Below are 115,343 nucleotides of genomic sequence, written 5' to 3' on the forward strand. Positions count from 1 at the left end.
CAATGTTTGTTTTACTAATAGGTCCAGTAATCAACGCAATGACATCTTTCCCTTTACTAAAAACATCTTTATCATTAAAGTCAGCCCATGCAGATTGAATCACTTCTTCAAATATACTATTGTTTTCAGTAATGTTAATTGAATGCTTTATTTGACCTAAAAGTCTTCTGTTATCATTACCATTACTTGGATTCTCTATTGTAATAATTACATCATCTGTGTTGTATCCTGCGATTTTACCTTGTAATTTAATTTCTTTAATTGGCCAAGACGGTAAGCAGGGGGCGTAGCCACCTGTTAGCATTAAAGTGACAAACTTTGCTTGAATGGCATTCTCGAAACTTGCACCACCACTACCTGTAGAGAATGGATTGCTAAGTTGTTTTTGTTTTAAATTCATGGCTTTCACTTTTTAATTACCTACGATGTCTTATAAATTGCAAAAACTTTCAATTCAAGCACTCATTCCATAAACACTATAGCCCGCCATTTATAGAAAACATGCAATGCTTTTAAAACAAGCAGAAAGACAACCCACTCTCAGCTTAGTTATGCGTTTATAGAACGTGCTTGACGAGTCGTCATTATATTTCTATATAAGACTCTAGTTTCATAGGAGTATATTTTATTGAAGACGGGTACCTAAACAAACTTACCATCAAATGCACATCATAATTCTAAGTCTGTTTTTTTGAAGCCCTTCAACCACTCTTTCAAGTCACCAATATCAAACGCTTGTGCCCCGTAGCCAATAGTAAGCAAGTCCTCAGGTAAGTATTCATCAAACTTCTCAACCAGTTTATTAGGTACGGTTTCGGCCAGCTCGGTAGCAGATGGCAGTGGCTGAGTGGCAAGCTTTTGTAAAAACTGATGGATTTGAATCGAATCAACTTCATTCACGCGAATGACACCTGCATAAACCTCAACGATGAAGTCATGTCGTATCAGTAATGCTACTAAGGTGTTCACAACCTTATCGCCACGCCACATAAATATATAGCTATTGCCGTCTTGGTCTATAACTGGCTGGTTGTTTAAATCGTACCTTCTAAAAGTATCGATACTTTCTGAGAACAGTTGCCTTGCCGTCTCATCAGCAAAATCTACGTGATGGTTACCCACTTGAATACGGTAATCGCCATTGCTTAATATCTCATACATCTCTTGACGGACTCGGTCATGTATCGACATGCCATCGCCGCCAAAAGTGGGAGGCTTGCCACCACCTTTGACGGAGATTACATCGACCACCTTTTTATCCATGTCGATATTTTTGACTTGCCAGCGTCTACCGCTAAAAATAATATATTGCTCAGGTATTAGCATGGTTTCGACAGGTAAAGTGCCAAGCGTTCTGTTACCCGTCACGATACGATATTCTTCTAGGGTTTTAAAAACAGCGTAAAAAGTATAATGACCGACAATGCGTTCACCAATAATCCCTAATACCAATTGCTGATTACCAAGCTGGGTAAGCAATTGCATCTGCCCCATCTGGGTAAGCAGCGACTTAAAGTGCACCGGTTGTATTTGCTGAAACGGTCCTTGTTTACATAGCAGCATATAGAGCTGGTCAGCACGAATACCGCCCCATTGACCGATAGTCGCCAGCACTTGATGCAATAGCGTTGAGAAATGATACAGCGAGGTATCGGCAGGCTCAAACCACTTACTGATAATCAGCAGTCGTATCATCGCCAGTGACTGAATTAACTTAAGACGTAGCTTGTCAGTGAGACTGGTATCTTTATCGATTTCTTTTTCGGTGATAAGCATTCTTAGTACCGCTGAATCGCCACGTCTGCCTGAACGCCCAAGCCGCTGCCGCAAGCTGGCAACAGAATGCGGTGCCGTCACTTGTACAACCGTATCAACCTTACCAATATCAATCCCCAGCTCTAAAGTCATGGTGCATATAGCAGTGGTCGGAAGTGCTTCTTTTTGCAGTCGTTTTTCTAAGCTTTCTCTAAGCTCTTTTGACAATGAGCCATGATGAGGGAAGAATTCATTAGGAACAATATTATACTCACACAAATCACTAAGCTCTGTAGCTATCATCTCTGTGCGCTGACGACTATTGGCAAAAACCAGATGACTTCCACCTCGGCAAAACCGGTATAAATCAGCACAAACTTGCGCCTCAGCAGTATAAGGGTGCTCAATACCCATATTTTTAGAATCAGGGTTTTCAACATCAATGTTTTTAGAGTCTGCTTCAAACGCCAACTTACTTGGCTGCACATAGCCCTTTACTTGTACCTTAATACTGGCTTTCGCCTCATCTTCTTCAATGATGACGCAAGGGAATGACTGATTAGGCCGCAATGATTGCGGTACGCTTTCTAAATCACCTAACGTCGCGCTTAATGCGACCCGTGGAATAGGTGAGTCCAAACGTTCAGTGAGGTGCTCAAGGCGCGTTAATAATGACAATAAGTGCTGACCGCGCTCGCTACCTAAGAACGCATGAAACTCATCAATAACGATATATTTTAAGCTGCCAAAAGCTTGCTTTACCCAGCCTGCATCTCGAACTAATAAGGATTCAAGTGACTCAGGGGTAATCAGAATAATGCCTGATGGCGACTTTTTTTGTTGCTGTTTTTTACTGCGCGGGCTGTCACCATGCCAAGGTGTTACTTGCATATCTAGTAATTTTTCTAAGCTCTCTAGCCTGCGATATTGATCATTGATTAGTGCTTTTAACGGGCTGATATAGAGAATCCCTACTCCTTCACTTTCTCTCTCACGATGGTCGATATTCTGCTCAGAATCTGTTGTAACAAGGACGCTACACGCTGGCAAAAAGAACGCTTCCGTCTTGCCAGCAGCCGTTGCCGCGCTGATAAGCACGTCGGTTTGCCCAGATAAAATGGGGGCAATTGCTTTGGCTTGTACCTCGCGTAATCCATGCCAACCTTGATTAAATATCCAACGTTGAATGCGACTATCTAGCTGAAGGTGGGCATCTCTCAAGGGTAATTTCTCATCTACTTTGTTAGGGTCGCCCACGGCTTATAGCTTAAAATCGGCAAGTCCGTCTTCTTCATCCATACCATTCATACCAATGTCCATATCGGATGGCATTTCAGGGTCAATAGATACTGAGTTAATGAGCTGATCCCATGAAATATCTGGGTTTTGGTCAATGACAGCTAACATATCCAAAAACGCTTTAATGGTGTTACGAGGCGTTCTAAAATAAGCATCGCCAATCGTTTGACTACAATGCTGTAAAAAGGCTTGTAGCGATTCCTCAGGTACTAGATATTCAGATTCATCACCGCCTGCATAGACGTGACGCAGGTTTTTAAGCAAAATGTATAGCTCTTCTGGCGTGAGGCTAGCCAAATGTAATGCTGGTGACGAGTAGTCAATCACCCCTGCTTGCTTGGCAAAGCTATTGTCTGCTAAACGCGTTTGTAAGGCATCATAGCTATATAACCCTTTACGCGGGTCAAGTAAGAATTCGGGCGTGCCCCCTAATAAAAACCCTAGATGCTCAGCGGTACCTTGCAGGCAGTCATTTAAGATACGCAAAATTTGCTCGTAATTGGCTTGGCGTGCTTGGGTACTATTGAGCTTATATAAGTTAACCATCTCATCAAGATTGACCAGCAGCCCTTGATAGCCTGCTTGCCTTACAAATAAGCTCATCAATTTGAGGGCATCATAAAAGGAGGCGTCAGATATAATAGTACGCACGCCCAAGTCCCGTCTGGCATCAGTCTTAGTCGAGTACTCTGCTCGCAGCCAACGAATGGCATTCACTTTTAACTCATCATCACCGTCTTCGTGTCCCTGCCAATAGGCTTCGATAACCTTAGCAAAATCATAACCACCAACCAACTCCGTCAACTCGGCTAGCTTGTGTTGGATGATATCGCTAATAGCCTCACCCGTACTATCCGCTTGTTTGCGGGCTTCGGTAATAAAGCGTTCGACCACACTGGCTAACCCATTACCATCCGGTTTATTACGAGTAGATAAATTACGCATAAGCTCAGAATATAAATTCCTTGCTTGTCCAGACGATGCTTGGATACGCCTATCAGGCGATAAATCAGCATTAACAGTGACCAGCTTTCGCTCAAGAGCAATCGCCCTTACCACACTCAGAAAAAAGGTCTTGCCTGAACCATATTCACCAATAATAAGTCGAAATGCTGAGCCGCCATCAGCAACGCGTTCAATATCACTTATTAACGCTTTAAGCTCATTGATGCGCCCGACTTGGATATGCTGGATACCGACCTTGGGAGTGACCCCTGCCTTCAATGACTGAATAATAGCGTCACGCTCTTTTGCTCTGATTTTTTTACTGGCCATTGTTTATCCTTGCTAGTTTTTAGAATTGGTTTTTATATTTAATCCAATGTTTTTAACTCTTCGACAATCTCAAAATCAATCACTACCTCATCATTATCTTCGAATACCGGCGCATCGACATTATCATACGCCCAATCGTTAATAGTTTCGATAGCGCCATTTATCATCAGGTTTAGTGACTCACATAGGGCTTCAATTTCTGCTCGCGGCCATACTTCTTTGCTAATTAACTGCTGATAAAGCCTGCTATGAATACTATCTAAACCTTTGGTAACGGACTCATTAGCGGCATTAACGTCAGTATGGTTATCTACTTGTTCATTGGGTAGTGAATCACTGTCCGTTCCTATATCGTCATTATCTGCCGCAAAGATACTGGCCAGCATTGCTTTAGCATCGCCTGTTTCGCTTTCATACGAGGCCAATAATTCTGCATCAAAACTAAATGACTTATTATTATGGCTATTGTCATTGGCACTCTTCTGCTGTGCCGCATCACTCAACGTTGTGGCTACCTTTTTAGCGGTGGTCAAATGATGGATGTCGCTAACCGCTGACGTTTTATCAAGTCCTAAAGCCTGATATAACTTTTCAATTTGTTTGATTTGACCGAGTTCGACATTACCATTAGCCAAAGCAACCAAGATAATGAAGCGACTGATAAAGCCAATATGCGGGTCATCAAGCGTTGCCAGCTTTGCCTTTAGACCTGCCATATTGGACGGGGTGTTTAGTCGCCATAGCAGATAAGCCGTGAGTGATACTTGTTCAATGGTGGTAAGCTGAGTATCTCGATCGATAATTGTCAGCAGCGTCTCTACTTCTCTTTTATCAACACAACCGTTAATGGTCGCCACCATAGCCCCCAATCTCAGCGCCAAACTGACTTGATAAAACGACGCACTCGGTTGAAAATATTGTCCATGACCTCTATCAAATAACACCACATGACCATCTAGCTTAAGACTGGTCTCATGATAACGTTGGTCTGGGACAATACCAAACCCTGCTAACTCCGCTAAATTTACGATAAGCTCATTATGCTTTTTAGTCAGTGATTTAGTTGAGGATTGCGGTAGCGGCTCGTCTAAATGTGCCCATAACTCTTTCGTCGTCGTCAGCCCTTCGTCATTTTGGATAACAGACTCAGCCCAAGTTTGAAATTCGTGTATCACTGCATATTTTTCTTGATGCGCTTGCTGCTGAATAAGCGCTGGTGGCAGTAGCATAATGGCGGCTATATCGCCTTCAGAGTGGCCTTCTTTACCCAAATAGCGACTATAGGCATCCAAAGTATAGTTGCATTGTTCTGCAATCGCTATCAGCTTTTTGACAGGCGCTTTTAGACCGCTGGGGTCTGGCAAATCATCCATAGTGAGCTCGATACTGACGATTGAGCGACTGGCCGCATGATAGCTGATCTTCAATTTGGTTTTATTAGGAGCAACAATAAAGCCATTAGGATAGGTTTGCTGATAGATAATATCGAATAAGGCTTTAAATGAGTCTTCACAGCGCTTGGCCGGCGTTTTAAAGTTATATTTATCAGAAAATACCAACCACTCCCAAGCTAAAGTCGCAGGAATAGCTGATTTTAACGCGACTGTTTTTGCTAAATGCATCTTAAATCTTAGATTTTGGCTGCTAGCTGGTGGCGGTAAAAGCTGCGCGGCTCTTTTCTTATCTTCAAACAATGGTGAGCGGATAAGGGACATAAACTCTAAAAAACGAACTGAATAGTTGTTAAAGGAGGATTGCTTACCATAAACATTATGCAGCCGTAATATCTCATTATAGAGAGCGATAAACTCGTCGTCAGAAACGGTATCATTATTAATATTATTAATATTTTCAATAATTCTACGCTCAAACCCGCCAAAATAGATAAACACATAGCCGATAGGCGTGTTGAGATGCGCGCGGTCTGATGCCAACCAATCTAGATAAGCGCCGCGACATGCTGATGACAAGCGCGCATAACTTGGCCAGTAGCCAAGCGACTCATCACTATGAATTTGTGAGATACTGTGTATGACTTTTGGCGGACTAACTAGCAGGCCTTCATCTACCAACGAGGGCTCAGTAATATAACCCGTTAACGCCTCGAGGTGCACGCCTGCGTAATAAAACCCGCGCGCTATTTGACGCTTATTGATCGTAAGAGCTTCATGCTCTGTAACCCAGAGCCCTAATTTTTGAGTCGATGCAGCAGCCTTATAGGTGGGTTTATTAGAGGATATGATAAAGGTTGCTAGCTCATCCACACTATCATCATCATTATTATTATGATTCTGTTTTCTGGTCTTATTTTGGCTATGTTGATGACTTTGGCTACTTTGGGTATTCGGACTGGCAAAGTTGTTGGGATTGGCCACTTTCGGACTGACCACGGGCTCGTCATTGCGGGCAGACGGCTTTATATCAGGCGGCAAGCTTATGGATTTAGTGTGCCCTGTTTTATAACTTTGAGGCTCATACTTTTTTTTGAAAAGAGCAAGCACATCTACAATAAAATTTTTCATTAAATATGAGACCCATACTAAATTGATTGCAAATCAAAAAAATGGCAACACTAAGTTGATAACTATTAATTGGTTATTAGTGAAAGAGTGATCATTTTAGCAACAAACGTAAGGCATCTAGTCTGTTTATTTGCAATTAATTTATTTAGAGTCTTATCTATTTACAATAGGTAGCCAATTATAGTTATAGTCGGCACACTTTAAAACAGAGACAGCGCATTAAAGAACTTGAGCGTGAAAATAAATAACTAAAACAAGTCAATGAAATCATACGCATATGACAAGATAGTAAACGCCGTTATGGTGTTCGTAAGGTTTAGCACTGAACCGCTTGAAGTATATTAAAGGCTAGGTAGTTGTACCAGATCGATGAATCAAATAAAACTGTCTCACTTCTAGTGAATCACCATTAAATAATTATTTTAACACTCTCATGAAACACAGAAATCTTCCTCAGAGCAACCGAAGTCAGCAAACTTGTGACATCTAATACAAATACCGAAGCTAAAATTGCCCAATAGCTTGAAGCTACTTTTAGAATAATCTTGATTTATTTTAAAATGTCTGTATTATTGGACATATGGAAATGACTAATGCAATCGCCAGCTTCGCTGCGCTATCTCAAGACACTCGGTTAAAGGCATTTAGACTGCTGGTCAGTCATGAGCCTGATGGGCTGCCTGCCGGTGAAATTGCCCGTCAACTGTCTGTACCTCATAATACGATGTCCGCTCATCTAGCAGTGTTATCGCGAGCTGGATGGGTCCTCTCGCAACGCCAAAGTCGTCAGATTATCTATCGCGCTTCATTGTCGCATATGGAAGCAGTCGTTCAGTTTTTATTACAAGACTGCTGTGCTGGGCATCCGGAATTGTGTTCCTCTCTTATAGACCGTTTAAGTGGCTGTGGTATCAATAAATCCAACAACTGAATTGCTAATCTAGCCAAGAATCAGACCACTAAACACCCTAACAATAACATCAATAATAATAATACCTAAGGTCACTATGACATCACTCATTTTTCACAATCCCAACTGCGGTACTTCTCGTAATACTTTGGCCATACTAAGAGCTTCCGGTGAACAGCCCAATGTGGTTGAATATCTCAAAACACCGCCCACTCGTGAGTATCTGATCGAGCTACTGACGTTAATGAGTATTGCACCACGAGATCTGCTACGTCGTAAAGGCACACCTTATGAGGATCTGGGCTTAGACAATCCAGCGTTATCTGATGATCAGCTCATTGATGCTATGGTTGCGCACCCTATCTTAATCAATCGTCCTATTGTCGTCACAGATAAAGGCGCTGCCTTATGCCGACCTTCAGAGCGGGTTTTTGAATTATTGAATAATCCAGTGGCTACTTTTACGAAAGAAGAGGGAGAAGTCATCCAATCTGATAAAGACAATGCCCTACATGCATCTATCGATTTGATTGACTTATCCAATATCGATCCAGAGAATATGCACTCAATCGACATTGATTCCTTAATTGGCTCAAACGACCCTAGACATCCTCCAAAAATATTGGTGTTATACGGTTCCCTTCGTGAGCGCTCATTTTCTAAACTGGCCGCCCAAGAGGCGAGCCGTCTACTACGTTGGTATGGTTGTGAGGTTCGTACCTTTGATCCTGCCGGCCTACCATTACCTGATAGTACCGATACCGATCATCCTAAGGTGCAAGAATTACGTGAGCTGGCAGCGTGGTCAGAAGGCATGCTATGGGTAAGTCCCGAGCGCCACGGTAGTATCACCAGTATCATGAAAGCGCAGATTGACTGGATTCCACTATCGCTAGGAGGCGTGCGTCCCACCCAAGGTAAGACGCTTGCCGTGATGCAAGTCAGCGGTGGCAGTCAGAGCTTTAACACGGTCAATCAGCTACGTATTCTGGGACGTTGGATGCGCATGATTACCATACCCAATCAATCCTCTATCCCCAAAGCCTTTTTGGAATTCGATGATGATGATCGCATGAAAATGTCGCCACTGTACACTCGCATTGTCGATGTGTGTGAAGAGTTGGTTAAATTCACGTGGATGACTCGAGGGTGCTCAGCGTATCTCACCGATCGCTATTCAGAACGAGTGGAAAACGCTGAAGAAGTATCACAGCGCGTCAACCAAAAACCTATCTAACGTTTAATCTCTGCAACGTCATTGTTTTATTAAGGCGACTTCATGTTAGCACTAGCGATTTTTATCGTCACCTTGACCTTAGTCATTTGGCAGCCTAAGGGGCTTGGTATTGGATGGAGTGCGATTGGTGGGGCTTTAATCGCCTTACTGTTTGGCGTGGTTCATTGGTCAGATATTGCTATCGTATGGAATATTGTATGGGATGCGACCTTCACCTTTGTGGCGCTTATCATCATCTCACTGATATTGGATGACGCTGGGTTTTTTGGCTGGTCGGCCCTCCATGTCGCGAAATGGGGCAAGGGTCAAGGTCGGCGACTGTTTCCCATGATAGTGATTTTAGGGGCGTTCATTGCGGCTTTTTTTGCCAATGATGGTGCAGCGCTACTGCTAACGCCTATTGTTATCGCTATTCTGCTGCGTCTTGATTTTCCACCAAAATCAGCCTTAGCATTTATCATTGCCACTGGTTTTATTGCAGATACCGCCAGTCTACCGTTAGTCACCTCTAATCTGGTCAATATTGTTAGTGCCAATTATTTCGATATAGGTTTCGGACGCTATGCTTCGGTCATGGTGCCGGTGAATATTGTATCTGTGATAGCGACTTTACTGGTGTTGTGGGTCGTTTATGCTCGCAGTATTCCAAAACACTATTCAACCGCTGACCTCATTTCACCACAATCTGCTATCAAAGATCCTTTGGTTTTCCGCGCCGCATTTCCGCTCTTGGCGTTATTGCTTGTTGCTTATTTTGCGACTGAGTCATTAGGTATCCCTATTTCATTGGTGACCGGAACAGCGGCGTTATTGCTTATGGCGATTGCAGGACGCTTTTGGCAAGGTGGTCGAGGTGCCATTGTTTCTGTGCCAGATGTCCTGCGTAAAGCCCCTTGGCAAATCGTATTGTTTTCAATAGGCATGTACTTGGTTGTTTATGGTTTGGGAAATGCGGGACTAACCGCATACGGCGCGCAAATACTCAACTGGCTAGGGCAACAAGGCGATGTGGTTGCCACATTAGGAACTGGATTTCTCTCTGCTATCGTAGCCTCAGTCATGAACAATATGCCATCAACCCTCATCGGTGCACTCGCCATTGACCATGCACAAGTACCCGCAGCGACGCGCGAGCTGATGATTTATGCCAATGTCATTGGAAACGATTTAGGGCCAAAATTCACGCCTATTGGCAGTCTAGCGACCTTATTATGGTTACATGTACTCGCAGAAAAAGACTACAAAATCAGCTGGGGTCAGTATATGAAAATTGGACTAATCATTACCCCACCCGTATTATTAGCAACCCTTTTGGCCTTAGTATTTTGGTTACCTGTCATAAACGGATAAATCGGTTATCAAGCGTTTGAGTAAGATATGATTTTCTGCTAGCTGCTGACCAATCGACTTATTATCTAAATTGATCGCAATCAATACCTCACGTTCTATGGTAGAAATGCCATATAATCTTCTACAGTCAGTTCAAAATAAAAGAGGCTGTTACCTTAGTGTTTAAGCTATAATACATAAATGAGAATCATTCATATAAATAACGTTAACAAGTGCCATTCTCAGGTCTATACTGTTAAGATGAACTACCCACTACCTTAGAGGTAGGGGACTTCTGCGCTAAAATGTTAAATGGTTAGTTCAAGATAAAACTCTATCAGAAGAACCCATTAATCGAGGAGTTACCATGAGCCATTTAGTTATCCCAAGCCATTGGAAAATAAAACGTTCTACTCATTTTTTTACTAAGGATAAAGTCCCTGACGCTTTATTAAACCATCACAACACCGCTGAAGGCGTTTACGGCCAAATTTGCGTCATGCAAGGCACTGTCACTTTCTACGGATTTGCCAATGAAGCGGCCACCGAACCTGAGAAAACCATAGTAATCCAAGCGGGACAATTTGCCGTCAGCCCACCTGAATATTGGCATCGGGTAGAATTAACTGATGACGCCCAATTCAACATTAACTTCTGGACTGAAGGAGATACCGGTAATAAATCGATGTTCAATAGCTCTAAGATTCACAGTAAACCGATTGAAGCCTTATTTGATAAATCAGACAATGATAAACCAGCTGAGGAATAACTACTCAATATATGCATATTTTTAAGGCGTTGACTCTTGAGAATCAGCACCTTATTTTTTTGGCTTGTTAATAAGTTTTAGTATACTTAAATTCGCACATGAATACTTTTTACTCGGCTGTTAGCTCAACAAGTAGGTCATGTATTTCATTCTTAAGTTCTTTATCTTCAATTTTGTTCGAGCTGATTTTTGCGTTTTGCAGGTTGATGATAGCAGCGTCAGTTTGACCCAACTCAACTTGTAATACCGCCATAGAAAAGGCTATCGAGGACATAAAATCTTTTGAATTAATCTTAATCGCTTTTTCTAAAGCCTTTTGGTAGATAACCAGCGCCTCGTCTAATTCCTCGGTAAAGTCAGCCAGTGTCTCCCATTGTACGGGATGGTCTTTATCAGTATTTTCGTTATCGGTACATATAGTTTGCAAATCTATATAAAGCGCATCGAAAGCCTCTTGATTATGTCTATTATTAGCCTCTAATAGCTCTTCAGCTAAGATATAGACTGACTTATATATTTTGGTATTAACCATTACTCATTCCTTTTTTCTACTACTAATAAAATAACAACAAATGAATTAATAAATGGATCTACTTATTAATTGGGCAATAAAAATTTTAGGTTAACTCGTTTAAGTTTTTCCAGATAAACGTGGCTTTTGCTATAGCCAGTTCAAAATAAAAGAGAGTCGTTCATCTCAACATGCGACTGGTATAAATTTTTCTGGCGTGCTGTTCGCACACGTGACAGAGGCTGCAAAAAACTCATTCCAGTAACGTTGTGTCGTTTTTAAATTGGATCGATTATAACGTGCTATCTACGCTACGCTTACTTTTTATAACCGACAAATTGCACAACTGCGCTGAGACCTTGATGGCGCGTTCCTTCTGAAATAGTACGTTGTTTTTCAATACCTGTAACTTCCTCAAGCTTTGCAAGCTCACTCTGCAAATCTTCTGATGATACGAATCTGTCTTTTTGGGTGGCAGGCGGCCCACCGACTCCTTCCATGGTAGTCTGCTGATAAGTATAAGCTTCGAGAATAAACACACCGCCCGGCTTTAACGCCGGTGCAACCTGTGCATGAACGCGCTGCTGTATTGCTTCAGGCATATGCGCCCAAATAGAAACAATACCATCCCATTGCGCATCACCTAATTTATAATCGGCCAAATCTGCAACCTGAGTCGAGATTTCCACACCTTTATCACTGGCTAGTTTTAGCGCTTTGTTTAAACCAACTTCAGAAAGATCCATTGCAGTGACCTGATAGCCGTTTTGAGCTAAGAATACCGCATTCCTTCCCTCGCCCTCAGCTAAACACAGTACACGCCCGCCTGCTGGGATTTTGTGAAACTCCTCTTTTAAAAAGTCATTAGCTTCTGTGCCGTAGGCAAAACCTGCCTCATTATAGCGCTGATCCCACATTTTATTCTCCTTCTATGGCTTCTGTTGCTTGATATTCAGTCTTATTCTACTATCTAATCAGTGCTATTGTCTGCGCTGATGGTAAAATGTGTGTTCTATGCAAGTTAGTATCGTAGCGTGGATGAAGCGAAAGCATAACCCACGTTAGCTCCTGTCCCAATAATGCTGGCTTCTAAGTTACTAAATATCAATGATTTGCAAGGATGCAACATGGCCACTCTGATACAAACTCTTAAAGAAGATTGGTCAATTTCAGCGTCTATTGCTGGTTTTTTAGCGGTACTCATCGCTTATTCTGGCCCGCTGATTATTTTCTTTCAAGCGGCACAAGCCGCGCAAGTTTCAGATGCCATGATGGCGTCTTGGATTTGGGGTATTTCTATCGGGGCAGCTATACCTAGTATTTATTTGTCCATCAAATATAAGACTCCTGTGGTCATGGGTTGGTCTGCCCCAGGGACGGCCCTATTAATAACACTATTTCCACAGATGAGTATTAATGAGGCGGTTGCTGCTTATATTATCTCAGCCTTGGTTATCTTTATCATTGGCGCCACAGGCTATCTTGATAAAATTCTAAAGTTGATCCCTCCTGGCATTGCGGCTGGGATGATGGCCGGTATCCTGTTTCAGTTCGGCTTAGAGTTATTTGTCGCCACTGATACCATGCCGTTTATCGTCTTCAGTATGCTGGCTTGTTATTTATTAGCGAAGCGCTGGTCGCCGCGGTATACGATGATCTGGGTATTACTCTGTGGCGTTATATTGAGTGTGGTATTTGGCAAGATGAACCCTGTCGATATCAACTTTTCGATAACCATACCCACACTCATCTGGCCAGAATGGTCATGGAACTCAACGTTGAACCTAGCCATTCCGCTTATCTTAGTGAGTTTAACCGGACAACTCTTACCCGGTATGGCTATTTTGAGGTTGAGTGGTTACGATATTCCTGCCAAACCTATTATTACGGTCTCCAGTATTGCCTCGTTAGCCGTCGCTTGTGTTGGCGGGATTACGGTTATATTAGGGGCTATTACCGCCGCATTGTGTACGGGAAAAGACGCGCACGAGCTCAAAGAAAAACGCTACATCGCAGGAATAGCCAATGGTATTTTTTACTTATTAGGGGGCTTATTTGCGGGTAGCATCGTGACCGTATTTAGCTTACTACCCAAAGAGCTAATCGCAGCCTTAGCAGGGCTCGCATTAATCGGTGCCATCTCTGCCAATATTACCGCTGCGATGAAGGATGATAGTCAAAGAGAATCGGCGTTGATTACCTTTTTAGCCACGGCTTCTGGCATGCATTTTTTGGGGCTCAGTTCAGTATTTTGGGGTATTTGTATTGGTATGATTGCGCATTATGTGTTGACTAAGAAGCGTGTGGCAGATGTTTCTGTGTAGCTAGACGCAAAGCTCAGTTTATGATTGTTCTGATAATTAAGAGATTACGTATTTGTAGCTTATTTTTCTAATTCTAACGCTTTATTAATGATGCGTGGCACACATCCTGCTTTTACTATAACTATAGATTATTAATTTCAACTTCTCCGAAAACATCAATTTTTGCTTTCTTGAATTTTAAGTGCTTTAGTTCTGGATTTTTCTTAGCTATTTCAACTATTTTGTCTATTGATATACTGTCTGTAGAATATCCAAAGATTATAGACTCCATTGCATCGAAAGAAATTTTTTTGAGGAATATTTCATTATAATCAGGAAAAGTACGCCTTAGTTCTTCAGGCATATTAATATCAAAAGTTGGATTAGCTATCGAGCCTGTCCGGTCTTCACAATATTCTAAAGGCATAACTATTCGCATCTCTTTCTCATAACCCCAATCATCAAATTTCGTATAAAACAATCGTTTTGCAAGTTGCTCAAACTCTTGTTTTCGAGGTGCTAGTCGTTTGAACAAACTTGTGACGTTTAAATCTTCAGGTAATTTAAAGTGATTAGAGCTCTCTCCATTTATTCTGATTGTTCCTTGAACATAGCTAATAGAAGCTCTATCTTCTTTGTTATAACTTACATCTTGAAGCTCAGACTTTTTAAAAAATGGATGTTCCTTATCAAAGCATACAACTAAACCTTCACCATTGTTTGCATAGTGAGTCCACATCAACTTATTTTTAGTGCTTTTAGAAAGTGAAAACACACCAAATTGGCAACTTAGAGCTTCTATTATAAAGTTGTTAAAATCCTCAATATTTTCAACTAAATTTTTTCTCTGTGCTTCATTGTATTTTTCTACTGAATCATACTCAGTAAAACCTAAAAGAGTTGGGAATTCCTCAACACTATACCTTCTGCCTGCTGGTTTTAGATAAAAATTAATCAGGTGTTCATCCGATGGCTCATGAGGTTCTGGATTAATATTAGAAATATAAAAACGTTTTCTAGCATTAGCCATGTCAGCAGGAGAGTATTCATCAAAGTAAGGGTAGAACTTAGCTTCACTTTTATCGTTTAAAAATTTAGGCTGAGTCATCCGAAAAAAACCATTTTCTAAAAACTCATAACGTGGTAGCCATTTTTCGTGTTTATTACTATAAGAAGTTCCTAAGTACTTTACTAACATAAAAATCCTATTAAAATTTAATGATAGTTCCTAACACTAATTCACGGTCACAATCGTTATTGATAGGGGTACGATTTAGCCTCGATAGTAGCGGTATCCTGACGCAGACAATGCGATCTGTGGCACGTCAGATACAAGCGTATAGCGGGAATAGCTACCCTTATTACGACTTTAATCACTTTAGAATTGGCGGGTCATGCATTCGCTAACCCACCCTACAAAAAATCCCACCCTAGCTCACCTTATCCCACATCTTACTTAGACGTTTCGGTGATACCGCCATGCGAGTTTTCATCGGCTGAGCGAATAGTTGAATACGATATTCCTCGACTAGCCAGCGATATTCGCTGATAGACTCAGCATTGGCACGCCCTGACAGTCGCTCCATATGTAAATCTAGTGCATAGACGCCATCAAGGTCCGCTTCTATATTATGCTCGAGGCGTTCAAGGCGAATCTCCAGTGCTTCTAAATAACGCGGATACTGCTGCCAATGGCTATAATCCATTCGGTAGACAAAATTAGCCAAATGTAAGTCTTCTAATTGGTCTTCCATATCGTCGATAGACTCACCAAAGATTTCCCGATCAAGCATTAGTAGTCCTTGGCGAATACGCTGCCAGCGGGTGTAGACATTTTTAAGTGTCTTAATCACCGTCTGTCCGGTTAGTAGGAAGTTACTAACCACTACTTCTGATGTTTGCTGATACTCTTCTAATGTGAAGGGTAGCTCCTCGCTCAGACCTACAGCGATATCACCAGCGCTCTCAGGCAGGTCTTCACTATGATCAAACAAGATATAGTGCTCCTCAAGCGCCGCATCTAGCGCGGCATCAATAACAATGGTTTTTAGCTTCTCCATATCACCAAGCGGTGCAAAGGCCAGTTTGAAAATTTTATCTATCTGACTGGTCAGCTGTTTTTTCTTCGCGCCCAGCTGCCCTTTCATTAGCGTCAGCACGCCAATACGGTGCGCCTGCAAAGCGGCGGTTACATCAGTATATTGGTGAATAGAGACCGCCTCGCCTGCCTCATCAGTAACCAAAGCGGCGAACTGCTTCATGACTACGCCAGCGCTATGATGGTTCTTGCTAAACTTAAAATGCTCAGGGAAGCTGCTATGGACGCCTTGCTGTTCAGTGACGGCTTGACTGGTTTCGCTAGCATGACGGACTTGCAATGTCTGTAAATCACGCCCTTTTTCAATAATGCGATTCTTATCATCGACCACACAGATTTGCGGCTGTAGGTAACGGTCGATAGTGGACGGATTAAAATTATCGGGCGTTACCGACATAATCCCGCGGCGATTTAGCGCTTGACACAGTTGCTTTAACAACCCTTGTGATTGCGCAGGCTGTAGCTCATCGAATAAACTGTCTGCCGTATCAGGAATCGGTACTATCTGTCGGCGAATGTCTTTCGGTAACGATTTCAATAGCTGTAGCACCAGCTCGAAGCGCCAACCGGGTACGCCCCATAACAATTCAATCGCATCCAGTTGCGGTAACGCGGCTAATGGCACACGAATAGTCACGCCATCTTCGTCGCTTGACGGGTCAAATATATAGCGCAGCGGTAACTTTAAATCACCCAATTGCCAGACTTCTGGGAAGTCGCCGGTAGTGGGTGCTTGGCTATTAAGAATGTCATCATCAGAGAAAAATAAATGCTTATTGTCGGTTTTTTCAACTTCCGCACGCCAGTCTTCAAACGCTTTACGACTGGCAATATGCTCCGGTATTTTTTGATCATAAAACTGATACAGGGTTTCTTCATCGACCAATAAATCACGGCGACGTAGCTTATCTTCAATACGCTCAACATGGGCGATTTTGTCCATATTGTGCTGTAAAAATGGCGCTTGTCGACCAAAGTTACCGGTCACTAAGCCATCTCGAATAAATATCTCGCGCGCTTCAACCAAATTAACTTGTTCATAATTGGTTAGCTGTTTAGCGATGATAATTAGCCCAAATAAGCTAATCTGCGCGTAGGCTTTTACCCGTCCAGTCTTCTTCGACCAATGCGGCTCAAAGTAATGATACTTTAATAAGTTACCAGCCGCTGAGATAATCCACTCCGGCTCAATCTTGGCAACCGTACGCATAAAGACTTGTGAGGTCTCTACCATCTCAAACGCCATCACCCACGGTGGTATTTGCTTAAATACGGTACTGGCTGGGAATATTTTAGCCTTTTGCTGGCGTGCGGCTAAATACTCACCACGATTTTCAGTTTTATGGGCGATAATAGACAACAATCCGGTCAATAATGCGCGATGTAAATTGGCATATTTAACCGCTTTTAGTTCCTCATCATCAATGCCTGTTGGATCACTATTAATATCAAGCTCATCAAGGTTGTTTTTAGAGCCATTTTTAGCACCGTTTTTAGTACTAACTTTTGAACTGCTGACATCTTTAAGCTTAAGCTCGGTAACCATTTGTACCAGTTGACGATGGGTTTGATGCCATTCACGCACTCGTGGAAAACTTAAATAGTTCTTTTTGGCAAATTGCCTACGCTGATTGCCGGATAATTTATTGCCATCCTCATCTTTTTCAAACAGCGTTTTCCAAAGACTCAAATAGAATAAGAAGTCAGAGTCATCTTGACGGAATACCGCGTGCTTTTGATCTGCTTGCGTACGCTTATTGGCAGGACGCTCACGTGGGTCTTGAACCGCAAGCGCTGCGACCACAATCAGCATTTCACGAATACAGTCAAAGTCACTACCGGCAACCAGCATGCGTGCCAGCCTGGGGTCTATTGGCATTCGTGCCATTTTTTGTCCGGTAGACGTAAGACGCAGATGATCCAAACCTTTGCGTTTTGGCCTATTGTTTGTCTGACTGATTGTCTCTTCATTTTTGGCTGTAATCGCGCCCAATTCATCAAGTAATTTATGCCCATCAGTAACCAAACGACTATCAGGCGGCTCAATAAAATCAAAGTCATCAACACTGCCTAAGCGCAGATTGGCCATCTGTAAAATTACTGACGCCAAATTGGTTCGTAAAATCTCCGGCTCAGTAAACTCAGGACGGCCACTAAAGTCCTCTTCGCTATACAAGCGAATACAAACCCCAGGCGCAATACGACCACAGCGGCCTTTACGCTGATTGGCTGCGGCTTGGGCAATAGCCTCAATGGGTAAGCGCTGTACACGTGAGCGATAAGAATAGCGTGAAATCCGCGCAAAACCCAAATCAATGATATAACGAATACCAGGTACTGTTAGCGCGGTTTCAGCAACGTTGGTAGCGATGACAATACGTCGACCTCTACCTGACGGCTGGAAGATGCGTTGCTGCTCTTCATAGGTCTGCCGCGCAAATAATGGCAGCACTTCGGTATGCTTGGGTCCATGACGCTCAAGAACTTCTTGGAGCTCACGAATTTCAGCTTCGGTGGCGGCAAATATCAAGATATCAGCCTGATCAGCATGACCTTTGCTTTGCGCGTCGCTAAAGCATTCGTCTACTGCTGCAACCACAGCACGGGGCAGATTCTCTTCAAAATCATCGTAACTGTCATCATCTGAGCTGGTCACCGGCTCATCGGTGAGCGGACGATAACGTACCTCGACCGGAAAGTTGCGGCCTTCTACATTAAAAATAGGCGCAGGTATTCGACGCTTTAGCTTATTGTCGTAGCGGCTAAAGTACTCACTAAAACGCTGGGTATCTAGGGTCGCTGAGGTAATAATGACTTTTAAGTCCGGGCGCCTAGGCAGTAGCTGCTTGAGATAACCCATGATAAAGTCAATATTTAAGCTGCGCTCATGCGCCTCATCGATAATGATAGTATCGTATTTACTCAAAAATCGATCGTGGCCCAACTCAGCAAGTAAGATACCGTCGGTCATCAGTTTAATCACTGATTGTGCCGTGCCTTGCTCGTTAAAGCGAATCTTAAAGCTGACCGTACCTCCTAACTGTTCACCCAACTCTTCAGCGATGCGGTTTGCCACACTTCGCGCCGCCAGCCTACGCGGCTGAGTATGTCCAATCTGCCCTCTTATGCCGCGACCTGCCATCATTGCTAATTTTGGTAGCTGAGTAGTCTTACCAGAGCCCGTCTCACCCGCCACGATAATCACTTGATTATCAATGATCGCTTGCACCAAATCTTCGGCACGTTGGCTTACTGGTAAATCAAGATTTAGCCTTGCAGGTAAATTTTCTGGAATGCTATCGATACGCGCTTGTACCACTTGCTGTGAGCGGGTTTTTAATTTTTCAAACTGTGTACGCTTTTTTTCTAAATCCTCGCTATTTTTAGCGTCGTGTTTGGCATCTGTATTAGACTTTTTATTAGACGACGAATTTCTAGACGAAAAACCACGCTTCAACTCATGTTCAAGTTTGCCTAAATAGAATTCATCTTTAGCAAGTACCGGTAGATTGCCTAAGATTTGAGGCTGAGCAGTTGTTTCATCCCCAGTTTGATTTTTAGTGTCCATTTTACTATTTAGACTGTTATCGTTCATATTTTCGGTGTTCTTTGAAGTATTAGTCATATTTGCTTAGGCTATTTTTTTATATGAAGAGTGGTTAGATTATGGGGATAATTTGGCTGCGATTCAAGATGAAATCCGATTTCAGAATTGATAGCGTTGCTATTTTAATATGATTAATAATATCAATAAAACGAACCTATCAGCGTTCATATGGCCTACTGTATCAAACTTATTAAATACTATTCACTTACTGGCTCTTCAGCCAAGAACTGTTTGACTACCGCCACTGTCGCAATGGGATATTCTTCATGTGGCACGTGTCCTAAACCATCAAATATCCTAAGCTGACTGTTACTGATATCTCGATGAAAAAGAGCCGCGTTTTCGACAGGAATTAAGTCATCCGGTGCACCCCATAAGATCAAGGTTGGTATGGCCAACTGCTTGATTTGCTCTGGATTGGCCGCGCTATCAGTCTCTTGCAAGCGCCGACTAAGTGCTTGGCGATTGCCTTGGCGCAATGTCAAATCATAGTAGCGATCAACCAAAGCCTCATCGACTTTGCTATCATCTACATAAACGCTCAGGACGCTATTTTTAACGATATTTCGGGGCAATACACAATTTAAGATGGGCGTTAACATAGGATATTTTGCGAGCTTAAAACCAATGGGTACGCTTTTTGGCGTGGCCGGATAGCCAACTGAGTCGATCAATATCAGTTTTTCCACATACTCAGGATATAAGACGGCTGTACGCCAAGCAATTTTGCCCCCTAGTGAGTTGCCTGCCAAAATGACTCGATCTAAACGCAACGTATCTAGCAGCTCTACAACAAAAGCGGCGTAGTCAGCGCTAGTGTACTTTGTCGTCTTATCAGCGTATGGCCCGGTCAAACCGAACCCTGGCAGATCCATACTCACCACACAATACTCATCGCTGAGCTGTGTCGTCCAACCCTCCCATGTGTGCACGCTTGCTGAAGTACCGTGCAATAAAACCATAACTTCCGGTAGCGTTGTGCCGGATTTAACCGCATTATCGATCATCGCTCTACTTCGGTAAACCTCACATTGTGCTGACTGCACCACGTGAACTTGCATGCCTTGCACGTCTATAAATTCACTATTAGGCAGCTGCCACTGTTTTAACTCAGCAACACTGCGATCAGGTGCCCAAAAAAATGCTAGTGTAGCGGCTAATATGGCAAATATACTTATGCAGATATAGAAAGCAATTTTTACTAGACGCGGCATCATTTTAATTAATTCCATTTGATTAATTTGCATCGCTAAATATTATTGATACAGCAGTCATAACAACGCTTATAATAGCAGCAAAAAAATGAACAGCCCCAAACGTTATTAACTGACAAATACAAGACCATCAAACCTCTATAAAAAAACCCGATATCCGGCTATAGCGCAGACATCGGGTTCTTGCATTAATTGTTGCAATACTAAATTAAACATCAATTAGAGTAAGAAGAAATACGCCCACAGACCAACGATAAACGTAGCAATGATATTGAGAATAACCCCAACACGTATCATCTCTGACTGTTTGATGAGACCCGTACCAAAGACAATCGCATTTGGCGGGGTGGCAACCGGTAGCATAAAGGCACACGAGGCACCAATACCAATAATCATGACTAATACGGCAGGCGGCAGACCCATTTGCTCAGCAATAGCCGCAAATACGGGTACTAACAGAGCAGCAGAAGCGGTATTAGAGGCAAACTCCGTTAAGAAGATAATGAATGCCGCTACTGAAAGCACCACTAAGATAAGCGGTGCAGATGACAGCCCATTGGCGACCGCTTGACCAAGAACCAAAGAGGCCCCTGAGACTTTTAGAACTGTTGATAGCGCAATACCACCACCGAACAACATGAGTACGCCCCAGTCGGTGTTGTCAGAGACTTGTTTCCATGATACCAAACCTAAGCTGACCACTGCTGATGCTGCTAACAATGCGACAATGGAATCAACATCATCGACATTAAGCGCGGCACCGATTTGTTTAGAGAGTATCCAGCTCAACGCGGTTATAATAAATACGATAATCGTCAGTACACGGGGTTTATTCCATGCAATAGGCTCATCTTCGTTGAGCGTGACCTGACGATTGAGATTGGGTTTAAGGAAAAGATACATTGCCCCCAATAATAGTGGCAACAGCACCAACATCATGGGAATACCAAACTTCATCCAATCAACAAAAGCAATATCAAGCGCTTTGGCAGCAATCGCATTAGGCGGTGAACCAACAATCGTACCCAAACCCCCAAGATTAGCAGAATAGGCGATACCTAATAGCACAAACACGAAAGTGCCACGGTCTTTTTCACGGTCAACCTGCGTTAAAATACCCAACGCCAATGGCAACATCATCGCCGCAGTGGCCGTATTCGATATCCACATCGATAAAAATGCAGTCACCCCAAATATCAAAAATACTGCGGTTCCAAGATTGCCACCTGACATTGATAAAATCTTGAGCGCAATTTTTCTATCCAATTTCTGCACATGCAACGCTGCCGCTAACGCAAAACCACCAAAGAACAAATAAATAATCGGGTTGGCAAAACTTTGTAAACCGATTTCGGCATCGAAGTCTGGTATACCAATAAGTGCCCCTATTACGACGACCAATATCGCGGTAATAGTCACATGCACCGCTTCAGTCAACCACAACACGCCAATAAAGAACAGCAGGGTGAGGCCTTTATTGGCACTGATATCGTACGGTAGGACGTTGTAAATAATCATACTGATAATCGCAGCTATTGCCACTACTATTAGCCCTTTACCAGTACCCTTTGGGAAGGTATCGGTAAATAAATATTCGTTGCCATCATCAGGAAGATGGCTGTCTAATTTCTGCTCTGACATAAAATGTCCTTATTGTGTCCAAAGACAGTGATAAAAATTATAGGGGGTAAAGATAAATTTTAGCCATTAGCAATAGCTCTATAACGGCCCTACCAAAATACGCTGTCATCATAACAGGAATATTCTCCACCCGAATACTTTTTACAGTGTTCTAAAAAAACCTTATTAGCAATATGGCTTTATCGTTCCCTGACTGTGATAACTCACCTTAAGCCGTCAAATTAGGTTGATGTGTCGTTACATACCGTCACTAAATAATCGCACATCATCCCTGTACAACTAGTGACCAATATCACATACTCAATGGGTTAACCTAAAAGTGTCAGTCAACTGACACTTTTAGAATTTAATATTTTAGCGCAGAAGTCCCCTACCTCTAAGGTAGTGGGCTGAATGCGTCTTGACAAAATCTCGCTTAGTTGCTAAATTCTACTTAAGGAACAGCATTTCAGACCTTTAGAGCAATCTAATAACATCATCGTTAGTCTGTCACCGAATTGCTTGAAAACAGCAATAATGTGAACCCTCGGTGCGAGGGGGATAGCTCGGTAAACTTGCCTAACCGCTATTGCAGAACATCGCAAATAAGTATGGGTATTACCCAAGAAACCCCTACCTCTTAGGTAGTGGGTAGTTCATTTAATAGTATGATCATTGAAGAATTAATAAAAAAAATTGGGAGTACCTCATGGACAATCGTGATAAGCCTGACTCAACCACCAAAATGGCACCAAAGGATATCAATCAAGATGGCCTTGCTAAAGAAGACCAACAGCGTACCGATGACTCGGCGCTCGATATGATGCAAGGTCTCCATGAACATGAAGATCATAAAGAAGACGAAAAGTAGTCTATCTAATTAAGTTAGCCTGCGTGACAAGGCTATAACACGAAGCTATAAATTATAAGAAAAGCGCTTATTACTCTGATGACCGCCTTTTTTTTCTACGTTGGCGTTTTTCGGGTAGCCGCTCGGATGCATGGTTATAAAAAAATGCTGCCGCAAGTACAATCGTAATGGGCACAAATAACGCGCCATAACCCACTCTGGCATTTGACTTCCTCACCGCCCTAAACGACGGTGATTCCTACTGCTAGACGCTCAAGCCCGAGCGCGAGAATGTTTTTTGCCGCATTAACGTCGCGTTGATGAGTGACACCGCACTCGCAAAGCCATTCTCTTATTCTCAAATCTGTCCTACCTTTCGGACTGTTTTGGCGTGAGCCGCAGCACGAACAGGTTTGGGTGGTGTAGCTTTCATTCACTTCTAAGTATTGGCAACCTGCGTTCTCGCATTTGTAAGTCAGTTGCCGTTTTACTTCAAACCAACTTGCGTCATAGACGGATTTGGCTAGTTTGGTTGAGGTGAATGATTTTGATTGAAGCTTACCAACGATGATTACGTTATTATCTTTGACGAGTTTACTGGTAAAAGCATGGATCAGGTGTTGGCGGGTGTTTTTGATCTTGGCATGAATGGCCTTGACCCTCTTTTTATTCTTAGCGCGTTGAGCGATGCCTAGTTTTGATGCGTATTTATGGGTTAATTTGGTTACTAAGGTATCACCGTCGCTTGTCGTCGCTGAATCCTTGCATCCTAAGTCGATGCCAGTTTCACCATAACCACACTCAATATTTGAATGCTCTTTAACCGTCACACACGCATACCAAAGACCACGACTGTCTTGTACTAATTCACAAGTATTGATGGTGTAGAGGGCTAAATTGTAGCTATCCCACACATCAATAGTCAGATTTCTACCTTTGGCAAGACTGAATTGAATAGTGGATTTAAGGCTTTTCTTACCCGCCTTCTTGACACCTAAATACTTGATGGCCGATTTTTTGAAAGGAATCCAGCCTAAGCTTTTACGCTTGGCTTTAGGGTTGTTAGTGCGCCAATTCAGTTTTGCTTTCTTAAATTGCTTGCGGCTTTTGGCATGGGTTTCAGTGATCGCTTGAAGGGTTTGGCTGTGCAGATTTAGAAATTCACCGCTGCCTTTGGTATAAGCTGCTATATCGTATGCTGAAAAGAAATGCCCGGTGCGTTGCAAGTGTTTAAAACTCAAATCATTCACATAGTTCCACACAAAATTCACCGCGCCAGACAGCTTATTTAACTGATTGGCGTGCTTATCTTTGATACGTAGCTTGAGTGTTTTCATGGTTTAAACTATAATGATTTATTGTTATTTTACATTTGGTCTAATGGTATGTCAAACACATTAAGGCGTGGTAGACACGTTGTTTATAATCTTCACGTTCATTTGGTCTTTGTTACTAAATATAGAGGAAAAGTATTTACCAAAGAGGGGTTAGATGAACTGAGCTTAATATTAAATCAGGTCTGTCAGGATTTTAATGCTCAGCTCGTAGAGTTTAATGGTGAAGAAGATCATGTGCATCTTTTGGTTAATTACCCGCCAAAAGTCAGCATTTCATCTTTAGTAAATAGCTTAAAAGGGGTGTCTAGCAGAATGATTCGTAAAAAAAACTACGTTTCTATCAATCAAGAACTTTGGGGTAGCGCACTGTGGTCGCCCAGTTATTTTGCTTCAAGCTGTGGCGGGGCTTCAATTGAAGTTATTAGACAATATATCGACCAACAGCAAGTACCTAACTAGAAATGCCTTACATCCACGCCCTAGAACGACGTGGTTTTACGGCACTTTTTGAGAAATGCCTTACATCCACGCCCTAGAACGACGTGGTTTTACGGCACTTTTTGATAAAAACGCACCCACTACTCCGCCCGCGCAAAAACAATACCAAATAATGGCTTGAAAGCCTAATGTGGGTTTGCTGATGCGGCGACCTGCTAGCCAGTTACCAATCGCTGCGCCCATGTCGGATGTCAAACCCGTCAAATGGGTCGTACGTATGACCGCGCCGCTATAAGTCGCCACCATAGCATTTTGTAATCCGCAGGCCATTGCCGCCGCTAATTGTCCTAAATAATCATGCTGCTGATATAAAAAATAGGGACCGATCAAATCAGGGTTATTTAGGGTAACAATCCACACTCTATCGCTAGTTCAACAGATGCGGAACCGGTAAGATAATTTAGGTGAAAATGGGTGTTTTAGTGAGCGGTTTTTGAGGGCGGAAAGCCCAGAAGTGTCAGCCAATCATTAACACATTTCCCGGTTAATGATTCATACGCAGAGACCCCTTTACGCTGCCCATTACGACGTTCGCGCAGGTTATACCAAGCTTTAAATAATGCTAAGAAACCTTGATTAACGCCTTTCCTTGCATAAAGATAAGTTCGCAAGGTTGCGTTAAATCCTTCAATGGCACTTGATGCCATATGCCGAGTGTGGAGGAGTTGCTCTATTTTACGCATTATTTCAGTAATCTCTGTATTAATGAGTTCGCGGCCGAGTAAATAATACGCTCCCGCTATTTCGATTGTCACATCACGGCGCTTCCATGGATTCATTTTTTTTAGTTTCCTTTTACGTTCAATTATACGGCAGGTCAGTGAGATAACCGCATCAGAGTATTGGCATTGGAGCGCTGATAAACGTTGATATAATGCTGATGTTGCAGAGGTTAAGCCAATGAGTCGATTCTCTAGGTAGCATGCTACAGATTCGCAATCTCTGTGCTCGGTTTTGCGCAAGAGCGCGATTGCTTGACTAAGCAATCGCTGTGCGGCATCAGGTGTAATTAACTCTCCGCTCTTAAAATTAATACAGCAAAAAGCCTGGCGAATTTTTTGAACCGCTTGGCCTGCAAAAGTATACCGTTCAATGGCGTCAGTGCACCTTTTCTTAGCCCAATCGAGTGATTTAGCCAAACTTCTCTTATTTTCAGGTGATGTTTTGAGGTGCTTCTTCTCAGCTTTGGCTTCGTAATCTATGTAGCGATAGGCTTTACGCGCAAGTTTCAATCTCGCTTTACTGGCTAAATAAACGGCGTGAAAAGCATCGTCACGCTGTTCTATTTCATCAAAAGTTATTTCAATACCTTTGGCTATCCCTTTTGCTCCATCTTTAACAACATGTTTAGGCGCCATGCCTTGCTCTTTAGCCTCACCAAGCACCCGAGCCCATGTTTCACCATCACGTGATGTTTCATGTGATAGCGAGAATAAATATCCACTATCAAGGTCAATGCCAGCCAAAACAGGATCGCCCTGACTAAACATTTCATCGATGGCAATACTTTCAATATTGGCTAATGGTACGGTTTTGTTAAATAATGCCGCGTTTTTTTGTGCTTCAATGATCACCCCTTGAATATAACCAAAACTAACGGAGCAGCCAGGGTAGATAATGGGAATTTGATCTTGAATGGCGCGAATAGAGTTGGCGGATGTAATGGATAAAGCGACGATAGCCCGACGTAACTGAAATTTATCGACAGCAACACTGACAATGCAGTCTGATTTTTCCTTATCAGAAATTAACGCATTCAATGCTGCCTGCAGAGCATCACGTGCTGCGTAGACTGCTTTTCTGGAGATAGAAAAATCATTGGCTAAAGAAGTAATGTTGCCATGAGCTTGGCAACAGAGTGTTTTTGCGAGAAGATGCAATTTGTCTGAGGGTTTAAGTTGTGTTCGGTCAAGTATCGGCATATTTTTTACTGTTATATAAACTGCTTTTGGCAGAGCAATTGGTTTAAATAACGTAGCTTGATCCCTCAGACTCTCCTTGTCAAAGTGTTGCCCAAGTTTGATTGGTTCCAAAGAAATTATTAAGTGATCAGGTTTATTTTTTCTTTTAACTTTTTAATACAGTTAGTTACTTATTTTTAGAAAACACCTAATCTGATCATCAATTTAATTCATTTGGTATTAATATGATCCGATTGTTTCCATCAGAATGAACGAGCTGAGATTGTCGCTTGAACGCACAAATTCTTGACCATTTGTGGAGATAAATTGCGCGTTTTATTAACATATAATTGTGCTTAAAAGGTTTGGCTGTCCCGCTTTTTCTGTTAGAAGGGTTAAGTCCATCTGCCAGACTCGGACAAAGCGTTATCGTAACCAAGGCGCAAGTTGCACACTTGGAAACGCGGCATCAACAGCGCGCGAATGAGTCTTTGAGTCTGTTTAAATACATTTTAAGGAACAGGTAAAATGGTCGATTGGTTTTTGCAACTTTCTCCCGTGATGCAGGCTTTTCTCGCGACTTGTTTCACTTGGTTTGTAACAGCACTTGGCGCGAGTGTGGTCTTTTTTTTCAAAACCATCAACCGAAAGGTGATGGATGGCATGCTCGGCAGTGCGTCAGGGGTTATGATTGCAGCCAGTTTCTGGTCGCTGCTAGCCCCTGCCATTGAAATGGTGGAAGAAACAGGCGGGACCCCTTGGGTGCCTGCTCTCATAGGTTTTCTCACCGGTGGTGGTTTTCTTTGGTTGACCGATAAGACTCTGCCTCACCTGCACCCTGGTTTTCCGACAAAAGAAGCTGAAGGCATAAAAACCAGTTGGCAACGTTCTGTGCTCTTGGTGCTAGCGATTACCCTCCATAATATTCCTGAAGGTTTGGCGGTGGGTGTTGCCTTTGGTGCCGCTGCAGCAGGACATCCCGCAGCCTCAATCGGCGGGGCCATTGCGCTTGCTATCGGTATTGGTATTCAGAATTTTCCAGAGGGGGCTGCGGTATCCGTGCCTCTCCGGCGAGAAGGGATGTCTAGGAAAAAGAGCTTTATGTATGGTCAGTTTTCCGGCATGGTCGAACCTGTTACCGGTGTGGTTGGCGCTTTGGCAGTTATCTATATGCAGCCTCTATTGCCTTATGCTCTGTCTTTTGCAGCAGGGGCGATGATCTATGTTGTGGCAGAGGAGTTAATTCCGGAATCCCAGGCCGAAAAACATTCAGATATTGCCACCGTCGGGGTCATGGTAGGTTTTGCTCTCATGATGACTTTGGATGTCGCCCTCGGGTAATTATACCAAAGGAGCTAAAAGGGTGATTAGTCTTAGTAGTTAAAATTAACCTACCTGCGTGGTGAGTATTATGCAAAACGTCGTGTTCTTTACCACTTCGTGGCCCGCTAAGACTGTTCAACATCGTGGCAGAGGATTTTGTGCAGTGAGAATAACTATCACCTGCAACTAAGACCTTGCTAGTGCGCGTTTTTCCTGCCTAAACCTTGTTTTCTTCATTAATTCTTTTGGTATAACGTTAATATAGCTTTCAAAATCAATTTCTAAGGTGTATAAAGTGTACAAATCGTTTTAATAATTCAACGATTCTTACATGCTATCTCTACAAATAGCATCAGCGATTTACTATCCAAGTCTGATTAACTGATTGTTTATAATATTAGTATTATAGACAGCTTTATTAATGATACCAAGATTGCATATTATTAACTATGCCGCCTCATAGCGAACCAGGTCAATAAGCGCTCCTAGATTGTGTAGAAAAAATCAGTGATAGCAGAACGTTTGATTAAGTCATCGTTAACTATTGGAATTTACAACAAAGACTTATTCTTGATTTTAACCCACCAGATTAATTAGATTTCCTAGATTAGGGCGTTAGCGCTCAATAAGCGAGTACACATTGTTTTCAGCATTAAGAAAATCCTTAGCAAGCAAAATAACACTTTCAGATATTCAAGAGAATATTCTGTCAGGGTTAGCTGTCGGCGTTATTGCGCTTCCGTTATCGATGGCGTTAGCCATTGCAAGTGGTGTCCCACCTCAGCATGGACTGTACACGGCTATTGTCGCCGGCATTGTTATTGCCCTGAGTGGCGGTTCTAAAGTGAATATATCAGGCCCCACTGCGGCATTTGTCGTTGTGTTATTGCCAATTGTTCAGCAGTTTGGCATAGGGGGACTGCTCGTTAGTGGTTTTATGGCTGGTATCATTATGATATTGATGGGGGTTGGCAAGCTCGGCAAGCTTATTGAGATTGTTCCCTACCCGGTCATTATCGGATTCACAGCCGGTATTGGTGTTGTTATCGGTACATTGCAGATAAAAGATTTTTTAGGGCTCAACATAGAAGCGCTAAATGGGGACTATCTGGATAAGCTTTTATTGATAGTGTCTTCATTACCCACCATCAACTGGCAAGAATTGTTAATTGGTGCACTCACTATTACCACATTGTTACTCTGGCCTCGCATGCGATCCAAAATACCGGGACATCTGATCGCACTCCTTGTAGGCTCCATCTCTGCATGGTTATTTAGCCTGTTAAGTCAAGATTTTTCTGTTGCAACCATTGCCAGTCGATTTCACTATGAAATCAATGGTCTAATTGGTGATGGCATCCCGGCAATTTTGCCGGCATTTGAGTGGCCATGGAATTTACCCGACGCCAACGGTAATCCCATTGGCTTGAGTTTTGCTCTTATCAAAATGCTATTACCCGCTGCGATTACCATTGCAATATTAGGCGCACTTGAATCATTGTTATGTGCAGTCGTCGCTGATGGTATGTCAGGCAAAAAACATAATCCCAATGACGAGCTTATCGGGCAGGGGATTGGCAATATGATTGTCCCGTTATTTGGTGGCATACCTGCAACCGCAGCCATTGCCCGCACCGCTGCTAACATTAAAGCTGGCGGGAATTTACCGCTCTCATCCGTAGTACACAGTTTGTTTATTCTTGGTTCAATACTAGCGCTTACGCCTTTACTGGCTTATATCCCGATGGCGTCAATGGCGGCTTTATTATTGGTAGTAGCATGGAATATGAGTGAAGCGAAACACTTTATTCGCACTATTAAAGTCGCGCCAAGGGATGATGTTATTGTATTGATTTTATGTTTTTCACTGACGGTACTCTTTGATATGACGGTTGCTGTTGCGGTGGGAATGGGATTATCCGCTCTGCTGTTTATCCGCAAAAGTATTACGCTGACCAAGACAACCGAAATAGAAAAAAACCATGAACTCCACGGTGAGCTCGCTGATAATATTGTCATCTATGATATTAACGGGCCATTATTTTTCGGATCTGCGCAAAAAGCGCTGCAAAGTATTTCCATTGTTACGCCGGATCTTCGCGTTGTTATACTGGATATGTCTGAGGTTAATATGCTTGATATGAGTGCAATTGTCACCATGGAATCGATTAAGGATAGTCTTGCCAGACAACATATAGGATTAGTTATTAATAACTTAGAACCAAGAATGGTGGTGAAATTACGCCGTGCTGGAGTCCGCTATAAACCGGGGAAAATTCAATTCTCGCGGACAATCAAAGAGGCTGTGGCCATCGCTAATGAAATGATCTCGCAATAATACTTATTCTTGAACATTATCGGGGCGCATTCTCGTTTGCTTTAGCGGCGAGTTAAGCCTTGTGTCAAATGATTAAAATATAATACAACCCATTTCCCTTACCAAAAATCAATAACAACATGATATAAAATGGTTTTCTGATTTATCTATCCACGTTAGAATAAAAAATAGGCTTATAAAGGGACCGATCAAATCAGGGTTATTTAGGGTAACAATCCACACTCTATCGCCAGTTCAACAAATGCGGAACCGGTAAGATAATCTAGGTGAAAATGGGTGTTTTAGTGAGCGGTTTTTGAGGGAGGAAAGCCCAGAAGTGTCAGCCAATCATTAACACATTTCCCGGTTAATGATTCATACGCAGAGACCCCTTTACGCTGCCCATTACGACGTTCGCGCAGGTTATACCAAGCTTTAAAGAGGTTTTCCCAATTACAAACCCACTTAATATCGCCCCTGCCAAAAATGACAGTAACGACGCGCCAATATATAAAATACTGCGAGCATCAAAATGCGCGATGGCAGCTGAAAACAAACTGACATTACCGGTGACATGCGATACGGACAGGTTGGTAAAGCCCATTAACGCAGCGGTATTAACGCAGCCGGCACTAAATGCCAATACCGCGCCGCCCCACAGTATCCATTTCGGTAGTTTGGTTATCATATCCGCCGCCTAATAGCTCATCATCCGAAAAAGCCTATAGTATAACTGAAAAAGGTTATAACGAAAAAAGACAGCCGATTGGCTGCCTTTTTTCGTTATTTATCCATACAACAACATATAACAACGGGTGGTTGAGCATTAGTGATTAATTACCAACGGCTAACCACTTAATTTACTTATCTTGTTCATCTAGCATCATTAACTGCTCACTGATGGCCACGGTATTGAAGCCGGCATCAACAAACATAATCTCACCAGTGATACCAGACGCCCACGGCGATAGCAAGAATAGCGCGGCATTACCCACTTCCATTTGACTAATATTACGCTGTAGTGGTGCAATTTTTTCACTGATATCGAGCATCTTACGGAATGACTTAATACCGCTAGCCGCAAGCGTTCGAATAGGACCTGCTGAGATGGCATTAACGCGAATACCTTCACCGCCCATTGATGTCGCTAAATATCTTACACTGGCCTCTAAACTGGCCTTTGCCATACCCATGACATTATAGTTTGGCAAGACTGAGATACTACCTTCATAAGTCAGAGTCAACATAGAACCGTGACGCATTGCTAGTAGTTCGCGGGCTTCTTTGGCCAAAGCGACAAAGCTATAGCTTGAAATATCATGGGCAATTTGACTGCCCTCGCGAGTGGTAGCACTGGTAAAATCACCATTGAGCTGATCCATCGGAGCAAAGCCAATCGCATGTACGACGCCATCAATACCATCGCCCCAATGCGCCGTTACTTGCTCAAAACAGGCGGCAATAGAATCATCCGAGGCCACATCACACTCAAGTACCAGATCGGCCTCAAATTTTTCGGCTGCCATATCCACGCGCTTTTTAATTTTATCGTTAGGATAAGTTAGGATTAAAGATGCTCCTTCACGATGCAGCGCTTCAGCGATAGCCCATGCGATAGAGAGTTTGCTGGCGATGCCGGTAACGACAAAGCGTTGTCCTTGGAGTAGCATAATAGTTCCTTGTGGATCGATCGAATATATACAAGTTATATTCGATATGATAAATAAACACTGCTAAATTGCAGCGAAATAAAGCGATAAAAAAACGTCTTATTATACACGAATCATATTAAGTAAACAGTCGTAAACTATTATAGGTAATTAGGGACAATCCCTGATTAAAGCACTTAGCCTTGTCCATAACGGTATGAAGTTGAGCAAAGTTCACGTATAATTACAGCCCTTCCCAGCTTGCACAATTTTTATAAGAATCCTTTACAACCGTTGTTTATAAACAAGGATTTAGCGTTAAGCTACACCCACATTTTGGATGGCTGCCAAACTTATGAGTAATACCCCAACCATAACATCAGATTACCAAGAGAGCATCGAGTCCTATCGTCAACTGATTACTTCAACCGGCGAAGACCTAGAGCGCCCGGGTCTTGGAGATACTCCCATGCGCGCGGCAAAAGCTTTTGCTCACTTGACCAAAGGCTATCATCAAAGCTTGGATAAGGTTGTCAATGACGCGTTGTTCCCATCGACCAATCGTGAGCTGGTACTGGTACAAAACATTGAATTTTATTCGTTATGTGAGCACCATATGCTGCCCTTTCATGGTATCGCACATGTGGGCTATTTGCCAAATGGACAAGTATTAGGCTTATCAAAATTTGCTCGTATCGTAGACATGTTTGCTCGTCGTTTGCAAGTTCAAGAAAACTTAAGCGAACAAGTTGCACAGACCATTATGGATGTGACCGGCTGTCGCGGCGTGGCGGTAGTGATGGATGCGTCTCACATGTGTATGATGATGCGCGGTGTCAGTAAACAACATACAACCACACGTACGACGGCTATGCTAGGTGAATTTGTTCATGACAATCAATCACGTATGGAGTTTTTGAGCGCGATACCTAGACGGCAACCGGCTTTTTAATTTTAAAAATAATAGAACAAAGAATAAATTCAAGGATGCATGAGCGTCCTTTTTTTTGGTTAATTTTTAAGTCTATTTGACTGTTCTTGACTCTCTTACAAACTGTTCAAAAGTCATTGATCACTATCAAAAGCTTTAACTCTAATAAGAATATTACTGATCTCAGAAATAAGTCTCAGAGCTTTTTAAAAAACTAGACTGGCTTTATTACTATCGCTAAATCTGTTTTTAGGCATAATTAGGATTCTCTATTTTAGTAAACCAAGCGTCGCAATAGTCATTTGTAATAGCGCTGAAGCATACGCGTATACCTTCATCATCCATTGTGACATACCAACGATCATCATTGCATCCTGTCAATAATTCAAAGTATTTTCCGCTCACAAACTTGCCTACAATGTAGGTCCTTCCTGCTACATAACAGTCATTACCGTCCGTGCACAGGAGTTCATCTCCAGTCTTTATCATATTTTTTCTCCAATTTGTTTAGTGAATAGGCATTTGTGTCATGCCACATCGTCACTGATATTGACAATGTGATATTAAATGTCGTTATCCGTAAAACGGAGGCAATCATTAATTTATAGGGTCTATATAATCGAATAGGGCCACTATAGGAGTATAGAGTACGCCAATTGCCTACAGAAAAAAATTGAGAAAGGGTTGAGCGGTCGAAAATTCATGCTTAGCGGGATATTGATAAAAAGTGCTGAGGACGCACCGAGTTACTCCATTCTGGTTGACACCATCGCCACCGCAGAGCGCTGACAAAAAAAATCGCTCACCATGTTGGTGATTAGACACCGATGAGCGATCTTTGATTACAATGAAATAAAATTTAACTGGCAGATTTTACTTCGTCAATCCAGTTGCCGTAACCTTCCTTTTCCATTTGCGCTAGCGGAATGAAACGCATTGCTGCTGAGTTCATGCAATAGCGCTTGCCTGTGGGTGCTGGACCATCATCAAATACGTGACCCACGTGCGAGTCAGCGTAGCGGCTACGAATTTCCGTAAGGGTCGAGAAGAAGCCTCGATCTGCCTTTTTAACTACCATGTCAGCGCCTAACGGGCGAGTGAAGCTCGGCCAGCCAGTTCCAGACTTGAATTGGTCACGAGAGGAATATAGCGGCTCACCCGATATCACGTCTACATACAGCCCAGGCTCTTTGTTATCCCAATAGGCGTTTTTGAAAGCGCGCTCGGTACCGTCTTCCTGAGTAACTTTATATTGCATGTCACTGAGTGACTTTTTCAGTTCCTCTTTTCCTGGCTTTACAAACGTATCCGGATTGAAGCCTGCGCCTGCTTTAGCGTTTGAATTGTTACTTGAGACTTCCTGCTTTGTGCTGTCAGCGGTAGGTTTGAACTGACTGAAATCCAGCTCATAGTTTTTACCATATACGCTTTCGATAAACTGGTAGCGACCAGAATTAAAGGTGTAATATTTGTAGCGTAATGGATTTTTCTTGTAGTAATCCTGATGATACTCTTCAGCTGGATAGAAAGTACTTGCAGGGACAATCTCAATGACTACTGGCTTCTTGTACACTCCAGAGGCTTGCAGCGACTGCTTAGCCGCTTCTGCTATCTGCTTTTCTTGCGGATTATTATAAAAAATAGCTGGACGATACTGAGTGCCACGATCTACGAACTGACCTTTATCATCGGTAGGATCTGCGATTCGCCACAGGGCCTGCACTATACCGTTATAGCTGATCTTCTGTGGATCATAATATACTTGCGCAGCTTCAGTATGGCCAGTGCCACCTGCCGATACCATGCTGTAGGTCGGGTTTTCAGTTTGGCCACCAGTGTAACCAGAGACCACTTCTACTACGCCAGGGATTTTTTCATAACCTGCTTCGACGCACCAAAAACAGCCACCAGCTACCGTGGCCACTGCCAAGTTAGAATCTGTAGGCGCATAAGGGTTGGCTGCGGTAGGGTTCTTCACAGTAGTGCTATTTTCGGTGGAGGCACAGCCTGCGTAAAGAGCACTGCTCGCCACGATGGCCATACCAACGACTTTAGCTTGTAATTTAAAATTCATAAAAATTTCCCAAAAGTAATTTTATCTATATATCATAACCTCTCGGTATCACCGAAACATTCCTATATTGTTATATATGTTTACAATGCGTTATATCATTTAAGTTTGACTTATAAAACTACGAACGGTGATCAAGTAGACTGAAAAGACAATATAAGGTCGTTGCGATAAATATTGAAGACTTAATAAGCGAAGCTCAGCTTAGTTATTTTATTTTTCCTAAGAGATAGATTGGTTAAGTTTTCTCTCATTTAGGCCATGGTACTCGCTTGTAACAAACGCTTGGCATAAGGGTGCTGCGGGTTATTAAAAATGTCTTCAGTACGCCCTGATTCAACACACTCACCATCTTTTAATACCATAATATGCTGGCATAAGGCGCGCACGACTTTTAGGTCATGACTGATAAACACATAGCTGATTTGCAACTTTTCTTGAATTTCACGTAGCAGATTAACCACTGTTACCTGTGTGGTACTGTCGAGCGCGGATGTGGGTTCATCTAATATCAGTAAACGCGGTTGCATGACCAATGCTCGCGCCAATGCCACCCGTTGACGCTGACCGCCCGATAGCTCATGGGGATAGCGGTGCGCAAACTCCAAGGGCAAGTGCACCGTCTCCAAACTATCCATAACGGCTTGCTGACGCGCCATCTTACCGAATCCTTGTACGAGTAGCCCTTCTTCAACAATCTGTAACACCGTCATGCGCGGATTAATGCTGGCAAATGGGTCTTGAAATACCATTTGAATCTGCGAGCGAAACTTACGTAGCTCATTTTTAGACAAGGCCTTTATATCTTGCCCATTGACAGCTATCTGCCCACTAATACGCGCTTGATTACCAAGCAGCTGACTTAACGCCAGCGCTATAGTGGTTTTGCCTGAGCCAGACTCGCCAACGATACCTAACGCCTGCCCTGTTTTTAGCGTCATGCTCACGTCTTTTACTGCATCGAACCAGCGTTTGGTACCGCCAAATAAACTTTTTTCTACGGGAAATTGTACTTGCAAGTTTTTCACTTCTAGCACTGGCACATGACTATTTTTAGGCGCAGTATCAGCTAGTTTGAGCGCTGCGCCAAAGTTTTGCTGCATCAGCGTGCGGGTATAGTCGGCCTTAGGCTGATGAAAAATTGCTGAGGTATTACCTTGCTCAATGGTCTGTCCTTGGCGCATAACGATAATCTCATCGCTATGACGGCGTACAAGATTAAGGTCATGGCTGATTAAAATCATCGCCATATTATGCACACGCTTGAGGCTATCTAACAGCGCTAAAATCTCATGCTGCAAGGTTATATCAAGAGCAGTAGTAGGCTCATCAGCAATCAAAATATCTGGCTTTTGTGCTAGTGCCATAGCTATCATTACCCGCTGGCGCTGACCCCCTGACAGCTCGTGCGGATAGCGGTTAAGCTTATCAGCGGGATCAGTGATATTAACGTCATTTAACAAAGCAATAGTTTGTTCACGCCATTGTTTCTTAGATACGCCACTTAAACGTAACGATTCAGCGATTTGCTTGGCAACGGTATGAAGTGGATTTAGCGCGGTCATTGGCTCTTGAAATACCATACCCATACGTTGACCACGAATGGCCTTCAACGACTTATTTCGGGCGCTACTACTATCAGCGATCAGTAGCTTTCCCACACCCGCTAGCTGCACGTTGCCACTAACGGTTAGACTTTCTGGTAATAAGCCTAGTAGTGCTAAACTGGCAATAGATTTACCCGATCCGGATTCACCAACGATAGCCAGCGTTTGACCTTTTTTAAGTTGATAAGACAGCTTATCGACTAACGGTATGCCTGCCGCAGTGACAATACTTAGCTGATCGACTGTTAAAATTGCGGCACTGTTTTCATCAATATTGCCGTGATTATTGATATCACTTTTATGCAAATTATCATCTTGAGGAACGGTTATATCAGGTGTCGTAAATTTCGTGGTCATATTAAGAGCGCCTCGGATCAAACGCATCGCGTAGTGCTTCGCCAATGAAAATAAGCAGCGATAAAATAAAAGTTAAACTAAAAAATCCCGATAAGGCTAGCCACGGTGCATCAAGGTTGTTTTTGCCTTGTACCATTAGCTCACCCAGAGACGGCGAACCAGGCGGCAGACCATACCCTAAGAAATCTAACGCCGTCAGCGCAATGATATTGGCAGTCAAAATAAAGGGCAATTGCGATAAGCTCGATGCCAAGGCATTGGGGAGTATATGCCTCATCATGATTTGACTGTCTGAGACGCCAAGATTACGCGCTGCACGGACGTAATCAAAGTTACGGGCGCGTAAAAATTCTGCTCGAACCAAGCCAACCAATCCCATCCAGCCAAATAACAGCATCAACGCAAATAACACAGTAATACTGGGACTAAATAAGCTGACCAAAATAATGATCATAAACAGCTGTGGCATGCCGCCCCACACTTCCATAAAACGCTGACCTGCTAAGTCGATCCAGCCGCCATAATAGCCTTGAATGGCACCGGCGATAATCCCGATAATGGCCCCAGCCATGGTCAGTGCCAAGCCAAATAGTAAGGACACCCGCATACCATATAGAATTCTCGCCAGCACATCACGCCCCATATCATCTGTGCCCAGCCAATTCTGGCTATTGGGCGCTGCTGGGTAAGGAAGTCCCAGCTCAACGTTGGGCGTTTGATCGGCAAATGGAATGAGCGGCATCACATAATAACCCTGCGTATTTATTAATTCTTGTACCGCCGGATCTTTATAATTGGTCTCAGTCTCAAATATGCCACCAAAAGTCGTCTCAGGATAAGCATTCAATACCGGTATATAATAATCGCCCTGATACTGTACCAATAGCGGCTTATCATTGGCAATCACATTGACCGCCATACAAATTACGAACACCACCGTAAAAACAACTAAGGAGATAACGCCAAGACGATTATCACGGAAACGATCCAGTCGCGCCTGCCAAACAGGGTTTAAGCGGCGTTTTTTTTGTTTGGCTAGATTGGTCTCTGGGGTATGAGGTGGTGTAGAGTCAGGCAGTTTAGAATCAGTGTGCTTACCATTTAAAGGACTAGGGTTTGAAGACTCAATAGAAGACTCAGCATTAGAAGGGGTATGATGATTCGACATTAGCGCCCCTCAAAATCAATACGGGGATCAATCAAGTGGTAGCTCAAATCACTGATTAGCTGTAATAGCAGCCCTACTAAAGTAAAGATAAACAGCGTGCCAAAAACCACTGGATAATCTCGTTGCTGAATGGCTTCAAAGCCTAACAGCCCTAGTCCATCAAGCTTAAATATAATCTCAATCAAAAAGTTTCCGGCAAAGAAGATACCAACGATAGCCGCTGGAATACCAGCGATAATAATCAGCATAGCATTACGAAACACATGGCCATACAATACTTGCCGTTCCCCTAAGCCTTTCGCGCGCGCAGTGAGCACGTATTGTTTACCCAGCTCTTCTAAAAAGCTAAACTTAGTCAGATAGGTCAGGCCAGCGAAGCCGCCAACCGTACTTGCTAGTAACGGCAACGCCAAATGCCAAAAGTAATCTTTAATCTTACCAATCGCTGATAGCTGATCAAAATTCTCTGAGGTCAGTCCTTGCAAAGGGAATAGATTCCAATAGCTGCCACCTGCAAAAAATACCAATAGAATCACAGCAAACACAAACACTGGTATCGCATGCCCCACTGCAAGTAGCATGGCAGTTGCCTTGTCAATCGCCGATCCGTGATGCATAGCTTTATAAACACCTAACGGAATGGCTATTAAGTAGATTAACAGCGTACTCCACAGTCCAAGCGATATGGACACTGGCAGCTTTTCTATAATCAGCTCCGTCACCGACTGCCCTTTAAAGAAAGACTCGCCAAAGTCTAGACGGGCATAATTCTTTAGCATTAGCCAAAAGCGTTCTGGCGCTGATTTATCAAAGCCATATTGAGCATTGATTGCCGCGACCATATCCTCCGATAGTCCGCGCGTCCCCTGATAGGTACTGTCGTTACCACCTGAACTGCCCGCTCCTATATTGCCATTAAGCGCATTATCTTTAGCCCCTTGTTCAATCAGTGCCAGCTGCTGTTCCACCGGACCACCAGGCGCGGCTTGTACAATGACGAAGTTCGCCAGCAATATCAAAAATAGCGTTGGCAATATCAGCAGCAACCTTTTTAAGATATAACGACCCATAGTGACGACTTCCTAAATGAGGAGAAACAGCAGTAATCAAGAGTAATAGCAAAAAAAGCCAACGATAAGTAAATACAACAGTGTTACTTTTTAGAACTGTACTTTAAAATAAATTTTAAAAATTATTTTTGAGCTCGCGTAAAGCTGCAAACACGGTTAGTGGCTTATCATCATCAAGTTTCATTTTGGCCTCGACCCCAGCTATTACAGTAGGTTCATCCGTGCGCAGGAACACATTTACTGCTCGCTCATGCTCTACCGTTACTGGCAATGTTGGGATACCTTGCGACGTCTTTTCTTCTGCTTGCAACAACGTGTGCTGCATTGCTTCATTGTTCGGCTCGATAGACAGACCAAAACGCAGATTACTAGCGGTATACTCATGCGCCGGATAATATAGCGCGTCAGCTGGTAGGTCATTTAAGCGCTTAAAGCTGGCATATAATTGCTCGATAGTACCGGTAAAGACTCGACCACAGCCGCCACTAAATAGCGTGTCACCGCAGAAACAATGCTTGTGCCCGTCAACATCTAAAATATAGGCCATGTGGCTAGCAGTATGCCCTGAAACGTCCCATACTTGTGCTGAATAGCCCCAAGCGCTGACAGTACTACCGTCTTTAATAGTCTGGTCTTCATCGACGGTGTGTTCACTATGTGCGACAAGATGAGTCATCGGGAAGTGCTCTTGTAGCTCAGCCACGCCACCAGTATGATCGTAATGATGATGAGTCGTCCAAATCGCTATCAGATCAAGATCCTGTGCTTCCAGATATTCGATGACTGGCGTTGCCTGACCGGGATCAATGACAATGGCTTGCTTATTACTGTCGTTAATCAATGTCCAAATATAATTATCATTAAATGCTTTAATGGGATGAATTTGAATACTCATACTGAATCCTTATTAGAAATTATCTTTATTAAAGGCTATATTATTAGAGGCTTTATTTGTTAGAGACTGTCGTTATTAAAAGCTGGCTTTACTAACAGCTATCGTTATTTATTGAAGGTTATCTTTATATTTCATATGAGAAACTTAATCGCGCAAGCTTATCAAGCTTAGATTAATTTGAGCTTAGATTAACAAGCTTATTGACCTAAGTACTTATTGACACGTGCCTCTGCCTGTTTATCAACCCACCAGTAGTCAATCCCAACCGCATTGGTTGGCAGCTTGTCTACATGCCGATATTGAGTCCAGTAGGCTACGTTGGTCTCTGACTTACCATATAATGGGACTAAGTAATGCCCAGCACGTAGCAGACGGTCGAGCACTTGGGTATATAAGACAATCTCTTCACGGCTCTCAGCATTACCAAGCGCCTCTACCACCCTGTCAATGGCGGCATTTTTAATACCGATCGTATTATGGTTGCCCGCCTCATCAGCAGCAGCGCTACCCCAAAATGCTGCTTGTTCTGCGCCAGGTGAGAGACTCTGAGCAAACACATCAACGGTCATATCATAGTCATAACTGCGCATACGTTCATAATATTGTGGACCATCAACTTGGCGTAATGTCGCATCAAACCCCAAGCGCTTTAAGTTACGGATATAAGGAAGCAGTACACGCCCCATAGTATCGCCTGTCATTAATAGCTCTATCTGCGCCAGCTTGCCATCGGGCTGGTATAGCATCATATCGTCATAATAAAATCCAGCATTTAACAGTAGCTTGCGCGCCTTTAACAGCCCTTCACGATTAAAACCACCACCATCACTGGTCGGCATTTGCCATTCATCTAACACGGCTTGCCGCTGAATAGGCTCAAGCTCAGATAATAAAGGCCTTAATATTTGCATCTCAACGGTTGATGGCCTGCCGGTTGCTGCCAGTTCTGAGCCATGAAAGAAGCTTTGTAAACGCTCATATTGACCGTGGAATAGTGTCTTATTCATCCATTCAAAATCGTACGCGGCTGTTAGGGCTTGGCGGACACGAATATCTTGAAAAATAGGCCGCCGCATATTCATAATCAGCCCTTGCATCGGTACTGGATTTTGGCTGGTTATCGCTTCTTTATTAATCATTCCGGCTGTTACCGCTGGGAAATTGTAACCAGTCGCCCAGTTAGAGGCTTTATTTTCGGGGCGAAAGCGGTATTGACCTGATTTAAAACCTTCAAAGGCAATCTCATCACTTTGATAATAAACAAACTTAATCATATCAAAATTATAACGACCGCGATTGACCATCAAATGACGTCCCCAATAATTGGGGTCACGCACATAGCTTACTGAGCGCCCAGCATCCACTCGTCCTAATTTATAAGGCCCACTGCCCATCAATGGCGTTAGGCTAATCTTTTCAAAACTTTCATCAATAGAGGTTTTCGCAAAAATAGGAAACTGCCCGACGGTAAGTAGAATCTCCTTATTATCATCGGAAGCAAAGATAAACTTTACTTGCTGCTTATCAAGGGCTTGTACTTCTTTAATATCACCCAAATAGCTGCGTATATACATCGGCCCTTTGGTTAATAATGCCTCATAGGTTGCTTTGACGTCGCTACTGGTGACCGGCGTGCCATCCCAAAAACGCGCAGCAGGATTGATATGGTAAATAATCCAGCTGCTATCATCAGGGTCATAGGTGACGCCACTTGCCAGCTGCGGATACATAGTAAAGGCTTCGTTTAAAGATCCGGTCATCAAAGTATCATAGAGATAATTGGTACCAATCATCGCCACACCAGTGGTCATCCATTGATTGGCGCTATTAAAGGTACCGCGCGCATCTAAGGATAACGTACCGCCAGTTGGGGCGTTTGGATTGGCATAAGGCATAAAAGGTGCGTCAATATACGCAGCGGTGCTGTTGTGTCCGAGCGCTAAAGTAGTAATGGGCGCGGCAATACTAACAGGCATCGAGTGGATAGCTATACCCAGTAAAAAAATAGGCAGGATGGATTTTTTTAACATGGTGTTTTTATCATTATAGGCACTACAATCATTCTATATATTTGGCTATATTACCAAACTACAAATTTTTATCATAACAAACTTAGCTTTTTTAACCTAATGGTTTGCGAAGGTGAGTATGGCAAATGACTTATTCTTAGAGCACGAGGGCACCTACCCCAATTAAAAAAGGCGCAACCAGTATCAGTTGCGCCCTCCTTTTAGCATTTAAATAGCACCAAAAAACGATGATTTATAAAACATCGAGTCGTTTAACCATGCTGCTTTTCAAAGTCTTTCATAAAGTCTACCAACAGCTGTACCCATTCAAGCGGAATAGCATTATAAATACTAGCGCGCATACCGCCAACGTCACGATGGCCTTTTAGATTGAGCAGTCCTGCTTTTTCTGACTCTTCTAAAAACACTTTATCAAGGCTGCTGTCTGCTAAGGTAAACGGCACATTCATGATAGAGCGATGCTTGTGCGCGACCGGATTACTATAAAATGCACTGTTGTCGATCGTCTCATACAATAACGCGGCTTTTTGTTGATTGATTTCACCAATCGCAGCAATCCCGCCTTGTTCCTCTAACCAGTCAAATACCAATCCGGCTAAATACCAAGAATAGGTCGCGGGCGTATTAGACATCGACTCCTTCTCTGCTTGATGCTCATAGTTGAGCAGCATCGGACACCACTCGCTTGCTTGCCCTAATAAATCGTCACGAATAATGACAATAACTAAACCTGCAGGGCCAATGTTCTTTTGCGCACCAGCATAAATCATCCCGAATTTAGACACGTCTATAGGTTGCGACAAAATAGACGACGACATATCAACGATGAGCGGCGCATTGACTTGTGGTGGCTCAAATATTTGTAGACCATGAATGGTTTCATTAGCACAATAATGGAAATAGGCAGCATCGTCGCTGATATTCCAATCACTTTGCGCAGGGACATCGGTAAAGTTACTGTCTTTGCCCGTTGCCACTAGATTGATATTACCTAGACCAAGATTGGCATAGCGCTGAGCTTCTTTGATTGCCTTACCTGACCAAGCACCTGTGGTTAGATAATCGGCGCAGCCGCCATTTAATAAGTTTAAGGGAATCGCTGAGAATTGTAAGCTTGCACCGCCTTGCAAAAACAGTACCTTATAGTTATCAGGAATTTCCATCAGTGTACGCAGCTTAGTTTCAGCCTTTCGGGTGACGGCCACATAATCTTTACTGCGATGACTCATCTCCATTATAGACATACCACTTCCTTGCCAATCAAGCAGCTCCTCTTGAGCACGCATTAGTACTTCAGTGGGTATAGTGGCAGGTCCAGCACTGAAATTAGGTAAGCGGTGAGGAGCAACTTTTGGAGTCGCTTCTGTAGCCATAGTGGGTTTGGTCGTCATTATAAGTATCCTAAACATGATGGAATAATAGGTTTCGTTTCAGTTTTTTCTTAAAACGCTTAACATCAGTCTTACTTTTAGCACTTAATCATTATTGAAGCAGTCTTGCAATACGACAGCCTTTATACTGGCTACTTTTACGCTTGATTGGATAGCTGCTCCCACAAATCACGTTTAAGACGGGTATCGGCTAGCATCTCATCAAGCGTGGGCACGCTGGACAGATTAGGGTGCGTTAGTCCGTCAGGCAATTCGGTTAGTGCCGCAACTAATACCTCTTCACTTCTACCAATCTTAAAAATATATCCAGCAAGGCTGGCATTGGCAAGCTCGGCAGTATCCATACCCTCACAAATCGGAAAAGAAGTGGTCTCACACGATAGTGATAAGGCCTGAGTTATATTTTGCCACAGTTTTTGACTGTCATTATTCAACGCCTGAATATCAACCATCAGCACCCAGTTGCCATAGCGTCCACCTTGTAAGTCAAAAGGCGCGACTTTCTTGAGACTGCCATCTAAGCGGTCACTATTATTATTTTCAACAGTACTATTTAGTTTTGCAGAGGTCTTGGCTGATTCTACTAGTGGCGCTACCAATTGTTCTACAGTTGGCGTGACGTCTGTTTGCGCGACCTCTGTTTGCGTGACAACCTCAGCGTTGGAGGCAACAGGAGCATTGATTGTATGGTTATCAAATTCAGCCGTTGCTGGGCTTTCTGTTACTGTATTTTCTCTTACTAGGCTTTGCTCATCAGGCACATGAGGAACAATGGCGTCGACTGCATTATAATCAACAATAGCAGGTGCTGTATCTGGCGTAGACTCTTTCGGTTCGCAGCTGGCGCGCTCCATACCTAGCTCTGACAGTCCTGATAATTTTGAAGATACGGGTTGATCTACGGTTGCCGAAGGAATATCCGCAACATTAACAGTTGGCGAGTCTGGCTGTACCCATGGTTCAATACCCATCATCGCCAAAATCTGACGCTGTTGCATGTGGCGCTGCCGTAAGAGTAGCTGGTCTTGGGTATCACTCATGGATTAGTACTGTCCTATTTAGTGGCCTACTTATTTGCAAAGGGACCAATAATCTAGTGAGGAGTTAAATATTCGAAATTTTTAGTTAGCCAAGCTCACGACGACTGTTTTAAGGGTAGCGGAACTGTCAATCGAACCGTTGCCGCACGCCAAGCCAGCGCTCTGCTAACATCGTTAAGCAGTCAAATTCATCTTGACTGACTATCGTATCGTGTAACATCACGGTATGCAATGTGCTTAGCCATAGCCGATAGCTATTGCAATCAAAGCTGTTACGACTATCGCCATTATAAGCTATTTGACCCCTGTCCTGCCGCGTCTTATGCTGATTTTCATCAGCCGTCGGAATTAAGGTGATAATAGCCAATAGTTGAATACTATTGAGATGCTGCGCGATCAATAACAACCATTGCAAATTCGCATCGCTAACGGCCCCTAAATCAATAGCAATCAAACGCGCATGCCGTCTTAAGTCTATGACGTAACGTTTATGACTGTTTCATGTGTTAAATAACGCTTGGCAGTTTCAACCAAATTGGGAATCAAGTCATGCCGGCGCTTAAGCTGTACCTCTATCTGTGCAAAGCCATTCTTCGCTTGATTACGTGCGCGTACTAACTTATTGAATATCATCACTCCGACAATAACCAACAGCACGGTCAATGCAATAAACAGCCAAACGAACATTTTCATAATAGCGTTCCCAAGCGATCAACTTTAACAGCGACTAATACCGTGTATTTTAACCTAAAAAAATAAGTGAAACTTAAGAATCGGATAAAATTTCGACCAAAAAAAAGCCCTTTACAATGAAGGGCTTAATGCATCAGACAAGCGTTTTGAGCTTTCTATTAGAACGATCATCAAATTTTAGACAAAAAAAAGCGACTCCAAAAGCACATCCTCGGCACACATTGAAACTATTACCGTTGCTACCTTCCGGTCCTGGCGGGGTTCATAGTACAATATTGCGAGGCTACCAATGGAGCCACCAGTTGCAAATTATACAAGGTTTTCTTAGTATTACAACCCCCATTGCAAAACTGATGTTTTTACAGCACATAGAAACCAGTAACCTAGTGACAAAATCCTCACAGCATCTCGTGTAAATTTTGCTATTTTAAACCAGTAAACTTGATATATCATTCGTTACCTAAATAAAAAAATTCAACGACCATAGTTGAATTCTCATAAATGCCACTACATTAAATACCTTTTATGGTCAGTACAAACTTTACCTAGGAGATTGTTATGAAGAACACCTTACTTAATAAAGCCGCTGTTGCTACTAGCGCCGCGTGTCTATTGACGGCTATGATGGGCAGCGCACATGCTGAGCCTAGCGGTTATGATCAATTAAGCTTTCAAACAGAAGTAAAAGAGGAGGTAGCAAACGATGAAGTACGCGCCAGCTTATATAAAAAGCTACAAGCCACTAATGCCAAAACTCTAGCAACCAATCTTAATACCTCAGTAAACAAAGCCTTGGCCATTGCCAAGCGCTACCCTAGCGTAACTGTCAGCACAGGACAACAACGCACCTATCCACGCTATGACAAAAATGACAAAATCGTTGGCTGGACAGGACAAGCAAACATAGATCTTAAAAGTACTGACTTTGCCGCGACCAGCCAGCTGATTGCAGACTTGCAAGAAACCTTAGTTATGGATAATCTAAACTTTGGGGTATCAGAGGCTAAAAAAGACGCCTTAGAGCAAAAGCTGATGACCGATGCTTCACGCGCCTTTCAACAGCAAGCTAAAAACCTAACTCGAACATGGGATGCACGTGGCTATCGCGTCATTACGGTTAATTTGAACACAGGAAGCAACTATCCACGCCCTATGTATGGTACGATGAATATGAAAGCAGATTCGGCTGAGTCGTCAGTACCTAGCCAAAGTTTTGAGTCTGGTAACAGTACTATCTCTGTCACGGCTAACGGTACGATTGAGCTGACCAAATAAGGCTAATACGGTTTAAACCGAATTTTACTAATGTGATGTACTACTAAGGCCAAGCACTTTAAACTGTGCTTGGCCTTATGATTTTTGAGATTAAGAGTAATCAAACATTTAAGATATAAGATTATTGCCAATACTCAGCTGAGAGATTCAAATTGGCTGTATAAATATATTTAGTATTTGTTCTGGACCTACTGTTTACTTGTACTGTCTTGACGCAGTTTTAGCAGCACCTTTTGATGCCATGGCAACTGCTGATAAGCCAAGAGCTGTTGGGCGATTTTCTTATTATTTTGCAATCTCGCTGTATTTTGAATCACATAAACCGTACGCTCAACTTGCTTAAGCATTTGACCTGTCTCATTTTTTACCACTGCTGTGACGCTATGCTTCCCTGGTAGAATATCGACGGTCGCAATCGAAGCACTTAATCCTTGAGCAACCTCATTGCCATCTAGGTAAATACTCACACTATCACCCGCTTGCAGTGCAGGGTTTAGCTGTAGATTTACCACAATACTTTGAGCAGGACGATGATAAGCTCGCTCTTCACTGGGCTCAGTCATAGTCAGCTGATAGTTTACCGATACCGCTTTAAGAGCTGGGATGTCCGCAGTAAATTTCGGTGCGACTTGTCTATTATTCACAGACTCACTACTAGTGTTACTACTCGCACTGCGGTTATTATTATTGTTATTGGTATTAGCGCTAGTACTGGCATTGGTATCAGTCGTGATACCGGTTTGACTGACCTGCTTGCCCGCTTGCTGCTCATAACTTTGCGGACGATCGGTAAAGGTAACCTGACCCGTTTGCTCATCAACGACTTTATAAATAGGGGCCGCATTAAGCATAGGTGCGTAGAGACTGGCAGCACCAATTAGCAAGCCTGCCAATACATGGCTTTTAAGCTGTGGCTTGCTTCGTGTGGTGATTACTGTCTGAATAAGTCGTGAGTGTTGCGAGTGTGAGTGCATAGTCAGTCAACCTAGTAAGTGCATGTTATTGATAAATATTATAATACTATTATGGGGTATTTTTAGGGTAATAACAGTAGTGGCTGTGAAAACGGCTTACTTGCGAAAAAATTAGTAAATGAGTTAACTCAATAAAAAAATAACGCCATCTGGCGTAGCATGAATGGTGTGATTTCTACACCCTCACTATGCCAAAATTTTCTTACATACAAACAATAAAAAACCAGCCAAGTTAACCTTAGCTGGTTCTTCTTAATTGAATTAACTTAGCATGTTAACTACTGATTAGCAGCTGTAATACAAGTCAAACTCAACCGGATGCACAGTAACATTGACGCGCTGCACCTCTTCTTCTTTGAGTGCAATGAATGCCTCTAGCATGTCTTTAGTGAACACATCGCCTTTTAGTAAGAACTCGTGATCCTCTTTTAATGCTTGTAGTGCCACTTCTAAATTTTCAGCAACGGTCGGGATTTGTGCTTCTTCTTCAGGTGGTAAATCATACAAGTTTTTATCAGCCGCATCGCCTGGGTGCATTTTATTTTGGATACCGTCAAGGCCAGCCATCAATAATGCAGCAAACGCTAAATATGGGTTGGCTGCTGGATCAGGGAAACGCGCTTCGATACGAACCGCTTTTGGGCTGCTAACGTGTGGAATGCGAATAGACGCTGAACGGTTAGAAGCAGAATATGCCAGTTTAATAGGCGCTTCATAATGCGGTACGAGACGCTTGTAGCTGTTAGTAGATGGGTTAGTAATCGCGTTCAATGCACGCGCATGCTTGATAATACCACCGATGAAGTATAACGCGGTCTCAGACAGACCCGCATATTCGTCACCAGAAAAAGTGTTTTGGCCATCTTTTGAGATGGACATATGCACATGCATACCTGAGCCATTATCACCAACAATAGGCTTAGGCATAAAGGTCGCTGTTTTACCGAACTGATGCGCCACGTTATGGACCACATATTTTAACTGCTGTACTTCGTCAGCTTTTCGTACCAAAGTGTTGAACGCAACACCAATTTCTGACTGACAAGGCGCAACTTCATGATGATGCACCTCAATGCAACCTTCGCCGATAATCTCTTCTAGGCGCTCACACATGACCGCGCGCATATCTTGTGAGCTATCGACTGGCGGTACTGGGAAATAAGCCCCTTTGACGCGTGGACGATGCGCCATATTGCCCCATTCATAAGACTCGTTAGTCGACCATGCTGCTTCTTCAGCAACGATTTTATGGCTAACACCTGACATCTCAATTGACCATTTCACTTCGTCAAACACGAAGAACTCAGGCTCAGGACCGAAGTAGGCCGTATCACCGATACCGGTTGATTTTAAGTATTCTTCAGCACGGCGAGCGATAGAGCGTGGATCGCGTTCATAGCCTTGCAGGGTCGATGGTTCGATAATGTCGCAAGTTACCACAACAGTGATGGCATCAAAGAAGGGGTCAAGAAAAGCGGTCTCTGGATCAGGACGCAAGATCATATCGGACGCTTCAATGCCCTTCCAGCCAGCGATGGATGAACCATCAAACATTTTGCCATCTTCCATCACTTCTTCGTCAATGGTATAAGCAGGAAAGCTGATGTGTTGTTCTTTACCGCGAGTATCAGTGAAACGAAAGTCAACCCATTTAGCATTGGATGATTTGATAAGATCTAGTAATTTATTCGACATGAATAGTCTCCTTAGTGGTTGTTATTTAATTGCAGTCTAAGTTTTATTTGTTCGTTAATATATTTGAGTTTTTTTGCTTGAGCACCCATTCAAATATTAGGGCTATTATCAGCATTATTTAAGGCAATTAATTAGCGTTATGGGCCAACTTATTCACTTAAAATGCATCTAAATTTCTTATAAGCTTAGTCAACGTTGACGCTATTTTAACAATATCTGACTAAAAATGCTGAATTGTTATGACTGTTTTGTCAACCCAACTGTCATATCCTAGCTATAAGCTTATACTAATAAACATTGCGACATGAATTTATATAGATAAACTGATTCAAATAAGAGGCTGCAAACGCTGTGCCAAATTTTTATATCAGCTGTCGTATAAACTGGCCACCATAAGCAAGACTACAAAAAACACCAGATGTGCAGCAATTTAGTATTAAGTCGACTTAGATACCGTCGCAAACTATGCACAACAATAACCAGTTATAACACGTGAATCGCACCGATTTAGTGCGTTTTTAATTATAGAGAATTAATTTGGTGCATATTCCTTCTATATGATAATTACCACTACTAAAAACACCTATATGAGTAAATATAAAATTTCTGACAGTCGTTAGATAGTATGTGTGCTGCGTTTGATAGACAGCAAAATAGTGGTAAGATATCAGGCTTCAATAAAAGTATGACAATAGCTTATGTTGAATAGCTAAAGGCGCAATGGATGCGCATTTATAAAGTATAACGCCAACAAGAGGTTGAAACCATAATGATTCTGATGATCGATAATTACGACAGCTTTACGTACAATATTGTACAGTACTTCGGTGAATTACAGCAGGACATCACCGTTTGGCGTAATGATCAGATCAGCATCGAACAGATTAAGACCCTCGCCCCTGACGTGATTGTCATTGGTCCCGGACCTTGTGATCCTGATCGCGCGGGTATCTCGTTAGAGGTTATTGATACTTTTAAGGGGATCATTCCTATCTTAGGTATTTGCCTAGGGCATCAGGCGATTGGACAAGCATTTGGTGGACACGTGGTCAAAGCTGGCGAAGTGATGCACGGACGCTTATCCGCTGTTTATCACAATGGTCAAGGTGTCTTTACTGATCTACCTAATCCATCACAAGCCACACGCTATCATTCGCTCGTGGTTGATAAAGCCACCCTGCCTGATTGTTTGGAGGTGACCGCGTGGACACAAAATGCAGATGGCAGTATTGAAGAACTCATGGGCGTACGTCATAAAAGCTTTGCCATTGAGGGTGTGCAGTTCCATCCGGAGTCTATCCTAAGTGAAGCGGGTTATCAGCTGCTCAATAACTTTTTGCGAATTCATAGCTTGGCGATATTAGACTCAGACGAATTGCCACAAGTGGGCTAGTCATTTATCAAATCTGCGCTGGTAAGTCTACTCTTACCAACATAGAATTTTTTTGAGACAAAAATATAATAACCAGCGAGACCATCATGACCACTACTAATATTCAGGATACGCAGAGCGTAAAAACCGCTAAAGACATCGCTCAGCTCTCCGATGAGCAAATCCATAAACTGCTGACTAGTGCTTTAGGTAGAATCTTCCAGCATATCGATTTAACCTTTGATGAGATGCATCAAGTCATGCTAATCATCATGCAAGGCAAATGTAGCAATGCCATGATGGGTGCTATCTTAACCGGTCTGCGTATGAAGGGAGAGTCCATTGATGAGATTACAGCTTCTGCCAGTGCCATGCGTGATTTAGCAGCCAATATTGTACCGAAAGCTTGTGACTATTTGGTCGACATTGTCGGTACCGGCGGCGATGGGGCTAACTTATTTAATGTGTCTACCGCTTCAGCTTTGGTAGCGGCTGCCGCTGGCGCACAAGTCGCTAAGCATGGAAACCGTGGCGTATCTACCAATTCAGGCAGCTCGGACTTGCTTGAAAAAGCGGGTATCAGCCTAGCACTAACACCGATGCAAGCACTTGATTGTATCGAAAATCAAGGCATTGGCTTTTTGTTCGCGCCCAATCATCACAGCGCCATGCGTTATGCCAATCCTGTACGCCGTGAGCTAAAAGCGCGAACGATTTTTAATATCTTAGGTCCCCTCACCAACCCTGCTGGCGTGCCCAATCTAGTTATTGGGGTATTTACCGCTCAACTGTGCGAGCCACTAGCGAAAGTCATGAAAAACCTAGGCGCACGTCACGTGATGGTCGTTGGAGCAAAAGATGGCCTAGATGAGATTAGCCTTGCTACCTCGACTACGGTCGCTGAGCTAAAAGACGGTGAGATATCCGTTTATGAGCTGATGCCAGAAGATGCGGGTATCGAATCACAAACACTCATTGGCCTTGATGTGGATTCACCAGAACAAAGCCTTGAGCTTATACGCGCCGCTTTATCAGGGGCGCAGACCAATGACCGTTCGGTACTCAAAGCGCGCGATATGATTGCACTTAATGCCGGAGCGGCCATTTATACCGCAGGATTGACCAGTAATTACCCCAATGGGGTCAATCAAGCACAAACGGTTATTCAAAACGGTTCCGCATTGGCCAAACTTGAGTCATTAGCAGCCTATACACAGCAGCTAGCTGTTAAGGCTTAATTGAAAATTTATTTGTTGATGTTTTAAAAAATACGCTGTTATCAGATATGCCTATAATTGATGTAAAAGAACAAGAGGTCAAACGACTTTAAGTGATTGGTGAGCCTTAAGAGTCGGCTACAGTCAATCTGCAACACTATTGATAAACCACCTCGTTGTAAAAAGACCAAGGGCAAGCAAAACATTAGGACGGCTAGGAAGACTGATAGCTTAGCCGTTTCATAATGGACGAACCATATTAGCATTCGCCAACAAGCTTCCCCATATTAGGTTGAAATTTGCTACAATAGCGCCAATTTTTATTCCACACTATATTAATTTATTCCACACTATACTAATTGATTGAGAGACTGTTATGGGTTTTAACTGCGGCATCGTCGGCCTACCAAACGTGGGTAAATCCACCTTATTTAATGCTTTGACCAAAGCGGGAATCGCCGCTGAAAACTTTCCTTTTTGTACCAAAGATCCCAATACCGGTATTGTGCCAGTGCCCGATCTACGCCTAAAAAAGCTGGCGGATATCGTTAAGCCTGAGCGCGTATTGCCGACCACGATGGAGTTCGTTGATATTGCAGGTTTAGTCGCCGGTGCCTCAAAAGGTGAAGGCATGGGCAACCAGTTCCTAGCCAACATTCGTGAAACTGACGCGATTGCCCATGTCGTACGCTGCTTTGATGATGATAATGTCGTACACGTCGATGGCCGCATCAGCCCCATTGATGATATCGAAACCATCAATACTGAACTGGCATTGGCTGATTTAGACGCCGTTGAGCGTGCCGTTTTTAACTTGACCAAAAAAGCCAAAGGCGGCGATAAAGACGCCCAAGAGATGCTTGATGTGTTCAAAAAAATCGAGCCATTACTTGCTGAAGGTCAACCTGCACGGGCAGCAAATATTGATAGCGATGAGAAGAAACTCATCAGAAGCTACGGTCTGATCACCCTTAAGCCGACCATGTATATCGCCAACGTTAGCGAAGATGGCTTCGAGAACAACCCTTACCTTGACGCGGTACGTGACTATGCTACTGGCGATGAGTCTATTGTCATTGCGTTATGCAATCAGATTGAATCTGAAATTGCGCAGCTTGATGAAAGCGATAAGCAAGATTTCTTAGATGATATGGGCATGGAAGAAGCCGGTCTCGATCAAGTCATTCGTGGCGGTTATGACTTACTCGATATGCAGACTTACTTTACCGCTGGTGTTAAAGAAGTACGCGCTTGGACCGTTGCTATTGGCGCGACTGCTCCTCAAGCGGCTGGCGTGATTCATACTGACTTTGAGCGCGGCTTTATTCGTGCCGACGTTATCGCCTATGACGACTTTATTGAACATAACGGTGAAAAAGGCGCAGCTACTGCCGGTAAGTCACGTCTAGAAGGCAAAACTTATATCGTACAAGATGGCGATGTGATGCATTTCCGCTTCAACGTATAAGTGAATTATTAACTTAGTACTCCTCTTAATTTAATACTAGGCTTACTGATACGATCTTTATTTACCGATCTTAGCATAAGATTATCAAAAGCCAGCCTTGATGCTGGCTTTTTTATGCGCCTGATTTTAGTATAGTGGGTTCAGTCCTTTTAAAAATAATAACAATGAATAATGGGAGATGAATTATGAGCGCTAACTTTAATAAACCTTACAACACTAGTGACCACTGGGCACGATTATTTAGTGCCCAGCGCTTGGGCAATGCTAAAAAAGCGCCGGCTCAGGATAGCGCCCGTAGTGCCTTTCATAAAGATTACGACCGCTTGGTGTTTTCACATTCGTTTCGCCAGCTTAACCAAAAGACCCAAGTCCATCCGTTGACCAATCAATTAGGCATTCATACGCGCTTAACCCATTCATTAGAAGTATCGTGTATTGGACGCTCATTAGGGATAATGGCAGCAGAGAAGCTGCATGATAAATTACCAAACGGCTTGCCAGCGGGTGTGTCGCCAGCAGACGTCGGTGTGATTGTCCAAGCCGCTTGCCTCGCCCATGATATCGGTAATCCGCCTTTTGGACATGCTGGAGAATATGCGATTCGCGACTGGTTTATGCATCCTGAGCGCGAGGCGGTATTACAGCATCTAAGCACCAATGAGCAATTAGATGTTCTAGCCTATGAAGGCAATGCACAAGGGTTTAGATTATTAGTACGCAATGAGCATCACCCTGATATGGGTGGTATGCGCTTAACTTGTGCTACCTTAGGCGCATTTATGAAATATCCTTGGCTGGCCGTGCATAGCAATGAGGTTGCTGTTGATACTACAGATGAAGAAATTTTTCATACTAAAAATGGCAATAATAATAGACCACAGCCAGCGCCTAATGTTCAAAAAAACCTACAAAAATTTGGCTGCTTTTACAGTGAAGCTGAGCAGCTCGAGCAACTGGCTGCCTGCTTACAACTGCCCCGTTCCGAGCAACATGATGGCTTTGCGCGTCATCCACTGGCTTATTTGTTGGAGGCCGCAGATGATATCTGTTACGCACTAATTGACTTAGAAGATGGTATTCATCTTGGAATGCTCAGTTACAAGGAGGTGGCGAGTATACTTTATGAGCTAATTGGTGAGCACCCTGACACTATCACTCTGTCGCCACAGATGTCTGTCAGACAAAGTTTAGCATCACTACGGGCACGAGCAATGATGCGCCTGGTCAATACTGTCACCGATGCCTTTGTTAGCAATGCTGATGCTATGCTAGCAGGAACACTCACGGGGAGCTTATTCACTCATTGCGATACCAATGTACAAAATGGTATCACGCAGGCCAAGCAGCTGGCTCGCGAGCAAATATTTAACCATCCTAGTAAAGTACGAATGGAGCTGATGGCCAATCAATGCTTACATCGACTGCTGGATGCTTTTATGCCACTGGCATGGACCGCCCTTACTGCTACGCCAAAATCGTTTGAGCAACAGCGTCTATTAATCTTACTACAGCCGCATCTTGATGAGCATCGGCGCGTACTATCAGATAACATTTACCATAATATTTTAAATATTCTAGACTTTATTACAGGTATGAACGATCATGAAGCTTATAGATTGGCGCAAGAGTTACAAGGTCATTGGGGTACCATGGTTTAATAAGCTAACAGTACAACCTACTATAACTGAGTATTTCATTCGTATTCTAGCGATGAAATGAGTATGATAAACACCTATCGGGTAATTTTGAAATATTATGAGCAGTCGCGAACAGAAGAAACTTCAAACTCGACACGCATTTTTTAATGCAGTGCTCGATTTATGTATGACAGGTCAGTCTTTTAGCTCTATTAGCCTCAGGCAGGTAACACGCGAGGTTGGCGTTGTGCCGACTGCGTTTTATCGTCACTTCGATGGTATGGAATCGCTTGGACAAGCGTTGGTGGTTGAAGAGTTGGGCAATACCTTAGCCATTTTACGTGATAGCCTGCATATTGGGCGTAGACGTAGCTTTGAGCGGCAAATTGCCAAGAGTATTCAACTATTTTTGCAAACGGTTAGCGAGCAGCCGTACTATTGGCAGTTTTTGGTCAGTGAGCGCTTTGGTGGCTCAGAGGCGGTACGTAAGGCCATCAGTGAGCTAATAAAAATGCACGGGCAGATTTTAGGGGAAGACTTAGCACTACAGCCAGCGTTCACCCATATCAATACTTACGATCGCCGATTACTCGCTGAGGCTGGCGTGAATATGTTTTTTTCTTGGATTATCGATTGGCTGGAGCTGACTTATTCTGAGGATCATGACGATGAGGTTGATTTGACAGAGATTGAAGACAAGAAACAATTAATGCTACACAATTGTACCCGCCAAGCACAAATGTTATTCTATGGGGCTTATAACTGGAAGTCGAGCGAAGAGACGCGCCTGACTGATTGATAGCTCTAACTTTCTATCTTTACAATATATTTAGTCCCAAGAAGATGCGTATCATCAATATTGGCGCTGGTAGAAATACAATTGAATGCTGTACTGTATCTACAGAGGCTACTTAAATTTCTACCCGCCCGTAATCTAAATATTTGAAATATAAAAACTTGAAATGCCAGTCAAAAAACACATTAACTGGCTGCTGCCACTCGTTAAAAACTAGGCCGAAATGCCCATAAGCGCTGCGCAACGACTTTGATAACCTTAGGGCTGTTATCTTGATTACGGCTGTTATTGTTAGCGTCGCTATTGGTATTATTACTGCCTCCGTTGTTGCCATTTGTGGCACCATTGCCATTATCAGCATTATCCTTACTGCTATCAACACTGGTTTTGCTAATCAATACGGTCGCAAAGCGCTGCCTCGCCTCGCCAATATTTGAGCTGGCGGTAGCGGTGATAAGTGCCATAAATGCTTGGCTATCCACTGCTAGTAATGGCGCTAGTGCTTTGCGCTGATCATCATTCAGACTACTCAAGGGTGGCAGTTTCCATAAGTCATCAACCGACTCTAATGCCTGCTTGGCGCGCAAATCAGTAAGCGCTTGCGTTTGCTCAGCAGTCGCGCCGTCCATTAAAGCCGCCAGTAGCACAGGACTTGCCGTATTGATATTAATCGGCAAGTAATAAGGAACAGCCGTAACATAAGGCCGTAGGGTTGCTAATACTTCAGCACTCACTCCGCGAACCTCTTGTAGCTGCTCGACGCTTACCAGTGGTTGATTTGGCAAGGTTTTATCTGTTGTATTGCCCGACTGCTGAGCATAAACCACACTCTCATCGCCGCCATCTTTATAAGTCTCGCTATCCGTATCTTGCCAATCAAGTACGGCAACGGCGATATCAGGCTTCAAATTTAACTGAGTCAATAAACGCTGAAAGGTAGCAAGCGCAGCGGTATCGACCGCGTTATCATGATATAAATTATTGATATTAAAACGGCTGGCTTCGTCACGCAGCTCAGTGGTAATAGCGTGCGTACCTAAGGCATAGGGCGGTAGCGGCTGTGCCCAAATATCTTGTACGCTATCAGTATTATTTAGCTGATTATCAGCACGCAGCATAGTGAGTGCCAACTGCTGACCTGCATTAATATCTTGTAGCAGCTGGTCTTGGTTGAAGATCAAGCCACTACGGCGAATGGCAATCTTTTGACTGGCCAGCATCGATCCTGCAACCACAGTAATGCTGACAACCAATAGCAAGACGGTCAATAGCGCCACACCACGCTCAGAGTCCGGTGTCATTGACATAAGCGACTCTTTTTATTGATCGGTTGACGCATTTTACACACCACCTTCTACATTGCTATTACTGTTATGTGGTGTGGCTTGCGGTGCAAGCGCCCATTGCCACGTGATCGGCATCTCCTGATAGGTGAAGTTGACTGCAACGCCTTTGGGTAGGAGGATGATTTCAGACTTATCAGGGGCCATATTAGCCGTTTGTCCTAGCGCTCTATTGGCGTTGTTACTGCTATCTGTGCTAGGGAACTTGCTACTCATCTCCGGCAAATAGGCTTGCCAGCTCCCTGCGGTCACGCCTTCAAGCAGTACGCTGTCTAGGCTGACGCTATCACGTCCTCCTTGGATACTGGTATATTGCCGGCGAATTAAACGTTGATCAGCAAAAATATATTCAACCCGCTGCACACTGGTGCTACTTTGATAGCGCGGATCAGGATCAGCAAATCGCACAAAATTAATATGCTCGTCATCTAAGCTCATAAAGGGCTCAGCAGCGATTGGGTTCGTTTGGTTGTTATTGTTATTAGAGTTGCTATTGTTGCCGCTGTTATTACTGACACTTTGCGCATCGGGCGCTTGATAAGCAATAATCTGTCCCATATCTTGTTGTAGCTGCAGATACGCGTATTGCAATACCGCCAAGTTATCAGCATGGTACTGCGCCCGCTCACGTGCGCGATTAACGCTGTCAAATACTTGCCAACCGGCAACCGCCAGCATCGCAAATATCGCCATCGCTACCATCAATTCAAGTAGCGTAAAGCCATGCTGCGGCCTCATGGCTTGCCTCCAGTGGGATCTAATCTTCCTAAGTCCATACTACCAATCTCTTGCTCAGGGTCGCTTAGCACCACATTGATATCAGTGACAGTCGTACGGGCTTGACCGTCGACGATAGGCGCGACCGTGATATTTACCTCTTTTAGAGCGGGTGTCAGGGTATCAGCAACCGTCATAGTAACTTGCCAATCTCGACCTTGAGCAGTGGTGGTTTGCGTGCGATTGGCCGTAAGCCAAGTCTCTTGGATACGCAAATCAGCAGCCGCGTTTTGTGCCACAAAATGGGCAAGCGTTCGTGTCCGCAATACATCGACTGAATTTAAGTAAGCACTGCTGGCGCGGCTGGCGGCTACCGCGACCACGGCCAAAATAGCTAGCGCCACCATTACTTCAATCAGTGTAAACCCGCTCTCACGATTTGACATCATTCGTTATAACCCTTGCCCTATCGTCATACTGCCATCAGGCATGATAGTAATCACCTCACCAACCAAGCGCGACTGATGGCGTACCTCAATCGTCACTGGCGTGGCCTGCCCCGTTCCGAACCATAATACTTGCGGCACCGTTTGCGTAGTAAACCAAGGCTGCAAGGCTCGCGTCTCTACTGCCCCATTTGCATTATTCCTATTGCTGCTGTTATTAATAGCTTCTAAGCTTTGAATACTCAGACTAACCCCAGCAGGCAGTTCGGGCAAGGTGACATCAGGTTCGAGATCCCAGCTTGGGGTTGGTGGTTGCTCTCCATTAGAACCAGACATACCGGACAGATCTGCTGAAAGCTCCATGGCGTTTTTGGGCGTACTATCCGCGTTACTTGGTTTATCAACCGTTTGGTAAGCGATATATGGGTTTGATAATGTGACAATAACGGGTGTCACTTGGCCTCGCTTGTCTGCTTGTAAACTTAGCCCCATCGGCTGCATACGCTCAGCCGATAATAGACGGACATAGCTGAGCGAATCGGTTAGATGCTCATAAAAGGCGCGGTTTTTACGGGACTCACTACTGCCGACCGATAAGCTTATCATGCCAGCAAATATAGATATAATCACCACCACCACTACGATTTCAACTAGGGTAAAACCAGTCTGTGAACGAAATACGGTTGGTGGTATTAATATTGAAGGTAATTTTTGAGAAGGCGGTATCTCAGAAGGAGGTGTTTGACAACCATTTGTCTTAGAATGATTTGATTGAGAGTGAATTAACTGAGAATGATTTAATTGATAACAGTAAGGAAAACAATGACAGATACCAATTTTTATATCTGCGTTATTATTTAGACTAAGCACTTTTTTGCTGGTTAATAGACAGAAAGGGCAAGCGGCCACTGAGCTGAACTTAGTCTTAGCAGTGACCGGCATATTATCCCTATTATTATGTAGAGCAATGAGTAAATGTGATAAATTTTTAAAAATTTAAGAACTTAAACTCATTTAAACGCTTAGGCATTGATGTTTTATCACATGGCTTTTTGAAACCTTGATAATCTAATAAACGCTATTAATAGTTAGCATTACGATGTTCTTCTGACTCAGTCTCAATCTGATCTACCAACTCTTGCATGTCTTCATCCATGACCTGTTCATCAGCAGCAGGATAATGACTGGGTAACTCTAACATCTGCTGAACAAAAGCATAACGTAAGGTATCACGGCGACCTAAATAACGCTGATAAAAACTAGAGTTCAATAGTCCTGCACCGCCCTGACCCATAGCCCAAATGGAAGACAAATAATCTCGGGTGCTCAGACTGCTGCGCTCATCTTTTAAATAAACGCTAATAATGTCAATCAAGCGCTTCATACGCTGGCGACGAATATCATACAGCTCACCGAACAAGCGGTTAAGACCCGTAACCGAGGCAGCAAGGCGCTCTTCGATTTGGTTCAGTAGCATGGCTTTTTGCGGATTATAGAGCTGCTGAAAAATCATACGGGCGACTCCTGCCGATGGGCAATCTTCAATACGATTGATCTCAAACAACTGCTCTTCATAACGAAGAATAATACGCAGATATAGCTCATCTTTGCTGGAGAAATGCTTATATAGCGTACCTTTGGCCAAATCAAGCTGGTCTGCCAGACTGTCTAAAGTGATGTCACCGTCGCCCGACTCCAGTAACAGTTGCTCAGCCATCGCTAAGATATTCTCTTCTCGTGCTTTGAACTGGTGTTGACGACTCATGCTTTCTCCTAAAATCTAATAAAATTAAGCGTATGACCACAGTACGATATATAGTACGTTCAGCTGTGTGCTGACAATGACTATAAAATAACTACAAGGTAGCCATGAAGTGGTTGAAACAAGTTGCTACGTTCGGCTGTATCTTATGGATAGTTAACGGCTTAATAAGTAATTTCAACAAATGACTGATTGGTCATAGCATAACGATTTTAGTGATACTGTGCTAGTAAATTTTCGAAGTTTTTTGCAGTCAGCGCACCAACTTCTTCAGCACTACAGCCATATAAATCTGCGAGACAACTTGCCACGTACGGCACATAGGCAGGCTCATTGGACCTACCACGTTTGGGTACGGGTGCTAAATAAGGGCTATCCGTTTCAATCAGCAGTCTATCTCTAGGAACTTTTTGCGCAGCGTCACGTATGGTTTGCGCGCTTTTAAAGCTCACAATCCCTGAGAATGAGATATAAAACCCCAAATCAAGTGCTTTTTTGGCGGTTTCCCAATCTTCAGTAAAGCAATGAATAATGCCGTGCTCAGCGCCTTCAGCTTTTAGGATATCAATCGTGTCGTGTTTGGCCTCACGAGTATGGACGATAATTGGTTTTTTTAGCTGTTGGCTGGCATGAACATGACGCGCAAGGCTGGCTTGTTGCTCGTGCTTATTGTCAGTCGACCAGTAATAATCCAGCCCCGTCTCCCCTATGGCCCATACATGATCGGCATTAGCGGTCTCAACCAAACGCTCTATAGTCGCTGATTGCAATACGGCGATATCTTCGCAAGGATGGATGCCCACACTCATGCCTAAATTCAGGGTCTCATCACCATAAGTGCTAACAATATTGGCAATCTCGTCATACTCTGCAAAGTCACACATAATCGCCATCGCACGCGTGACATTGGCGTCTTTCATAGCGGCAATCGCGCCGGCTAAATCACCATCGTGGCGAGTTAAATCTAAACGGTTAAGATGGCAATGGCTATCAGTAAACATAAATAATCTCTTCGATAAAAAATGTATTAATAAAAAATCTTCTTAGTGAATAGATATTGCCTTAGTCGTGAGGTTTTTCAAGACAAGGACAATAGGCATGGCTTAAGCATTACTATTAGTACGCGTTGAACAGCGTTTATTTATTTTCGACCACCACTTACTGCAACGGTACCACTCGCATCACTTCCTCAAGCGTTGTCACGCCTTCGCTAATACGTTTTGCGCCAGATAAGCGTAATGGCTGTACGCCTTCGCGGTACGCTTGTTGTTTGATAACATCTAAATTCGAATCTGCTGCCACCAGTTTCTTAAGCTCATTGGATAATGGCATAATCTCATATAAACCAATGCGCCCTTGATAACCGGTATGGCGACAGTGCTCACAGCCCTGTGCGCTATAGATTTGCGTAGGCAACGGCGCGCGCCAAGGCTGTACCAATTCCTGCCATTGAATAGCAACCTCACTATCAGCAGTCACGGTCTGCGCTTGCTTACAGTGCGGGCATAGCGTTCGCAGTAGCCGCTGGGCCATCACGCCCAATATAGTAGCTGAGGTCAAAAACGGCTGGATACCCAAGTCATGTAAGCGCGTTATCGAGCTTGGCGCATCATTCGTGTGCAAGGTTGATAGCACCAAATGCCCCGTTAATGACGCTTGTACGGCCATATTTGCGGTTTCAGCATCACGAATCTCACCTACCATAATAATATCGGGATCTTGGCGCATTAATGAGCGAATACCATCGGCAAAGTGCAGATCAACCCCCGCATTAACCTGCATCTGATTAAAGGCGGGCTCAATCATCTCGATAGGATCTTCGATAGTACAGACATTCACTTGCTCGGTCGCCAGCTGCTTTAATGTGCTATATAAGGTAGTGGTTTTACCTGAACCCGTCGGACCGGTGACCAGAATAATACCATTAGGATGGGCTGTTAGCTCATTCCACGTTTCTAACTGTTTACCAGATAAGCCAAGCTGGGCAAAGGTACGCACTAAGACTTCAGGATCAAACACCCGCATGACTAATTTCTCACCAAAAGCAGTGGGCAAAGTAGACAAACGCAGTTCGGTTTCCGTCCCTTTTGGGGTCCGCGTTTTTAAGCGGCCATCTTGCGGTTTGCGCTTTTCAGCAACATTGAGTCGCCCTAAGATTTTAATCCGTGCCGTTACTGCCACTATAATGGCTAGCGGCATCTCATAGACCGTATGCAGCACCCCATCAATGCGAAAGCGCACCTTTCCGGTCTCACGGCGCGGCTCAAGGTGAATATCACTGGCACGCTGCTCAAAGGCATATTGCAGCAGCCAATCAACGACTTTGACAATATGCTGATCATTGGCATCGGGATTGGTATTATCACCAAGCTGTAATAATGCTTCGACATTCGTGACATCAGCAGCAGCCCGTTTATGAACAGAATTTGCGCCCGCAATCGCTTGAGTTACTTGATAGAACTCTTGGCGATAACGATTAATCTGCTCAGGATTGATATAGACCGTACGGAAAGTTTTAGATTTGATAATCTTTTCTATATTAGAGTGCCAATCGCTATAAAAGGGTTGATCTGTACCAATCACCACCTCATCATTAGTGACTTCTATCGGTAATATATGTTGCGAGCGGGCGTACTCAAACGACATGATTTGCGTTACCGCTGGCACGTCAACTTTTAGCGGGTCGATACGCACGAGTGACATCTCGGCCTTTGCGGCTAACCATTGATTCAACCATGCCAGCGTCAGCTTATGGTCACGCTCCTGATCAAGAGCATGACCATTGGCCAAACCAAACTCGCTAACCGTCAGCAGCGGATGTTGCGCTTTATCACGGCGACTGGTTACCACCAGATTGTAATCACGCTGATCAATCACCTTATCTGCCAATAACTCATCGAGACACCAGCGCAGATCAACCACTAGCGAGAACTTCGGAACCGACATATTCTTCTTCTTTTATTATTAAATAAGTAGCGAAAGGTTTATTAAAACGCGCTATTCTATAGTTGAGCCACTTTAAAACAGACACAACAGTATGGCTGGGAGAAATTTTAGTAGCCTCTGGCGTGACGCAGTCACACAGCAAGTTTAACCGCTATTATCTGTAAATGGCCTTCTTCTATCGATTGAAAACTCACATCAACGGACTTATAGCGCATGATAAAAATACTATGCAATTCATTACGGCGATAAGCAGGCCGTGGATCTTGGGCGATCAAAGCTTTAATAGGCTCAATATCAGAGTCTATCAGCTGCTGCTGTATCTTATCTATAACGGTTGCCACAGTAGTGTGTTTTTTGCTACTACTCTCAGTAAAATACCCTGAGCTAACAATTTCTCCACAAACAATTTCTCCAAACTGTTCTCGTGCCAGCTCAGTCATTACCACGGTTAATGGCGCTGGTGCTATTGGTGCAAATCCACTCTCAGCGTTAATATGAGCATCACTATAAGCGACATAAGGCTTAATATCGATAATTGGTGTGCCATCAATCATATCAGCGCCACTGATCATTAATAGCACACGTCCCTCTAATACTTCAATACGCTCAAGCTTCACCACTGACAGTCCTAAAGCGGAAGGACGATACATACTGCGACTGGCAAACACGCCTATTTTTTGATTGCCACCCAGCCTTGGCGGTCGTACTTGCGCGCGAAAATTCGTATTACCATCGCTTTCATCTGAAGGCTTGGCTTTGTTAACATGGTTTGATTTGGTTAAATAGTTGTGATGAAACTGCCAACTGATCCAAATATGGCTAAATGCTTCTAATCCCACAAATGCCGCTGGCGTATCATAAGGCGCAATCATCTCAATCACACTGCTCAGCGCCACCAAATTCGGCTGCCTTGGCGCACCAAACTTCTGTGATAATGGCGCTCGATGATAGCCAATGATGGGCGCAACATGGCTGGTTTTCAGCTGACTAGTTTCAAAGTGACCCGTTTCAAAATTACTAGTTTCAAAGTGATCAGGCATAAACCAACTCCCAAAACAATAAACGCTCTATACAAAAAAGGTCATTAGAAAGATACGAAATTATTCGCTAACGATATTCCATTTTATCATGCTACGGATGCCTTGCTTAGCGGATTTTTATTTTAAAGTTTGTTATTATGAGTGAAGATATTTATTGAGAATAACTTGCATTTATACTGTAGGGCACGCTGCTTTGACTTTACAGGCATTACTACGACCTTATATAGCACCAGAATAATGTTAAAATAGCTACTTATACCTTTATAACAAGCTTAGTTAACGCATAGCACTATCGGTGTTTTAGATTGGTGTCTTGAACCATCTTTTGAATTTGCATACCGTTTTAGAGCTTCGCTTAATAGTACTCGCCTAAAGACTTGAATACATCATTGTAAACATTCAACATTATAGAAAATCAACTTAATGCTAACGCTTAATTTAATACTCATTTAAACCTACTGCCGCAGACAGCAACCAATCAACGAGGACTTTATGTCAAAACTTCGCACCGAAACGGTCACAGAGGTTCATCACTGGAATGACGCTCTATTTAGTATAAAAACCACGCGTGACGACGGCTTACGCTTTCGTAATGGCGAGTTTGCGATGATCGGTATCATCGTTGATGGCAGACCACTGTTGCGCGCTTACTCGATTGCCAGTCCTAACTATGAAGAACACTTAGAGTTTCTTTCTATCAAAGTTTCTGATGGCCCATTAACCTCACGCCTGCAACATGTCAAAGTCGGCGACGAGTTATTGGTCAGTAAAAAACCAACGGGTACCTTAGTATTAGATGACTTATTACCCGGTAAACACCTATATATGCTGTCAACAGGCACAGGGCTTGCACCATTTCTGGCATTAGCGCGTGATCCTGAAGTATATGAGCGCTTTGAAAAAATAATTTTAGTCCATGGCGTGCGTTCTATCGATGATTTGGCATATCGTGATATGTTCGAAAACGAATTACCAAATGATGAAATCTTCGGTGAAGAGTTCCGTGAAAAATTCATTTACTATCCTACTGTTACTCGCGAAGACTTCAGAAATACCGGTCGTATTACCGACTTAATGAAGTCTGGCAAGTTCTTTGAAGATATTGGCTTGCCACCGATTAATAAAGACGATGACCGCGTCTTGATCTGCGGTAGTATGCCTTTCAATGCCGAGGTGTCAGAGATTTTAGATGACTTTGGGCTGACAGTCTCACCGCGTATGGGTGTACAAGCGGACTATGTGGTCGAACGTGCTTTTGTTGGTTAGAAAAAGGTAATTATAATAAATAATTCTTGACCTTCAAAATTAGGCTGTTATAATATGCAGCCTATACAGCTTAACCCTGTAGCCCAATTCAATAATGTTCAGCAGCAACAGCATTATTACCTAACACGCCGGTGTGATGGAATTGGTAGACATGACGGATTCAAAATCCGTTGCCTTTAAAAGCGTGTCGGTTCAAGTCCGACCACCGGTACCAATACCTAGTTCTATACTATCTTATAGAGCCGCTAAAGCCCCTGATATCAGGGGCTTTGTTGTATCTGACATCCTATACTGTCCTATGGATCTATCCTAATCCCTGCATTCTGAGTATACTGTCAAGTATACTGAACTTTGAGTGTGCTCATGGAGATCTAGGATCATGGATAGGAAAGCGATCAGTTCCGACCGTAGTATCAGCAGTCACAAGCCTGAATTAGTAAAATATTTTGTCCCTGTCAAAAATCATCCTAAACTTTTCCTAATGATACGTCCTACTGAGACGAAGTCATGGATGTATCGCTACTACCCGCCTTCCAACCCTAAACAAAGTATTATTTCTATCGGTATATATCCAAGTATCTCATATGCTCGTGCCTGTGAAGTTTGGCGGGAATATGAAGATTTTTTAAGCAAAGGTATTGACCCTAAAATCCATCGTGAAGATTTAAAGAAAAGTATTATTAGTAAAAATAAAAACTCTTTTAATCATTTTGCATGGGAGTACTTTGATGGTCTTGAACAAACTCAAAAAGGTAATACGTTAATTCGTAAGAAAGGTCGCTTAGAGCTTATCTGCTCTTATATTGGCAATGAGCCTATTAGCGAGATTGGATCACCTAAAATGCTTGAAGTACTGCTAGACATTCAAGCTAAGTCTTTAAATAAAGACGGTAAGCCTACAGACAAATCTGAACGCTGTGCAGGTATCGCGAGTGATGTATTCATCTATGCTAGTGCTCGAGGATTTTGCAGCACCAACCCTGCTTCATCATTAAAAGCCAATTGGCCAAGTCTAGCTACGGACACCGCCCTGCTGTGACTAAGCCTAAAGACTTGGCTAAACTACTGCGTGATATCGAGACCCTAGAAGGTGATCTGAATACGATTAATTCCCTTAGGCTATTGGCACTGCTCTTTGTGCGTAATGGTGATCTTCGAAGGATGAGATGGGCTGATTTAGATTTAAAGGCTGGCAGGTGGCAGTTAAAGCCCTTAAAAGGGCAAGGCAAGGTAAACATGGTCAGAGATATGGTTGTTCCCCTCCCTCTTCAGGCAGTTGCAATTCTACTTGATCAGCAGAACATTAACGGACATACAGAATATGTCTTTTTTAGCCAAACGGCAAAAAAACATCATATCATCTCAGACGCTACCGCTAATAACCAGCTACATAAATTGGGCTATCAAAATATACATTGTGCACATGGCTTTAGAGCTACAGCAAAGACCATACTGCAAGAGCAGTTAAAGTACTCTCTTGTGCTTGTTGAGATGGCATTGGGTCATACTACCAAAGATCCTAATGGAGGTGCTTACGGGCGATTTGATTACATTGATGACAGAGCTGAGATGATGCAAAAGTGGGCAGACTACTTAGATGCACTGAGAGAAGGTAAAGATACAGCAGAGTTTAGAGCGGATGCGCAAACCAAGTCTGGTGCTAATGCCCAGCTACAAGATTTGATTGCTCAGCTGGGAGAGGACAAGGTATTGGATATGCTGAGAGATAGGGTTTAATCCTATCTGAAGTATAAATATCAACGAAAATTGAAAGATACATTATTAAGTAAAAGGCTATTTTTAGATTATTTGCTTAACTGGCTAACATTCTTTCGTATTCTTCATCAAGATAACTTTCTACCTTTTCAGAGCTTACTTTACCAACGTAATACCAGTTTTTTATTTCTTTGAGAGCAATTGATCCAAATCTTGCGTAAGCAACTACGTTAGATTGCATAATGAAAGTTACTAAATTACCGCCTGACTTCAATGCAGCATGTCCAGCATCAATTAATGATAATGTCCCATGAGATATAAGTAACATTCTAACCATCTCAGGATGTTTTGTAGAAGGCAATGCATCCGTCCAACTCTTCTTATGATAAAACTTTTGTTTAACAAGATACATAAGCCTTGTCAAAAGTTCACATATCAAAACAGGAACTGCCATTGCAAGACCATGTCTGGCATCGTACCCTTTTTGAAATGCCATCACACAAGCTTCAGCAAAACTACCCTTATCCTTGTCATTAACGTTGAACTTCCCAAAATCTAATAACTGAAGTAATGAGTAAAAAGGTATAGGGATGCCGCTACCCCTTTTTTCGGGAGACTGTCCTCTAGTTCCAGATGAACCTGCTATATCAGAGAATAAATGGCCTAACCAATTAGCAAAACCACAAAATATTTTAGCAATAAAATTACTGCCACTTAGCTTAAATTCCGAATCAATTGAAACCAATTTTCCAGAAGCAATGAAATGAGCTTTATTAGTGAACTGATCTAATATAGAGAAAAATAGACCTATTAAATCAGGTGAATGCCCCAAGCTCATAATGTGATGGTTTTTGGTATTCATGTCAAATAATGAACCAACGTCTGCAGTGTGTCTATGATCATAATTTATTCTATACTTTTTTTCTAGAAATCCAATTGCACTCTGTATTGTATCTTTACCATCTCTTGAACCTTCCCAGCCTACTAATTTAGCGAATTTTATGACTGCTTGATCTACAAGATTATCTGCTGATTTTGTGAGAGGACTGTTATCTATAACGTTTACATTATTATTCTTACCGACACTACCGAGATTAAAAGATACAAAACAAATATCTATAATTCCCGATACTACTCCTGACGTTACCGCAAGCATGTAATCATACTTGTCACATTGAGCTTTTTGATAGGTAAAATCTTGCTTTACCATCTGCTCAAACTCAACTCTTTGAGAGTCGGACATCAGTTTTTTGAACGGATCATCAGATAAGTCAATATCATTTTTCAATGCATATTGTTCATACACGGAATAAACATCATCCAAGTTTTTGTTAGAGTCGTAATCAATAGTTTCGAGTTGTCCAATTTGATGATATTTTTTTGGCTTATCTTCTAATATATAACCCTCATTATCAATAAAATAGAACTCTTCATCAAAATCAGCAAAGAACTCTTCTGAGAGAGTCATAAATTCTTCGCTATCTGTATCTTCAACATGATCTAAGAGAGAGTAAGCTTCACTTATCAAATCAGCTACTTCGTCTTGGCTTGATTTCAATTTAGCTAGCTCATTTGATACCTCACCAATTTTAGTTTCTGACTTTTCAGTAAGATGCTTCTGAACTAGCATCACATTTGCTTGCTGAGTCGTATCCAAGAACTTCTGGGTCATTTGAAGAAACCTTTAAGCATCGATCTTGTTTTTTCCACTGATTTTTTAGTTTTTTCAGCAGATTCATGAATCTTATCTTTAGCTTCTTTAGAAAGAATAGAGCTTTCTTCTTGGTTTTTAGGTAGCTTTTCATCTACCTCATCAATACTCGCTTCAAAATTATGTTTTTGAAGCGATAGAGTATCAGAATTATTATTTTCTAACTGCTTATAATCTCTATCCTCTTCTATCCCCTCAAATGAGTTGTTTTTACTTGATGAATCTGTATTCAAATTGTCTGAGTCATCGCTCTCAGAGTGCTCATTACTATCATATTTTTCTTTGTAACTCGTAAACACACCTTTAAGCTTTGTAGCTCCTGAACGAGTTTTAGCAGATAATACATCCGAAGTATTAAAGTAGCCGATAATATCAAAGACCTGCATTAACTCTTCTGCATGATCAACATTTATTTCTTTTTTCAAAGTAAGTACTTCAACCGCTTCAAATGATTCATTACCCTCATTATCCTTAACTTTTTTCTTAGCAGTAGTTTGATAATAGTATTCTAATATGAATACTTTGTGTTGTTGCATGGAAGGTGAAATGGTCAGGTCATTAAGCTTAGCCAGATCAAGTATTGTTGGACATTTGCTTTTATATACTTGACTTTGAACATTATCTTTAATGTCGCCTAAAGCTTTACCACCTCTAGACATTGTCTTTAACATTCCGACTAGCTTGGCAATATTGTCTTCATTATTATAGTTGTTTTTTATAGCATCATTTAGCTGAGTGACAATACCATTTATATCATTCATCAATAAAGAAAGTGCCTCCTGGTTTTGCTTAATGATTTCATTTAACATCAACCTCCGTTTTTCATGCTTTGCAATTACATCTGTTCCTGTCATTTTCCTTAAACCATGATAGGTACCCACTCCAAGTAGTACGATAACTCCAATACCAGTCACCATACCTGACATACCTAGAAGCCCACCCATACCTAGAGTAGCTAAGCCTGAGGTTATACCAGCTGCGGAAAGACCCATTACTGAACCTGATATATATATAGCTGCTAGTGGTGTTCCAACAGCAGCAGCATTCATGCTAAGCTTTTTCATATTCTCGATTATTTCTGAGTCAGTTGTTTCATCATCTAGCACTGCCCTATCATTTAATATAGCTTGTTTGACAATCCCTTTATCTTCCTCTGTAATATTTATTTTTGGTAATATATTATTAAGAAATCTAAATTGGTCGTTAAATTTTTCTTTAGAACTAGAATGTATATTAACTAAGTCCTTGTACAAAGATATATGTAGGTTTCTTAATTGTCCCGCAGGGGCTTTAGTCTCAATAACTTTGAGTAAGTCTTCAACAGCTAGTACTTCCTCAGGGTAAGCTATGCTAGCTCTAACTTTATTTCTAGACTCTGATTTTAACTTCAACCTTGTCATTAAAAGTAAAAGCTCAGAAATTTCCTTTTCGTCAATAATACCGTCATCATCAAGTGTCATTCTAACCATGATACTCATATAGGCTATTTTTAAATCTTCATCCATATTTTCGATTGCTACATTCTGATGCGCATCTTCAAAACTATCGAAATTACTGATGACTTCATTTATTACTTCTACAAACCCACTAGCCGAAAACTTACTGCTTACAATTCTAGGCATGCTTATAAAATCTTCATTATTCAGCATGATGATTATAGAATCTTCCTGACTTAAACTGACTTTCTTGATTTGCGAAAAATCGACCTTCTTAACTGAATCTTTATTTTTTATATAAAATCCACTACCTACAAATAACAGTCCATCTTTTACGTTACCTAGTAAAGAATTATCATAAATAGCTACAATACTATTCACATCAGCATCAAAATCAAACTCTTTAATGGCATTATCAATTTTCTTTTTAGGTATTTCTGGAGCTACGTATATATTTCCGCCTAGACTATTTAATTTATCACGTAAAAACTCGTTTATATCCTGCATTTTATTACCTTATTTTATTAGTTTGATTTTTACTTAATTAAATATTCGAAATACTTGGTAATCCATTATCCACAACATACCTCAGACTATGTATAACAGGTTTTTGAAAAACCCCACCTTAAACAAACCACTTATAACAATCAATTTCTTTACAGCGATCCGCTAATACAAACTGATCAAACTATTGAATTTTTAAAGTAAACAGAACAATCAGTTTAAAAAACATTAAAAATCAAAGTCACTAGTGAACGAACGCCTTACTGTATATCTAAGCGATTTGTACTCTTTGTAGTGCGAAGTGCCTCCGACCCTTTCTTCTAGCTTTAAAATGACTTCTTGACCATTAACTTCATCAACTTTGCGTGTAAGTATTAAGCTTAGCTGCTGTTCTCTCTCACGAGGATTTTCTGAGCGTAGATCAAAAGTCATTTCACGGCTATCCGAGATTAGCTCCCCCGCTTCAGTGTAAATACCCACTCTTAGTACACGAGGCTGGGTTTTTTCTGTCACGGAAGTACTTTGATACATACTGAAGGTAAGCTCTTCCGTAGTAATCAAAGAGTTCGAACCCCGTAGGATATCTACCTCGACCGCTGTGGTGTCACTTTGTCTTTTTTTATTGATGCTGACTACAGGAACGACCACTTCTTGCAATGATGCGCCACCATGGACAAACCGACTGCCTGAGCCACTACGTCTCAAGCGATTGATAGACTTAGGGATTTGCACCTCTATTTGACCACTTAAGCCGAGCGCTTCAGAGCTGAATTTATGCAGGCCTGGTGAATCAACTAGACCTTTACCCAGTATAAATCGACGATCTCGATACGAAATTTCTTTACCTTTAGGCTCAGCACCTGAAAAATCACTTTCATCTATAGCACGGTTTTGATAAATAAACCCGTGATCGGCAGTGATTAATATATTATTAGCATTGGCATTGGCTAATTTCTTAATAATTTTTATCAAATCTTGCAATGTTTTTTCAGCAGCTTCAAAAGCCTCTCCTTCAGAGTGCATTTTATCGCCAGTATGGTCTATGCGATTGTGATAGATATAAATGACTTCATTGGCTTTTAACAGCTCTCGACTGCCTTCTCTATCGAGTTGCATGAATTTATCTGCTGTAATTGCCTCTCCTCGATCTTGTAAGGCGGCTTTAAGTATTTTACTTCTATTAACAGTGCCCTGTGAGCTTTGCTCATTTACAAATACCATAGAGTTGTCTGCAATGGATAATGTTTCATTAGGTAGCAAGGCTGCCATCCCAAGCTGAGTATAGCTAGGTAACATTGATAGCATAGGTTCTAAATCAGCGCTATAACGATCTTCTTGACGAATCAAGCTAACCAACTCGTCTGCTATTTCATAGCGCATGGCATCTGAGATAATGACGTATACTTTATTATTGTTATCTAAGAACGGCCTTACCCAATGCTTAAAAAAGCCATCTTGTCTAAGAATTGGCGATGCATCCCATTTGGGTTCTGCCTCGACAAACTCCTGAAAGCAATTACCTAACTTAAGAAGATAGCTATTAGAGTATAGATTCTCTACTCTATCATTGAGATCTTTGAGAAACGATACCTCTCCAGACTCGAGCTTATGGTAGATAAACTTGCGATAAAACTGGTCAAGCTTATACCAAGATTGGGTATAGCGTTCTATGCCTTGAACGAAACTATCCATATCAATCTTGACTTGCTTAAAGAGGGATACAAATTGAGCAGCATTATCAAGTGCTTGATAAATATGTTCGAATTCAGAATACCAATGGCTCTGACGACGTTGGCGAATCCAAACGGCAACTTGCTCAGCAGTAAAATCACTTGCTAGAACCGCATGAGCCAAATCGTTGATTATTTTGTTATCGATTAAGCTGAAGTAATCGATTTCGATCAATTGTTGGAAGTCACGATTGCTTAGATCATTTTCGATATCAAGGTCATCGGCAAAGCTATCTGATAGTTTCTCAAAGCTGTCTTGATGCTGCTTACTGTCTTTCCAACGTTTCAGAAACACGAGCGCATCGCTTGTCAATTTCACCTGACCACCAGTCGCCATTGCATAGCTGGACTTAAATAGCTCAATAGCAAAATCACGAATACCAGGCTCATCAGACTTATAACCGTAGTACCGACTCATTTCTTCCCAAAAAAAGCTATCAAGACCACATCGACTTATCAGTTTGAGCTTTTCATCTTTCTCGTTAGCTAAATCCTGTAATAGACTCTCAACGATTGAATCCATTTTAGGCTCGCTTTTAGCGCATACTGCCAGCATCTTTAGCTGAATCATACCGGAGCTGTCATTAGGATCTATTAGTTTATTTAGCGCTTCTTTACGGCTATTGGCTCGAAAGAACTCCGTGTGATCCTTTAAAACCTCTGCAAACTCAATGCCCAATGATAGCTCTGAGAGCCAGATAGCTACTTGATCAGTACGGAACTCACCATGTGCCAGTTGTACATCCAGTAACCAACTGTCCAGCTGCGCAGGTTGAGCCCCTGCATGATAGAGCAGGAACTTTTGATTGGGCTGCTCACGCATTATTTTGTATTTAATGCTGAACTCATTATTATCCAATACCACTTTTTCGACATCTTGTAGTATTAGGCTGTCAAAGTCGTCACGCAGCTCTTGCTTGGTATCGTACCAAAAGACAATACGATGACGCTTAAACAGCTTCTGTAATGCGTTTATGATGCGATCATTCATTAGCTAAGCCCCGCCACTTTCTTTAATGCATTACCAAACTTAGGATAGTTGACCTTAACGCCATCATCTAGGTCTATCTCTATCTGTTTGGTCGCTAGAGGATAGAGTACATCTCGTTCGTACTCTTCCATCTCAGTAATCATTTTTGTGGTCTTGTCCAACTCTTTTAACGCCTTAGTTTTTTCACTTTGGCTCTGGTTACTACTAATATTAATTGCCGTAAGCTGGTCTTTATAGGCAGTGAGTTTAGTACGGAACTCGCGCAGATAATCGTTAAGTACTATGCTTACCGTATCAGGCTGATAGCGATGCATGTAAATAAGCGCATTGAAGTTACCACTCGAGAACAGCCAATATATAGGACGTTTTTTATAACGCTTAATGTGATCGTTGTAAAAGTCTTTTAAGAAGTAATCACGGATATCACGTGGTTTGTCGTGCTTACCAAGCGCTAACTCAATGAATTGCATATTGCTTTCATAATGTTCTTCACCAAAACCTATCTTTATGAACTTAAGGAAACGCTCAACAATATCATCACTAAACCACCCCGCATCTAATATAGGAATCACGTTGTTTTTATCAGGTGAGAAGCTTGGGCTAGGTACCTGTTCAGTATAATGCTCTATTTTATCACCTTGATTGGCGAGTATTAATCCTGGCTTATCTAGACTATAGCGACCAAACATACAGCCGACTGCATACGAGATCAGCTCACGCATGGTATCGGCTAGCAAGAGCGCTTCTAGCTCATCGTCTGTCTTGACGCCACCATAACGATAATAGGGATTACAGGTTAAGGTTATTTCTTTTAATGTAACCTCAGGGGTTAGCTCGTCTTGTAAACCATAAGCATTAATAAATATGCGATTATTGTCTTCTTCTAAGCGCTGCATATCATCGGTCATTTGTTGCCAATGAATGCGTAATTCTTTATAGGCGTCTGTTATTTTTGATTTGCGATACTGTTCTTTAAGCAGTGGTAAGTTAGTAAAGTCCCATGAGTCTTCGTATGAATCCCAGTCTTCTTTTGAATGTCCTATTATTAATTCTACGTTACTATTAACAATATTTTTATTAACGTCTATTAAAGGTATATTTTGGATATCACCAACGTTCAAGTTTATTGTTGGATTCATCAATTTAGCGATATATTCTGTTATTGGTGTGTTCACTAGACCAAGTAAGAAAAGCAAATTATTTTCATCTTTAGGAAATAAAGTAGGCGCAGCTAGATTGAAAATCTCATCATCATTTATTATTCTAAAAGATTGCTTACCAGATGTAATTAAAGTCCAACAAAACCCTTTTTTCCACCTTAAATATTCTGGCAAAATCCTAGCAACTCTATCACTTCGATAGTGCTGTCTTGCCGTTTGTGACCAGTTTATTAAAGTATCTAAATTACCATACCAACGACGAAAGCCTCCTCCTTTAGGATGCTTTATCCACTTTTTATTAATTCCACTCGACGAATTACTTACTTCCCATAAATATCTTAAATACTTATCGTTATTACCAGTTTTAGTCTGTCCATCTGAAATAGTTAATGATTTAATATTTGGATTATCAAAGCACTCTCTTATACGATCACTAACCCAGTAAGCAATTGGTGATCCATCTATTTTCTTCAGGTCAGTAGCGGAAACATAATAAACCAACTCACAATCTTTATTATTTTTAATATCAGAAATCATACTTTCTTTTTCAGATTCCGACTTTCCTTCGACTAATCGTAAATAGCTTCCTTTTTGGTTCTTATTGTTAGCATTTTTTAATATAAAAGCTGTAGTAGAAACAACCTCACCACCTATACTATCAAAGGCTCTTGTACCCAAATGCGCCATAGATAAAATCGTACTATATTCTAAAAGATATTCACGAAGATTTTCATACGACTTTAGGAACATCCAACTATGCATGGTTATCATTGCCACTATTCCTAACTTTTGTGTTAGATCCAAGTTAAGCTCAATAAACATAGCAAACAAGTCTGACTTGCTGTTAGGGTAGTTAATTTTAGACCAGTTTTTTAGACGTTCATTCATCCCTCCACCACCCATATATGGTGGATTAGCAACAACAACATGATACTGTGGAATTAAATAATCTGCTTGTTTTAAAAGCTTAAGCACCTTTTGATGAGTATTCCCTAAGAATAACTGCCCTGATACATCAGTCGCTTCTAACTGCTCTAAAATCTCAGCAACGTCTTTTAGCTTTGGTCTAATCAAAGAGCCAAAGTTATTTACCTCATCAAACTGGCGCAGCGTCGTCTCTAAGTCAGCCGTAAACAAATCACGACCGATAAAATCCATATACTCATTCAGCTCATCATCATCAAAATCAATTGGCTCAAGTACACAGATATTTGGGCGCACACCTGTATTGAAGAATCGACGGTGACGATCTCGTGCCTTCATAGTTAACGCAAAAGCGGCTAACTCTCCGGCACGTTCGTCAATTTCAATACCGTACAAGTTATGAGTTAAAATACGCGAGGGTATATCTATAGCATCATAGCCTTGCTCTTCATAAATGGCGTATAACAAATCAAAAGCATAAGTCAGCATGTGACCTGAGCCACATGCTGGATCACAAATTTTAAGATCTTCTGGACTCGCTACTCTTAGATAATCTGTATCATCATTATCTTCAGCAGGCTTTATATAGTACTCCATGCAGTCAGCAAGTTTTGATTCTGGATAGTTCAATAACCACAGGCGACCAAGTGAGTTCTCTACCAAATAACGTACGATCCAGTGCGGAGTGAATAGCTGAGTAGCCGCAGGGATGTTTTCTGGCGTTACCTTTTTATTCTTCTTTAAGTCTGCAAATACATCGTCTTTTTTATCTGAGATGTAGAACTGATACAACCAACCGATTACTTCAACATCTTCGCAAGCACTTGCTGGCATCGCTTCACGCATATTAGCCATAACAGAGCTGCTTGACAGTAAATCATCAGGCATCAGCAGCTCTGTATAATCATCGATACGCTGAAATAAAAACGGCATGGATGCATGCCATTGGTTACAGTAGGCCACTAGCAGAAGACGATAAACTTCCGCTTCTGGATTGCGGCTAGGCGCTTTACCACTCAGTAGATTAAGTATTTGATCACGGACTTCTACTGATACTACTCTATCGTCAAGCTCTCCTGTTTTTGCTAGAGCCAATACCTCAGGCTGGGTATCTCCTGTAGCAGCAGACACGACAAGGCTTCTGTTATAGCGGTTCATATCCATGAAGCGAAGCGCACAGAATCGATTGAACCAGATATAGGCTATACGCTCGACGACTTCCTGCTCGGACTGTTGGTTGATAAGATCTTCTAGCTTTTTAACGGCAATAGGATTCTCACGTCTGGCTAGGCTCTCCTCTGCGCGTACAAACTTAAGCTTAGTTGCAATTTGTTCAATTAAAGTAGTACGAGCTTTCTGAGCAAAATTCTTAAGCTTAGTGGTTTCCATTAAATATAAATCCTTTTACCTTTACGTATTTCATTTAACAGCGCTTGACTCATAGCCTGTAGGTAACGCTCTACATCCACTTCATTCTCTAGCCAAGCTCGGTCGTAAGGTATATTTATCTTACTCGAAGTTATGTAATCATTCTTAGGCTCACTCACCTGTTGAGGTTTAGCTACCTGTGATTCGTCTTTATTACCATCTTCATTGCTTGCTTTTGAAGGCACTGGCGTTGGCTTAGGGGTTGCCATCACTACCATTTTTTGCAATAAATTTGAATAGCCTTTATCTTTGAAATACTGCAATCTATCATTGATAACGGCAATCAGCACTTGCTCATTCACATCCTCAATTAGTTTTACATAAGGGGCATCGAGCTCTGCTTGCCTAATATCTGGCAGTTTTTTATATTCATCCATTTCTTGCATACGCGATTGCATCTGCTCAAGCGTTTCAATCGCTTGGCTACGAATTTGCTTCAGAGATTCATCGATTTTAATTTTTAGGCTGTCTAATAAAGTTTTTATTTTCTGTATTTGACCCCCTTTATATATAGACGTATCATCCAGGCTCGTTTTAAGGACTCTAACCTGTTCTTTTTCAATGTAATCGAAGTTAGCTGATTGATCTCTTAGAAACTTATGAGCGTCGTCGTATATATTTATTTGCGAGCCATTCATAAATCTATAGATTGGATCTAGTACCTTCTCTTTTAACTCCAAAAGCTCATCTTCAATATCTGGACTGAGCTCAGTCAGATACCATGCATAAGACTCTTTCACTAATTTTTTAATACGCTGAATCGCTGGCTCTAACGTAGTTAAGAACGGATAGCTTGTTGACTGTGCCGACCAACCTTCAAGATCTTTTAACAACTCTTTGAAAGTATCAATCGTCTCATTGCCCAGTGCTTTTGCTTCATTATTACTAGGCGGTTTAGCAAAAAAGTCTTCATAGAACTCTTTGAGTTGACGAACTTGCGATGCTGTAAATTCAACTTGTGGTTCTAATACCAAATTAGCTTGATGTTTATTATTAATCAAGGCACGAGCAAGATCACTATCTTCTAGTACATTGCTATCCATACTTACTTCGATCTTGCCATTCACGCACAGCTTTGCAAGGGTACTCAGTACTGCTGTATACGACCATCCGTAAGGTTTTTTCTCGAACTGCTCCAGCAAGGCTTTTACCGTAGTACGTATCGCTGATTTAGTGTTTCTCTGGATAAAAGCCATTACATCGCGCTCTGGCTCGGCTAGTGCGAGGGCATCATCGCGAAGCATATCTTGTTGTGAGGAATCAAGAAACTTCGCTACATCACTCTCTGTATATGACGTGTCACGTAGCATACGTAGATTGGGATAGGCTCGAGAAACAAGCTCATGGAATCCTTTTTCAATACGAGTCTGTGCCTCCTCTGAGCTAACATCAATCTCTATGCCTGCTACCAATAATTTAGCCTTACCGATGAGGCTCTTAATTCGCTGTAGCAATTCAGCTTGACGCTTAGTATTCTGCTGTCCTTTTTCACCTAAAATACGTTTTACTGTTTCTTGCTGGGCAATAGAGTAATTCTGCCTGACGTATTTCTCTGTGCGTTTATACATCGTTATGTCATTCATCAGACGTGAATCAGCTGGCAACACCACAAACAACTCGTCACTAGAGAAGTTAGATTTGTTAGACATCATCTCATCGTTTTCAGCATGCTCATAAAACGGACTAATAATATTAATACCTATCTCATGTTCACGACCATATAACTTATCATCAAGCTTACGAGAAAAAGAGTAGTCTTGTCCCTGACTTCCTGATGAGCCAGTGTTATAACGAATCTTTCGATTTTTTATAACTTGATCAAAAATTATATTTTCAAGCTCAGTGGCAACATCAGCTGCCTCCACTTCCGTATTTTTTATCTCTTCTTCAATATCCTTTTCTTCGTCAGAAAGGTATTCATATATTTCCCCTGTACGCTGTACGTAGGTTTGATCCTCTAACAGATTGAGAGCCTCTTCTACACGCTGGCGCAGTACAGAGACATCCTCATCAAAACTACTCAGCATTAAGACACAGATATTACGGATAGTGGACTTAAAGCCATCGACATACTTAACTAAAAATAATGCCTTTAGTACCTGAACTGCAAACTCGTTATCTAGATGCATTTCTGCATTGATAACAGCACGTTGAATATTGGACTTTAATGCGGTACGAATACCTTCGAACATCAAGTCAAAAGTCGCTAGCTGACCTATATCATGACTACCTACTTTTATCGCTACCTGCTGAAACACGCCCAACATAGAACGCTCACCGACTGAGCTATGCTTACCTTCAAAAGCATTATGTAGTGATAGATCAGCGATAGCGGACTGGAACAAGGTGAACTGATAAGGAATAAAAGGATAGCTATTTATAAAGTGCTCTTCATCCTTGAAGTTTCGAAATGTCTGTGATCCATCAGCAAAATCAAATAAAGTTTTGAAGTTATTTGACTGATTAGCATAGATGCCTGAAAGCAACTGAGTACCTTCGTCAGTTTTAACAAGAAGACGCTTTTGAATAACCTCTGCTACGTTAGCACTGGTAAGCTTCATCCGATTGGCAAAACGTGCTTGGATTTTTGAAAAATCGTTACTTTGTTGCTTGCCCATCTCACCGACAACAGTACCCATATCTTCTTGAGCGGTCACAATGATCCAAGAGCGACCACGAGACTTGGTCGCCAAGCTCTCAGCAATGGTCTGAAGGTTAGTCATCAACTTAACGTTCTCAGCAATATATTGCCCTACTTCATCGACGAAGAAATTTAACCGAAATTCATCATAGCCATGTTCTTTGATCTGACGCTCAATATACTCATCAACTTGTGCTGCGAAATCCTCAATCGAAACATGATATTGACTACGGTACTTATCTAGGACTCCCATCGCTAGCGCTTGATCTTCTCCTGTCGCTTGGCTATAAGCTTGAGCAATATTCTTTGCTTCAAGTATTGCTTGCTCACGTCCTTTTTCCCAAGATTTATTTGCGATGGATGCGTAGGACTCTTTAAAATTATTATAAAGATCACGACTATCAAGGTCTCGTTCAAACTGGGCAATGTGTCCTTGCTTACCGTAATAACCGCACATCTCGTCAAAAACTTTAACAAACACAGCAAGCAAAGCATCGACTTGAGTCTTACTGATAACATCTGCCTTTTGATCAATATTGAACAGGATGCTTTTTGAAGGAATCGCTACAGCCTTTTGAAGACTAGTACTCAATGATTGGTTGTCACCACATTTAGGTAAAAATAGCTCAAGCGCTGATGTGTTATCGATTTTTCTATTTTCGAGCAATAGTGCCAACATTTTTAATAGATGTGATTTACCAGAGCCGAAGAATCCTGATAACCAAACACCATTAGCAATCTGATAGTCGTTGTAAGCATCAAAAAACGAGATTAGGCGATCTTCAACCTCATCTGTTAGCACATACTCTTCTAACTCTAAACGTAGACTGGCTTCATCATCAGCCTTAATTACACCTTCAATTGGACGGTCTACTGGTTTTTGAAATATAGTTTTAAGAGCGGTCATACTTGCCTCATTATGCTTCACAGTGATAAATGTTGAATGCGCGATAGTATTTGTCATCATGCAGTCTGCCAAATAAATCGAGCGATGCGCCAGACTCTAAAGAATGAGTGTAGGCTCCTGGAAAAAAGATAACGGTTGGTTTGTCTTTTGCAGTACTTTGCAAGTTATTCAAAACGTTGTGTGAGCGTATATAGGGAAATACTTCGCCAACGCCAGATAAAAATAAAACATCATAGTTTGTACTATTCAGCTTATTGGCAATAGCTGGGACAAGATGAGACTCAGGATCTAAGACCCCTTGAAGGAGCTCTTTAAGCTGCTCTTTTGAAATTTCTGGCTCCATCTCTATTATCTGCTCAAAAATCTCACGTTCTTTGAGTAACTCTATCGATAGGTCATATAGATTAATACTTAGTACATTGATGCCTTTATTTTTCAGCTGTTTGGTCAGTTGATCTTCAAGACGCAGCATCTCATTTAGCTCTTCCGGTCTAAATGGACAGATGAAAAATGGCACTTCATTACCTAGACCTTGCATTTTAAGAAAGCGCTCACTTGAAACAACAGCAAGAAGATGGTCGTAACTTTTCTTATCACATGCGTTTACATCGCTCATAGTCATGATGACATTCCTTTATACGGCAGCTTCAGATACTGTGAAATACATGATATCTCTTCCGCCATTACGCTCAATAACTTCTAATAAATTTGGGCTAAAAATAGTGGCTTGGATATTATTTTTACCGTCTAAGAAATGAGCTTCTCGAAGCATTTTAAACAGTACCTGTCTGAGTTTTTTCTTTGTACTTATACTCAAACTATCAAGCTCACTATGCCAATCACACTTGCGATTAAAAAAAACATCGAAATCCGAGTATTGAAGATCTGGCTTGAAAGTGATAAAACGCTCTCTCAATACTTCAGTAGCAAAATCAGCAATAAATTTATGATGCCGACAAATTGCTATCCATATCAGATAAGCTTGATCTTGGTAATCACTGTCTACAAGCAGGCTCAGCTCTTCAGTAGTAAGGGTGCTCAAACGAGATATAATTTCATAGCTTAACCGCTTGAGTGTGCTTACAGCTCTAGACTGAAGCAGATTATCTACAATGACTTTTCCCTTCACTTCATCCCAATCACCTAACTCAAGGTACAGTTTGGCTATCGTCACTGACTCTGCTTGTAGCAGTGCACCAGCCGTAAATGACATATTGTATTTCTGATCATTAATCTTCATTCATCTACCTTTGAGGTGCGCTCAATATAGCTTTAGCAGCTGTGCGCTTGTGATGGTGCTTATTAGATACTTCTGAAGGGCAATATTGTACATGGTTCTGTGTGTGGCTTAAACAGTATGATTTAGATTGGTGCCTGAATCCAAGATTAAATTCAGCTGATACATTCCTCTGTTCCGCTAATGCTTTTGTTGTCACAAAGTCTGCTGCTACATCTAATACGATTAACTCAAACGACAGCCCTAAAACAATCACTTGATAAATTAATGTTCTTTTTAGTATGTGCATGAATAATCCTCTTCTTTGATAGAGATAGATTATTGACCGAATAATGGAGTCGTCGTAGAGCTAATATAAGTGTTACGGCCAAGTGAGCTTTAAAGAACTTAGAATAAAGCACGGTGAAGACTCAGGAAACATGAGAGTTTAAGTAAACGCTTAGTAATACCTTATGAAGATTAATATGCTATATTATCAATGAAACCACAATATTTCGTTAAAAGTGACTTAATATGATTACTTATATTCGATTTAATAACTTCTACTCTTACCCAGAGTCTACTGAAGTATCATTCACTCTGGGCAAACAACCTACTAAGACTGACTATGATTTTTATATTGATACCATGCAAGACCAATATCGATTAAATAAAGTCACTGCCATACTTGGCGCTAATGGCTCTGGTAAGACTCAACTGCTAAAAGCGATTGCATTTTTACGTTGGTTTATGTGTGACTCAACCAGCAGCCTTGATTCAGAAGAGGCCATACCCTTTAGCCAGTTTGCGCTAAGTGATAATGAGTCATCCGAGTTTGAATTTGGCTTTTTACTCAAAAACGCTGATGACGTTTATGAAGAATATCGCTATGAGCTGACTTTGACACAGAACAGGGTAATTAAAGAAGCCTTATACAAAAAGACCAGTAGCCAATTTAGTTATATATTTATACGTCATCATGAAGATGACCAACTAACCTATAAGCATCGCAACTTTGTTATCCCTTCTTTAGCCGATGATGTGAAAAAAAATGCCTCGCTTATCAGTTATGCTAATTTGCTCGATGAGCCATTGGCAGAAGCAATCGTTAATATGTTCAATCACTATAAAACTAACGTAGTCTCAATGGGTAGGCTTGGTAGCCTTAGCGAATCCATACCTGAAATGACGGAGCTATTTAATAATGATAATGCACTGAAGCTAACCGCTGAGAAGCTATTGTGTCAGTTCGACACAGGTATCGATCATATCAACATCAAAAAAGTATTGGTGATGAGTGAAGGTAAACAGAAAGAAATGCTACTACCCTTTGGCATTCACAAAGTGGGTGATAAAGAGTTTGAATTGATTATTTATGAAGAGTCTAATGGTACGCAATCTGCCTATAGCTTGCTTGGGCTTATACTTCCTGTCCTTAAGAACGGCGGTGTTGCCATTATCGATGAGCTCGATAATGATTTGCACCCTCTTCTTCTGCCTGCCATATTTGATTTATTCCGCTCATCGCATTACAACCCTCATAACGCTCAGCTTATCTTTAGTTGCCATACCCCTGAGGTATTTAACTTATTAAACAAACATCAAATTTATTTGGTAGAAAAATACGAGCAGGCTTCAGAAGCTTGGCGGCTTGATGATATGGAAGGGGTTCGTAATGATGACAACCTCTACGCTAAGTATATGGCTGGCGCGTTTGACGCGATACCAAATCTATAAGGAGCTAGATTGTGGCAAAGCGTAAGCTGACTAGATCAGTCAACAAAACCACCCTACTCGTCATGGGTGAAGGTGAGCATGACAAGGCCTTAATAAGTTGATGGGGCAATCGGTAGGACTCTACAGATCAGCTCGACCCCATACTCATCTTTATGGTCATCAATGAAATCAACCATTATCTCGGTTTGCGGCCCGTCTCCGCTTGGGCGAAAAAAGCAGCAGCCTTGCGTATAATCTCATTGGCTTGTTTAAGCTCCTTATTCTCACGTTCCAGCTCTTTAATACGCTGCTCGAAGCTTTGAGCTTGTACAATGGCTGGTATGCTTTGTTCAACATGCTTCTTATGCCATGCTCGAAGGGTTTCAGGAGTGTAGTTTTATTTTTTCATTGTCGTATTCTCTCAGATTGTTGAGTCTCCGACAATCCCGGGGCGGTTCATTATCAGGCTCACTTATAAAACCTTGACCAATTCTAGGACGGAACGATATCTAGCGTACTATTCTGCATCATCCAATAGCTTATTAAGCGCCTCTACCATTTCATCGTCTATGATACTGTCTTCTACATAGTCGACTATTTCATGTACGGTAGTCATATCCATTTCCTGAATACTTGAGCTTGCTAACTGCTCATTAATAGACGTCAAGCTTTCTTTATCTTCAGAGTCACCTAATACATTCTCTTCAAATCCGTCACTTACAAACCAGTATATTTTTTCTAATAAGGTCTCTCTTTTTGTTAAAGTAGAATAACCATCACCGTGAATAAACAAATTAAAATGATAAGGCAGTTCTATCTCATTGATGAAAAAAGTACGCTTACATTCTAAGGTATAGGCTTGCACTTCTTTATCTTCATAGCCTTCGCTATCTTTATAGATTTCGTCTTCTGCCAGCTCTTCTTTTACTAATCCCCCTAATATTTCATAATCTCCTACTTTTACCTTATGATTATAAATGATACAGGAGTCAGAAACTGCGTCGAAAACAACCGCACAAATATCTAAAGTATTATCATCAATGTCATAAAAACCTTTTAGAACTGATGGGAATTCTTTTAGTTTTTCATCAGGTACTTGGGTTAAAAACTGCTGCTCGTATATCTTAATCATGTCTTCAGGAGAATAGGTATTAGCGGTATCCGTCTCATTCCTGCCGGTAGGCTTTAAGGGTAAAAAGTTATAAGGGTTATTATTGGTCATTCAGTACTGCCTTTTCTTTAAGTTAAATTTAGTAGATGTCTGTTACTACAAAGCTGTAGGAGCTTCTAAGCCCACTTCTATTTTTAAGTGTCTTTAGTGCGTCAAAATCTATGAGGCGTATTATCCCTTATTCAGTACCTTTTAGATATATAAGTCAACTTTGTGAAAATGCTAAGTCAAAAAACAAGTTTCGCTATGTGACCTAATCGTTACACTTCCTAATATATTCAGGAATAAAATTGGTCAATTTTGCTCTCTATTTCCCCTAATTCATGCCTATTGTGTACACTGATGAATACATTGGAATTAACATTTTGCTAAATTTTGGATGAATGAGTTAATGGTAGACATAAGTCTTGCAGAAAAGTTAGAGAAATTTACGTCTAATTGGGTTCAAGCGACCAAAGAACCTTTTACAAATCATCCTATAGCTAACTTTTTGAGAAACGATCTAAAAGAAGAAATAGCTACTATCGTTAAAGGCTTTGATGATACCTATCAAATAAATGCCAGTGCTGGCGCTGGAAATTGGTCTAATGTCCCCTGGCTTTCAATCCTCAACCCTAAGATAACAAAATCCACTCAGGATGGTATATATCCTGTTTATTTATTCAGTGCTGATGGTTCAGGTTTTTATCTGTCTTTGATGCAAGGCACTACAGAGCCTAAAAAGAACTTCGGTAAAACTGAAGCTGATCTCAGAGCAGATTTAATCAAAGAGTATATACTTGCAAAATTTCCTGAACTAAACAGTTGGGGTGAAAAAGAGATAGACTTAAATGCAAATACACCATTAGGTAAATCGTACGAAACCGCAAATATAGTCGCCAAGTATTACGACCTAAATATGGAGCTAGATAGCCAGACTCTAAAACAGGATTTACTGGAACTATTATCTTTTTATCAGAAGATGGAAGCGCTGGATATTGATATGGAATTACAGCAATTCGCTAAAACCGAACCACTAGAAAAAATCGAACCTCCTGAAAATAAGATAGAATCTGTCTCTCATCATTTAACCAACCTATCCAAACCCTTCCTACTACTAGCCGGTATCTCCGGCACGGGTAAAACCCGTTTTGTCCGTGAACAGGCCAAAGCCACAGGTAGTCTTAGCGACACCTATTGCCTAACCTCAGTTCGTCCAGACTGGCATGAGCCGAGTGACATATTGGGTTATATATCGCGGTTGAGTGTGAGTGGTGATGCTGAGTACGTCACTACGGAAGTGCTACAATTTATCGCCAAAGCGTGGCGAGCGATTCTTGATGCTGGGCTTGAGCTGACGGTTAACGATATCAATGATGATGCTCGGCTGGTCGTTACTGGTGAAAAAGACCAATTAGATGAGGTTCTGCCCTATTGGCTGTGCTTAGATGAGATGAACCTAGCACCTGTTGAGCAGTATTTTGCAGACTATCTATCGGTATTAGAAACTCGTGAATGGCAGTGGCAAGGCGATGATTTTGATTATTGCTGTGACCCGCTGCTCAAATCAGCCACTATCCAGCAATTGATTGGTGACGCCAAGACTAAGTTGCGTAGTGATTTAGGTTTTGGCGAGTCAAAATATGATAGAGAATGGGATTTGTTTTGTGAGCATGGGTTAAGTATTCCTTTTAATTTAATCGTTGCTGGCACGGTAAATATGGATGAAACCACCCATGGCTTCTCTCGTAAAGTTATTGATCGAGCATTAAGCTTCGATTTTGGTGAGTTTTTCCCTAATAACTTTGATCACTTTTTTACCCCGACGGTAAGGCCTAACACCCTAAGTTATCCTATCCACGCACAAGCGGCTGTTGAATTTTTACCTGCGCTCGATAGCAGTGGTGAGAGAAGTATTGGTTTCTTAAAGTAATCAATCAAGCACCGCACAGTCGCTTGCAATCACACACCTCTTATAACAAAGCGGCGCGTTTAAAAGGTAAATTACCCCAGCGATTGGGTGCAAAAATCAAAGAAGACTTTACTAACGGTCTGTACGACAAACGCTACCAAGTCACGAAAAAACAGCTGAGTGTGGATACACTAGAGAACCGTTTTAATGAACTACCGACCACCTATAGAGGTGGCGGTTTCTTAGGTAATACCCATACTTGATACGATATTCTGTATCAGCGGTTAGGCAAATTCACTAAGCTAACCCTGTCGCACCGACAGTTTTATTCTTTAGACAGCGTAATCCTTGATTTAGGATGTTGATACTGGCGTTGATATCCCTATCATTACTCTGTAAGCAATTTGGGCACTGCCAAGACCTCACAGATAATGGTAATTCAGCCTTAGCAAGTACATGATCACAGCCTGAGCAGGTTTTAGACGATGGATACCATCGGTCTATTTTGACAAGCTCTTTACCATACCATTCTGATTTATAAGCAAGCATGGCGGTAAAAGTAGACCATGAGCTGTCCGATATGGCTTTGGCCAGCTTTCTATTCTTAACCATGCCCTTGATGTTCAAATCTTCAATTGCAATAACATCGTGGTTTTTGATGAGATTGAATGAGAGTTTATGCAGGAAATCTTTGCGTGCATTGGTTATTTTTTCATACACTTTGGCAACTTTTAGGCGCTGCTTTTGGTAATTACGACTTTCTGACAGCTTACGCTGTTGAGTTTTAGCAACTAGTCTGCGCTTGGCTAATATCTTCTGAGATTTGGCCATTTTAATTTCAAGTTTTGATAAAAACTTAGGATTAGCAACTTTTAACCCGTCTGATAAAGTAATAAAGTCTGTTAATCCTAAATCAATACCGATATTGGAGTGGGTTTTAGGTAGATCATCAACCATTGTTTCAACCAGTAGGCTGACATGGTATTTGCCCGATGGGCTTTTGCTGATGGTAGCGCTTTTAATTAAGCCATTGATAGAGCGGTGTATCTTCGCCTTGATGTGACCGATTTTAGGCAGTTTAACGCTGCTTTGTGTGACTGAAACTGTACCCTTTTGATTATTGGTAGTGTAGCTGTCTTTGATGCCTTTTTTCTTGAATTTAGGAAAGCCTGAACCTTGTTTGAAGAATTTACTATAAGCACTGCGTAGGTTTTGCTGGACGTTGGCTAACGCCAAACTATCCACTTCTTTTAACCATTCAAACTCAGTCTTGTATTGAGCTGGAGTATTTTTTAGTTCGGTTTTGGTTTCTCGGTAATGTTCAATCTTATCATTCAGCATCTTGTTCCAAATAAAGCGGGTGCAACCAAACGACTTAGCAAAGAATATTTGCTGATCCTCTGTCGGGTACAGTCTGATTTTATAGGCTTTAAGGATTTGTTTGCTCATATAGAAGTTGCTTGTAATTAGCGGTATAATTATTAATTATTATAACACATACGCCAAATAGTAACCCAAAAATACGCATTCATCCCACTACTTTAGAAGTAGGGGAGTTCTGCGCTGAGGTGTTAAATAACGACCATCAGACTTTGTTTTTATCATGGTTCAATGCTAGTCACAGCATGATTATGCGCTACAGATTACGAATAGCCGTACTGACTGTGTCGTCTCTAATATATTTTTCCAATTAAGGATATGCTTTATAAATCAATACTAAAAAATAGGGGCTATATAAGGTAAAATAGCACCTATGACAGCTCCTATAAAACCGAATTTACGTAAGATTATTCATCTAGATATGGACGCCTTTTATGCCAGCGTAGAACAGCGTGATTTTCCTGAGCTTCGTGGCAAGCCGTTAGTGGTTGGCGGTGATCCAAGCGGGCGTGGTGTGGTTGCAGCGGCAAGCTATGAGGTGCGCCCATTTGGTGTACGCTCGGCAATGTCCTGCTATGAGGCTCGCAAACGTTGTCCGGAGGTGATATTTGTGCGACCACGCTTTGAGGTATACCGCTCGGTTAGTGCCGATATTCGGGCAATTATGCGCCGTTTGACCCCGCACGTTGAACCGTTATCTTTAGATGAAGCTTATCTTGATGTCACCGGACTACCCGTACATCAAGGCTCAGCGACGCTAATGGCCAATTGGTTACGGGCACAAATATTAGAGCACACAGGATTAACAGCTTCCGCAGGCGTCTCATTCAATAAGATGCTGGCCAAGATTGCCTCTGATATTAATAAGCCCAACGGTACCGCAATTATCACCCCAGCAGATGCCGATGCCTTTATTAGCACGCTACCTATCGAGCGCTTTCATGGTATTGGTAAAGCAACTGCCAGGCGCTTACACGCTATGGACATCAGTACCGGAGCGGATCTTCGGCGCACGCCAGCAGCAATATTGGTGCAGGCATTTGGTAAGCGCGGACAGTTTTATCATGATATTGCTCATGGTCGTGATGAGCGTCCTGTTAAGTCTGAGCGCCAGCATAAGTCCGTCGGCTCTGAGACCACGTTTCGAGATAACTTGAGCGTGGATGATGAATTGCTAGCACAAATTTATGAGCAAAATGCCGATGCCTTTAGCCAAATGCACAACAAACAGCTGATTGCCTATACCATTACTCTGAAGATTAAGTATGCCAACTTTACCCAAATTACCCGCTCACATACGCTAGCTAATGCTTTTGTCAGTGCCGAGTCCGCACATTATTGGCTAGATAAGCTATTTTTAGATATTCCGCGTGCGCTACCTATTAGGCTAGTTGGTGTGACTTATTCCTCCTTGACGCCTGCCACGCAATTACTGCCCCAGCTAAATTTATTTGAGTGATGCGTTTATTCAAAAGATGCATTTGTGCAAAAGATATTTTTATTTGCAGGATGTTTTTTGAGTAAAATTTCCTTTTTTGGTTAAATAAAAATTTTATGAGCCTTTATTTAGTCATCCTTATTGCTCAGGCTATTTAATCTATAAACAACTATTCTTGTAGTTCGCAAAACGGCTGGTAAAGTAAAACTTTATAACCCTATTTCTGCTAAACTGACGCCAAAATATTTATCTATTTAAAGACCTATTATGACTGACTCTCACGCTATAATTTCTGACAATAATGACAATACAAATAATCACATCTTGGATTATTTAAGTGTGGCTGATTATGATTATGAACTGCCTGATAATTTAATTGCCCGCTACCCATTGGCGCAGCGTTCAGCGTCTAAGTTGCTATATTTGCCAGCTAGCGTTGAGGCAACACAGACCAGTCAGGTACAAGACCATCTGTTTACTGAGCTGCCAGATCTACTTAACGCTGGCGATTTGATTGTCTTTAATGACACTAAGGTCATGAAAGCTCGACTGTTCGGCAATAAAGACACGGGCGGTAAGATTGAGGTGTTGATTGAGCGTTTAATGGATAGCGCAGACCCTCGTTTATATGCTATTGACTCCCTATCAAATACTGACAACGAGTCGCTTGTTGCATGGCAAAACGCCGCGCTATGCCATATAAAAGCCAGTAAAGCGCCGAAGCTTGGTCAGCGTTTGGTGCTTGCCGATAGTCATATGCATTGTGAGATGATTGGACGCCAAGATAATTTGTTTATTCTTGCCTTTGACGAGCCAATTTTACCCAATCTCGAGCTTCATGGTGAACTGCCTATTCCCCCCTACTTCGAGCGTCATGCAGACGCCACTGATAATACCCGTTATCAAACCGTCTTTCATGATCCTGCTAAACTTGCTAGCGTTGCCGCACCTACGGCCAGCTTGCATTTTGATGATACCGTACTGGAAATGCTGGCGGCAAAAGGCATTAATACTGCTTTTGTTACTTTGCACGTTGGCGCGGGTACTTTTGCTCCGGTAAAAACAGAAAACCTGCTTAACCACACTATGCACAGTGAATATGCGCACCTGCCGCAAACCACCGCGGATTTAATCAACCAAACGCATGCCAATGGCAAACAAGTCATTGCTATCGGCACGACCGTAACCCGCGTCCTTGAAACCGCTTATCAAAAAACAGCCATTAATGGTCAAGCGCTCTCTAGTTGGTCAGGTGATACCGATATTTTCATTTATCCGGGCTTTAAGTTTGGGGTTATCGATCGCTTGCTGACTAACTTTCACCTGCCCAAGTCCACTTTGTTAATGTTAGTATCCGCATTTGCAGGTAAAGACGCTATTGAAAACGCCTATCAGCACGCTATTGAGGCGCAGTATCGCTTTTTTAGTTATGGCGATGCCATGCTATTAGATAGAACGACTACTAGTAGATAGAACGGTCATTAGATAGAAATGCGACTCGATAAAATTAAGACTTGAAGCGTGCTTTGGCATATTGGTCACAACTGCTATGGAATAAGCTGGTAAACTAAACTGTATTTTGTTATAACAACAGCAGTAACTTATATTCTGAGGTGCTTGCTTATAAGCTGAGTCAAAGCAGTGAGTTGCTAAGATTTCAAATATCGGCAACGTATCACTGCTCGGTGTTTCAGCGCTTAGCATTTGAGTGATTATAATCCAAGTCCTTAAAGATAAGTCAGTATAAAAAAACAGTTAATACCCCACTCTCAACTATCATAATTTTTGGCGTAGGCTGTGGCTTTAGCCCAGCGTTTTTGGCAAATTGTTACGATTGACTGGGCTAAAAGCGCCAGCCTACGATAGCCCCTATTAAGTTGAGAGTCGCGTAGTTAATATAAATAGACACTATAAAAGGCCTGCGCATGTCTTGGCATTTACCTCATTGCTTTTATCGCTTGACCACCACCCATCGGGCGGTGTCAATGGCGTTATTTTGTTCAGCCAGCTCTGTGGCAATGTCAGTGGTAATGTCATCTGGTGCACAAGCGGCAACTATGGGCAAGACCATCATAACGTCTGCACAGCACGAGCCTTTAGCGGCTAGCATTATAGTCACTGATATTAAAGCGGCTGATTTTTCAGCCAGTCTGACCAATCCTGTTGTCTATAAACAGATGGGACTGACGCCGACCGCATCAATGACCGTGCGCTTCAAGCCTATATCGTCTACCGCTGGTCAATTATTTATCAGTACGACCCAGCCCGTATCTAAGCCGTTTGCTGATGTGGTCTTGGCTATTAATGAGGGAGGACAACGTAAGGTTATCCCTAAGACCTTGCTCATGCCTCTTGATGATAGCCTGCCGATTAAACCCTCTAATACCGTCATAACGACAGCAAAAAAGCCTAACCTGCCGGTAGTTTCAACAACTAACGCGCAACCGTTAACGGTTAGAAAGGGCACGCCCCCACCATTACTGTCGTCGCCTCGCATTCAGCCACCCACTCAAGCGTTAAATTTGCCGACAGCGTTAATGCCAATGTCCATGCCGCAGATGGGCAACCTCGTTAATGCTCCTAATAGTGGCTCAAATGATGGTTCAAAAAACACTATCTTAAATAACAGTAGCATACTAACTGCTGTTACTTCTTCAAATGCCAGTTTGAGCACAAGCAATAGTGCAAGTCCAGCTAACGCTGAGAGCATAAACGCTGCTAATAGCATGGCTTCTAACAACATAGTTTCTAGTAATCTAGCTACTAATAAAACAGCCTCAAACAAGACATTATTGACCAATACAAACACTACAACATCAAATAGTAATACGCCCACTACCGGCATAACAGATAAACAGCTCGATATTTTAAACATACAAGTCACACGGCAAATACAGCCTACCAATGCCCTGAAACCCAAGACCCCGAATCCCAAGACCAGTGTATTGGCTACTCAGCCCGCAGCTGCGGCATCAACGCCAACTGATAATAAAACAACATCAACTGCTGAGCTTAATACTGATAATTCAAACGTACCGCCCAGTAGTGATACCATTAATACTAATAGCATGGCCCAACAAACAGTACCGTCTGAGGTCATCGTTAGCGCTTCAGCTAACATTCCAACTAATAGTATGAGTGGTTCTGCGATAAATTACACCGTACAACGTAATGATAATTTATGGGTTATCTCGCAGCAGATCGCGGAGCAGAACAACCTTGACATTCAAACGGTCATGACCCAAATTCAGTCTCAAAATCCTGATGCTTTTATTGATCAAGATGCCAATCAGCTAAAAGCAAACACTCGACTGAACCTATCTAATTATGACGTAATTCCATCACAACAAAGCCTGCAAGCGGCTATTAGCGCTCAAAGACAATATACTCAGCGAGTAAGCAAGCCGGTGATCGAAACAGCCGCTCAGCCAAAGTTAACGCCTAAGACATCATCCGAGACTACTCAAGCCTCTAATCAGGCTACTACTAAAAGTCCTGAGAAACCGGTAACCACTACCACCCAGACGTTGCCAAAAGCGCGTTTTTCTGTCCTCGCTCCTGCTCGCGATGGTAACGCTTATGGCGCCCAGACCAAAGCGGCGGCGGCAACGGGTAATGGTCTAAGTACAGATATATTAGCAACCCTCAAATCGTCACGAAAACGTACAGCGGCACAAGCCAGTCGCTTGTCAAAGACGAATAGTACGCTTGGTAGCTATACTAGAAAATTACAATTACAAAACCAAAAACTTGCTGAGCTTCAGGCTCGTCTTAAAAAATTACGCAATCAATAATTGCCTAGCGGATCAACGCAGTGCGCTGCAATGATGATCGTAGGTGTGGGAGTAACTATGGATAATATGCTATATATCATCGCCGGGCTGGTGCTCATTTTACTGGTAGCCGTACTGGTACTGCGCAAAAATAAAGCGCAAAATCCACCAGAACAGCAGCCTATACAGACGGGTAGAAATGCGGCAGCCAATGCGCCAATATCAACACACAACGAGGATCGTCATAGTACCGCTCAGCGCGACCCTAATAGCGTAAATAAGTTTGATAACACTGCTATCGCTCAGCGCTTCATGGATCAACAGCGCTATGATAAAGCCATTGAGACCCTAGATCGTGGTTTAATAGAAAAACCTAACGATAACCAGCTTTTGCTTAAACTCCTTAGCGTCTATGCAACAACTGATCAACTTGATGATTTTTATATAGTCTATGATGCTATCAAAACGCATAGCGATACAGAGACTATTAATCAAGCCGATGAGCTAAAAGCTTTGTTAGTTGGAGAGCAAGATCAAGAAATACTGCCAGTCGTAACAGAAGCTGATAACAATAACGGTAATTTCGACGGTCTAGATTTTGACTTACCTACTGCACAAACTGTCAGTGAAAAAAGCAATGAAGACCGTGTTTTTGATACGGCTACTGCCGAGACTAGCACCAGTACAGAAAAGGCTGCGACTACCGAACAATCAGAACCTGTCCTTGATCTAAACGATACCAGTGCTGCTAACAATAACGTGGATGACACTTTTGAGCTTACGCTTGGTGACTTAGAGTCTGCCGATGACTTAGAATCCGCTAGTAATTTAGAAGCTGATACAGGTGAGCCCGTTGCCACCAACCTCACACCTGTCGAACAGTTAGATATGAATGAGGAAGAAAGCTCAGTTACGACTGACGACTATCTTATTACGCCAGCTACAGATGACCCAGCTATCAATGAATCAGCTACAGGTAATCCAGTTGCTATTGAAAATACAGAAGATGACGACTTTACTCTGGACTTTGATTTGCCTGAGCAAGCGACTACTCCTACAGACCATACCCCTGTAGACACAGCAGAAGACGACAGCAGATTGGAAGAGATAAGCTTAGAAGATGATGATTTTGTCTTAGATTTCGCAGACTTAGCGGCTGATGCTGACCTTGATACTGATACGGTTGCCGGTAATAATAATGATACTGAAAGCAACGCCGTTGCTGCTGCTCCTGCTACAGAAGACGACTTCACCTTATCCTTAGAGGGTACTGATTCATCAGATGCAGAAAACAAATCACAGATTGATACACCTACTACACCGGCAACGTTCGATGACACTACATCCATAGATGATGATTTTGATTTCGACTTTGACCCTACGCCCAGCTCACCAACGGCAACGACTCCAGTCGAAGTTGAAGAGAGTATTGTTGGCCTCGAAAGCGATATTGAAAACGGTAATAACAGTGTTGATGCTGAAACGGCAGCAGACTTTATGTCACGTTTTGCCGCAGACTTTGACTTTGTCAAAACCTTAGATAGTAATCAAGTGACTTTGGATTTGGCCGAACAATACCTAAAACTGGGCGAATATGATAGTGCCAAACGCTTACTTAATGAAGTCATGGCTCAAGGTAATAGCGAGCAACAACATCAAGCCCAAGCGCTCCTCGATCGAACGGCTTAGAAGGTTTAATTCTAATTAGTATTAGCAAGCATTTTATAATAATAGGATGCTTGTTTCTATTTAGTTCTGAGTCTATTTAGCTGTAAACCTACTTTACTGTTAGTTATATTACGCGACTCTCAACTTAATATGGGCTATCGTAGGCTGGCGCTTTTAGCCCAGTCAATCGTAACAATTTGCTAAAAACGCTGGGCTAAAGCCACAGCCTTGTATCTTGACTAGATGCTAAATTTAATCAAATCTTGATATACTTTATCATCTACTCACGAGCATTGTGAGCGTGACCACAGCCTTAGTGCTTAGACACTGTAACGTAGATTACGCCCAATGCTCATCCTTTCATCTTCACAATCTGAATGGTATCCAAGTGCCTTAGTATAAGTGACACTGAATGAACAAGGGAAGATAATAAGATGACACAGTATATTGGAATAGACATCAGCAAAGCCAAACTTGATCTTGCTTGGCTTAAAGATATCGAAAAACCTAAAGTTAAAACCAAAGTCTTTAAGAACGACAGTACCGACTTCTTAAAGTTGATTGACTGGCTCAAATCCAACGTGACTGAAGATTTGAGCGACATTCATATCATCTTAGAGGCCACTGGCGTCTATCATGAGAACATCGCCTACTACCTGTATGACCAAGGGCTATCCGTTAGTATCGTTAATCCTGCCTTTGTCAGAAGCTATGCGGATAGCTTAGGCTCTCGTCATAAAACAGACAAACAAGACAGTATTCTACTAGCGCGTTACGCCCATAGTGCCAAACCTAATCTATGGACACCGCCGCCGGCTGAAGCCCGTCATTTAAAGTCCCTGCTATCTCGCCTAGATGCTTTGCAACAAGACCTAATGCGTGAGCAGAACCGTCAAGAGAAAGCGGATGCCACGGATACTGCTGTTATCGTTAAAACCTCTATTGAACAGATGATTAGTGCCCTAAAAGAGGCTATAGCTAATCTCAACGATGACATTGATACTCATGTAGAGGATCATCCTAACCTTAAACAAGACCAAGTACTGCTTCAGACAATTAAAGGCGTTGGTCCTGCCACCTCAAGACAGATGCTGTCCTTAATGCACAATAAAAGCTTTACTAAAGCCTCGCAAGCGGCAGCATTCTTAGGACTGATACCCAAGCAAGTGCAGTCCGGTCAGTTTAGAGGTAAAACCCGCTTGGCTAAAAATGGTTCTAGTGCTATTAGAGCTAAGTTGTACATGGCAGCAGTAGTCTCAACCAGATGGAATCCTGATATAAAAGCTCAATATGAGCGCCTCTTAGCTAATGGTAAGTGTAAGATGCAAGCCATTTGTGCTGCCATGCGAAAACTTGTCCATATCTGCTTTGGTGTGTTAAAACACCAGATGCCTTATCAGCCTCAAATAGCCAAAACTGCTGCTTGATTATGATTTGGCAAGATGGTATCTACGCCAAAATTATGATAGTTGAGAGTGGGGTTTATATTATATATTTCTATTAGCTGCTCTACTTCTTCTACTTTTCTTTACTGCGTTTATACTATGTCCTTATCTTCTATAGCAACGACTGTCCCCAACCCTAACTCTCTTCAGCTTATTTATGCTGGCGGTACCTTTGGGAGCTATGGACGGCCTTTAGCACCGCTATCAGCAGCAGTGTTTTTACCAACATTACAACAACTGCTTACTGAGCACAACGATAGCGCAGGACTACCTGACATCTCGTGGCTGGATAATACGCTGATCAAAGACAGCAGCCAGCTAACCCCTAATGATTTTATGCACTTTTATAGCCTACTATTAGAGTCCTATGCCCAGGGGCATCGGCGTTTTGTGTTAATAACGGGAACGGATACCTTAAGTTATTTAGGAGCCTTTCTAGCTGAAGCTTTTGCAGGTAGTGATCTTTGCCTAGTCGTTACTGGCAGTATGCGTCCGCTATTAGACAGTGAAGTGCTACAGAAATATAGCGTTGATACCAATAGTGACGCTTGGGGTAATCTCAACGATTCGCTGAAGTTAGCAGCTGGTGGTGCATCAGGCGTTAAGATTTGCTTTGGCGGTGAATCGTGGCCGGCGCAAACGGTACAAAAAATACACAGTCATGATTTTATGGCGTTTACTGGTCATTCGCGCGCCGCTTATCCCGCTAACAGTTATGTCAAAGCGCTACCAGATACACGTCGGCAGCACTGGATTGACGATCAAAATGCCATCTTAGATAGCATGCGAGCACGTACCGAGCAGGCTCGAATTCACGCGCTATATTGTCTACCGAATGATCCTGAAGTGTTGAGCAATCAGTTACAGGGGTTATTATCGCAACCGCCATGCGGAATTATATTATTGGGATTTGGTGCAGGCAATGTCCCTTACTCAACAGCGCTAGCGGAAGCGCTACAGCTCGCTTATGAACAGGGTCACATGGTGATATGTGCCAGCCAATGTCCGTTTGGCGGGGTCAGTGACAGTTATGCTGCGGGCAGTTGGCAATACGATTATCATGTTATCGCTGGTGGCCGCTTAACTATTCCGGCCATCTATGCTCGCCTGCTATGGTCGTTGCTACGTTATGACACGCCTGCTCGGCGGCGGCAGCGCTGGACGCATAGCGTCAATCAGACTGGCATAACTGTCAAAAAACGTTGAACACGAACGACAAACGTTGATAAAAGCAAACCTTGATAAAAATAGCTCTTGATAAAAACAACTCCTACTATTATTACCAAGTCTCATGACTAAGCATTATAAGCAGCCCTCATAAGCAATCATGATGACTGGCTATTATGACAAATCTTATGTATTGTGACGACTACTTATGCCTGACTCTATTATAAACCCTAAAAATACAGTGCCTGAATATAAAATGCCCGAACTTACCACCCATGAATCTACCGTGTCTCAAGACAGTCCAACTTACACCTTAGCGATTGGCATTGAGTTTTTGGGCACCCATTACCACGGCTGGCAACGACAAAAAGAAGTGCTGGGGGTACAACAAGCGCTAGAAACCGCTATCAGTAAGGTTGCTAACGAGCCGGTAGAAGTGATTGCCGCGGGGCGTACCGATGCTAGCGTCCATGCCAGCAATATGATTGCGCACTTTGTCACTCGTGCTTATCGACCGAATAATAACTGGCTACGCGGCGTTAATAGCCTGCTACCTGATGATATTGCTCTGCGCTGGATTCAACCGATGCCCGCCGACTTCCATGCCCGCTTTGGGGCTATTGCCCGTCGTTATCGTTATATTACCCTCAACCAAGCCCAGCGCCCCGCCATACTCAATCATCAAGTTACCCATATACGTGAGCCTCTTGACTTGGTAGCGATGCAGCGTGCCGCTGCTGATATTACCGGCACGCATGATTTTAGCAGCTATCGCGCCGCTGCTTGTCAATCAAATCAGCCAGTGCGCACAGTGAGCCATGCCAAGCTCTTTACCCATGGGCAGTTTATCGTCTTCGATATTCAAGCGGATGGCTTTTTGCATCATATGGTGCGCAACTTGATGGGCACCCTCTATGCCATTGGCAAGCATAATTTACAACCTGCAGACTTTCTGAATATTTTGGCAAAAAAAGACCGCACCATCGCCCCACCTACCGCATCGGGTGATGGCTTATATTTTATTAATGCCTATTATCCAGAAAACTATCAACAACTATTACCTAAAACCCCGCTAACGCCTATCTGGCTTAACTTACCTGACTGACACAGCACTCAACTGATATACATAACACTTACAAGCTGTCAAGTAACCATCGGATATTTTGTTGCTTTAACCTGCCAATTTACGTATAATATGGGCTTGTTTTTCTACTGATTGATATGAATTATGGCCAAAGACGACATTATTGAATTTGAAGGCGAAGTCATTGACACCCTTCCAAACACGCTATTTAAAGTTCGTTTAGAAAACGGACACGAAATCATTGCGCACATCTCAGGAAAAATGCGTAAGCATTATATCCGCATTTTGACCGGTGATAAGGTTAAAGTTGAGATGACGCCTTACGACTTATCTAAAGGTCGTATTACTTACCGTGGCAAAAACTAATTTGTTGCCTGTAAACCAGTCTTTATAAGACTAAAGTATGGGTATCATTATTTATTAACGGTTCTGATTAACCGGCTGGTACTGATATCTGGGCGGTCTAACTGACAATAACAACGACACTGATAACCCGCTCATGATTGGCTATTAATAGCAGTGTTCCCTTTATTCACTATAACGATTTAAGTGAGTATTGAACGCGTCACAATAGCTAAATATATTATAGTTGGATATATTGAATATCTACTGGTAAGAGTCTGCTTAATAACTGATGTTATATTTGCACCAAATGATCATAGTTTTACCGCTTATACTTTATCTTCGTTCATAAAAAATACCGCTAATTATAAGCGGTATTTTTGTGTTTGGTGTTAAGTATTAGACGCTACTGAAACTCTACAGTCGCATCGTTTTGAATGGTACCTAGCAGCGCCAGTGCATCCCAGTTGGTCAAACGTACACAACCCGCTGATGCTTGCCGACTGATACGTGCAGGATCTGGTGAACCATGAATACCGTAGGTAGGCTTACTAAGTCCAATCCATACCGAACCTACTGGATTGTTAGGGCCTGGTGGAATGATAGACTTTTTGCCATCATCATTGGTATAAGTATAATTAGGCTCATGAATTTTTACTTTTACCTTATGAGTGCCTGTTGGCGATGGCGTTGCTGTGCTACCAACCGTAGTAGGATAGCTGGCTATTAAATTATTTTTATCGTCGTAAGCATATAAGGTCTGAGTGTTCTTATCAGCAACCACTCGGCTGACTGGCTTGGTATTAGGGTTACCGGGATTATAAACGGTTATGACCTCGCCCGCGTTAAAGCCAGCACTAGGGTTCAATAACTTGAGATACTTTTCACTCATATGAAACTTCTCTGCCAGCCCTTCAGTGACACTTTCATAATACATGCCATCAAGCTTGGCTTTGGCTTCGGCACTCGCTGGAATGTTGGTCGTTTTGATATTGACGTCGGCATCGTTAAGCTGGTAACTAACCAGTACTGGCTGCGCCATTAGCTTGTCGTTCTTAGTTAACGCTTGCCACGTTTCATCGTTGAGCGTATCGGTGACTGTCAAACCACGAGCTTTTTGAAACGCCTGCATGGCTTTAAGAGTATTCTTACCCCAATACCCATCAACCGCTCCAACCCCGCTTTGTTGCCAATTAAGCAGCGCTTGAATTTTCGTGCCTGTATTGCGATCTATTTTCGTACTAGTGTTCCAGCTGGCACTATTCACCTTTTGTGCGACGTTCGGTAAGTTTTCTGTTGTATATTTAATAGTAGGTAAAAATTTATTAAGGGAAGTCACCGTTTTACTGTTACCTGTCAGCTTTTGACTAGTACCATTAGTAACGGGACTAATTTCGGTAACCGGATTAACGTCGCTGCCGTTTTTAGCACTGGCAGTGAAATTGTTTAAAGTAGAGCTCATATCCATTTGCATTTTTGCTACGCGGTCTGTGGTGTTAAGGTTATCAGTGCTATCCGCATTACTGTTAGCCATCAGTAGAGTTGCAGAAAGACCTATCGCTGCCATAGCACCACTAATTCTTGTTAATTTATGCATAAAGACTCCTAAAGTTACTCTTAATATTAAATTTCAATTATTTAATTTCAACAAAGTGTTTCTTATTATTTATCAATCATGCCACAGCGCCATGTGAGCATATAACCACTTTGTGTTAATAAGTAGCGACTCCTACAGTATCTATGTTGATGCGGATATTAGGGCGTGTTGAACATTCTATCCTTAAAAAATAAAAATTTGATCCAGATGATTTTTAGTACCTTAAAATGAGTCTTAATATCTTCCGTTGAGATTTCAGTGCGATCATCAGTACAGACATAAAAAATCCCATAAATCGCAAAGCAATCTATGGGAGATAAAGTGGTGAATATTAAGCTTTATAAGTAGTTTTTACATTAGTTTGGCCAATACTGCCTGACCCATTTGTTGACAACCCACTTGGGTCAATCCAGTCTCACTACTATCTAAGATATCTACAGTACGCAGCCCGTCATCAAGGACATCACTGACCGCCTGCTCAATAGCCTGCGCCGCTTGTTCGTGTTTAAAGGTATAGCGCAGCATCATAGCGACAGAAAGAATCGTTGCTAAAGGGTTGGCTTTATCCTGACCTGCAATATCAGGTGCTGAACCATGACAAGGCTCGTACATCCCTTTGCCATGTTCATCCAGACTGGCTGATGGCAACATACCAATAGAGCCCGTCAGCATAGCAGCTTCATCCGATAAGATATCGCCAAACATGTTACCCGTTACCATGACATCAAACTGTTTAGGGTTCTTGATCAGTTGCATGCAAGCATTGTCAGCGTACATATGCGACAGACTCACATCACTATAATCGGCTTCCTGCATATCTGTCATCGTCTGCTTCCACAGCTCAGTCACTTCTAAGACGTTGGCTTTATCAATTGAGCACACTTTAGCAGAACGGCCTGCTGCTTGAGCACGAGCTTGCGCCATCTCAAACGCTACCTTACCGATACGTTTAATTTCGCTCGTGCTATATACCATAGTATTATAGCCTTGCTGTTCGCCATTTTCTAAGGTACGAATACCACGCGGCTCACCGAAATAAATACCACCAGTCAGCTCACGAACGATCAATAAATCTAGGCCTAAGATGATCTCAGCTTTAATACTTGACGAATTGACCAATTGCGGATACAGCTTGGCAACGCGCAAGTTAGCAAATAAGCCAAGCTCGCTACGGATTTTAAGTAGACCGCGTTCAGGGCGTTTACTACGCTCAATACTGTCCCACTTAGGCCCACCAACTGCCCCTAATAATACCGCATCTGCTGCCCGCGCACGGCTCAAGGTTTCTTCTGGCAATGGCTCACCCGTCGCGTCAACCGCCACGCCGCCAATCAATCCCGACTCAAGCGTCAAGTCTAACGCAAACTTCTTATTGATTGCTTGGAGCACATCAATGGCTTGGGTCATAATTTCAGGACCGATGCCGTCGCCTGCTAATGTTAAAATCGTTGCCATACTATTCCTTGTTGATAAATGAGATAAGTGCAAGGTTAATGAATTATTCGTATTAAGGGCGGTTACTTCCTAAAAATCGAGCACTTGGTTAGAATTTCCCAGCTCTAAGCTCAATCTCACTGCCATAAGCGGCACTACCTTAAGGAGCTGAAGGAGCTACTTTTGGTATTGACTCTTGCATGATCATACTTGTTTCTACGAACTCGCCTTGATTGTCAGTATCTGACTGCTTACAAAAACGACGCTGAAAAATATTGTCTTTTAGCAAATCAATACAGAGAGGCTCAGGTGAGGCTGTGTCCAATAAGCTGCCATTATTTTGAGGTGACTTTCGGCGATAAGCTCGCAGTAGATACGTCCCTGACTGCTTAAACTCATCAATTAGGGCAAAACGTTCGATATAGTCGACGTTGTTTTCGGGATAAAAATTAATATGCACTTCACGCTTTATAGGTTTAACGCGCGCATAATAATTAATCAGGCCAGGCATACCAGAAGCTGATAAAGGTACTATTTTTACGGATTTATTATCTAAAAGCGGTAGCGTGTCCACTTGCATCTGCTCTTGCTCACGTTTACTGAGCTTCGCATAAGGTATTCCATCAGCGTTTGAAATAGAGATCAGCATCGTAATATCAACTGGCTTATGGGTACCTGTTGATATTACTGAGGTTCTATCAATTTGGGTAATCTCACAGTGATACGTTCCCGCACAGGCAATATTGACCTCGCCATTCATAGGGATGACTTGGCCTGACCATGCCGTAGCATTTTCAGCCTCATCTATTTTTTGATAGCCAGTCAATAGCTGACAGCCGGACAACAATAAGCTTGTGGCCAAAACCGTACTGGTGAATACAGCAAAACGTTTTTTATTCATAATGATGGCTACTATTTTTATAAAATGAGAGGACACATAACAAGCTATCAAGGTTTAATCATACCCTAAATATTACTATACATTTTAGCCAATTTGCCACTATAACTCAACGCTGTATTCTCAAAGATATACTTTTAATTAACGCTGTTGTTTACACTAATCATTGAGTTTATGCTCGTACTTGATTAAATATCCATGGCGTTTTTTGCATCATTTTATGCTCGTATGCTTTAATGGCATCACTTTGCTGCAAGGTCAAGCCAATATCATCAAGGCCATTTAGTAAACAAAGCTTGCGAAACGCTTCAACCTCAAAGGGATATTCTTTACCCGTTGGCGTGATAACCACTTGCCGTTCTAAATCAGCCGTCAGCTCGTAACCTTCATTTTCCATCGTCGTTTTCATTAATTGATCGACAATCTCTTCATCTAAAACGATGGGCAACATGCCATTTTTAAAGCAGTTGTTATAAAAAATATCCGCAAAACTTGGTGCGATTATCGTACGAAAACCATATTCTGAGAGCGCCCACGGAGCATGTTCACGGCTAGAACCACAACCAAAGTTTTTGCGTGCTAATAAGATATTCGCACCTTGGTAACGAGGCTGATTTAAAATAAAGTCCGGATTGATAGGACGTTTGCTGTTGTCTTGACCGGGATAGCCTTCATCGAGATAACGCCAGTCATCGAACAAATTGACCCCAAAGCCCGTACGTTTAATGGACTTTAAAAACTGCTTAGCGATAATTTGGTCGGTATCAACGTTTGAGCGATCAAGTGGGCAGACGATGCCGGTTTGGGTGTTATAAGCTTGCATAATAATTTCCTATAAATCATGGGTCTTATTGAGTAAAGAGTGGTGCATCTTATTAATTGGACCACCCTTTACCCCAATAATAGGCATTTACTGAATATCAGGGATAAATAAAGACTAAAAAGTACGCACATCGACAAAGTGACCAGCCAATGCGGCGGCAGCGGCCATTGCTGGACTAACTAAATGTGTACGTCCGCCATTACCCTGACGACCCTCAAAGTTACGGTTAGAGGTCGAAGCACAATGCTCTTGAGGTTCAAGCTTATCCGCATTCATCGCAAGACACATCGAGCAACCTGGCTCACGCCATTCAAAGCCAGCATCTGTAAATAGAGTATCAAGGCCTTCTGCTTCTGCTTGACGCTTCACTTGTCCTGATCCGGCAACGACGATAGCTTCTTTAATATTATCCGCAACTTTGCGACCTTTAATTACCGCTGCTGCATCACGTAAATCCTCAATACGTGAGTTGGTACAAGAGCCAATGAATATTCGATCCAGCTGAATATCAGTGATTTTCTGTCCTGCCTGCAAGCCCATATAAGTATAAGCACGTAGCCAGCCTTCTTCTTGTGCCTCATCCACCGCTTGATCAGGCGTCGGTATCGATTGAGTGATATCCACAACCATCTCAGGAGACGTACCCCAGGAGACTTGCGGCGCTATTTGGCTACCATCTATTTCGATAAGCGTATCAAACACGGCATCATCATCTGAATAAAACGTACGCCAATACGTTTCTGCTTGCTGCCATTGCTCATCAGTTGGCGCATAAGGACGACCTTTAACATAGTCAATCGTCGTGTCATCAACGGCTACCATCCCAACGCGCGCGCCAGCTTCGATCGCCATATTACAGACGGTCATGCGCCCTTCCATGCTCATATCTTCAAACACTGAACCGGCAAATTCAATAGCGTGTCCTGTGCCACCCGCGGTACCAATCTCCGCAATGATAGCTAACACCACATCTTTTGAAGTGATACCGGCGCTTAACTTACCAGTAACACGGATTTGCATGTTTTTCATTTTCTTTTGAATCAAGCACTGAGTGGCTAATACATGCTCAACTTCAGAAGTACCGATCCCATGTGCCAAACAGCCAAGCGCACCATGAGTCGCGGTATGTGAATCACCACAAACGACGGTCATACCTGGTAGCACTAAACCTTGTTCAGGTCCGACCACGTGCAAGATACCTTGGCGAGCATCATTAATAGTAAACTCAGTGATATCGAATTTTGCGCAGTTATCGTCTAGGGTAACCACTTGTAAGCGTGAGACCTTGTCCTTAATACCAGTCACCCCTTCTAAACGCTCTTTAGTCACGGTCGGTACGTTGTGATCAGGACTGGCAATATTGGCAGACAGTCGCCACGGTGCTCTATTAGCCAGCTCCAAGCCTTCGAATGCTTGCGGGCTAGTTACCTCGTGCAGCAGATGGCGATCAATATAAATTAGGCTTGAACCGTCGTCACGCTCAGTGACTTCATGAGCATTCCAAAGTTTGTCATATAAGGTTTGACCGGCCATGTTGCTATCCTTTATTGGTTGCTAATTGCTTAGCTTAATATTTGTCCCCGCTTAGATGTTATAAGCTGAGTCTCTATCTTCAAGTGTGGGCTTTGGCGTTATTTCGCTAACGTATCTGCTGTTAGTATCTTTTATCTATTTTCTGTGAATACATATTCTGTCAATGAAAGGCATGAGGTTATAAACATTTAATATAGAACTTTCTAATTCATTTTTCGCTCTGTTAGTCGCAATCTATTAGTTATAAATGCCTAAAGTCAGGCGTTTGTCTTTATAAAATCGTGAAATACTAAGGATTTATAGGACTAAGACAATAAAAATGTCAAAAGATATCAAAAATCGTCTCGATGCCTTGTGATTATAGCAGGCTAATCCTATAATAATAATTGATGATTTTTACCCAGTCACAAACTTTTATTTCTAAGACGTTGTGACTGGGTTAGCCAACTTTTATTTATAGCTCATAATGTAGCTAAGGACATCGGTTTGAATACCACTAACTTGACGACGTTTGTAACGGTTATGCACACTGGCAGTATTTCAGGCGCCGCAGAAAAGCTTTTTATTACTCAGCCTGCGGTCAGTAAGCGCATCAAGAACCTAGAAGAAGAGTTCAAAATTACTTTATTCGATACCGTAGGTCGCGGTATTGTGCCGACCCAAGCGGCAAGTGAAATGCTACCCCACGCCAAACGCTGGCTTGAAGATTATGAGAATTTTAAGATTAATCTGCAACATTCCCAGCATATTGTATCCGGTAAACTGGTTATCGGTACCAGTCATCATATTGGTTTGCACCATCTGGCACCCGTATTAAAACACTTTATCCAAGCGTATCCGGCGGTGCAGTTAGAAGTCCATTTTGTAGACTCAGAAACCGCGCACAAAGCGGTATTAGATGGCGATTTATCTTTGGCATTTTTAACCCTGCCACCCGTCTATGATAAGCGCTTAACCTATCATACCCTATGGTCAGACCCACTATACTTTATGACAGGTACGTTATCGCCACTAGCGAAAAAGACCAACGTAACATTAGAGCAATTAGCACGTTATCCCGCTATTTTACCATCTGCTAACACCTTTACCAGCCAAATTACCCTAGCTGAATTTGCCAAAAACAATCTAAAACCTTATGCCACTATGAGCACCAATCCACTTGAGTCCATTCGAATGTTAGTGTCTGTTGGACTGGGTTGGTCAGTATTGCCACAAACCTTGATCAGTCAGGATTTAGAGCGTATCAATATGGCGGACAATGTTGAGCTACAGCGCTATTTAGGCGTTGTTATCAATCCGAAGCTCACACAGTCTAATAGCGTTACTGCTTTATTAGATCTTCTTGCCCCTATTGATTAATATTTTTTAGGGTTATCTGGCATAATGCACAGAAGGTTAAATAAGCGCACAACAAAAAGAAAACGCTATTCGCAATTGGTTCTTTCTTACGTTATAATATTTTCAACTTGGCTTTTATAACATATGGTTACCAGAAGAACACTGACAGTCATATATTGAATATTTTAAGTAAGGTACGATAGCAAAGAAGTGGCAAGTACTTTAAATAATGGTGCTATGTGTTAGATATCTACTCTTTTTTCATACTATATTGTTTATTTTTGTCATAAATGTTATTCATGATAGACGTTTTTATAATAGCTATAGTGCTAATATGAAGCTTGTAGATAGTAGATACAAATAAATAGTAGATATAACGGTTTTAAATGATTGATTTTATCAGTGGTTAACGGATGTTGCTGATCAAATAGGAACAGCGAAACGGCAATTCCTATTGTTTCCACAACATCACCTCTAAAAAATCGCATCTAAAAAGGGCTATCCCTAAAATAGTATCAATCATATAAAACTAAAAGTAATTACTGGTCACAAATCAAAAGCCATTATCTCCTACTTAATGGCTTTTCTTGTCTTTAGACCTTGTTTTCAAACAGCGTCTTTTAAGATTAAAGTTTTACAGTTAAATATAATTAAAGCCAACCCGTTGGCTAAGGACAGTTATATGAATGGGATTTCTACTGGCGTACTGATATCGTTAGGCGCTTATTTTTTAGTAATGATCGGCATCGGCATTTATGCATACTTTAAGCAAGCCAATGATACTGAAGGTTATATGCTCGGTGGCCGTAACTTAAGCCCCGCAGTAACCGCGTTATCTGCTGGTGCATCAGATATGTCGGGTTGGTTACTACTTGGCCTGCCAGGTTATATGTATGCCGATGGGGTCGTTAGTGTTTGGATTGCTATCGGCTTAACGACTGGTGCTTTTTTAAACTACATCATTGTCGCACCGCGTCTACGCGTTTATACCGAGATTGCTGATAATGCCATTACCCTACCCGATTACTTTGCCAACCGCTTTGAGGATAAGTCGCACATGCTGCGCGTGATCTCAGCAGTGGTCATTATTTTATTCTTTACGGTTTATACCGCAGCCAGCTTAGTTGGTGGTGGTAAGCTCTTTGAAAGCTCGCTTAATCTGTCTTACGCGACTGGTCTTTGGGTCACAGCAGGTGTGGTTGTCACGTACACCTTATTCGGTGGTTTCTTAGCGGTATCAATGACTGACTTTGTGCAAGGCATTATCATGCTATTTGCGCTGGTCATTGTCCCCATCGTTGCCTTTACTGATCTTGGCGGTGTATCAGCGGTCACTGATTCTGTTAGAAGCATCGACCCAAGCTTACTAAACCTTACCAGTGGTATGACTATCCTTGGTATTATTTCACTATTAGCATGGGGTTTAGGCTATTTTGGTCAACCGCATATTATCGTACGTTTTATGGCGATTCGCTCGGTTAAAGATGTACCAACCGCCCGTAATATCGGTATGAGCTGGATGATTGTTAGTTTGATTGGTTCTTTGGCGACTGGTTTCGCTGGTCGTGCTTATGTACAAAAAACATCAATGGTCTTGGATGATCCTGAGACTATCTTCTTAGTATTTACTCAGTTTCTATTCCATCCTCTCGTTGCAGGCTTCCTACTAGCAGCGATTTTAGCAGCGATTATGAGTACTATCTCATCTCAATTACTGGTGGTATCAAGTTCGCTAACTAAAGATGTTTATAAGCTATTCTTTGATAAAGACGCTCCAGAAGCCCGCCAAGTATTGGTTGGTCGTATCTCTGTCGTATTAGTCGCTGTAGTATCTATCATGCTTGCCTCTGACCCAGACAGCTCTGTACTAAGCCTAGTATCCAATGCTTGGGCAGGCTTCGGCTCAGCCTTTGCACCGTTAGTGGTGTTTAGCTTGATATGGCGCGGTATGAACCGTAATGGCGCTGTTGCTGGTATGGTCGTTGGCGCATTAACCGTGATCTTATGGGTATATGGTGGCTTTACTACAGCAGACGGTGTACCACTTAATGACTGGCTATACGGTATTGTTCCAGGCTTTATCCTTAGTACCATTGCTATCTTCGCAGTAAGTATCATGACCGGTGGTCCAAAACCTTCAATAACTGCGAAGTTTAAAGAAATGGAAAGGATCATAAAAGAATAAACCAAGCTTAAATGAGCTTAGTAATCTACTTACTAACTTCATTACAAAAGACCTCGTTACCTTTAGGTAGCGAGGTCTTTTATTGGCTGTTATTAGGTAATGTGTGCGCTTGGTATTTGACCCCGACTCTCTGATTCACCATATCGGCAATTCGACATAGTGTGAACATCAAGTAGCCACTTGCAGTTGGGGTCCAAGTCTAGTTAGGTATGCGGTCTACGCCACTAGCACTAAAAGACTGATTGGCCCGTAGTGCAATTACAGGAGGGACTGTGTTGTAACTGATAAGCGTGTCTTTGCTGTTTATCAGGCAACAGTGTTTACATGAACCTATAAAATTTATATGAGCCCACAAAAAAGCGACCCTCTATGGATCGCTTTTTATGTTGGACGATAGCGCTAACTTCAACAGAAGACTATTGCTATTAAGCTCTAGTTAAAATTTTGCATTGCTTGGTAAGATAACTTCACACCGACGATATAGCCATCGTTGTCTTGGAAATCGCCAACAATTTTGTCACTTGGTAATTGACCTTTAGCATCACCGAACCATAAGTACTTGCCACCCGCTGATACGGCCCAGTTTTTGGTGACGTTGTACTTGGCACCAAGACCAACACTATAATAACCTTCAATAGGTCCTAGCGAGGTTACTGGATCGCCAGCACCACTATCCCAACCTACAGTACCGCTCACAGCGAGTGCTGGTGCTACACGTTTAGCCAAACCAACTTCTACTTGCCATTGATCATCCTCATACTCAACCAAATTCAAACCATCAGGACCATAAGACCTTTTACTAACATCATTGTATAATGGCGGAGTAATTACGAAATCACTCCACGGTACCCAACGTACTTTGGCCGTTGCTAGTGTCGTTGGATTAAGACCCGTTTGAAAATCAAAGTTCACTGATTCAGGGGTTGTAATTTCGTAATTACTAGTCCGAATGGCAGCCGCTGGATTACCTGCTAAGGTTCCTGCTAGTGGATAATTCTCATTAATTTGTAGATCATGATCAATCTCAGAACGATACGTTAATGCCGCTTTCAGAGCTATTTCAGGCTTATTATAAGAAACACCTGCTATATAACCATAGTCCATATCAGGATTGCTATTTGAGGTATAACCAGTAGCAGGACCATAAGCAAGACCTCGTAATCTTACTTGTGCTTCGATACGCTGAGCGACTGGGCCACCATAAATCTGGAAATTTTTGTTTCCACCGAGTTTCATACCAAGAATAGCAGTGAGGTTCTGACTACGGACTTCAACGTTAGTACCTTCACCTTGAGTATCAAATTCTGCCTGTGCTATGCCAACTGCTGGAGCTAATGATGTCAACGTACTTTGTTGTTGTGACGTTAAAGTGCCACCTTGTAATACTATGTTCTGAAGACTATTTACTGTCCCTGCCGCCGATGCAAAGTCTGCAGCGGCAGACCCAAATGGCCCTCCTGGACCAATGGCTCCACCTGAAATAGCCGAAATAGTGGCATCACGGTTATCTCCATCTTGAGCTACAAAGTTATTATCACCGCTATATTCAGCAGCAGCACCGAACGGCTCATCATATAAGATACCAACACTGAAAGTATCATTGATGTCGGCTTTTACCCCGTAGCGGAAAAAGTCGTAATCTTCAGAGATATCACCAGTTGCATTACCCCGCTCATAAGTATTAACACCGGGGTTATTATTAGAGCTATCATAACCACTAACATCAGCATCGATATAGGTATAGACAGCCTCGGCATATAGCCCATCTTGGAAGAAAGCGGTAACGTCTTGACCTGAGCGATCAAGACCAGCAGCGCTAGCAACGCTGGCTACAGAAAAAGTAGCAATTGCTACTACAAGGGTTTTTAAGCGAAAAGTAGTGCGCATTGTGTATCTCCAAACATCCTCGTTGTTTTACCGTTGTCATAATTAATAAGTGGCAGTGACGCGCACGAAATGCATATTATGTAAACGGTGTCCTAATTTGAATACTAATGCCTTTTTCACACTAAAACAACAACTAAAGTACTTTATCTCCCTATTATGACTGGACAGTACACATATCATGTAAACAAGCTTCTAATACAATTGCTCTTAATTTAACTCGTTTATACAGTATCTACAATTATCTGTATTCGTGAATAGCAGTCATATTAGATAATAAATAATTCTGGTGTTTCCTCAAAAGCCGTTTGTGGTTGGAGCTTTTAAAATACTATCTATTTCTGTTTATGCCATACATAAAAAAGCGACCCATTAAGGATCGCTTTTTCTATGTATATAACAGCATTGACCTTACATAAGGTTAACCCTATTACACTCTAGTTAAAATTTTGTTTGGCTTGGTAAGACAATTTCACACCAACAATATAACCATCGTTGTCTTCAAAGTTACTAACGATAGTTTTGCTTGGGATTTGGCCTTCAGCATCACCGAACCATAGGTATTTACCACCCGCTGATACGGCCCAATTTGGAGTGACGTTATACTTCGCGCCCAGACCGACACTGTAATAGCCCTCGATAGGACCTAATGACGTAGTTGGATCACCCGCACCACTATCCCAACCAACATTACCAGTAATGGCTAGGGCTGGGGTCAGACGTTTGGCAAGACCCAATTCTACCAACCATTGATCTTTATCATAACTAACTAAATCTAACCCTTCTGGAGGAATGCCAGAGACACCAGGTACACCTATTAGCCCCTTACTATTTTCATTATATAACGATGGAGTAATCGCAAAATCGCTCCATGGTACCCAGCGTACTTTAGCAGTGGCTAACATAGTAGGATTAATACCGGTTTGAAAATCAAAATTTACAGATTTAGGGGTGGTAATTTCAATAGTATCGCTTCTATTTGCTGAAAGCCCTAGAGCAGTGGGTAGATTATCGACACGAGGATAGATTTCAGATGCTTGCGTATTGTGTTCAATCTCAGAACGATAGGTCAATGCTGCCTGCAAAGCAATTTCAGGCTTACTATAAGCAACACCCGCTAACCAACCATAATCTTGGTCAGCACTGATATGGGTAGTATAACCATTTGCTATGCTATAAGCCTCGCCACGTAGCTTTACATCCGCTTGTACACGCTGCGCTACAGGACCGCCATAAACTTGGAAATTCTTATTTTCACCAAATTTTGCGCCAACGATAGCAGTAATGCTTTCGGTACGTACTTCTACATTAGTACCTTCACCACTTGCATCTACAAAGTCATTATCACCACTATAATCAGCTGCTGCGCCGAAAGGCTCGTCGTATAAAACACCCACGCTAAAGGTATCATTGATATCCGCTTTTACGCCATAACGGACAAAATCATACGATTCTGCGATATCGTCAATCTTATTTTCATCCTCTGTTTTATCTTCACCACTCACATCGCCATCGATATAGGTATAGCTGGCTTCAGCGTACAATCCGTCCTGTAGGAATGCGGTAATATCTTGGCCTGAACGATCAAGACCGGCGGCACTAGCAACGCCAGCGACAGAAAAAGCAGCGATAGCTACCGCAAGCGTTTTTAAGTGAAAAGTGGGGCCCATTGTGTATCTCCAAACATCCGCATTGTTTTACCGCTACTCCAAACATGGTAGGTAAACGGCATCCGGAGAGGATACTAATGCCTTTCAAACACTAAGACAACCAAAAAACACATTATTGCTCTATTATGACTGAACAGTCAGTAGAAGACATTTATATCTATCAACGCGAATACAATTGTTTCTTTACTATGCGATATAAATGCTGCATACCGCCACCTTACTTATAGGCAGTTATTAATTTAACCTCACTTTCAACTATCATAATTTTTGGCGTAGGCTGTGGCTTTAGCCCAGCGTTTTTGGCAAATTGTTACGATTGGCTGGGCTAAAAGCGCCAGCCTACGATAGCCCCTATTAAGTTGAGAGTCGCGTTAATTTAATGATATTAAACCAGCAAATCTAACGGCTACTTATCTTGCTAGTATCTGATTGTCATTTAATTACTTGTCATCTAATTAATAGTGTGGTGGTCTATCGGCCATAACGTCGAACGGGGCGATACCACTATCTGCATTTTGGGTTTCTACTTGCTTATAGACCAGCTGTAGCTGACGTTGTAACTCGCGGATATGCTTGTCTTGCCGAGTAATAACCTCATCAAGTCGCTCTACCGTTAGCTCAAGATGTGCCATATTCATTTGTATTTCGATCATTTGTACTTGCAACTCAGATTGCACTACTGAAGTATTGTCTTGGGGCTTGGATAATTGTTGGTCTTGGGGTGCAGATGTGTTCATATTTTCCTCGATGTTATAACGTTTATGACCTCTATAATGTTTCGCGTACTGAGCTACAGACAAATAGCTGGTAATAATCTTAATTGTTAAGATGTTTAATTCTATAAGCCGTTATTACTTAATATGTAGTTATGAATAGCGTCTTGATAGCTTTTTATAATGATAGCAGCACTAAAATAGCCGTCATAAAAAACGCTTACTCACGCTACAGTCGCGTGGCAGCATGTTATACTGCTCGCAATTTCGCAACAACCCCTACCTCACTATTATATAAGCTTAAGATACTCTATGGCACTGATACATTTAAAAGACATCCACCTTGCCTTTGGCGTCGCTCCTGTTCTTGATGGCATTGACTTTGCTATCGATGCAGGCGAGCGCGTGTGCTTAATCGGCCGCAATGGCGAAGGCAAATCCACCTTGTTTAAGCTAATCAATAGCTCATTGCTGCCTGATAGCGGCGAAGTCATTATTAACAGCAGCGTGCGCGTTGCCATGCTCGAACAAGATGTGCCCGAAACCAACGGTAGAATATTAGATATCGTCATGGGTGGCAGTCGCCGTACCGCAGATCTACTGATTAATTATAATAAGCAGACCGATCTATGCGCCAATGGCGATATGAATGCGTGCGAGCATATGGCAAATTTGCAACATGATATCGATGCGGTACATGGCTGGGATTTAGAGCGTGAAGCAACCCGTCTAATCACCACTATGGGACTCGATCCAGAAGATGACTTATCGTCGCTCTCCGGTGGTCGTAAGCGCCGTGTGCTCTTGGCGCGTTCTTTAGTTACTAAGCCTGATGTGCTGCTCCTTGATGAGCCTACCAACCATTTGGACGTTGAGAGTATCGAATGGCTTGAGCGCTTCTTATTAGATTGGCAAGGTCTGACATTATTGTTCGTCACCCATGATAGAGCTTTCGTCAATAAGCTATCGACTCGTATCATCGAGCTTGATCGCGGTCAGTTGACCAGCTATGACGTCACTCAAGGCGCAGGCGGTTACGCACGCTATCAAGAGCTAAAAGAGCTCCAATTATTAGCTGAAGAGAAAAACAACGCTAACTTTGATAAAAAACTGGCACAAGAAGAAGTTTGGATTCGCCAAGGAATCAAAGCTCGCCGTACTCGTAACGAAGGGCGCGTACGTGACCTAGAGGCGTTACGTACAGAGCGTGGCGACCGCCGTGAGCAAGTCGGCAACGTCAATATCACTATGGGGCAAGGTGAAAAAAGCGGCAAGCTGGTCTGTAAAGTTAAAAATCTACATCTTGAGTATGATGGTAATGTCTTAGTCGATAACTTTACCACCGCCATTATGCGTGGTGACAAAATTGGTATTGTCGGGCCTAATGGCGCAGGCAAAACCACGCTTATTAAAGCCCTACTCGATATGTCTGACGATGAAGTGACCAAGACTGGTAGCGTTGAATTAGGCACTAGTTTAAAAATTGCCTTCTTTGATCAGTTGCGCGACCAGTTAGACCTTGAAGCCAGTGTTGCCCAAAATGTTTCAGAAGGCTCAGACTTCGTAGAAGTTGGTGGCCGCAAGACCCACATTATGAGCTATCTGCAAGACTTCTTATTTGCCCCAGAGCGCGCACGTACACCGGTTAAGGCGTTATCAGGTGGTGAGCGTAACCGTGTACTGTTGGCCAAACAACTTTTGAAGCCTGCCAATATTTTAGTGCTCGATGAGCCCACCAACGACTTGGACATGGCAACCCTTGAGCTATTAGAAGAATCGGTCAGTAGCTTTAACGGTACGATATTGCTGATCAGCCATGACCGCTCCTTTATGGACAACGTGGTTACTTCAACTTGGGTATTTGATACCAATGAAGAGGGTAAAGGTATCGTCAAAGAATATGTTGGCGGCTATCAAGAATATCTGGTACAAAAAACCCGCGAAGAAGCAGCCCTAGCGGCTAGATCTAGTAATAATGGGACGGCAAATAGTAAGCCTAACAGTAAGTCGGCACAAGCTGCTACTACCAAGCCTAATAAAGCAACCAAAAAACTTAATTTCAATGATCAGCGTGAGCTTGATAATTTACCAAAAGAAATTGCTGCTCTTGAAGCCGAACAAACTCAGCTACAAGAAAAGCTGGCTGATGGCTCATGGTTTAATCAAGACTTTGATGCTGCAACGGTTGCTAGTGAGCGCTTATTAGTCATAGAAGATGAGATGATGCATAAGCTTGAGCGTTGGGATACACTTGAAGATTAATTGCCGATGCTAAAAGCTTTGATTTAACAACTTTCA

Annotated in this window: 83 protein-coding genes, 1 tRNA gene, 1 other RNA gene, 4 pseudogenes and 1 other annotated feature (1 of these 90 only partly in view); of the genes and pseudogenes, 35 read left to right on the forward strand and 54 right to left on the reverse strand. The window is 42.2% G+C overall.

All coding sequences use genetic code 11. The features are described 5' to 3' along the window. The 4 genes from U1P77_RS05775 to U1P77_RS05790 form a co-directional block, all read right to left on the reverse strand. On the reverse strand, nt 1-400 hold the 5' portion of the coding sequence (locus U1P77_RS05775; protein WP_321156411.1) for a hypothetical protein. 1,187 nt of this gene lie to the left of the window's left edge; 400 of the gene's 1,587 nt are visible here — the first part of the coding sequence; its start codon is at nt 398-400; its stop codon lies off the left edge, out of view. A 269-nt stretch (nt 401-669) separates the two neighbouring features. After that, on the reverse strand, nt 670-3,012 hold the full coding sequence (locus U1P77_RS05780; RefSeq protein ID WP_321156412.1) for a DEAD/DEAH box helicase: 2,343 nt from the start codon (nt 3,010-3,012) through the stop codon (nt 670-672). Nucleotides 3,013-3,015: 3 nt separating this feature from the next. After that, on the reverse strand, nt 3,016-4,329 hold the full coding sequence (locus tag U1P77_RS05785; RefSeq protein ID WP_321156413.1) for an ATP-binding protein: 1,314 nt from the start codon (nt 4,327-4,329) through the stop codon (nt 3,016-3,018). A gap of 38 nt (nt 4,330-4,367) precedes the next feature. Beyond that, the gene (locus U1P77_RS05790) at nt 4,368-6,851 is read right to left on the reverse strand and encodes a tellurite resistance TerB family protein (RefSeq protein ID WP_321156414.1); all 2,484 of its coding nucleotides are present in this window, start codon (nt 6,849-6,851) and stop codon (nt 4,368-4,370) included. A gap of 580 nt (nt 6,852-7,431) precedes the next feature. Between U1P77_RS05790 and U1P77_RS05795 the strand changes: the two genes are divergently transcribed. The 5 genes and pseudogenes from U1P77_RS05795 (at nt 7,432) to U1P77_RS05815 (ending at nt 11,096) form a co-directional block, all read left to right on the forward strand. Then, entirely contained in the window at nt 7,432-7,782 is a 351-nt protein-coding gene (locus U1P77_RS05795) for an ArsR/SmtB family transcription factor (RefSeq protein WP_414479047.1), read from the forward strand. A gap of 76 nt (nt 7,783-7,858) precedes the next feature. After that, a pseudogene (arsC, locus tag U1P77_RS05800) lies at nt 7,859-8,191 on the forward strand (arsenate reductase (glutaredoxin)); the annotation flags it as partial. Between the two features lie 99 nt (nt 8,192-8,290). Next, the gene (arsH, locus tag U1P77_RS05805; protein WP_321156631.1) at nt 8,291-8,998 is read left to right on the forward strand and encodes an arsenical resistance protein ArsH; all 708 of its coding nucleotides are present in this window, start codon (nt 8,291-8,293) and stop codon (nt 8,996-8,998) included. Between the two features lie 42 nt (nt 8,999-9,040). After that, on the forward strand, nt 9,041-10,348 hold the full coding sequence (locus tag U1P77_RS05810) for an arsenic transporter (protein ID WP_321156416.1): 1,308 nt from the start codon (nt 9,041-9,043) through the stop codon (nt 10,346-10,348). Between the two features lie 346 nt (nt 10,349-10,694). Continuing rightward, complete coding sequence (locus U1P77_RS05815) at nt 10,695-11,096, forward strand: TehB family protein (RefSeq protein WP_321156417.1); 402 nt, start codon at nt 10,695-10,697, stop codon at nt 11,094-11,096. 109 nt (nt 11,097-11,205) lie between these two features. On the opposite strand, the gene U1P77_RS05820 is transcribed toward U1P77_RS05815, so the two are convergent. Both U1P77_RS05820 and U1P77_RS05825 read right to left on the reverse strand, forming a co-directional pair. After that, complete coding sequence (locus U1P77_RS05820) at nt 11,206-11,628, reverse strand: tetratricopeptide repeat protein (RefSeq protein WP_321156418.1); 423 nt, start codon at nt 11,626-11,628, stop codon at nt 11,206-11,208. 296 nt (nt 11,629-11,924) lie between these two features. Continuing rightward, nucleotides 11,925-12,524 (reverse strand): class I SAM-dependent methyltransferase, encoded by a 600-nt coding sequence (locus U1P77_RS05825; RefSeq protein WP_321156419.1) that lies wholly within the window; start codon nt 12,522-12,524, stop codon nt 11,925-11,927. A 210-nt stretch (nt 12,525-12,734) separates the two neighbouring features. On the opposite strand from U1P77_RS05825, the gene benE reads away from it, so the two are divergent. Then, on the forward strand, nt 12,735-13,931 hold the full coding sequence (gene benE / locus U1P77_RS05830; protein ID WP_321156420.1) for a benzoate/H(+) symporter BenE: 1,197 nt from the start codon (nt 12,735-12,737) through the stop codon (nt 13,929-13,931). Between the two features lie 121 nt (nt 13,932-14,052). On the opposite strand, the gene U1P77_RS05835 is transcribed toward benE, so the two are convergent. The 4 genes from U1P77_RS05835 to U1P77_RS05850 form a co-directional block, all read right to left on the reverse strand. Next, nucleotides 14,053-15,108 (reverse strand): DUF2971 domain-containing protein, encoded by a 1,056-nt coding sequence (locus U1P77_RS05835; RefSeq protein ID WP_321156421.1) that lies wholly within the window; start codon nt 15,106-15,108, stop codon nt 14,053-14,055. A 232-nt stretch (nt 15,109-15,340) separates the two neighbouring features. Continuing rightward, complete coding sequence (hrpA, locus tag U1P77_RS05840; RefSeq protein ID WP_321156632.1) at nt 15,341-19,576, reverse strand: ATP-dependent RNA helicase HrpA; 4,236 nt, start codon at nt 19,574-19,576, stop codon at nt 15,341-15,343. 236 nt (nt 19,577-19,812) lie between these two features. After that, entirely contained in the window at nt 19,813-20,832 is a 1,020-nt protein-coding gene (locus tag U1P77_RS05845) for an alpha/beta fold hydrolase (protein WP_321156422.1), read from the reverse strand. Between the two features lie 216 nt (nt 20,833-21,048). Next, nucleotides 21,049-22,470, reverse strand: a complete 1,422-nt coding sequence (locus U1P77_RS05850) for an SLC13 family permease (protein WP_321156423.1) — start codon at nt 22,468-22,470, stop codon at nt 21,049-21,051. 688 nt (nt 22,471-23,158) lie between these two features. On the opposite strand from U1P77_RS05850, the gene U1P77_RS05855 reads away from it, so the two are divergent. After that, nucleotides 23,159-23,320, forward strand: a complete 162-nt coding sequence (locus tag U1P77_RS05855; RefSeq protein WP_321156424.1) for a hypothetical protein — start codon at nt 23,159-23,161, stop codon at nt 23,318-23,320. A gap of 221 nt (nt 23,321-23,541) precedes the next feature. On the opposite strand, the gene U1P77_RS05860 is transcribed toward U1P77_RS05855, so the two are convergent. Beyond that, the gene (locus U1P77_RS05860) at nt 23,542-24,636 is read right to left on the reverse strand and encodes an RNA-guided endonuclease InsQ/TnpB family protein (protein WP_321156425.1); all 1,095 of its coding nucleotides are present in this window, start codon (nt 24,634-24,636) and stop codon (nt 23,542-23,544) included. A gap of 48 nt (nt 24,637-24,684) precedes the next feature. On the opposite strand from U1P77_RS05860, the gene tnpA reads away from it, so the two are divergent. Beyond that, the gene (gene tnpA / locus U1P77_RS05865; RefSeq protein ID WP_321155677.1) at nt 24,685-25,095 is read left to right on the forward strand and encodes an IS200/IS605 family transposase; all 411 of its coding nucleotides are present in this window, start codon (nt 24,685-24,687) and stop codon (nt 25,093-25,095) included. 108 nt (nt 25,096-25,203) lie between these two features. Here the strand turns inward: tnpA and U1P77_RS05870 are convergent. Both U1P77_RS05870 and U1P77_RS05875 read right to left on the reverse strand, forming a co-directional pair. After that, nucleotides 25,204-25,434: pseudogene (locus tag U1P77_RS05870) on the reverse strand (DUF1275 family protein); the annotation flags it as partial. Nucleotides 25,435-25,553: 119 nt separating this feature from the next. After that, entirely contained in the window at nt 25,554-27,167 is a 1,614-nt protein-coding gene (locus U1P77_RS05875; protein ID WP_321156426.1) for a hypothetical protein, read from the reverse strand. A gap of 396 nt (nt 27,168-27,563) precedes the next feature. On the opposite strand from U1P77_RS05875, the gene U1P77_RS05880 reads away from it, so the two are divergent. Together U1P77_RS05880 and dauA are read left to right on the forward strand one after the other, a co-directional pair. Then, on the forward strand, nt 27,564-28,376 hold the full coding sequence (locus tag U1P77_RS05880) for a ZIP family metal transporter (RefSeq protein ID WP_321156427.1): 813 nt from the start codon (nt 27,564-27,566) through the stop codon (nt 28,374-28,376). 622 nt (nt 28,377-28,998) lie between these two features. Then, a complete protein-coding gene (gene dauA / locus U1P77_RS05885) occupies nt 28,999-30,696 on the forward strand; it encodes a C4-dicarboxylic acid transporter DauA (protein WP_321156428.1) in 1,698 nt (565 codons plus the stop codon). Nucleotides 30,697-31,102: 406 nt separating this feature from the next. Here dauA and U1P77_RS05890 read toward each other — a convergent pair. Both U1P77_RS05890 and U1P77_RS05895 read right to left on the reverse strand, forming a co-directional pair. Beyond that, nucleotides 31,103-31,363: pseudogene (locus U1P77_RS05890) on the reverse strand (DUF1275 family protein); the annotation flags it as partial. 172 nt (nt 31,364-31,535) lie between these two features. Next, entirely contained in the window at nt 31,536-32,345 is an 810-nt protein-coding gene (locus tag U1P77_RS05895; protein WP_201557775.1) for an enoyl-ACP reductase FabI, read from the reverse strand. Nucleotides 32,346-32,679: 334 nt separating this feature from the next. Between U1P77_RS05895 and folE the strand changes: the two genes are divergently transcribed. Further along, nucleotides 32,680-33,276 (forward strand): GTP cyclohydrolase I FolE, encoded by a 597-nt coding sequence (folE, locus tag U1P77_RS05900; protein WP_321156429.1) that lies wholly within the window; start codon nt 32,680-32,682, stop codon nt 33,274-33,276. A gap of 838 nt (nt 33,277-34,114) precedes the next feature. Here folE and msrA read toward each other — a convergent pair. The 11 genes from msrA to ffs form a co-directional block, all read right to left on the reverse strand. Further along, nucleotides 34,115-35,329 carry a peptide-methionine (S)-S-oxide reductase MsrA gene (msrA, locus tag U1P77_RS05905; protein WP_321156430.1) on the reverse strand — a complete coding sequence of 405 codons (1,215 nt, stop codon included), beginning with the start codon at nt 35,327-35,329 and terminating at the stop codon, nt 34,115-34,117. A 251-nt stretch (nt 35,330-35,580) separates the two neighbouring features. After that, complete coding sequence (locus tag U1P77_RS05910; protein WP_321156431.1) at nt 35,581-37,290, reverse strand: ABC transporter ATP-binding protein; 1,710 nt, start codon at nt 37,288-37,290, stop codon at nt 35,581-35,583. A 1-nt stretch (nt 37,291) separates the two neighbouring features. After that, the gene (locus U1P77_RS05915; RefSeq protein ID WP_321156432.1) at nt 37,292-38,458 is read right to left on the reverse strand and encodes an ABC transporter permease; all 1,167 of its coding nucleotides are present in this window, start codon (nt 38,456-38,458) and stop codon (nt 37,292-37,294) included. Then, nucleotides 38,458-39,528 (reverse strand): microcin C ABC transporter permease YejB, encoded by a 1,071-nt coding sequence (gene yejB / locus U1P77_RS05920; RefSeq protein ID WP_201557762.1) that lies wholly within the window; start codon nt 39,526-39,528, stop codon nt 38,458-38,460. The genes U1P77_RS05915 and yejB overlap by 1 nt, the downstream gene beginning before the upstream one ends. Nucleotides 39,529-39,643: 115 nt before the next feature. Then, nucleotides 39,644-40,423, reverse strand: coding sequence for a hydroxyacylglutathione hydrolase (gene gloB / locus U1P77_RS05925; RefSeq protein ID WP_321156433.1), 780 nt, complete (start codon nt 40,421-40,423; stop codon nt 39,644-39,646). Nucleotides 40,424-40,620: 197 nt separating this feature from the next. Continuing rightward, nucleotides 40,621-42,453: an extracellular solute-binding protein gene (locus U1P77_RS05930; protein WP_321156434.1), complete on the reverse strand. Its 1,833-nt coding sequence runs from the start codon at nt 42,451-42,453 to the stop codon at nt 40,621-40,623. 251 nt (nt 42,454-42,704) lie between these two features. Then, nucleotides 42,705-43,844, reverse strand: a complete 1,140-nt coding sequence (gene serC / locus U1P77_RS05935; protein ID WP_414479048.1) for a 3-phosphoserine/phosphohydroxythreonine transaminase — start codon at nt 43,842-43,844, stop codon at nt 42,705-42,707. A gap of 137 nt (nt 43,845-43,981) precedes the next feature. Further along, nucleotides 43,982-44,884 carry a hypothetical protein gene (locus U1P77_RS05940; RefSeq protein WP_321156435.1) on the reverse strand — a complete coding sequence of 301 codons (903 nt, stop codon included), beginning with the start codon at nt 44,882-44,884 and terminating at the stop codon, nt 43,982-43,984. A gap of 127 nt (nt 44,885-45,011) precedes the next feature. Then, nucleotides 45,012-45,338, reverse strand: a complete 327-nt coding sequence (locus U1P77_RS05945) for a hypothetical protein (protein WP_321156436.1) — start codon at nt 45,336-45,338, stop codon at nt 45,012-45,014. A 20-nt stretch (nt 45,339-45,358) separates the two neighbouring features. After that, complete coding sequence (locus U1P77_RS05950) at nt 45,359-45,577, reverse strand: LemA family protein (RefSeq protein WP_321156437.1); 219 nt, start codon at nt 45,575-45,577, stop codon at nt 45,359-45,361. Between the two features lie 195 nt (nt 45,578-45,772). After that, an RNA gene (gene ffs / locus U1P77_RS05955) (signal recognition particle sRNA small type) lies at nt 45,773-45,869 on the reverse strand. 266 nt (nt 45,870-46,135) lie between these two features. Between ffs and U1P77_RS05960 the strand changes: the two genes are divergently transcribed. Beyond that, complete coding sequence (locus U1P77_RS05960) at nt 46,136-46,852, forward strand: SIMPL domain-containing protein (protein WP_321156438.1); 717 nt, start codon at nt 46,136-46,138, stop codon at nt 46,850-46,852. A gap of 188 nt (nt 46,853-47,040) precedes the next feature. Here the strand turns inward: U1P77_RS05960 and U1P77_RS05965 are convergent, their stop codons facing one another. Together U1P77_RS05965 and glnA are read right to left on the reverse strand one after the other, a co-directional pair. After that, on the reverse strand, nt 47,041-47,826 hold the full coding sequence (locus U1P77_RS05965) for a DUF4124 domain-containing protein (protein WP_321156439.1): 786 nt from the start codon (nt 47,824-47,826) through the stop codon (nt 47,041-47,043). 285 nt (nt 47,827-48,111) lie between these two features. Continuing rightward, nucleotides 48,112-49,521, reverse strand: a complete 1,410-nt coding sequence (gene glnA / locus U1P77_RS05970) for a type I glutamate--ammonia ligase (protein WP_321156440.1) — start codon at nt 49,519-49,521, stop codon at nt 48,112-48,114. A gap of 769 nt (nt 49,522-50,290) precedes the next feature. Between glnA and U1P77_RS05975 the strand changes: the two genes are divergently transcribed. The 5 genes from U1P77_RS05975 to U1P77_RS05995 all read left to right on the forward strand — a co-directional run bounded on the left by U1P77_RS05975 (nt 50,291) and on the right by U1P77_RS05995 (nt 56,014). Then, nucleotides 50,291-50,914 (forward strand): anthranilate synthase component II, encoded by a 624-nt coding sequence (locus U1P77_RS05975; protein WP_321156441.1) that lies wholly within the window; start codon nt 50,291-50,293, stop codon nt 50,912-50,914. Between the two features lie 86 nt (nt 50,915-51,000). Beyond that, nucleotides 51,001-52,131 (forward strand): anthranilate phosphoribosyltransferase, encoded by a 1,131-nt coding sequence (gene trpD, locus U1P77_RS05980; RefSeq protein WP_321156442.1) that lies wholly within the window; start codon nt 51,001-51,003, stop codon nt 52,129-52,131. Nucleotides 52,132-52,486: 355 nt separating this feature from the next. After that, nucleotides 52,487-53,578: a redox-regulated ATPase YchF gene (gene ychF / locus U1P77_RS05985; protein WP_321156443.1), complete on the forward strand. Its 1,092-nt coding sequence runs from the start codon at nt 52,487-52,489 to the stop codon at nt 53,576-53,578. 185 nt (nt 53,579-53,763) lie between these two features. Next, a complete protein-coding gene (locus U1P77_RS05990; RefSeq protein WP_321156444.1) occupies nt 53,764-55,236 on the forward strand; it encodes a deoxyguanosinetriphosphate triphosphohydrolase in 1,473 nt (490 codons plus the stop codon). A gap of 97 nt (nt 55,237-55,333) precedes the next feature. Further along, nucleotides 55,334-56,014 carry a TetR/AcrR family transcriptional regulator gene (locus U1P77_RS05995; protein WP_321156445.1) on the forward strand — a complete coding sequence of 227 codons (681 nt, stop codon included), beginning with the start codon at nt 55,334-55,336 and terminating at the stop codon, nt 56,012-56,014. Nucleotides 56,015-56,217: 203 nt separating this feature from the next. Here U1P77_RS05995 and gspK read toward each other — a convergent pair whose 3' ends face one another. From gspK to tsaA, 8 genes are all read right to left on the reverse strand, one after another. Further along, nucleotides 56,218-57,318 carry a type II secretion system minor pseudopilin GspK gene (gene gspK, locus U1P77_RS06000; protein ID WP_321156446.1) on the reverse strand — a complete coding sequence of 367 codons (1,101 nt, stop codon included), beginning with the start codon at nt 57,316-57,318 and terminating at the stop codon, nt 56,218-56,220. 33 nt (nt 57,319-57,351) lie between these two features. Next, nucleotides 57,352-58,092 (reverse strand): type II secretion system minor pseudopilin GspJ, encoded by a 741-nt coding sequence (gspJ, locus tag U1P77_RS06005; RefSeq protein ID WP_321156447.1) that lies wholly within the window; start codon nt 58,090-58,092, stop codon nt 57,352-57,354. Next, a complete protein-coding gene (gspI, locus tag U1P77_RS06010; protein ID WP_321156448.1) occupies nt 58,089-58,520 on the reverse strand; it encodes a type II secretion system minor pseudopilin GspI in 432 nt (143 codons plus the stop codon). Before gspI ends, gspJ begins: the two co-directional genes overlap by 4 nt. 3 nt (nt 58,521-58,523) lie before the next feature. Continuing rightward, nucleotides 58,524-59,243, reverse strand: coding sequence for a prepilin-type N-terminal cleavage/methylation domain-containing protein (locus U1P77_RS06015; RefSeq protein WP_414479070.1), 720 nt, complete (start codon nt 59,241-59,243; stop codon nt 58,524-58,526). Between the two features lie 355 nt (nt 59,244-59,598). Further along, nucleotides 59,599-60,282 carry a TetR/AcrR family transcriptional regulator gene (locus tag U1P77_RS06020; RefSeq protein ID WP_321156450.1) on the reverse strand — a complete coding sequence of 228 codons (684 nt, stop codon included), beginning with the start codon at nt 60,280-60,282 and terminating at the stop codon, nt 59,599-59,601. 209 nt (nt 60,283-60,491) lie between these two features. Then, complete coding sequence (locus tag U1P77_RS06025; protein WP_201557737.1) at nt 60,492-61,280, reverse strand: TatD family hydrolase; 789 nt, start codon at nt 61,278-61,280, stop codon at nt 60,492-60,494. A 157-nt stretch (nt 61,281-61,437) separates the two neighbouring features. Further along, entirely contained in the window at nt 61,438-63,225 is a 1,788-nt protein-coding gene (locus U1P77_RS06030) for a type IV pilus assembly ATPase TfpB (RefSeq protein WP_321156451.1), read from the reverse strand. 131 nt (nt 63,226-63,356) lie between these two features. Continuing rightward, the gene (gene tsaA / locus U1P77_RS06035) at nt 63,357-64,265 is read right to left on the reverse strand and encodes a tRNA (N6-threonylcarbamoyladenosine(37)-N6)-methyltransferase TrmO (RefSeq protein ID WP_321156452.1); all 909 of its coding nucleotides are present in this window, start codon (nt 64,263-64,265) and stop codon (nt 63,357-63,359) included. Between the two features lie 492 nt (nt 64,266-64,757). Here tsaA and U1P77_RS06040 point away from each other — a divergent pair, with 492 nt between their 5' ends. The 4 genes from U1P77_RS06040 to U1P77_RS06055 all read left to right on the forward strand — a co-directional run bounded on the left by U1P77_RS06040 (nt 64,758) and on the right by U1P77_RS06055 (nt 67,268). After that, entirely contained in the window at nt 64,758-65,531 is a 774-nt protein-coding gene (locus U1P77_RS06040) for a ferredoxin--NADP reductase (RefSeq protein ID WP_321156453.1), read from the forward strand. Nucleotides 65,532-65,658: 127 nt separating this feature from the next. Continuing rightward, nucleotides 65,659-65,745 (forward strand) — tRNA-Leu (locus U1P77_RS06045). Nucleotides 65,746-65,910: 165 nt separating this feature from the next. Continuing rightward, nucleotides 65,911-66,570, forward strand: coding sequence for a tyrosine-type recombinase/integrase (locus U1P77_RS06050; RefSeq protein ID WP_321156454.1), 660 nt, complete (start codon nt 65,911-65,913; stop codon nt 66,568-66,570). Then, nucleotides 66,567-67,268, forward strand: coding sequence for a tyrosine-type recombinase/integrase (locus U1P77_RS06055; RefSeq protein WP_321156455.1), 702 nt, complete (start codon nt 66,567-66,569; stop codon nt 67,266-67,268). The genes U1P77_RS06050 and U1P77_RS06055 overlap by 4 nt, the downstream gene beginning before the upstream one ends. A gap of 76 nt (nt 67,269-67,344) precedes the next feature. Here the strand turns inward: U1P77_RS06055 and U1P77_RS06060 are convergent, their stop codons facing one another. From U1P77_RS06060 to U1P77_RS06090, 7 genes are all read right to left on the reverse strand, one after another. Then, entirely contained in the window at nt 67,345-68,919 is a 1,575-nt protein-coding gene (locus U1P77_RS06060; protein WP_321156456.1) for a hypothetical protein, read from the reverse strand. Then, nucleotides 68,916-70,901, reverse strand: a complete 1,986-nt coding sequence (locus U1P77_RS06065; protein WP_321156457.1) for a hypothetical protein — start codon at nt 70,899-70,901, stop codon at nt 68,916-68,918. Before U1P77_RS06065 ends, U1P77_RS06060 begins: the two co-directional genes overlap by 4 nt. 225 nt (nt 70,902-71,126) lie before the next feature. Continuing rightward, nucleotides 71,127-73,619: a BREX-1 system phosphatase PglZ type A gene (gene pglZ / locus U1P77_RS06070; RefSeq protein WP_321156458.1), complete on the reverse strand. Its 2,493-nt coding sequence runs from the start codon at nt 73,617-73,619 to the stop codon at nt 71,127-71,129. After that, the gene (gene pglX / locus U1P77_RS06075; protein WP_321156459.1) at nt 73,619-77,092 is read right to left on the reverse strand and encodes a BREX-1 system adenine-specific DNA-methyltransferase PglX; all 3,474 of its coding nucleotides are present in this window, start codon (nt 77,090-77,092) and stop codon (nt 73,619-73,621) included. The genes pglZ and pglX overlap by 1 nt, the downstream gene beginning before the upstream one ends. Further along, nucleotides 77,092-80,679 carry a BREX system P-loop protein BrxC gene (gene brxC, locus U1P77_RS06080; protein WP_321156460.1) on the reverse strand — a complete coding sequence of 1,196 codons (3,588 nt, stop codon included), beginning with the start codon at nt 80,677-80,679 and terminating at the stop codon, nt 77,092-77,094. Before brxC ends, pglX begins: the two co-directional genes overlap by 1 nt. A 10-nt stretch (nt 80,680-80,689) precedes the next feature. Further along, nucleotides 80,690-81,301 carry a DUF1788 domain-containing protein gene (locus U1P77_RS06085; protein ID WP_321156461.1) on the reverse strand — a complete coding sequence of 204 codons (612 nt, stop codon included), beginning with the start codon at nt 81,299-81,301 and terminating at the stop codon, nt 80,690-80,692. Between the two features lie 12 nt (nt 81,302-81,313). Continuing rightward, complete coding sequence (locus U1P77_RS06090) at nt 81,314-81,919, reverse strand: DUF1819 family protein (protein ID WP_321156462.1); 606 nt, start codon at nt 81,917-81,919, stop codon at nt 81,314-81,316. A gap of 510 nt (nt 81,920-82,429) precedes the next feature. On the opposite strand from U1P77_RS06090, the gene U1P77_RS06095 reads away from it, so the two are divergent. Continuing rightward, on the forward strand, nt 82,430-83,632 hold the full coding sequence (locus U1P77_RS06095; RefSeq protein ID WP_321156463.1) for an AAA family ATPase: 1,203 nt from the start codon (nt 82,430-82,432) through the stop codon (nt 83,630-83,632). Between the two features lie 92 nt (nt 83,633-83,724). On the opposite strand, the pseudogene U1P77_RS06100 reads toward U1P77_RS06095, so the two are convergent. Both U1P77_RS06100 and U1P77_RS06105 read right to left on the reverse strand, forming a co-directional pair. After that, nucleotides 83,725-84,002 (reverse strand): annotated as a pseudogene (locus tag U1P77_RS06100) (IS3 family transposase); the annotation flags it as partial. Then, nucleotides 83,734-83,850 (reverse strand) — a sequence feature (AL1L pseudoknot). Its footprint overlaps the pseudogene before it by 117 nt. 126 nt (nt 84,003-84,128) lie before the next feature. Continuing rightward, nucleotides 84,129-84,833, reverse strand: coding sequence for a hypothetical protein (locus U1P77_RS06105; protein WP_321156464.1), 705 nt, complete (start codon nt 84,831-84,833; stop codon nt 84,129-84,131). A 340-nt stretch (nt 84,834-85,173) separates the two neighbouring features. Between U1P77_RS06105 and U1P77_RS06110 the strand changes: the two genes are divergently transcribed. Together U1P77_RS06110 and U1P77_RS06115 are read left to right on the forward strand one after the other, a co-directional pair. Next, nucleotides 85,174-86,694 (forward strand): MrcB family domain-containing protein, encoded by a 1,521-nt coding sequence (locus tag U1P77_RS06110; RefSeq protein WP_321156465.1) that lies wholly within the window; start codon nt 85,174-85,176, stop codon nt 86,692-86,694. Nucleotides 86,695-86,717: 23 nt separating this feature from the next. After that, complete coding sequence (locus tag U1P77_RS06115; protein ID WP_321156466.1) at nt 86,718-86,936, forward strand: DUF2357 domain-containing protein; 219 nt, start codon at nt 86,718-86,720, stop codon at nt 86,934-86,936. Between the two features lie 34 nt (nt 86,937-86,970). Here the strand turns inward: U1P77_RS06115 and tnpB are convergent, their stop codons facing one another. After that, nucleotides 86,971-88,122, reverse strand: a complete 1,152-nt coding sequence (gene tnpB / locus U1P77_RS06120; protein ID WP_321156099.1) for an IS200/IS605 family element RNA-guided endonuclease TnpB — start codon at nt 88,120-88,122, stop codon at nt 86,971-86,973. Nucleotides 88,123-88,426: 304 nt separating this feature from the next. On the opposite strand from tnpB, the gene dinB reads away from it, so the two are divergent. The 8 genes from dinB (at nt 88,427) to infA (ending at nt 98,994) form a co-directional block, all read left to right on the forward strand. Beyond that, nucleotides 88,427-89,512 carry a DNA polymerase IV gene (gene dinB / locus U1P77_RS06125; protein WP_321156467.1) on the forward strand — a complete coding sequence of 362 codons (1,086 nt, stop codon included), beginning with the start codon at nt 88,427-88,429 and terminating at the stop codon, nt 89,510-89,512. Nucleotides 89,513-89,758: 246 nt separating this feature from the next. Next, nucleotides 89,759-90,964: a tRNA preQ1(34) S-adenosylmethionine ribosyltransferase-isomerase QueA gene (gene queA / locus U1P77_RS06130; protein WP_321156468.1), complete on the forward strand. Its 1,206-nt coding sequence runs from the start codon at nt 89,759-89,761 to the stop codon at nt 90,962-90,964. A gap of 452 nt (nt 90,965-91,416) precedes the next feature. Then, nucleotides 91,417-93,285: a type IV pilus assembly protein FimV gene (locus U1P77_RS06135; protein ID WP_321156469.1), complete on the forward strand. Its 1,869-nt coding sequence runs from the start codon at nt 91,417-91,419 to the stop codon at nt 93,283-93,285. A gap of 57 nt (nt 93,286-93,342) precedes the next feature. After that, nucleotides 93,343-94,953, forward strand: coding sequence for a FimV/HubP family polar landmark protein (locus U1P77_RS06140; RefSeq protein WP_321156470.1), 1,611 nt, complete (start codon nt 93,343-93,345; stop codon nt 94,951-94,953). 413 nt (nt 94,954-95,366) lie between these two features. Further along, on the forward strand, nt 95,367-96,359 hold the full coding sequence (locus tag U1P77_RS06145; protein WP_321155342.1) for an IS110 family RNA-guided transposase: 993 nt from the start codon (nt 95,367-95,369) through the stop codon (nt 96,357-96,359). 117 nt (nt 96,360-96,476) lie between these two features. Next, nucleotides 96,477-97,583: an asparaginase gene (locus tag U1P77_RS06150; RefSeq protein ID WP_414479049.1), complete on the forward strand. Its 1,107-nt coding sequence runs from the start codon at nt 96,477-96,479 to the stop codon at nt 97,581-97,583. Between the two features lie 217 nt (nt 97,584-97,800). After that, the gene (gene truA / locus U1P77_RS06155; protein ID WP_321156635.1) at nt 97,801-98,649 is read left to right on the forward strand and encodes a tRNA pseudouridine(38-40) synthase TruA; all 849 of its coding nucleotides are present in this window, start codon (nt 97,801-97,803) and stop codon (nt 98,647-98,649) included. A gap of 123 nt (nt 98,650-98,772) precedes the next feature. Beyond that, nucleotides 98,773-98,994: a translation initiation factor IF-1 gene (gene infA / locus U1P77_RS06160; protein ID WP_021814850.1), complete on the forward strand. Its 222-nt coding sequence runs from the start codon at nt 98,773-98,775 to the stop codon at nt 98,992-98,994. Between the two features lie 382 nt (nt 98,995-99,376). Here the strand turns inward: infA and U1P77_RS06165 are convergent, their stop codons facing one another. From U1P77_RS06165 to leuC, 5 genes are all read right to left on the reverse strand, one after another. Beyond that, entirely contained in the window at nt 99,377-100,567 is a 1,191-nt protein-coding gene (locus U1P77_RS06165; RefSeq protein ID WP_321156471.1) for a L,D-transpeptidase family protein, read from the reverse strand. Nucleotides 100,568-100,918: 351 nt separating this feature from the next. After that, nucleotides 100,919-102,022, reverse strand: a complete 1,104-nt coding sequence (leuB, locus tag U1P77_RS06170; protein WP_321156472.1) for a 3-isopropylmalate dehydrogenase — start codon at nt 102,020-102,022, stop codon at nt 100,919-100,921. A 139-nt stretch (nt 102,023-102,161) separates the two neighbouring features. After that, nucleotides 102,162-102,902 carry a hypothetical protein gene (locus U1P77_RS06175; protein ID WP_321156473.1) on the reverse strand — a complete coding sequence of 247 codons (741 nt, stop codon included), beginning with the start codon at nt 102,900-102,902 and terminating at the stop codon, nt 102,162-102,164. A gap of 169 nt (nt 102,903-103,071) precedes the next feature. Further along, nucleotides 103,072-103,722, reverse strand: a complete 651-nt coding sequence (leuD, locus tag U1P77_RS06180) for a 3-isopropylmalate dehydratase small subunit (RefSeq protein ID WP_321156474.1) — start codon at nt 103,720-103,722, stop codon at nt 103,072-103,074. Between the two features lie 114 nt (nt 103,723-103,836). Then, nucleotides 103,837-105,255, reverse strand: a complete 1,419-nt coding sequence (leuC, locus tag U1P77_RS06185) for a 3-isopropylmalate dehydratase large subunit (protein ID WP_321156475.1) — start codon at nt 105,253-105,255, stop codon at nt 103,837-103,839. 486 nt (nt 105,256-105,741) lie between these two features. Here leuC and U1P77_RS06190 point away from each other — a divergent pair, with 486 nt between their 5' ends. Next, on the forward strand, nt 105,742-106,614 hold the full coding sequence (locus tag U1P77_RS06190; RefSeq protein ID WP_321156476.1) for a LysR family transcriptional regulator: 873 nt from the start codon (nt 105,742-105,744) through the stop codon (nt 106,612-106,614). 661 nt (nt 106,615-107,275) lie between these two features. Beyond that, nucleotides 107,276-108,778, forward strand: a complete 1,503-nt coding sequence (putP, locus tag U1P77_RS06195) for a sodium/proline symporter PutP (RefSeq protein ID WP_321156477.1) — start codon at nt 107,276-107,278, stop codon at nt 108,776-108,778. 432 nt (nt 108,779-109,210) lie between these two features. On the opposite strand, the gene U1P77_RS06200 is transcribed toward putP, so the two are convergent. The 3 genes from U1P77_RS06200 to U1P77_RS06210 all read right to left on the reverse strand — a co-directional run bounded on the left by U1P77_RS06200 (nt 109,211) and on the right by U1P77_RS06210 (nt 113,069). After that, nucleotides 109,211-110,665, reverse strand: a complete 1,455-nt coding sequence (locus U1P77_RS06200) for an OmpP1/FadL family transporter (protein WP_321156478.1) — start codon at nt 110,663-110,665, stop codon at nt 109,211-109,213. A 434-nt stretch (nt 110,666-111,099) separates the two neighbouring features. After that, nucleotides 111,100-112,332, reverse strand: coding sequence for an OmpP1/FadL family transporter (locus U1P77_RS06205; protein ID WP_321156479.1), 1,233 nt, complete (start codon nt 112,330-112,332; stop codon nt 111,100-111,102). Between the two features lie 455 nt (nt 112,333-112,787). Further along, entirely contained in the window at nt 112,788-113,069 is a 282-nt protein-coding gene (locus U1P77_RS06210; protein WP_321156480.1) for a SlyX family protein, read from the reverse strand. Between the two features lie 288 nt (nt 113,070-113,357). Between U1P77_RS06210 and U1P77_RS06215 the strand changes: the two genes are divergently transcribed. Further along, the gene (locus tag U1P77_RS06215) at nt 113,358-115,307 is read left to right on the forward strand and encodes an ATP-binding cassette domain-containing protein (RefSeq protein ID WP_321156481.1); all 1,950 of its coding nucleotides are present in this window, start codon (nt 113,358-113,360) and stop codon (nt 115,305-115,307) included. Nucleotides 115,308-115,343 lie beyond the last annotated feature (36 nt).

This window comes from Psychrobacter sp. LV10R520-6, from assembly GCF_900182925.1.
GTDB lineage: Bacteria > Pseudomonadota > Gammaproteobacteria > Pseudomonadales > Moraxellaceae > Psychrobacter.

Excerpts from the sequence above, each read along its gene's own strand:
- U1P77_RS05785 (WP_321156413.1), bottom strand. The coding sequence starts at position 4,329 with ATGGCCAGTAAAAAAATCAGAGCAAAAGAGCGTGACGCTATTATTCAG.
- U1P77_RS05790 (WP_321156414.1), bottom strand. The coding sequence starts at position 6,851 with ATGAAAAATTTTATTGTAGATGTGCTTGCTCTTTTCAAAAAAAAGTAT.
- U1P77_RS05795 (WP_414479047.1), top strand. The coding sequence starts at position 7,432 with ATGGAAATGACTAATGCAATCGCCAGCTTCGCTGCGCTATCTCAAGAC.
- U1P77_RS05810 (WP_321156416.1), top strand. The coding sequence starts at position 9,041 with ATGTTAGCACTAGCGATTTTTATCGTCACCTTGACCTTAGTCATTTGG.
- U1P77_RS05815 (WP_321156417.1), top strand. The coding sequence starts at position 10,695 with ATGAGCCATTTAGTTATCCCAAGCCATTGGAAAATAAAACGTTCTACT.
- U1P77_RS05820 (WP_321156418.1), bottom strand. The coding sequence starts at position 11,628 with ATGGTTAATACCAAAATATATAAGTCAGTCTATATCTTAGCTGAAGAG.
- U1P77_RS05825 (WP_321156419.1), bottom strand. The coding sequence starts at position 12,524 with ATGTGGGATCAGCGCTATAATGAGGCAGGTTTTGCCTACGGCACAGAA.
- benE (WP_321156420.1), top strand. The coding sequence starts at position 12,735 with ATGGCCACTCTGATACAAACTCTTAAAGAAGATTGGTCAATTTCAGCG.
- U1P77_RS05835 (WP_321156421.1), bottom strand. The coding sequence starts at position 15,108 with ATGTTAGTAAAGTACTTAGGAACTTCTTATAGTAATAAACACGAAAAA.
- hrpA (WP_321156632.1), bottom strand. The coding sequence starts at position 19,576 with ATGGACACTAAAAATCAAACTGGGGATGAAACAACTGCTCAGCCTCAA.
- U1P77_RS05845 (WP_321156422.1), bottom strand. The coding sequence starts at position 20,832 with ATGATGCCGCGTCTAGTAAAAATTGCTTTCTATATCTGCATAAGTATA.
- U1P77_RS05850 (WP_321156423.1), bottom strand. The coding sequence starts at position 22,470 with ATGTCAGAGCAGAAATTAGACAGCCATCTTCCTGATGATGGCAACGAA.
- U1P77_RS05855 (WP_321156424.1), top strand. The coding sequence starts at position 23,159 with ATGGACAATCGTGATAAGCCTGACTCAACCACCAAAATGGCACCAAAG.
- U1P77_RS05860 (WP_321156425.1), bottom strand. The coding sequence starts at position 24,636 with ATGAAAACACTCAAGCTACGTATCAAAGATAAGCACGCCAATCAGTTA.
- tnpA (WP_321155677.1), top strand. The coding sequence starts at position 24,685 with ATGTCAAACACATTAAGGCGTGGTAGACACGTTGTTTATAATCTTCAC.
- U1P77_RS05880 (WP_321156427.1), top strand. The coding sequence starts at position 27,564 with ATGGTCGATTGGTTTTTGCAACTTTCTCCCGTGATGCAGGCTTTTCTC.
- U1P77_RS05895 (WP_201557775.1), bottom strand. The coding sequence starts at position 32,345 with ATGCTACTCCAAGGACAACGCTTTGTCGTTACCGGCATCGCCAGCAAA.
- folE (WP_321156429.1), top strand. The coding sequence starts at position 32,680 with ATGAGTAATACCCCAACCATAACATCAGATTACCAAGAGAGCATCGAG.
- msrA (WP_321156430.1), bottom strand. The coding sequence starts at position 35,329 with ATGAATTTTAAATTACAAGCTAAAGTCGTTGGTATGGCCATCGTGGCG.
- U1P77_RS05910 (WP_321156431.1), bottom strand. The coding sequence starts at position 37,290 with ATGACCACGAAATTTACGACACCTGATATAACCGTTCCTCAAGATGAT.
- U1P77_RS05915 (WP_321156432.1), bottom strand. The coding sequence starts at position 38,458 with ATGTCGAATCATCATACCCCTTCTAATGCTGAGTCTTCTATTGAGTCT.
- yejB (WP_201557762.1), bottom strand. The coding sequence starts at position 39,528 with ATGGGTCGTTATATCTTAAAAAGGTTGCTGCTGATATTGCCAACGCTA.
- gloB (WP_321156433.1), bottom strand. The coding sequence starts at position 40,423 with ATGAGTATTCAAATTCATCCCATTAAAGCATTTAATGATAATTATATT.
- U1P77_RS05930 (WP_321156434.1), bottom strand. The coding sequence starts at position 42,453 with ATGTTAAAAAAATCCATCCTGCCTATTTTTTTACTGGGTATAGCTATC.
- serC (WP_414479048.1), bottom strand. The coding sequence starts at position 43,844 with ATGACGACCAAACCCACTATGGCTACAGAAGCGACTCCAAAAGTTGCT.
- U1P77_RS05940 (WP_321156435.1), bottom strand. The coding sequence starts at position 44,884 with ATGAGTGATACCCAAGACCAGCTACTCTTACGGCAGCGCCACATGCAA.
- U1P77_RS05950 (WP_321156437.1), bottom strand. The coding sequence starts at position 45,577 with ATGAAAATGTTCGTTTGGCTGTTTATTGCATTGACCGTGCTGTTGGTT.
- U1P77_RS05960 (WP_321156438.1), top strand. The coding sequence starts at position 46,136 with ATGAAGAACACCTTACTTAATAAAGCCGCTGTTGCTACTAGCGCCGCG.
- U1P77_RS05965 (WP_321156439.1), bottom strand. The coding sequence starts at position 47,826 with ATGCACTCACACTCGCAACACTCACGACTTATTCAGACAGTAATCACC.
- glnA (WP_321156440.1), bottom strand. The coding sequence starts at position 49,521 with ATGTCGAATAAATTACTAGATCTTATCAAATCATCCAATGCTAAATGG.
- U1P77_RS05975 (WP_321156441.1), top strand. The coding sequence starts at position 50,291 with ATGATTCTGATGATCGATAATTACGACAGCTTTACGTACAATATTGTA.
- trpD (WP_321156442.1), top strand. The coding sequence starts at position 51,001 with ATGACCACTACTAATATTCAGGATACGCAGAGCGTAAAAACCGCTAAA.
- ychF (WP_321156443.1), top strand. The coding sequence starts at position 52,487 with ATGGGTTTTAACTGCGGCATCGTCGGCCTACCAAACGTGGGTAAATCC.
- U1P77_RS05990 (WP_321156444.1), top strand. The coding sequence starts at position 53,764 with ATGAGCGCTAACTTTAATAAACCTTACAACACTAGTGACCACTGGGCA.
- U1P77_RS05995 (WP_321156445.1), top strand. The coding sequence starts at position 55,334 with ATGAGCAGTCGCGAACAGAAGAAACTTCAAACTCGACACGCATTTTTT.
- gspK (WP_321156446.1), bottom strand. The coding sequence starts at position 57,318 with ATGTCAATGACACCGGACTCTGAGCGTGGTGTGGCGCTATTGACCGTC.
- gspJ (WP_321156447.1), bottom strand. The coding sequence starts at position 58,092 with ATGAGGCCGCAGCATGGCTTTACGCTACTTGAATTGATGGTAGCGATG.
- gspI (WP_321156448.1), bottom strand. The coding sequence starts at position 58,520 with ATGATGTCAAATCGTGAGAGCGGGTTTACACTGATTGAAGTAATGGTG.
- U1P77_RS06020 (WP_321156450.1), bottom strand. The coding sequence starts at position 60,282 with ATGAGTCGTCAACACCAGTTCAAAGCACGAGAAGAGAATATCTTAGCG.
- U1P77_RS06025 (WP_201557737.1), bottom strand. The coding sequence starts at position 61,280 with ATGTTTACTGATAGCCATTGCCATCTTAACCGTTTAGATTTAACTCGC.
- U1P77_RS06030 (WP_321156451.1), bottom strand. The coding sequence starts at position 63,225 with ATGTCGGTTCCGAAGTTCTCGCTAGTGGTTGATCTGCGCTGGTGTCTC.
- tsaA (WP_321156452.1), bottom strand. The coding sequence starts at position 64,265 with ATGCCTGATCACTTTGAAACTAGTAATTTTGAAACGGGTCACTTTGAA.
- U1P77_RS06040 (WP_321156453.1), top strand. The coding sequence starts at position 64,758 with ATGTCAAAACTTCGCACCGAAACGGTCACAGAGGTTCATCACTGGAAT.
- U1P77_RS06050 (WP_321156454.1), top strand. The coding sequence starts at position 65,911 with ATGGATAGGAAAGCGATCAGTTCCGACCGTAGTATCAGCAGTCACAAG.
- U1P77_RS06060 (WP_321156456.1), bottom strand. The coding sequence starts at position 68,919 with ATGACCCAGAAGTTCTTGGATACGACTCAGCAAGCAAATGTGATGCTA.
- U1P77_RS06065 (WP_321156457.1), bottom strand. The coding sequence starts at position 70,901 with ATGCAGGATATAAACGAGTTTTTACGTGATAAATTAAATAGTCTAGGC.
- pglZ (WP_321156458.1), bottom strand. The coding sequence starts at position 73,619 with ATGAATGATCGCATCATAAACGCATTACAGAAGCTGTTTAAGCGTCAT.
- pglX (WP_321156459.1), bottom strand. The coding sequence starts at position 77,092 with ATGGAAACCACTAAGCTTAAGAATTTTGCTCAGAAAGCTCGTACTACT.
- brxC (WP_321156460.1), bottom strand. The coding sequence starts at position 80,679 with ATGACCGCTCTTAAAACTATATTTCAAAAACCAGTAGACCGTCCAATT.
- U1P77_RS06085 (WP_321156461.1), bottom strand. The coding sequence starts at position 81,301 with ATGACTATGAGCGATGTAAACGCATGTGATAAGAAAAGTTACGACCAT.
- U1P77_RS06090 (WP_321156462.1), bottom strand. The coding sequence starts at position 81,919 with ATGAAGATTAATGATCAGAAATACAATATGTCATTTACGGCTGGTGCA.
- U1P77_RS06095 (WP_321156463.1), top strand. The coding sequence starts at position 82,430 with ATGATTACTTATATTCGATTTAATAACTTCTACTCTTACCCAGAGTCT.
- U1P77_RS06105 (WP_321156464.1), bottom strand. The coding sequence starts at position 84,833 with ATGACCAATAATAACCCTTATAACTTTTTACCCTTAAAGCCTACCGGC.
- U1P77_RS06110 (WP_321156465.1), top strand. The coding sequence starts at position 85,174 with ATGGTAGACATAAGTCTTGCAGAAAAGTTAGAGAAATTTACGTCTAAT.
- tnpB (WP_321156099.1), bottom strand. The coding sequence starts at position 88,122 with ATGAGCAAACAAATCCTTAAAGCCTATAAAATCAGACTGTACCCGACA.
- dinB (WP_321156467.1), top strand. The coding sequence starts at position 88,427 with ATGACAGCTCCTATAAAACCGAATTTACGTAAGATTATTCATCTAGAT.
- queA (WP_321156468.1), top strand. The coding sequence starts at position 89,759 with ATGACTGACTCTCACGCTATAATTTCTGACAATAATGACAATACAAAT.
- U1P77_RS06135 (WP_321156469.1), top strand. The coding sequence starts at position 91,417 with ATGTCTTGGCATTTACCTCATTGCTTTTATCGCTTGACCACCACCCAT.
- U1P77_RS06140 (WP_321156470.1), top strand. The coding sequence starts at position 93,343 with ATGGATAATATGCTATATATCATCGCCGGGCTGGTGCTCATTTTACTG.
- U1P77_RS06145 (WP_321155342.1), top strand. The coding sequence starts at position 95,367 with ATGACACAGTATATTGGAATAGACATCAGCAAAGCCAAACTTGATCTT.
- U1P77_RS06150 (WP_414479049.1), top strand. The coding sequence starts at position 96,477 with ATGTCCTTATCTTCTATAGCAACGACTGTCCCCAACCCTAACTCTCTT.
- truA (WP_321156635.1), top strand. The coding sequence starts at position 97,801 with ATGCCCGAACTTACCACCCATGAATCTACCGTGTCTCAAGACAGTCCA.
- infA (WP_021814850.1), top strand. The coding sequence starts at position 98,773 with ATGGCCAAAGACGACATTATTGAATTTGAAGGCGAAGTCATTGACACC.
- U1P77_RS06165 (WP_321156471.1), bottom strand. The coding sequence starts at position 100,567 with ATGCATAAATTAACAAGAATTAGTGGTGCTATGGCAGCGATAGGTCTT.
- leuB (WP_321156472.1), bottom strand. The coding sequence starts at position 102,022 with ATGGCAACGATTTTAACATTAGCAGGCGACGGCATCGGTCCTGAAATT.
- U1P77_RS06175 (WP_321156473.1), bottom strand. The coding sequence starts at position 102,902 with ATGAATAAAAAACGTTTTGCTGTATTCACCAGTACGGTTTTGGCCACA.
- leuD (WP_321156474.1), bottom strand. The coding sequence starts at position 103,722 with ATGCAAGCTTATAACACCCAAACCGGCATCGTCTGCCCACTTGATCGC.
- leuC (WP_321156475.1), bottom strand. The coding sequence starts at position 105,255 with ATGGCCGGTCAAACCTTATATGACAAACTTTGGAATGCTCATGAAGTC.
- putP (WP_321156477.1), top strand. The coding sequence starts at position 107,276 with ATGAATGGGATTTCTACTGGCGTACTGATATCGTTAGGCGCTTATTTT.
- U1P77_RS06200 (WP_321156478.1), bottom strand. The coding sequence starts at position 110,665 with ATGCGCACTACTTTTCGCTTAAAAACCCTTGTAGTAGCAATTGCTACT.
- U1P77_RS06205 (WP_321156479.1), bottom strand. The coding sequence starts at position 112,332 with ATGGGCCCCACTTTTCACTTAAAAACGCTTGCGGTAGCTATCGCTGCT.
- U1P77_RS06210 (WP_321156480.1), bottom strand. The coding sequence starts at position 113,069 with ATGAACACATCTGCACCCCAAGACCAACAATTATCCAAGCCCCAAGAC.
- U1P77_RS06215 (WP_321156481.1), top strand. The coding sequence starts at position 113,358 with ATGGCACTGATACATTTAAAAGACATCCACCTTGCCTTTGGCGTCGCT.